Origin of the sequence: Rhizobium sp. Root1334 (assembly GCF_001426665.1) — a bacterium.
Lineage (GTDB): Bacteria > Pseudomonadota > Alphaproteobacteria > Rhizobiales > Rhizobiaceae > Pararhizobium.
The window spans coordinates 220,980-331,743 of record NZ_LMEY01000027.1; the positions used below are offsets into that span (position 1 = coordinate 220,980).

At 58.6% G+C, this 110,764-nt stretch carries 91 protein-coding genes, 1 tRNA gene and 2 pseudogenes; 57 read left to right on the top strand and 37 right to left on the bottom strand.

Annotation, left to right across the window (positions count from 1 at the left end):
- Positions 1 to 148 precede the first annotated feature (148 nt).
- Entirely contained in the window at positions 149 to 811 is a 663-nt protein-coding gene (locus tag ASD36_RS23000; RefSeq protein ID WP_060506517.1) for a hypothetical protein, read from the top strand.
- Between the two features lie 271 nt (positions 812 to 1,082).
- Here the strand turns inward: ASD36_RS23000 and pyk are convergent, their stop codons facing one another.
- Both pyk and ASD36_RS23010 read right to left on the bottom strand, forming a co-directional pair.
- On the bottom strand, positions 1,083 to 2,522 hold the full coding sequence (gene pyk, locus ASD36_RS23005) for a pyruvate kinase (protein WP_060506518.1): 1,440 nt from the start codon (positions 2,520 to 2,522) through the stop codon (positions 1,083 to 1,085).
- Complete coding sequence (locus tag ASD36_RS23010; protein ID WP_244482369.1) at positions 2,522 to 2,944, bottom strand: DUF1036 domain-containing protein; 423 nt, start codon at positions 2,942 to 2,944, stop codon at positions 2,522 to 2,524. Before ASD36_RS23010 ends, pyk begins: the two co-directional genes overlap by 1 nt.
- A gap of 246 nt (positions 2,945 to 3,190) precedes the next feature.
- Between ASD36_RS23010 and ASD36_RS23015 the strand changes: the two genes are divergently transcribed.
- The 4 genes and pseudogenes from ASD36_RS23015 (at position 3,191) to ASD36_RS23025 (ending at position 5,023) form a co-directional block, all read left to right on the top strand.
- Complete coding sequence (locus tag ASD36_RS23015) at positions 3,191 to 3,985, top strand: N-formylglutamate amidohydrolase (RefSeq protein WP_060506519.1); 795 nt, start codon at positions 3,191 to 3,193, stop codon at positions 3,983 to 3,985.
- Positions 3,986 to 4,004: 19 nt separating this feature from the next.
- The gene (locus ASD36_RS23020) at positions 4,005 to 4,310 is read left to right on the top strand and encodes a DUF1244 domain-containing protein (RefSeq protein WP_060506520.1); all 306 of its coding nucleotides are present in this window, start codon (positions 4,005 to 4,007) and stop codon (positions 4,308 to 4,310) included.
- A 138-nt stretch (positions 4,311 to 4,448) separates the two neighbouring features.
- Positions 4,449 to 4,583: pseudogene (locus ASD36_RS30355) on the top strand (GapR family DNA-binding domain-containing protein); the annotation flags it as partial.
- 179 nt (positions 4,584 to 4,762) lie between these two features.
- A complete protein-coding gene (locus ASD36_RS23025) occupies positions 4,763 to 5,023 on the top strand; it encodes a DUF2312 domain-containing protein (protein WP_112834517.1) in 261 nt (86 codons plus the stop codon).
- A gap of 31 nt (positions 5,024 to 5,054) precedes the next feature.
- Here ASD36_RS23025 and ASD36_RS23030 read toward each other — a convergent pair whose 3' ends face one another.
- From ASD36_RS23030 to ASD36_RS23040, 3 genes are read right to left on the bottom strand one after another with little or no spacing between them, the layout of a single operon-like run.
- Positions 5,055 to 5,738 carry a hypothetical protein gene (locus ASD36_RS23030; RefSeq protein ID WP_156393908.1) on the bottom strand — a complete coding sequence of 228 codons (684 nt, stop codon included), beginning with the start codon at positions 5,736 to 5,738 and terminating at the stop codon, positions 5,055 to 5,057.
- Positions 5,739 to 5,765: 27 nt separating this feature from the next.
- Positions 5,766 to 6,845, bottom strand: a complete 1,080-nt coding sequence (locus ASD36_RS23035) for a hypothetical protein (protein ID WP_060511851.1) — start codon at positions 6,843 to 6,845, stop codon at positions 5,766 to 5,768.
- Positions 6,835 to 7,836, bottom strand: a complete 1,002-nt coding sequence (locus tag ASD36_RS23040) for a hypothetical protein (RefSeq protein ID WP_060511853.1) — start codon at positions 7,834 to 7,836, stop codon at positions 6,835 to 6,837. Before ASD36_RS23040 ends, ASD36_RS23035 begins: the two co-directional genes overlap by 11 nt.
- Positions 7,837 to 8,091: 255 nt before the next feature.
- On the opposite strand from ASD36_RS23040, the gene ASD36_RS23045 reads away from it, so the two are divergent.
- Complete coding sequence (locus tag ASD36_RS23045) at positions 8,092 to 8,613, top strand: hypothetical protein (protein ID WP_060511855.1); 522 nt, start codon at positions 8,092 to 8,094, stop codon at positions 8,611 to 8,613.
- Between the two features lie 115 nt (positions 8,614 to 8,728).
- Here ASD36_RS23045 and ASD36_RS23050 read toward each other — a convergent pair whose 3' ends face one another.
- Complete coding sequence (locus ASD36_RS23050) at positions 8,729 to 9,271, bottom strand: helix-turn-helix transcriptional regulator (protein ID WP_112834518.1); 543 nt, start codon at positions 9,269 to 9,271, stop codon at positions 8,729 to 8,731.
- Positions 9,272 to 9,819: 548 nt separating this feature from the next.
- Here ASD36_RS23050 and ASD36_RS23060 point away from each other — a divergent pair.
- From ASD36_RS23060 to ASD36_RS23090, 7 genes are all read left to right on the top strand, one after another.
- On the top strand, positions 9,820 to 11,823 hold the full coding sequence (locus ASD36_RS23060; protein WP_060511862.1) for an AAA family ATPase: 2,004 nt from the start codon (positions 9,820 to 9,822) through the stop codon (positions 11,821 to 11,823).
- An 87-nt stretch (positions 11,824 to 11,910) separates the two neighbouring features.
- The gene (locus tag ASD36_RS23065) at positions 11,911 to 12,720 is read left to right on the top strand and encodes a metallophosphoesterase (RefSeq protein WP_060511864.1); all 810 of its coding nucleotides are present in this window, start codon (positions 11,911 to 11,913) and stop codon (positions 12,718 to 12,720) included.
- Between the two features lie 294 nt (positions 12,721 to 13,014).
- Positions 13,015 to 13,260 carry a DUF3302 domain-containing protein gene (locus ASD36_RS23070; RefSeq protein ID WP_060511913.1) on the top strand — a complete coding sequence of 82 codons (246 nt, stop codon included), beginning with the start codon at positions 13,015 to 13,017 and terminating at the stop codon, positions 13,258 to 13,260.
- Entirely contained in the window at positions 13,257 to 14,198 is a 942-nt protein-coding gene (locus tag ASD36_RS23075) for an efflux RND transporter periplasmic adaptor subunit (protein ID WP_060511866.1), read from the top strand. Before ASD36_RS23070 ends, ASD36_RS23075 begins: the two co-directional genes overlap by 4 nt.
- A gap of 21 nt (positions 14,199 to 14,219) precedes the next feature.
- Positions 14,220 to 15,737 (top strand): DUF1254 domain-containing protein, encoded by a 1,518-nt coding sequence (locus ASD36_RS23080; protein ID WP_060511868.1) that lies wholly within the window; start codon positions 14,220 to 14,222, stop codon positions 15,735 to 15,737.
- Positions 15,738 to 15,787: 50 nt separating this feature from the next.
- A complete protein-coding gene (locus tag ASD36_RS23085) occupies positions 15,788 to 16,816 on the top strand; it encodes a DUF1254 domain-containing protein (RefSeq protein ID WP_060511915.1) in 1,029 nt (342 codons plus the stop codon).
- Between the two features lie 237 nt (positions 16,817 to 17,053).
- Positions 17,054 to 17,548, top strand: coding sequence for a hypothetical protein (locus tag ASD36_RS23090; protein WP_060511870.1), 495 nt, complete (start codon positions 17,054 to 17,056; stop codon positions 17,546 to 17,548).
- A gap of 61 nt (positions 17,549 to 17,609) precedes the next feature.
- Here ASD36_RS23090 and ASD36_RS23095 read toward each other — a convergent pair whose 3' ends face one another.
- The 7 genes from ASD36_RS23095 to ASD36_RS23125 all read right to left on the bottom strand — a co-directional run bounded on the left by ASD36_RS23095 (position 17,610) and on the right by ASD36_RS23125 (position 30,182).
- Entirely contained in the window at positions 17,610 to 19,508 is a 1,899-nt protein-coding gene (locus tag ASD36_RS23095) for an ATP-dependent helicase (protein WP_060511872.1), read from the bottom strand.
- Positions 19,490 to 21,730: an ATP-dependent endonuclease gene (locus ASD36_RS23100; protein WP_082562848.1), complete on the bottom strand. Its 2,241-nt coding sequence runs from the start codon at positions 21,728 to 21,730 to the stop codon at positions 19,490 to 19,492. Before ASD36_RS23100 ends, ASD36_RS23095 begins: the two co-directional genes overlap by 19 nt.
- A 236-nt stretch (positions 21,731 to 21,966) precedes the next feature.
- Entirely contained in the window at positions 21,967 to 23,571 is a 1,605-nt protein-coding gene (locus tag ASD36_RS23105) for an arylsulfatase (RefSeq protein WP_060511874.1), read from the bottom strand.
- Positions 23,572 to 23,766: 195 nt separating this feature from the next.
- A complete protein-coding gene (locus ASD36_RS23110) occupies positions 23,767 to 24,573 on the bottom strand; it encodes an IS66 family transposase (RefSeq protein ID WP_244489867.1) in 807 nt (268 codons plus the stop codon).
- A 74-nt stretch (positions 24,574 to 24,647) separates the two neighbouring features.
- Positions 24,648 to 25,427 (bottom strand): hypothetical protein, encoded by a 780-nt coding sequence (locus ASD36_RS23115; RefSeq protein WP_060511876.1) that lies wholly within the window; start codon positions 25,425 to 25,427, stop codon positions 24,648 to 24,650.
- Positions 25,424 to 28,765, bottom strand: coding sequence for a VPA1269 family protein (locus ASD36_RS23120; RefSeq protein WP_060511878.1), 3,342 nt, complete (start codon positions 28,763 to 28,765; stop codon positions 25,424 to 25,426). Before ASD36_RS23120 ends, ASD36_RS23115 begins: the two co-directional genes overlap by 4 nt.
- Positions 28,755 to 30,182 carry a hypothetical protein gene (locus tag ASD36_RS23125; RefSeq protein WP_060511880.1) on the bottom strand — a complete coding sequence of 476 codons (1,428 nt, stop codon included), beginning with the start codon at positions 30,180 to 30,182 and terminating at the stop codon, positions 28,755 to 28,757. Before ASD36_RS23125 ends, ASD36_RS23120 begins: the two co-directional genes overlap by 11 nt.
- A gap of 756 nt (positions 30,183 to 30,938) precedes the next feature.
- Between ASD36_RS23125 and ASD36_RS30360 the strand changes: the two are divergent.
- Positions 30,939 to 31,076 (top strand): annotated as a pseudogene (locus ASD36_RS30360) (GapR family DNA-binding domain-containing protein); the annotation flags it as partial.
- A gap of 124 nt (positions 31,077 to 31,200) precedes the next feature.
- Here the strand turns inward: ASD36_RS30360 and msrA are convergent.
- From msrA to ASD36_RS23155, 4 genes are all read right to left on the bottom strand, one after another.
- A complete protein-coding gene (msrA, locus tag ASD36_RS23140) occupies positions 31,201 to 31,722 on the bottom strand; it encodes a peptide-methionine (S)-S-oxide reductase MsrA (protein WP_060506521.1) in 522 nt (173 codons plus the stop codon).
- Positions 31,722 to 32,168: a peptide-methionine (R)-S-oxide reductase MsrB gene (msrB, locus tag ASD36_RS23145; RefSeq protein ID WP_060506522.1), complete on the bottom strand. Its 447-nt coding sequence runs from the start codon at positions 32,166 to 32,168 to the stop codon at positions 31,722 to 31,724. The genes msrA and msrB overlap by 1 nt, the downstream gene beginning before the upstream one ends.
- A 280-nt stretch (positions 32,169 to 32,448) precedes the next feature.
- A complete protein-coding gene (locus ASD36_RS23150) occupies positions 32,449 to 34,311 on the bottom strand; it encodes a DUF882 domain-containing protein (RefSeq protein ID WP_060506608.1) in 1,863 nt (620 codons plus the stop codon).
- A 184-nt stretch (positions 34,312 to 34,495) separates the two neighbouring features.
- The gene (locus ASD36_RS23155) at positions 34,496 to 36,046 is read right to left on the bottom strand and encodes a sigma-54 dependent transcriptional regulator (protein WP_060506523.1); all 1,551 of its coding nucleotides are present in this window, start codon (positions 36,044 to 36,046) and stop codon (positions 34,496 to 34,498) included.
- 204 nt (positions 36,047 to 36,250) lie between these two features.
- Between ASD36_RS23155 and ASD36_RS23160 the strand changes: the two genes are divergently transcribed.
- From ASD36_RS23160 to ASD36_RS23170, 3 genes are all read left to right on the top strand, one after another.
- A complete protein-coding gene (locus ASD36_RS23160) occupies positions 36,251 to 38,113 on the top strand; it encodes a M3 family oligoendopeptidase (RefSeq protein WP_060506524.1) in 1,863 nt (620 codons plus the stop codon).
- A 190-nt stretch (positions 38,114 to 38,303) separates the two neighbouring features.
- Positions 38,304 to 39,461, top strand: a complete 1,158-nt coding sequence (locus ASD36_RS23165) for an aminodeoxychorismate synthase component I (protein ID WP_060506525.1) — start codon at positions 38,304 to 38,306, stop codon at positions 39,459 to 39,461.
- Complete coding sequence (locus ASD36_RS23170) at positions 39,458 to 40,087, top strand: aminotransferase class IV family protein (RefSeq protein ID WP_060506526.1); 630 nt, start codon at positions 39,458 to 39,460, stop codon at positions 40,085 to 40,087. Before ASD36_RS23165 ends, ASD36_RS23170 begins: the two co-directional genes overlap by 4 nt.
- A gap of 6 nt (positions 40,088 to 40,093) precedes the next feature.
- On the opposite strand, the gene ASD36_RS23175 is transcribed toward ASD36_RS23170, so the two are convergent.
- Both ASD36_RS23175 and hppD read right to left on the bottom strand, forming a co-directional pair.
- Positions 40,094 to 41,002, bottom strand: a complete 909-nt coding sequence (locus ASD36_RS23175; RefSeq protein ID WP_060511885.1) for a GGDEF domain-containing protein — start codon at positions 41,000 to 41,002, stop codon at positions 40,094 to 40,096.
- Between the two features lie 276 nt (positions 41,003 to 41,278).
- Positions 41,279 to 42,394, bottom strand: a complete 1,116-nt coding sequence (gene hppD / locus ASD36_RS23180) for a 4-hydroxyphenylpyruvate dioxygenase (RefSeq protein ID WP_060506528.1) — start codon at positions 42,392 to 42,394, stop codon at positions 41,279 to 41,281.
- A 129-nt stretch (positions 42,395 to 42,523) separates the two neighbouring features.
- On the opposite strand from hppD, the gene ASD36_RS23185 reads away from it, so the two are divergent.
- Complete coding sequence (locus tag ASD36_RS23185; protein ID WP_060506529.1) at positions 42,524 to 43,003, top strand: Lrp/AsnC family transcriptional regulator; 480 nt, start codon at positions 42,524 to 42,526, stop codon at positions 43,001 to 43,003.
- On the opposite strand, the gene ASD36_RS23190 is transcribed toward ASD36_RS23185, so the two are convergent.
- Positions 43,000 to 43,455, bottom strand: coding sequence for a MarR family transcriptional regulator (locus tag ASD36_RS23190; RefSeq protein ID WP_060506530.1), 456 nt, complete (start codon positions 43,453 to 43,455; stop codon positions 43,000 to 43,002). The genes ASD36_RS23185 and ASD36_RS23190 overlap by 4 nt on opposite strands.
- Before the next feature lie 66 nt (positions 43,456 to 43,521).
- Between ASD36_RS23190 and hmgA the strand changes: the two genes are divergently transcribed.
- The 6 genes from hmgA (at position 43,522) to omp10 (ending at position 49,666) form a co-directional block, all read left to right on the top strand.
- Positions 43,522 to 44,877: a homogentisate 1,2-dioxygenase gene (gene hmgA, locus ASD36_RS23195; protein ID WP_060506531.1), complete on the top strand. Its 1,356-nt coding sequence runs from the start codon at positions 43,522 to 43,524 to the stop codon at positions 44,875 to 44,877.
- Between the two features lie 208 nt (positions 44,878 to 45,085).
- Positions 45,086 to 46,102 carry a fumarylacetoacetate hydrolase family protein gene (locus ASD36_RS23200; RefSeq protein WP_060506532.1) on the top strand — a complete coding sequence of 339 codons (1,017 nt, stop codon included), beginning with the start codon at positions 45,086 to 45,088 and terminating at the stop codon, positions 46,100 to 46,102.
- Positions 46,103 to 46,112: 10 nt separating this feature from the next.
- Complete coding sequence (gene maiA / locus ASD36_RS23205; protein WP_060506533.1) at positions 46,113 to 46,754, top strand: maleylacetoacetate isomerase; 642 nt, start codon at positions 46,113 to 46,115, stop codon at positions 46,752 to 46,754.
- 93 nt (positions 46,755 to 46,847) lie between these two features.
- A complete protein-coding gene (locus tag ASD36_RS23210) occupies positions 46,848 to 47,495 on the top strand; it encodes an alpha/beta family hydrolase (RefSeq protein ID WP_060506534.1) in 648 nt (215 codons plus the stop codon).
- A 176-nt stretch (positions 47,496 to 47,671) separates the two neighbouring features.
- Positions 47,672 to 49,123 (top strand): homospermidine synthase, encoded by a 1,452-nt coding sequence (locus ASD36_RS23215; protein ID WP_060506535.1) that lies wholly within the window; start codon positions 47,672 to 47,674, stop codon positions 49,121 to 49,123.
- 174 nt (positions 49,124 to 49,297) lie between these two features.
- Positions 49,298 to 49,666, top strand: a complete 369-nt coding sequence (gene omp10, locus ASD36_RS23220; protein ID WP_060506536.1) for an outer membrane lipoprotein Omp10 — start codon at positions 49,298 to 49,300, stop codon at positions 49,664 to 49,666.
- Positions 49,667 to 49,682: 16 nt separating this feature from the next.
- On the opposite strand, the gene ASD36_RS23225 is transcribed toward omp10, so the two are convergent.
- A complete protein-coding gene (locus ASD36_RS23225) occupies positions 49,683 to 50,507 on the bottom strand; it encodes a helix-turn-helix transcriptional regulator (RefSeq protein WP_060506537.1) in 825 nt (274 codons plus the stop codon).
- Positions 50,508 to 50,643: 136 nt separating this feature from the next.
- Here ASD36_RS23225 and ASD36_RS23230 point away from each other — a divergent pair, with 136 nt between their 5' ends.
- The 3 genes from ASD36_RS23230 to hemH all read left to right on the top strand — a co-directional run bounded on the left by ASD36_RS23230 (position 50,644) and on the right by hemH (position 54,312).
- Complete coding sequence (locus ASD36_RS23230) at positions 50,644 to 51,045, top strand: hypothetical protein (protein WP_060506538.1); 402 nt, start codon at positions 50,644 to 50,646, stop codon at positions 51,043 to 51,045.
- 220 nt (positions 51,046 to 51,265) lie between these two features.
- Complete coding sequence (locus tag ASD36_RS23235) at positions 51,266 to 53,146, top strand: 5'-nucleotidase C-terminal domain-containing protein (RefSeq protein ID WP_060506609.1); 1,881 nt, start codon at positions 51,266 to 51,268, stop codon at positions 53,144 to 53,146.
- Between the two features lie 131 nt (positions 53,147 to 53,277).
- The gene (gene hemH / locus ASD36_RS23240) at positions 53,278 to 54,312 is read left to right on the top strand and encodes a ferrochelatase (protein ID WP_060506539.1); all 1,035 of its coding nucleotides are present in this window, start codon (positions 53,278 to 53,280) and stop codon (positions 54,310 to 54,312) included.
- On the opposite strand, the gene queE is transcribed toward hemH, so the two are convergent.
- From queE to queC, 3 genes are read right to left on the bottom strand one after another with little or no spacing between them, the layout of a single operon-like run.
- Positions 54,309 to 55,049, bottom strand: a complete 741-nt coding sequence (gene queE / locus ASD36_RS23245) for a 7-carboxy-7-deazaguanine synthase QueE (protein ID WP_277996009.1) — start codon at positions 55,047 to 55,049, stop codon at positions 54,309 to 54,311. The two genes, hemH and queE, sit on opposite strands and share 4 nt — an antisense overlap.
- Complete coding sequence (queD, locus tag ASD36_RS23250) at positions 55,046 to 55,402, bottom strand: 6-carboxytetrahydropterin synthase QueD (protein ID WP_060506540.1); 357 nt, start codon at positions 55,400 to 55,402, stop codon at positions 55,046 to 55,048. The genes queE and queD overlap by 4 nt, the downstream gene beginning before the upstream one ends.
- Entirely contained in the window at positions 55,402 to 56,112 is a 711-nt protein-coding gene (gene queC / locus ASD36_RS23255) for a 7-cyano-7-deazaguanine synthase QueC (protein WP_060506541.1), read from the bottom strand. Before queC ends, queD begins: the two co-directional genes overlap by 1 nt.
- A 156-nt stretch (positions 56,113 to 56,268) precedes the next feature.
- On the opposite strand from queC, the gene ASD36_RS23260 reads away from it, so the two are divergent.
- The 3 genes from ASD36_RS23260 to ASD36_RS23270 all read left to right on the top strand — a co-directional run bounded on the left by ASD36_RS23260 (position 56,269) and on the right by ASD36_RS23270 (position 59,305).
- On the top strand, positions 56,269 to 57,279 hold the full coding sequence (locus tag ASD36_RS23260; RefSeq protein WP_060506542.1) for an SPFH domain-containing protein: 1,011 nt from the start codon (positions 56,269 to 56,271) through the stop codon (positions 57,277 to 57,279).
- A gap of 3 nt (positions 57,280 to 57,282) precedes the next feature.
- The gene (locus tag ASD36_RS23265) at positions 57,283 to 57,741 is read left to right on the top strand and encodes an NfeD family protein (protein ID WP_060511887.1); all 459 of its coding nucleotides are present in this window, start codon (positions 57,283 to 57,285) and stop codon (positions 57,739 to 57,741) included.
- A 94-nt stretch (positions 57,742 to 57,835) separates the two neighbouring features.
- Positions 57,836 to 59,305, top strand: a complete 1,470-nt coding sequence (locus ASD36_RS23270) for an outer membrane beta-barrel protein (RefSeq protein WP_060506544.1) — start codon at positions 57,836 to 57,838, stop codon at positions 59,303 to 59,305.
- A gap of 71 nt (positions 59,306 to 59,376) precedes the next feature.
- On the opposite strand, the gene galU is transcribed toward ASD36_RS23270, so the two are convergent.
- Positions 59,377 to 60,264: a UTP--glucose-1-phosphate uridylyltransferase GalU gene (gene galU / locus ASD36_RS23275; RefSeq protein ID WP_060506545.1), complete on the bottom strand. Its 888-nt coding sequence runs from the start codon at positions 60,262 to 60,264 to the stop codon at positions 59,377 to 59,379.
- 303 nt (positions 60,265 to 60,567) lie between these two features.
- Between galU and ASD36_RS23280 the strand changes: the two genes are divergently transcribed.
- Both ASD36_RS23280 and ASD36_RS23285 read left to right on the top strand, forming a co-directional pair.
- Complete coding sequence (locus tag ASD36_RS23280) at positions 60,568 to 61,788, top strand: lytic murein transglycosylase (protein WP_060506546.1); 1,221 nt, start codon at positions 60,568 to 60,570, stop codon at positions 61,786 to 61,788.
- Positions 61,789 to 62,012: 224 nt separating this feature from the next.
- Positions 62,013 to 63,155 carry a DUF459 domain-containing protein gene (locus ASD36_RS23285; protein ID WP_082512313.1) on the top strand — a complete coding sequence of 381 codons (1,143 nt, stop codon included), beginning with the start codon at positions 62,013 to 62,015 and terminating at the stop codon, positions 63,153 to 63,155.
- Between the two features lie 102 nt (positions 63,156 to 63,257).
- Here the strand turns inward: ASD36_RS23285 and ASD36_RS23290 are convergent, their stop codons facing one another.
- Positions 63,258 to 64,757: a DegQ family serine endoprotease gene (locus ASD36_RS23290; RefSeq protein ID WP_060506548.1), complete on the bottom strand. Its 1,500-nt coding sequence runs from the start codon at positions 64,755 to 64,757 to the stop codon at positions 63,258 to 63,260.
- Between ASD36_RS23290 and ASD36_RS30795 the strand changes: the two genes are divergently transcribed.
- On the top strand, positions 64,756 to 64,893 hold the full coding sequence (locus ASD36_RS30795; RefSeq protein ID WP_156393909.1) for a hypothetical protein: 138 nt from the start codon (positions 64,756 to 64,758) through the stop codon (positions 64,891 to 64,893). The two genes, ASD36_RS23290 and ASD36_RS30795, sit on opposite strands and share 2 nt — an antisense overlap.
- 211 nt (positions 64,894 to 65,104) lie before the next feature.
- Here the strand turns inward: ASD36_RS30795 and ASD36_RS23295 are convergent, their stop codons facing one another.
- Together ASD36_RS23295 and gltB are read right to left on the bottom strand one after the other, a co-directional pair.
- Positions 65,105 to 66,559 (bottom strand): glutamate synthase subunit beta, encoded by a 1,455-nt coding sequence (locus tag ASD36_RS23295; RefSeq protein WP_060506549.1) that lies wholly within the window; start codon positions 66,557 to 66,559, stop codon positions 65,105 to 65,107.
- A 104-nt stretch (positions 66,560 to 66,663) separates the two neighbouring features.
- Complete coding sequence (gene gltB / locus ASD36_RS23300) at positions 66,664 to 71,385, bottom strand: glutamate synthase large subunit (protein ID WP_060506550.1); 4,722 nt, start codon at positions 71,383 to 71,385, stop codon at positions 66,664 to 66,666.
- Positions 71,386 to 71,948: 563 nt separating this feature from the next.
- Between gltB and ASD36_RS23305 the strand changes: the two genes are divergently transcribed.
- Entirely contained in the window at positions 71,949 to 72,995 is a 1,047-nt protein-coding gene (locus tag ASD36_RS23305) for a low specificity L-threonine aldolase (protein ID WP_060506551.1), read from the top strand.
- Here ASD36_RS23305 and ASD36_RS23310 read toward each other — a convergent pair whose 3' ends face one another.
- A complete protein-coding gene (locus tag ASD36_RS23310; RefSeq protein WP_060506552.1) occupies positions 72,996 to 73,874 on the bottom strand; it encodes a LysR substrate-binding domain-containing protein in 879 nt (292 codons plus the stop codon).
- Between the two features lie 96 nt (positions 73,875 to 73,970).
- Here ASD36_RS23310 and ASD36_RS23315 point away from each other — a divergent pair, with 96 nt between their 5' ends.
- Positions 73,971 to 74,954 (top strand): bile acid:sodium symporter family protein, encoded by a 984-nt coding sequence (locus ASD36_RS23315; protein ID WP_060506611.1) that lies wholly within the window; start codon positions 73,971 to 73,973, stop codon positions 74,952 to 74,954.
- 12 nt (positions 74,955 to 74,966) lie between these two features.
- Here the strand turns inward: ASD36_RS23315 and ASD36_RS23320 are convergent, their stop codons facing one another.
- The gene (locus ASD36_RS23320; protein WP_060511889.1) at positions 74,967 to 75,767 is read right to left on the bottom strand and encodes an APH(3') family aminoglycoside O-phosphotransferase; all 801 of its coding nucleotides are present in this window, start codon (positions 75,765 to 75,767) and stop codon (positions 74,967 to 74,969) included.
- 154 nt (positions 75,768 to 75,921) lie between these two features.
- Positions 75,922 to 76,398 carry an Hsp20 family protein gene (locus ASD36_RS23325; protein ID WP_037100077.1) on the bottom strand — a complete coding sequence of 159 codons (477 nt, stop codon included), beginning with the start codon at positions 76,396 to 76,398 and terminating at the stop codon, positions 75,922 to 75,924.
- A gap of 536 nt (positions 76,399 to 76,934) precedes the next feature.
- Between ASD36_RS23325 and ASD36_RS23330 the strand changes: the two genes are divergently transcribed.
- Positions 76,935 to 77,912 carry an alpha/beta hydrolase gene (locus ASD36_RS23330; RefSeq protein ID WP_060506612.1) on the top strand — a complete coding sequence of 326 codons (978 nt, stop codon included), beginning with the start codon at positions 76,935 to 76,937 and terminating at the stop codon, positions 77,910 to 77,912.
- 8 nt (positions 77,913 to 77,920) lie between these two features.
- Here ASD36_RS23330 and hisN read toward each other — a convergent pair whose 3' ends face one another.
- Both hisN and ASD36_RS23340 read right to left on the bottom strand, forming a co-directional pair.
- Positions 77,921 to 78,694, bottom strand: a complete 774-nt coding sequence (gene hisN / locus ASD36_RS23335; RefSeq protein ID WP_060506554.1) for a histidinol-phosphatase — start codon at positions 78,692 to 78,694, stop codon at positions 77,921 to 77,923.
- Between the two features lie 384 nt (positions 78,695 to 79,078).
- The gene (locus tag ASD36_RS23340) at positions 79,079 to 79,963 is read right to left on the bottom strand and encodes an N-formylglutamate amidohydrolase (protein WP_060506556.1); all 885 of its coding nucleotides are present in this window, start codon (positions 79,961 to 79,963) and stop codon (positions 79,079 to 79,081) included.
- 195 nt (positions 79,964 to 80,158) lie between these two features.
- Between ASD36_RS23340 and cpdR1 the strand changes: the two genes are divergently transcribed.
- The 6 genes from cpdR1 (at position 80,159) to ASD36_RS23370 (ending at position 85,020) form a co-directional block, all read left to right on the top strand.
- The gene (cpdR1, locus tag ASD36_RS23345; protein WP_018327941.1) at positions 80,159 to 80,521 is read left to right on the top strand and encodes a response regulator CpdR1; all 363 of its coding nucleotides are present in this window, start codon (positions 80,159 to 80,161) and stop codon (positions 80,519 to 80,521) included.
- Positions 80,522 to 80,616: 95 nt separating this feature from the next.
- Positions 80,617 to 80,691 (top strand) — tRNA-Val (locus tag ASD36_RS23350).
- 172 nt (positions 80,692 to 80,863) lie between these two features.
- On the top strand, positions 80,864 to 81,052 hold the full coding sequence (locus ASD36_RS23355; protein ID WP_060506557.1) for a hypothetical protein: 189 nt from the start codon (positions 80,864 to 80,866) through the stop codon (positions 81,050 to 81,052).
- 426 nt (positions 81,053 to 81,478) lie between these two features.
- Positions 81,479 to 83,323 carry a dihydroxy-acid dehydratase gene (gene ilvD / locus ASD36_RS23360; RefSeq protein WP_060506558.1) on the top strand — a complete coding sequence of 615 codons (1,845 nt, stop codon included), beginning with the start codon at positions 81,479 to 81,481 and terminating at the stop codon, positions 83,321 to 83,323.
- Between the two features lie 155 nt (positions 83,324 to 83,478).
- Positions 83,479 to 83,907: a lipocalin-like domain-containing protein gene (locus ASD36_RS23365; protein WP_060506559.1), complete on the top strand. Its 429-nt coding sequence runs from the start codon at positions 83,479 to 83,481 to the stop codon at positions 83,905 to 83,907.
- A gap of 186 nt (positions 83,908 to 84,093) precedes the next feature.
- Entirely contained in the window at positions 84,094 to 85,020 is a 927-nt protein-coding gene (locus ASD36_RS23370; RefSeq protein ID WP_060511890.1) for a cation transporter, read from the top strand.
- Positions 85,021 to 85,051: 31 nt separating this feature from the next.
- Here ASD36_RS23370 and ASD36_RS23375 read toward each other — a convergent pair whose 3' ends face one another.
- The 3 genes from ASD36_RS23375 to ASD36_RS23385 all read right to left on the bottom strand — a co-directional run bounded on the left by ASD36_RS23375 (position 85,052) and on the right by ASD36_RS23385 (position 86,970).
- Positions 85,052 to 85,777, bottom strand: a complete 726-nt coding sequence (locus tag ASD36_RS23375) for a class I SAM-dependent methyltransferase (protein WP_060511893.1) — start codon at positions 85,775 to 85,777, stop codon at positions 85,052 to 85,054.
- A gap of 288 nt (positions 85,778 to 86,065) precedes the next feature.
- A complete protein-coding gene (locus tag ASD36_RS23380) occupies positions 86,066 to 86,464 on the bottom strand; it encodes a VOC family protein (RefSeq protein ID WP_060511895.1) in 399 nt (132 codons plus the stop codon).
- Between the two features lie 59 nt (positions 86,465 to 86,523).
- On the bottom strand, positions 86,524 to 86,970 hold the full coding sequence (locus tag ASD36_RS23385) for a MarR family transcriptional regulator (protein WP_060511897.1): 447 nt from the start codon (positions 86,968 to 86,970) through the stop codon (positions 86,524 to 86,526).
- A gap of 72 nt (positions 86,971 to 87,042) precedes the next feature.
- Here ASD36_RS23385 and ASD36_RS23390 point away from each other — a divergent pair, with 72 nt between their 5' ends.
- The 14 genes from ASD36_RS23390 to ASD36_RS23455 all read left to right on the top strand — a co-directional run bounded on the left by ASD36_RS23390 (position 87,043) and on the right by ASD36_RS23455 (position 108,431).
- On the top strand, positions 87,043 to 87,774 hold the full coding sequence (locus tag ASD36_RS23390; RefSeq protein ID WP_060511899.1) for a thioredoxin family protein: 732 nt from the start codon (positions 87,043 to 87,045) through the stop codon (positions 87,772 to 87,774).
- Positions 87,775 to 87,816: 42 nt separating this feature from the next.
- Positions 87,817 to 88,296: a DUF1579 domain-containing protein gene (locus ASD36_RS23395; RefSeq protein ID WP_060511901.1), complete on the top strand. Its 480-nt coding sequence runs from the start codon at positions 87,817 to 87,819 to the stop codon at positions 88,294 to 88,296.
- 62 nt (positions 88,297 to 88,358) lie between these two features.
- A complete protein-coding gene (locus ASD36_RS23400) occupies positions 88,359 to 89,132 on the top strand; it encodes a VOC family protein (protein WP_060511903.1) in 774 nt (257 codons plus the stop codon).
- 72 nt (positions 89,133 to 89,204) lie between these two features.
- Complete coding sequence (locus tag ASD36_RS23405) at positions 89,205 to 89,591, top strand: VOC family protein (protein WP_060506566.1); 387 nt, start codon at positions 89,205 to 89,207, stop codon at positions 89,589 to 89,591.
- Between the two features lie 111 nt (positions 89,592 to 89,702).
- A complete protein-coding gene (locus tag ASD36_RS23410; protein WP_060511906.1) occupies positions 89,703 to 91,043 on the top strand; it encodes an FAD-binding oxidoreductase in 1,341 nt (446 codons plus the stop codon).
- 128 nt (positions 91,044 to 91,171) lie between these two features.
- Positions 91,172 to 94,501 carry a transglutaminase family protein gene (locus ASD36_RS23415; protein ID WP_060511907.1) on the top strand — a complete coding sequence of 1,110 codons (3,330 nt, stop codon included), beginning with the start codon at positions 91,172 to 91,174 and terminating at the stop codon, positions 94,499 to 94,501.
- Between the two features lie 7 nt (positions 94,502 to 94,508).
- The gene (locus ASD36_RS23420; RefSeq protein ID WP_060506569.1) at positions 94,509 to 96,923 is read left to right on the top strand and encodes a circularly permuted type 2 ATP-grasp protein; all 2,415 of its coding nucleotides are present in this window, start codon (positions 94,509 to 94,511) and stop codon (positions 96,921 to 96,923) included.
- A 40-nt stretch (positions 96,924 to 96,963) separates the two neighbouring features.
- Complete coding sequence (locus tag ASD36_RS23425; protein WP_060506570.1) at positions 96,964 to 97,842, top strand: transglutaminase family protein; 879 nt, start codon at positions 96,964 to 96,966, stop codon at positions 97,840 to 97,842.
- A gap of 246 nt (positions 97,843 to 98,088) precedes the next feature.
- A complete protein-coding gene (locus tag ASD36_RS23430; RefSeq protein WP_082512314.1) occupies positions 98,089 to 99,024 on the top strand; it encodes a pilus assembly protein TadG-related protein in 936 nt (311 codons plus the stop codon).
- Between the two features lie 281 nt (positions 99,025 to 99,305).
- Positions 99,306 to 101,768 (top strand): glycogen/starch/alpha-glucan phosphorylase, encoded by a 2,463-nt coding sequence (locus ASD36_RS23435; RefSeq protein WP_060506614.1) that lies wholly within the window; start codon positions 99,306 to 99,308, stop codon positions 101,766 to 101,768.
- Complete coding sequence (glgB, locus tag ASD36_RS23440) at positions 101,765 to 103,975, top strand: 1,4-alpha-glucan branching protein GlgB (protein ID WP_060506572.1); 2,211 nt, start codon at positions 101,765 to 101,767, stop codon at positions 103,973 to 103,975. The genes ASD36_RS23435 and glgB overlap by 4 nt, the downstream gene beginning before the upstream one ends.
- Positions 103,976 to 104,096: 121 nt before the next feature.
- Positions 104,097 to 105,356 (top strand): glucose-1-phosphate adenylyltransferase, encoded by a 1,260-nt coding sequence (glgC, locus tag ASD36_RS23445; RefSeq protein ID WP_060506573.1) that lies wholly within the window; start codon positions 104,097 to 104,099, stop codon positions 105,354 to 105,356.
- 2 nt (positions 105,357 to 105,358) lie between these two features.
- Positions 105,359 to 106,798 carry a glycogen synthase GlgA gene (gene glgA / locus ASD36_RS23450; protein WP_060506574.1) on the top strand — a complete coding sequence of 480 codons (1,440 nt, stop codon included), beginning with the start codon at positions 105,359 to 105,361 and terminating at the stop codon, positions 106,796 to 106,798.
- A gap of 4 nt (positions 106,799 to 106,802) precedes the next feature.
- Positions 106,803 to 108,431, top strand: coding sequence for an alpha-D-glucose phosphate-specific phosphoglucomutase (locus tag ASD36_RS23455; protein ID WP_060511909.1), 1,629 nt, complete (start codon positions 106,803 to 106,805; stop codon positions 108,429 to 108,431).
- 137 nt (positions 108,432 to 108,568) lie between these two features.
- On the opposite strand, the gene ASD36_RS23460 is transcribed toward ASD36_RS23455, so the two are convergent.
- Complete coding sequence (locus ASD36_RS23460) at positions 108,569 to 109,480, bottom strand: aldo/keto reductase (RefSeq protein ID WP_060506576.1); 912 nt, start codon at positions 109,478 to 109,480, stop codon at positions 108,569 to 108,571.
- Positions 109,481 to 109,656: 176 nt separating this feature from the next.
- Here ASD36_RS23460 and ASD36_RS23465 point away from each other — a divergent pair, with 176 nt between their 5' ends.
- Positions 109,657 to 110,367 (top strand): SH3 domain-containing protein, encoded by a 711-nt coding sequence (locus ASD36_RS23465; RefSeq protein WP_082512308.1) that lies wholly within the window; start codon positions 109,657 to 109,659, stop codon positions 110,365 to 110,367.
- Positions 110,368 to 110,764: the final 397 nt, after the last annotated feature.

The following is a 110,764-nucleotide window of genomic DNA, read 5'->3' on the forward strand; positions in this document are numbered from 1 at the left end:
TGTTGACAACGCGCGAACCAACCCATCGTTTCCACCGGCTCGATAGGCTGCAGCCTAACCCTTCATTCAACTTTTTATTGTATTCAGTGGGTTGCCGCACGTCGACTTTCCGAAGGTGGGGCAATGAATGATTGCGAGTGGGGGCAGCATGCCGGATACCGTCTGGGTCAGTAGCGTCATGACCGACTACAGCATCGGAGACAAGCAAGGCATCCGTGAAAAATTCTATGGCGGAGATTGGGCGCCTCCGACATTTAAACTCGGTGTCGAACCGGAGCATGTGTATAAAGCCCACCGGCGCCACATCGCAGGTGGTGCGCTCGAGCGCACCGACTTTCCCGAGGCAATGTATGTATTTGCCGAAAACAACTGGAAGCGGGTGGGCGATCTGTTCTGTGCTGGGACCTTCTATGCGGTGAAGGGCAGACTTGCTGACGTGTTGAAAGATTTCGACCTCGGCAGCGGCGGATTGATCGAATTTCCAATCTACCAAGCCGATAAGACAACCCGGCTTCCTGGCCCTTTCTATCTGCTCAACTTTGGTGCGGTGAAGGACAATTTCGTGACGAGCGAAAGCCGCAAGCTGTATTCCCTCCGGACTGTAGCGGAAAATGGATACGAGCTCTGGGCGACGGATGATCTCGAGGACGGCGATATCGCGCTGACAGCAGCGGCTTTCGAGGGGGCGGACCTGTGGCATGAGCGCAAGCTTGAAAGGAGGCTCTTTATGAGCGGGCGGCTTCACGACGCCGTCCTGGCGGCAAAGATAAAGGTCAAGTTTCGCTTCGCGAAGGTACGGATCATCGCTTAGTGGTGCCGCCGGATGCGGTACCCACTTCAAACTTCGCCGCTGCCGTATCGTTTGACGGATTGAAGTGTCCGCCTTAGGCATCGGCCCACCATACACTTTATGGCGCTTAACCTCGTCCCGATCTGTTTTCTGCACACAGGATGAAACTATCTTCTCAAAAAAAACCGCCTGCAACGTCAACGCTGCAAGCGGTTCAGCTCTCCCAGATGCTTCAACCCCGAATTCAGTCAGGGGATGGGCTCCGGGGCCATTCAATCGTTCAAAGCCCGTCTCAGACGCCGCTAAGGCCGTCGGAGCCGATATAGGCGATGCGCAGCATGTTGGTCGCGCCCGGTGTTCCAAGCGGCACACCGGCCGAGATGATCACTCGGTCGCCCGGCTTGCCGAAACCTTCCGTCGCAACGATACGGCAGGCGCGGTTGACCATGTCGTCCAGATCGGTCGCATCGGACGTGACGACGCAATGCAGGCCCCAGACGACGGACAGACGGCGGGCCGTCTGGATAACCGGCGAAAGCGCCAGGATCGGAACCTGCGGACGCTCACGCGCCGCGCGCAGGCCGGTCGTGCCGGAGGACGTGTAACAGACGATAGCCGAAAGATTCAGGGTCTCGGCGATCTGGTGGGCAGCCAGCGAAATCGCGTCGGCGCCAGTGGCTTCCGGCGGGGTGCGCTGGGCATAGATGATGCCCGGATAATGCGGATCGGTTTCGATCTTGCTGGCAATCGAGGCCATCGTCGCAACCGCTTCCACCGGATAGTCACCGGATGCCGATTCCGCCGACAGCATGATCGCATCGGCGCCCTCGAACACGGCGGTCGCAACGTCGGACACTTCAGCGCGGGTCGGGACCGGAGCCGAAATCATCGATTCCAGCATCTGGGTGGCGACGACGACCGGCTTGCCGGCGCGGCGGGCGGCCCGGATCAGCTGCTTCTGCAGGCCGGGAACGGCCTCGAGCGGCATTTCCACGCCCAGGTCACCACGGGCAACCATCAGCGCATCGGACAGTTCGATGATCTCATCGATCCGTTCGATCGCCTGCGGCTTTTCGATCTTCGACATCAGGCCAACGCGGCCGCGCGAGACCTTGCGCACTTCCGACAGGTCTTCCGGGCGCTGGATGAACGACAGGGCTACCCAGTCGACATCATCAGTTTCTAGCACAGCGTCAAGGTCGGCACGGTCCTTTTCGGTCAAGGCGCCGACGCTCAGCAGCGTATCGGGAAGGCTGACGCCCTTACGGTCGGAAATCTTGGTGCCGGCGATAACGGTGCAGACAATGCTCTTACCATCGGACTTGTCGGCGCGCAGATGCAGCTTGCCGTCGTCGATCAGCAGGCGGTGACCCGCCTTGACCGATTCAAGGATTTCCGGGTGCGGAAGGTAGACGCGGGTTGCGTCGCCCAACTCATCCTTGTTGTCGAGCGTAAACGTCTGGCCGGGAACCAGATCGACCTTGCCGGCAGCGAACTTGCCGACGCGCAGCTTCGGTCCCTGGAGATCGGCCAGAATGCCGATCGGACGACCACAGCGCGCCTCGACATTGCGGATGCGCTTGATCAGCGTGCGCATCATGTCGTGGCTGGCATGGCTCATGTTGATCCGGAAAAGATCAGCCCCCGCCTCATGCAGCTTCTGGATCATCTCTTCTTCGCTCGATGCCGGTCCGAGCGTTGCAAGGATTTTGACTTTTCTATTCCGCTTCATCAGTTATGGCTTTCTTGAGTCCCTGGGGTATCGGACAACTGAACCATCCAGCTTCCCTGACGCCCCGTGTCGTATTCCTTGAATCCCATTCGCTGGAAACCCCGCGCAAAGCAGTCCTGCACGCCGGTTACTTTGAACTCGTTTTCGGCAACGCACATATTGACGTCACCCGTCCAGCGTCCACCGCGAGCTGCATCTTCAGCATAGAGATAATAGTAGCGTGATTCGAGTTCGCCCTCGATCAGGGTGGCGCAGGTGGTCGCGGGAACCTGCCACCAGCCCTCTGTGATCCAGCCTTCCTTGGCACGGTAGCCGATCGCCACGCCGACCAGATTTTGGGTACCATTGCAGACACGGAACTCGGCGCGGGCTTCACTTGCGATGAGGGCCGGCGAAAACGCGGTCAGAACGAAGAGGAGAATGGTGCTTAAGGACCAGTTCCGCAGAGTAAGCCTGGAAAAAGGATATCTGGACACGGTTTCCACTGGGTCTCCGTTGGGATTAGTCGAGAGACTTTCTTGCGACGATGGGGCTCGAATGTCAACGTAAGTCTAATCGATTACATCCGGGTTTTTATTGTCGGAAACATCGCAAATCCGCCATTGTCTTGCGATTGCCAGCACAGCGTGTCATCAAATTCCGTCAAGAGCCAAACGAGTTGATACTGTATGCCGGAAACATCGCCCTTCGAGATCATTGCAGGAAACAATGCGGCCGGGTTGGTGCTGCTCGCCGATCACGCCACCAACCTCTTGCCAGCCGAATATGGCAGGCTCGGCCTTCCCGAAAGCGCCTTTGCGCGTCATATCGCCTATGATATCGGTGTCGAGGCTTTGGTCCGGCGGCTGGCAGCGCGGCTTGGCGTTCCCGCCGTGCTCAGCCGATTTTCACGGCTGCTGATCGATCCGAACCGGGGCGAAGACGATCCAACACTGATCATGAAAATTTCCGATGGCGCCATCATTCCCGGCAATCACCCGATAACACCGGAGGAATGGGAAAACCGCCTCAACCGTTTCCACCGTCCCTATCACCGCGCCGTCTCGCAGACGATCGCGGATGTCAGTGCAGCAAGCGGCAAGGCACCGCTGGTCATTTCCATCCATTCCTATACCCCGGCATGGAAGGGCGTAGCCCGCCCATGGCATGCCGCCGTCCTTTGGGACAGCGACCCGCGCGCAGTCACGCCGCTGATCGAAGCGCTGGAGGTTTCCGGTGACATTGTTGTCGGCGACAACGAGCCTTATGATGGCGCGCTGCGCGGCGACACGATGTTTCGTCACTGCATGGAAACCGGCCTCGCCCACGCCTTGATCGAGGTGCGGCAGGACCTGATCGGCGACGATAGCGGCGTTGCCGAATGGGACGTTCGTCTTGGGCCTGTCCTTGAAAATTTGAATGCCCGCCCCGAATTGCACGAAATCAGGCGCTATCCGTCACGGACGGGACCCTACGCATTCTGATAACTGAAAGAGACCGACGATGATCGACCTCACAGCACAACAACAGCTCGAATTCGAAGCCGCTGCTTTTCGCCGCCTCCTTTCCCATTTGCGCGAACGCAGCGATGTCCAGAATATCGATATGATGAACCTGGCCGGGTTTTGCCGCAACTGCCTGTCCAACTGGTATCGCGATGCCGCCAACGCTGCCGGCATCGATATGGACAAGGAACAATCCCGAGAGATCGTCTATGGCATGCCTTACGAGGAATGGCGGGCGCTCAACCAGCGGGAAGCGTCGAGCGAACAAAAGGCTGCCTTTGAAGCGAGCAAGCCAAAGGAATAACGGTCCTCATCGCCCGCTCAGGCCGGAAATCCGCCACATGTTACGCAATGTCACTTGACCTTAGCCGCACTTCGCGGCAGGTCACACCCTCACAAATTCAGTCCACCCTCATTGATATCCCCCAACAAGGAGAACACCATGTCGGATGCCCACGGCGTCGCACGCGACCAGCTTCGTTCGTTCATCGAGCGCATCGAACGGCTGGAAGAAGAAAAGAAGACCATCGCCGACGACATCAAGGATGTGTACGGCGAGGCAAAGGGCACGGGCTTCTAATCACCCCGAAAAAGTATGCTTCAGCAATGAAATCATTAGCTTAGCTGCGACATATTTTCCCCACCGTATGTTGCGCGCGGAGACTCGTCAAGCCCGTTGGCACTTTCCGTACCGCGCTGTGAATAACAAGTTTCAACCCACTACGCCGAGGCGAGCGGCCCGGCACTCAGGAGGCAATTATGGATGAAGTACAGACGTCAGGAACAAATGTTGCGGCGGCGGAGCTGCGCTCGATCATCGAACGCGTTGAACGTCTAGAAGAAGAAAAGGCTGCGATTGCGAGCGACATCAAGGATGTCCTTGGTGAGGCGAAAGGGCGAGGCTACGATACGAAGGCGATCAAAACCATTTTACGGCTTCGTAAAAAGGATGCCAACGAGCGCTTGGAAGAGGAAAGCATCCTCCAAACTTATATGGCTGCGCTCGGCATGGAGTGATTACGCTAGAGGGGAACGGGATGTTGCAACGCTACATTCCGTTCCCAGCGCCGGACAATAAAGCTGACCGCGCGCTTGCCATGATTGGACCTGATGGGTCGGCGGACGTCACTACCATACCGTTCGCATTAAAGAGCGCGCGGCCCAACCTTCCCGCAAATCGGATTTGCACCTTTTCGGTCTTACCAGACCTGCCGTTCAAAACTGAGCGTGACGCCGCGAGAGCATCTTCCCCGCCCTTTACCGATATCGTCGCAGTCGCATTGCCTTCAAGCGCAACATCCGCCAGCAGAATTGTCTCAATCTTGTATCGTTCGCCGACCAGTTCAGAACAAGCGATTGCCCATGCAAGCGGGTCAACACTGGCTGGATGGAGAGAAAGTCGGTAATCTGCCACTTCTATGAGTCGGCTGATCAGGCGGTGAACGCTTTTATTTGGATTAACTATTTCGAGACCGTAATACGCATCGGCAATCAAAAATTCAGACCGGCGGTACTCCAATCTCTCGAAGACAGACTCTCTCCCAAAAGGGTCCACAATGCGTTCGACGCGACTTAGCCGCTCGTAGTAACTTCCGGATATATAGTTTTCGCGGGTCTGCTCCAAAACGAAGCCATCAAAGCCACCATCCTGAAATCCCATAGCTTTCAACCGCCGCGCGATGTCATTGACGGAGGCGCGCCATTCGGCGCGGTACCATCGTCGGCGGGTCAACGACGTAAGCCTTTCCGATCACCGTAATCAATGTGTCGCACGAATGTCCTCCAGGGCTTTTCGAGCAGCATTCTCTATCAGTCCACATAGTTCTTTTCTTCGAGCAGGCGGCACTGCCTTGTAGTTCACGGAATAATCTCCGTCCGACTTTTGCTGGGCATAACGGACGAGGTACTTGAACCCGGTTCCTTCCTCTTGGTTGTCGAATGCCACCTCGAATGAGATTTTATCATTCGGAACCGCCTCCTGAATTGCTCGCCAGGTCATCGAAGTAACGAAGAACCCGCCGTCGCGGAGTTGCTGATAGTGTGGTGATGCAAGCAGATTTTCACCACTTAACGCCACACTTCGTACCACCCCCAGCAGCTCCTCACGCGCTTCTTCACCTTCCTCATCGCCCTCGTCCAGGTCCTGCGCAGCTCCGCCTGCGCTAACCTTTATGTTTACAACCATCTCAACCCGGTGATTAGCGATACCGCGCATAAGGTTCATGAAAAAAATGGTTCTGTTTTCCACCGACAGGTCTGCTACGGAAATCTCTTCCCTTTGAAAAACCGTCTTCTTCTTTCTTTCGATCCGTTCAATTATTGCGGCAACGATCTCATGCCCCTTGTCAGTTGCTGGCATGCGCACGGTCACACGCTTTTCCTCTATGCGGAACTCTAAATCAGCGTCCTTTTCGTGGCGTTGCAACAACGCGGTCCTGGAATAATCAAATTCGCTGTACTTTACATTAGCGGTTACTGCATGGGGTCGAGGCGGATGAATAGTTGTGTCTTCATGCGACTCAAAATCCTCTTGATACTCCAAGAGAGCATCTGCGATATCTTCCGAAGTTACATCGCCACTGAACTCTATGAAGGTGGTACGCTCAGCTCGCTTACTTGGGCCCGCTTGCTCAAGAAGCCCCTCAACATCGAAAAAATCATGCGGCAGAGTGGCGAGGTAATCCACCAGGTCCTCCCTGGACGCCTCCTCGGATATGAAAATTCCCCGATCCCTTGCAAGCTCAAGCAGCTGGCCATGTGTCATCCGCCGCTTGGAAGAAGCCAGGACGTCGTGAATCTCCTTGTCTGACGCGAAGAACTTTTGAACCTTATCGCTCATAGTTCATTCCGATCTGCAGCTCTGAAAATGAGGTTGTAATTTCCACTACCCGTTCGACCGAGATAGACTTTAACCGTCTAGCCAACGAGGAGTCACTGTTAGCACTCTCGCGACCCAAATACTCCGCGATGGCCAGCTGCAGTTTGTTAGTCGCTCCACCAGCGTCTTCGTTCACTCTAAATTCTATTGAAATAGATTCATCCTCAATGATTTGAATATTACGCAGATAATCAATCATATACTTCATAGATGGAACGGTAGCCTCTCGTCGAAGGAAGAGAACTATACCCTGTTTGTTACCGGGTCTTTCCCCGCGTGCAGGAAACGCATACTTCATGGAGATAAACGGGCCTGTTAACATTTCAATTGTGGCGGCGCGCGCCTCTTTTTGTTGTACGTTGCGAATTTGAACCAAATCGGGATGGTGGAATGCGCAATGCTCTCTCAACGGGATTTTCTCTTCACCGCGCATAATCTTGATGGTATTACCAACCCGATCAAGCCAGTTAATTTCATCTGGCCCCAAGACATATACTTTTGACTTCCGGGAAATTCCTGAGCCTTTTAGAGAGATGTAAGGAAAATAACTCTTGAAGTCTCGGTCAAATTCCTTGTCGTGATTATATACGAAAAGAAGCCCGGAAATTTCCGAGGTCTTTCCTTTCACGATATATTGGTCTTGCCAGACATCACTGACTTCCGCACAAGCCACCTGCTTTGCAAGGCTCAGTGCGGCCCCTGAGACCGCGCTCTTCGAGATGGAACCCTTGGCGTAACTCTTCAAATCACACTGGAAATATCGCCTGGCGCGCGCGTAGGGGTCTTCATAATAGAAAACCGCATCGGTTGGGTGCGTTGTAAGGCTGTGCGCTTCAGTTTTCTCGCATGGCCAATTGAAGTTCATAGGGCCGCTCTGGTCCCATAAAAACTCCTTAAAGAGGCTCTGAGAAAGTTTTTCGGCGATCTGAGCGATATTAGCAGTTTCAGCCATTAAAATTGCTGCTTTCCAGTCAGTTTGAAATACCTAATGCCAATAGAGACGCGCCGAAGCTGCTGGGCAAGTACCACATCTTTAGCTGTACACTGGCGCTCAGGTAACGCAATTTCAGGTTTAATTTCAACAGGATTTTTCGTTTGTCGCTGCCAGCAGGCTTTGCATCGCCTTGACCCGCCGCTGGAGTGTGGGTGACGTATGTCATACCAGTCGAAAATCGACTTCCGTCATTTATAGTAGAGGCCCCGACGCATGGACCAACTTGACGATATCATCAGGTCAGCAACCAGGGACATCGCACCGGACTACTTCCATTTACCGGTGGCGGAGCGAGAACCTGCACTCTACGAACGAGCTTATTGCTACGAACTTTATCACCAAATTCGACGCCGCTGGCCCGCAGATACAAATCTCGTAATCACCGGCGAAATCCCTAAACACAGCCACGAGATAATCAAGGAGCAACTCGACACCTCTGTGGTTCCAGACTTTTTGATACATGTCCCGGGGAGTATGGGGCACAATCATGCGATCATCGAAGTAAAATCGGCAAGAGCGACCCGAAGCGGCATCCGAAAAGACTTGGCAACTTTAGACCAATTTTGCGCAAAGGTGGGCTATGCGCGAGCAATCTACCTCTTTTACGGCGGGGTGGACCAAGAATTGGTCGATGAGTTGGCGATGGAACGGCCCGTGGTTTCCAACATAGACGTGTGGTTACATGCCGAGCCTGGTATTGAGGCAGGAATTATAATGATGATCCGCCCCGGCTGATTTGCCCATCAGAATCAAAGGTTTCCACGCTCCGCGCACGTCTAAAGACCCGGGAGCCGGGACCGCCAACGAACATAAAGCTACTGGTTCACTTCCTAGTGCAGGAAGTCTGCGCCTATTTGTCTTGGCTGAAGAGGAAAATTCCCAGGCCATGCTCGCGACCTTCTGGAACAATAATTACGCCATTGCTCAGCAACGCATCTCGCAATTTCAATGCCGATTGCTCTGGAGTTCGCCGAAGACCTCCGCGTTCAATACGGGCTATCGCATCGCGGCCCACCTCTGACAACTCGGCCATCTCGTCTAGGGAAACTCCCAGCATTGCTCGCGCATGGCGAAGGCCTGCAACCCATGCACGGCCGCTCGGTTCCCGCCATCGAACGCCTTCGCCATGAGTTCCCATCGCCTCTATCAATTCGAGGCCTTCGGCTTCCAGCACAGTTGAGACCCGAGCTAACGCGTGATTGTCTGGCAGCTTTCGATTTGGAGATTCCAGGCCAAGGAGAACCGCAGGCGTGATCTTGGCTTCTTTGGCTAACCACGCCTGGGTTTTGCCGAGCATCGACCGCGCCGCCCGCAATTGCCAGTGTGTTGGATTTCCCGCCATAAACGCCGAAAAATGATGAAACAAAAAAAATGTCAACATTTCTGATTTCATCGCGATTAATCTAGTTTTGTAGCTTTAATTCTAGTTTTGTTGCGCGAATCAAAAGTGCGCGCTAAAGGAGTTCCATCGAATCAGTAAACGGACGTCACCTGGGCCAGCCAACGCGCGGTGTGATCCTGTCATCATGATACGGCGAGCATGCTTCCACTGCGGGCAATCCATCGTCGCGTCATGTTCTTGAACGTATCGAAAACAGCAAGACGGGAAGGTGTTTCTCACATGGTAAGTTCTGAAATCGACTTCGAAGTTTCTTCGCCAGCAGAGCTGGTCGCCACTTATCGTCGTCTCGCGGATGACCTTGAACGGTTCGCGTCGCTCGGTCCCGGCTCAGTCCATTCCGAGACATCAGTCTCAGCATGGGTGTTGGCAAAAAGGACCGTACCCGTGCTCATGGGAACGATGGCCGGGCATCCCACCATTAAGACAGGCAACGTCGGATTCACGACCGAGGTCGTCTATGTGGATCAGAGTAATCATCTCGCGCGGACAATTAATCGCTGGTACCGCCTCGGTCGCCCACTGGTCGGGGGAGCCTCCCAATGAAATCCGATCCCGAGCAGGAATTGCTCGACGAAGCGATCCAGCACCTAATGGACGCGACATCCAACCTACGGGCCGTAATCTCGCGAAGCCCGGGTACGATCAGTCGTCGGTCCGCGCCAACCGCATTAGCTGCGAGCCCACGAAAATTTCTGGCTTTCTGTGCCTTCGTGAAACTGATGAGACTGCAGAAGGAATTTTTCGCCGAAGCGACATCGCTCCTCGTCATCACCGTGCCGCGTAATTGGCCTATCGACGATTTCGATTACGTCGCCGATTTATGCTTGAAGTCGAGTGACCGTGGCCTCTCGAAATTGAAAACCTTCTGTCACCCGCCTCGGACAAAAAGAGGGGCGTGGGACTTCAACCCAAGCAGCTACCTCGATGCTCAGAAAGTCATTGTTTTCCTGCCGCGCGGCGCGGAAATCCACCCGGAGTTCGAGATCAGCGCCGACGCGGTCATCGATCTTGAAATCCTTGATGATCGACATCTGGACAGTCTAACCCGGCAACTTGGTAGCGGCCCGCTTTCGGCGGACGAAAAGGAACGCCTCAGGCAACAGGACCCGGCATTCATCAATTCCATTTTTCGAAGAGGCCGGTCAGCCGCTGCTGCGCTAGGCAAGCTTGAGCGTCTTCTGGCCAAACCGACAAAGGGCCAACGATTGGTCCCACTGGCGTCATACGGTGAAGCGGGAAAATGGGGCATGAAGTTCAAGCGCGATCTTCGATTGTGGCGAGCGGGTCAGTTGGATTGGTCCGATTTGGATCGGGGTGTCCTTTTGTATGGCCCGCCAGGAACTGGGAAGACTTCTTTTGCGGCGTCACTCGCCTCCGAGTGTGGTGCGCACTTGGTGCCTACGTCGCTTTCTAAATGGCAGAGCACCGGCCATTTGGGTGACCTGCTTAAAGCAATGAGACAGGATTTTGCCGAAGCTCGCGACAGAGCCCCTTCGATCCTGCTGATCGACGAAATCGACAGTGTCGGGGATCGAAGGTCTTTTTCCGGTGACAACAAACACTACTGCATCGAAGTCGTAAACGGCTTGCTTGAAGCCTTAGACGGCTTGGGCGGTCGCGAAGGCGTGGTCGTTGTCGCATCGACAAACTTCCCTCAGGCGCTTGACCCGGCCCTGCTGCGGTCAGGACGGCTAGAAACGCATGTCGAGATGAAGCGGCCAGGTACAACTGAGCGTGCTGAAATTCTTCAGTTTTACCTGCCCGCACTCGATGCCCCCGAGGAATTCTATAAGATCGCTCGGCAACTAAACGGCAAGACAGGTGCCGATCTGGAGCGCCTGGTACGCAAAGCGAAACAGCGCGCGCGGGGTGAGAACCGGAAGCTAATGATCGAGGACGTGTTGGCTGTCGTGCCGAAGGAGCCCCTGCTCAGCGACGATGATCGGTGGCGAATCTGCATTCACGAAGCTGCTCATGCGTTGGTGACAGAACTGTCAAATCTGGGAAGTGTGACTTCTGTCGAGGTGTTCGATGATTTCCACGACAATGTTGACGCACACGACGCCCTTGGCCGGACCTCGTCGGACTGCCCGGTGCCCCCTTTGAGAACGGAGGAATGGTTCCGCTGGGACATAGCAATAAGCCTATCCGGGATGGCCGGTGAAGAGGTGGTCTTAAAAAATCGCTCAACGACAGCCGGTGGCTCACGGGGAAGCGACCTAACCAGCGCGACCGATGCCGCAGCGCTCATGGTTGCACGATTTGGGCTCGGGAAGCGGCTCTCGGTGTTCCCCGACGATGTTGACCGTCCGGTCTATAAGATTTTCGAAACCTCACCCGTACTCCGCGCCGATGTCGATCACATCCTTCGGGCAGAATATTCGCGCGCCAAAAGTCTGCTAGAGGCAAACCTCAACGCGGTGATCGCCCTCGCCCAAGCGCTGAAAAAGGAAAGGCGGCTGGAAGGGGAACGTCTGAAGACCCTGTTAGCAGGCCTTTGCACTTCCGACGGATCATCGGAACGTCTGGAATTTACCGGCTGATCCATCGCGACCAATCGCGGAACCATTGATACCAATTAAGCCTCCGCCGAACCCCTTTCCTATCCCCTTTGACTTTGAGGCGAAACCATGAAGGCTTGGGTCGTCAGCGATCTCCATATCAAAAATTCCGAGCTTGCTCAGCATGACCTGGAAATTCCCGAGGCAGATATCTGCATCTGCGTGGGAGATGTTTCCGGCATCGTAGAGATGTCGATGGAATTTGTTCTTCGTAACATCAGCCCACAAATGCCGGTCGTAATGGTCCTGGGTAACCACGAATTTTACGGTGCAACGATTCAGGCAGGCCTTCAAACCGCACGACGGATGGCAAAACGCTCCAACGTAACCGTACTTGAGAATGAGGCTCTCGTGCTTGGCAGAACCCGCATAATTGGCGCGACCCTGTGGACCGACTTTGAAATAGAGCACGGGGTCGAAAATGAACTGCCGCTTCCTGAACGGAAATCCTACGCCATCAACATCTGCAAGCGGTACATGATGGACTTTCACGCGATATATCGTTCGGATTGGCCAGAACGGGGAATGCCCGGTCTTCTTACTGCCAAAGAGCTTATTGCACGACACATGGAAAGCCGTGACTTCATCACCCGCGAACTGGAAGACCAATTCGATGGGCGAACTGTCATCCTATCACATCACGCGCCGCTGGCGCGATCTCTCCACCCTGCTTTTAGAGGACACCCGAGTAATGCCGCTTTCGCTTCAAATCTCTCCACTGTAATCGCTCAAGGCAAACCCGATCTTTGGGTGCACGGCCACGTCCATCACTTTCGCGATTATCGCGAAGGGACAACTCGCGTCATCTGCAATCCGAGAGGATATGAGCGTGAACCCGCTCGAACCGGATTCGTGTCCGGGTTTGTAGTCGATATTTGATTGTGATTAGGCGACGCCCCGCAGCTCCGCCTCCAGTTTGAAGCTTTATCGGCCTACATGGGCTTGATTGGCGCTTGGCACAAGGCGGGATAATCAGCCCAGTGCCCGTAAATATTTACCAACATCCGACCGTGTTACCGTTACGTACTTCCGCTCACCGCGAATCTGGTGTTTGCTCCCGTTCACCATACCCGGAGTGACACTTATGAATTTGAAAACGCCAATTTTTCCGACGAAACGCTGGGAGAGGAAGCGGTTTCTTCCTTGTTCAGCGCCGGAGACGAGTGCAACGTCATGAGCGTCCTTGATGTATTCGCCTGGATCGTTCTGATCGTACTCGTACTCAGTACCATCGCGGTCGTCGTTTTTCTCGCCATGCTGCCGGGCATGATTGCCAAGCGCCGAAACCATCCTTGGGCCGACGCTGTAGCCGTCGGCGGGTGGGTGACCCTGTTCCTCGGCTTTGCGCTTTGGCCCATTGTGCTCATCTGGGCCTACGTCGATGTTCCGCACGGTCGTGGTACGGAGGTGGGCAAATGATCATTGTTCTCCTCAACGTCTATCTGGTCATCCTGTTTTGCCTGGTGAAGTTCGGAATTGTGCGTTTCAACCTCTTTTGGAAGGTGTCGCCAGTCATCGTTCTCTTGTTGCTTCTCGTTGGTCTCTTCATTCCGATGAATTGGGGAGCGCCGCAGGGAAGTGCGCTTGTCGTTCGAAACTCGGTCGCAATCGTTCCTGACGTTGCGGGCGAGGTTGTCCAGGTGCCGGTCGTGGCGAATACACCGCTCAAAGCCGGTGACGTCCTCTTCGCGATTGACCCAGTGCCGTACCAATCGAAACTGGATGCCCTGAAGGCACAGCTATCGCTTGCCCAGCTACGGCTGTCCGAGACCAGTAGCCTTCGGGCTACGGGTGCGGGTCGCGCTTTCGACGCTGAACAGGCCCAAGCTGAAGTCGAACAGCTTCAGGCGCAGGTCATCGAGGCGCAATGGAATCTCGACAAAACCGTCGCCCGCACCCCCGCCGATGGCTACGTGACAAATCTCGCGTTGCGGTCAGGCGCACGCGTGACCAACATTCCCCTCGCGCCGGTCATGGCATTCATTGATACAGCCGAAACGATTATCGGTGTTGAGGTGCCTCAAATCGATGCCCGCTATGTTGCGGCAGGCCAGCCGGTCGAAATCACCTTCAAGTATCTGCCGGGAAGAGTCTTCACGGGCAAGGTCGAGAGTGTTCTTCAGGCAGTGGCGAGCGGCCAGACGCAGACCTCTGGATTGGCAGTGACATCGAAAGCAATCCAGAGCCTTCCGCTCGTCGTTCGAGTGAAGCTAGATGACAATGAAGTTGCCGACCAGCTCCCTGCGGGAAGTACCGGGACGGCTGCGATCTATACGGAGCACGTCAAGGCAGCACACTTCATTCGCAAAGTGCTGCTCCGTCAGATTGCCATCACCAATTACGTCAATCCATTTTAGTCCCGTGAGAGAGTCGAACACATGTTCAAGTTCAGTCTGATCCAGGTAGCCGCCCTCATTTCCGCCGTGTCAGCCACATACGTTTTGGCCCAGGACCATCCGGCTCCAAAATTCAAAGCCGACGTTCCACAGAGCATCCAGACGCCCGATACAGTGGAGACCCGCATCGGCACACTCAAATTCACCGATGGCCTGCCCGATGCTGACACAGTGCAAAAGGTCTATGACAACATCGATTTTGCCCGGGGCGTCGAAGCGTTTCTGTCTGGAATGCCCGCTGCCTCCGTCTACGCTCTGTGCAAAGGGCTCGAAGAGGTGGGAGTCGCGAAAAACAAAGGGGTCGGCATCACAGACGATCTGATGGACGCGCGGTCGCTGTTCCTCACCCCGAACTCAACGACCGTTTACGTCTTCTTCTGCATCGACCTGACTGATGGCCCGGTCGTTGCCCAGGTGCCACCTGGCGTACTCGGACCTGTCGACGATGCCTTTTTCCGCTACGTCACCGATGTGGGGATAATTGGTCCGGACAAAGGCAAAGGTGGCAAATATCTCTTCGTGCCGCCGAGCCATTCCGGCGAACTGCCTTCCGACGGCTACTTTGTCGCGAAGCCACCAACCAACACAAATTTGGTTTTCTACCGCGCCTTTGTGAAGGATGGCGATATCGCAGCGGCGGTCAAAAACGTCAAAGCAAACGCCCGCGTTTATCCGCTGTCTGCCGCCAAGGAACCGCCGGAAACGATGTTCGTGAACACGTCAGGCAAACAGCTGAACACGATCCACGCCAACGATTTCCATTTCTATGAGGAACTGAACAGCGTCATTCAATCTGAGCCGGGCGATGCCTTCGACCCCGAGATCGTCGGCTTGCTGGCGTCAATCGGTATTAAGAAAGGCAAACCCTTTGCTCCCGACGCCCGGATGAAAGCTATCCTGACGGACGCGGTGGCAGTCGGTAACGCGACAGCCCGCTCTCTGGTGTTTGCTCCTCGCGATGAACGAGCGCCTTTCTATCCGGATCGTCATTGGAACAATGGGTTCATCGGCAACAGCTACCAGTTCCTGAACGACGGCGAACGCATGCTGGATGCCCGCACCATGTTCCATTACGCCGCCACGGGGATCACTCCAGCGATGGCGGACGCGAAACCTGGCACGGGTTCGGCTTATGCATTTTCAACCAGGGACTCGACAGGAACGTATCTCGACGGGAGCAAGACGTACAAGATTACATTGCCGTCACCTGTTCCCGTCGGTCAGTTCTGGTCGTTCACAGTCTATGACAACCAAACGCGCTCCATGCTGGAGACCGACCAGAAACTCGCAGGCATAGACAGCAATCAGCCGGGCATCGAGACGAACGCTGACGGTTCCGTCACGGTATGGTTTTCGCCGAAACCTCCTTCCGGCCACGAGAAAAACTGGGTCCAGACAATGCCGGGTAAGGGATGGAACTCGCTGCTTCGGCTCTACGCTCCACTTCAGCCTTGGTTCGACAAGAGCTGGAAGCCAGGTGATTTTGAACTTGTTCAGTGAATCTGGCTGAACAGGCAACTCACGATCTGATCGATACAAAGGGACTTGCTATGACCATCAGACATCTCGCTTCTGCCGCCGCTGTTGTTCTCGGCTCTGCTTTCACGGGGTATGCCGGGATATCGACCGCTGCCGAGCCGGTGACGGTAGACAATTTCGGCCGTGCTGAGAGCGTTTTATATTTCGGCAACGTCGTCAAGGATGGCGGCTTTGGTAAATTCTTTCATCGCCGCGAGCCAGCGACCATCGAGAACCAAACCATCATCCGATTGAACCGCGATACGCTATATTCCGGAGGAGTGTTCGACCTTGATGCGGGGCCAGTAACGATAACGTTGCCGGACGCAGGCAAGCGCTTCATGTCGCTGCTGGCCATCGACGAAGACCATTACGTCTCGGCGGTATCCTACGGTGGCTCCAGCACCTTCACGAGGGATCAGGTGGGAACCCGTTACATGATTGTCGCCATACGAACCTTCGTCGACCCCAGCGACGAGGCTGATGTTCGGAAGGTCCATGCGCTTCAGGACGCTATCAAGATCGACCAGGCCGGAGGGCCAGGCAAGTTTGAAGCCCCGTCGTTTGATCAGCCGAGCCAGACGAAGGTTCGTGAGGCCTTGTTGATCTTGGCGACGACGCTTCCCGACTTCAACCACGCATTCGGCTCCAAGGCGGAGGTCGATCCGGTGCGACACATGGTTGCGACTGCCGCTGCATGGGGCGGAAATCCGGACAAGGACGCCACTTATCTCAATATTACGCCAAAGAACAACGACGGGAAAACGGTCTTCAAGCTAAACGTCAAGGACGTGCCCGTTGATGGGTTCTGGTCGATCAGCGTTTACAATCCGAAAGGCTACTTCGAGAAAAACCCTTATAACGCTTATTCGCTCAACAACGTGACTGCGCACAAGAACGAAGACGGATCAATCGGGGTCCAATTTGGTGGTTGCGATGGAAAGATAACCAACTGCCTGCCGACGATGGAGGGGTGGAACTACACGGTGAGACTCTATCGACCCGATGAGAAAATCCTCAATGGTAAATGGAAATTTCCTGAACCTCAGCCCGTGAATTAATCGTGGCTATTTGATCAGCGGGGCGGACTCGCTAACGGCGGTGAGCTGCAATTGCGATCCACCGCCCAACCCTTTTCTCGGCTGCGACTGTTTAGAGACATCCCTGCCCGAGATGGAGCAGAGTTATGTCTCTTCCAGTCTTATCCTGTCCCCACATTCAAAGCACAGACGCCATCCTTGTGGTTGAAGACGAAACATTGATCGCCATTGATATGGGGGTTACGAGAGGGAGATTTAATGGATGAAGTTTATTTCTTCGATTTGCCAGTTTATCGGCTTTCGCCTGAAGATTACGCCCTCGCCTGGGAGAAGGGGGTTGCGGCGGATCGTGAACGCATAATGGGAAAATCAAATTTCCCGATCTCGGACCAGGTAGATCAAAGTATCCGGCACGACCGATATCGTCGATACGGTGATTGGCAATTCAACGAAGTTGTAGCCTATATCAGGTTGTATTTTTGCGGAACTCAGCTGAAATCGGCATATCACTCCGCTGAGAAGACTCGCAATCCGGTCACTCGGCACAAGGTTTTCAATGAGCGCAGCAGGGGACTTAGCTTCAAACTCAGCCTTGGTTCGCAGAGCAAGGCCACAAATCCCGAAATCTGGGCGACAATCCAGGAGTTCGTGCAGGCCTGCAAAGAAATTAAAAAAGATCGCTACATTGATGACAGCACGTTGATGCGGATCGGGCCGCATATGGATTGGCTTTCAATTTGGCGGCAGCGCTGAAGGATATATGCAAGGCGCGTCGGATTCCGACCTTCATAATAAACTACTTCAAGTCGTGCATTTAAACTTCCACAACGTTCTCTTTTCCAAACCACGCCTCAGCCTGTTTCAACACAGCAGGTGTCGGGTTCTGGAAATAGACAGCAAGCACGTCCTTCGCGCGAGTGCAGCAGACATAGAATAATTTTCCGGTCCGCTCTATCACGCTGTCCGTACCGCTACCCTCGAACAGGTAAGTGAAATTGTAGTGATTCCACTCACCGGCATCGAGCAAGACGAGGACACGTTCAAACTCCCGGCCCTTGATTTTATGCTGTGTGGAAAATGTAGTGCGACCCTCCAAGTATTCGTAGAGCTTCTGGAAAGATGAAAACGCGACGCCAATAAGCCGATCAAAGAGGTAGCGCTTTTCTGCCCGGAAGTTGGCAAATTTGTCATCTTTGATGCACAGTCCGTTGTCGTGTGCGAAGTCGATCACATCCAGGATCGGACTGTCTTTCATTGTTCCAATGTCTTCTACGCATTTTTGAATGCGCAGCTTGTCCTGGGCGTTAGTCAGGCGAAATTCGGTCTTCCGCAAAAACTCATTGAACCGCCGCTGTTCATATAGATGGACGACGGACTGAATCTTGAAGACGTGCTTCACGAAATCGCACCGCTTCGATCCCTTTCGAGTTATTTCCTCCTCGGTATGCTTCTTGTCATCGATCAGTTGATCTTTATCAACATACAGTCGCCGAAATTGGTGGAATTCTATCTCGTTTGCGTATTCTAACAGCTTTGGATTGGCATCGATGAATGCCTGCATCCCCGCCGTCGGGCTAACCGCACGTAAAGCATTACCTGTCTTCCCCTTTTGAAGGGAAGCGACGACCTTACCAAACGTTTCGGATTGATAGTCGTTGAGGTTGCCGTTTGTTTTGATGAATTTGACGATGCGATTTCGGAAAGCAAGGACGCGATCCTTGTCGTAGATTTCCATCAAGTCGCCGAAACCTGCCTGTGGGGCGATCAAATTATGTGTAAGGTTCAGCTCTTTCGTTTCCAAAACATCGGAGAAGTCCCAACCTAGTTGGTCGCGGACTTTCTGCAGCCGACTGTCATCCCCCGTCGAGTGATAGAATCTGATGACACCATCCTTGACCTTACCCTGGATCATGTTGGGCGCATTGAGGTCTTTTGATGCGCCCTGGACGATACCGTCTGTTCGCAAGTTGTTGGCCAGTTCAAAAACTAAACGGGGATTTCTACGGTTTTGCTGCTTCCTGACTTCGTCAACGGTCCCGGCGACTACGTAAGGCTGGATCGATCCGACCCCCTCGTCGTAGATCGATTGCATCGCATCTCCAAAAAAGCCGCACAGGCCTTGCCGCGAACTCAGTGGGAGCCAATCGAGAAGAATTTTGACGACTTCCGGCGCGGTATCCTGATATTCGTCAACCAGGATGTAGCGGTACCGGTCGCGAAGAATGTCGCGAATTTTCGGGTAGGTTTCAAACATGGCATGGGCGATGATGATGACCTCGTCGTGCGAAACGATACCATCACCAACCCGCGTGAATTCTTTGTACTGGACCTTTTTTCCGGCGAACATGTTCCCGGACACAACGACTGTTCCGGGTTCCAACTTAGGCTCATCTCCGCTCAGCAGCTCCACCAGAACCTTTCGGAGTTCCTGCTGAAACGGGCTGACCACGTCCCAAAGAAAATCATGGATTGTTCGTACAGTTAGCCGCTCATTGGAAATTCGCGACTCTACCTCCCGAACTGCAGCGTTCGTAAATGTGATACATGCAACGAAAGCGCTAGGATCGGTCCGCAGCAACTCCCCTATCACCTGGACAAGCGAGTACGTTTTGCCGCTTCCGGCCCCACCGCTCAGAAGGAAATTCCTCCCAGCGGCTACGTGCTTCAGGACCTCGATCACTTCCGGTTCAAGATTCAGCCCACCTTGATCCATCGAAGGCCCTCCTCGATGTAACCGGGGGTATTCCAATTATCAAAATCAAAGGAAAATTCCTTTGCTGGACCTAGAGGAGAGGCGACGCTCGACGTGGAGGTCGCACTGTTCAGGAGGATTTCAATGGCGAACGACGGTTTCCTGGTGATTCCATCTTCAGCCATTTCGAAAGACGACCCACCGGCGAGGTATTTTTTGAGGTGTTTTCCTACCAGGCTAGGAAAACCGGCCTTCTGAATGTCAGGCTCTTCCGCCGTTGAGTTGCTGATAAACGCGCGGTTCACATGAAAGAACGCATCCTCAAAACTGCGAGCGTGATACCCATTTCCATCGCCATCATTCTCGGAAATCTGATAGGCGCAGAGGACCTGCCCTTCAACTTTAGGTCCCCACTTCCCTGTATCAGGGTCCTTCCCCACGACCTTCTGTTCAAAAGTTAAGCCCACGAAGTATGAGATGTCAGGCCCTACACCATGGAAGAACTGAAGCGCGTAGTTTGTGGTGTGTGTGGCATTTTCGATCCCGTGCGCTCGGACGGTCTTCTTCTGCTCGCCCTGCTTATTCAGTATGGGGATTCCAAGGTCGCCGAATTCCAGCTCCTCGATTGCGGAGTCGATATCCGTGATTATGAGCGTCTTGACGCCGATGAACTGAAGAAAGATTTCATAAATTTGGGAATGCGCACCGACCTCGATAATCGAGATGTTCTGCGAAAGAAGGGCGACAGGCTGGACAGCGCCATCCGCCCAAGCCTTTGCTGTGTCGATCTGGTCTATTTTCCGCATCATCGCGGGAAGCAGGATGCGCTCTGTATCTCCCTCCACAAGAATCGCCTTGTCCGCGAAAAAGAGCTGCGATCTGTTCAAGGTCAAATATTGTTTCAGAAAGGCGTAGTGTCCCGTTTTCCCAGCCGCCTTGTAGAGCCCGTCCAGTTCTTTCAGACTACGCGACTGAGTGAGACCTTCAATGCGCCTAAAATATTTGATGTCGTCGAAATCGGACTCGGCGACGATATGAGATGAATGCGTCGATAGAACCGTCTGCAACGGCCGTGAGATGCCGTCGGCATTTCTGATGGCTCGGCCCACAAGACGTTTAATGTTGGCAATGAAAATGGCTTGCATCTGCGGATGCGTATGAGCTTCGGGCTCTTCGATAAAGAGCAAATTGATGTCGGCCGGTCTAGGCTTCTGGCCACGCTTGAACTCATTGAGGATGATTTTGATCTCGAAGATAATCGAGATCAGATTCAGATATCCCAGGCCATTGTGGTTTTCGGGCAAGGTCAGATCGACGCCCTGACCATACATAACGGTCGTATTCTCTTGCAGCAGATCACGATGCTGCAAGGTCGACCTGATCTTGATTTCCGTGTCGCCTTCCTTGATTCCGCCGAAACTTCGGACGTCGGAGATAACCTCCTTGAACAGGTTGGCGTAGATGCCATCCAACTGGTCATCGGTGTTGGTAAGCGCTTCCTTGAACGTTTCAAAAACCTCTTCGTCTCCAGCGTCAGAAGCCATGGCGTTGTAGATTTTTGCCGACATTGCCGAAAGGCTGCGATCTGAATCCTTGTTTGAAACCGATCTGCGAGCGTTGATTCTCTTAAAAGAAATGATGTCGTCGATCCGCACCGCTTCGTTCAGCAAGTCTACGTATTCATCCTCCCGCACGGTTCCGGTAATATGGTCGAAGCGAACACTCCGGCGACCAGGTTTGAAATGTCTACCTTGCTCTTCCCTCAGGAATTTCCGCGCGTCCTTTGCTTTTTTTCCGTCCTTTGCCTTTTTATCTTTGTGGTCCTGAAACGCTCGCTTCATGGAAGCGAGGTTCTCTGAGGAGAGCTGATACAGGAAATCGAGAATGATCGATTTGTTTTCTTGAGCAAGGTCCATGACAACGGCGTTGCCCACATTCGCTAAGTCGTCGTGATCATCGTATTGGAGGAACAGCCTCAACGATATTCCACAGAAAGGATACGGGTCCTCCGGCTGCACTTTCTCTTCAAGGAGATCGACCAAATAATTTTGGAATTCAGTATTGAAGTCATCAAAATCAAAACGAGGAAGTCCGCTGCTTGCCAAAAAACGCTCCAGGACGAGAAGGAGCGACGTTTTTCCTGAGTTATTTTTCCCGACAATGATCGAAAGGTATTCCTCCAGGTCCACCTGGAGGTCCTTCAGTGATCGAAAATTCTTGATACAAATCTTGGTCAGCTTCACGAAATTCACCTGCGTTTGTCGGTAGCTGACACAGGTATAGCAGAGCAAAGTGATTCGCGTAAAACGCGAGAATGTCGGGCAGCAAAATAGCCAAATGCGCGAGATAAGTTGTAAGCGGTGTGCCCATCGCACCGGGCAAGAAAATCGAGGCGACTCCAATCCACCTTTGGGTATGGGGTTGGTGTGGGCCTGGCGACGCCATTGCCACCTCAGAAAGGCGACAATGGCGAGCGGCGCTACCTCGATGCAGGCGTAGACAACTGTTCCACGATTTTATCGAGGTTGAAGCTCGCGGGTTTTTGCCTCGGTGGGAATTCCTTGAAACTGCTCAGCCATTTGGCTGCGAAGGCTTGTAAGGGTACCTGTACGAACGCACGTTCCGCGACCCACTGGTCATACAAGATCGACTGATCCCCCCGCTCGAACGGGTCAGAGAGCAGATTAAACAGCTTCGGAAGCCTCAACTCTTCGAAGCCGCCCATCCAAACCCCCAGCCTCTGGTGGTTCTGCTCTAAGAACACCGCCTTCCACTCGTCGTAGCGGATCGCCACAAGCTGGCCGTCGTCGTTCCAGTACACGAATGCGTTTCGGGGGCTCTCTTTCACTTCGCCCTTGAAGAACGGCATGAGATTGTAGCCATCCAGGTGAACCTTGAAGGTCTTGGTGCCGAACTGGCTACCCTTGAGGCACTTTTCCACGACATCCGGATCGCCGCCTGCGGCAGCAAAGGTCGGGACTAGATCGTAGTGGGAGAAAGGTTCGTTGTAGGTCGTGCCTGGCTTGATTGTTCCTGGCCAACGGATCAGCATCGGAACCCGATAACCGCCTTCCCAGTTGGTTGCCTTCTCACCACGGAATGGTGTGTTTCCCCCATCCGGCCATGACATCACCTCTGCACCGTTATCCGTCGTGAACACGACAATCGTGTTTTCCGTGACACCAAGATCGTCGAGCTTCTGGAGCAACTGGCCGACGTAGCCGTCGAGTTCCACCATCCCGTCCGGATAGACGCCCAGACCTGTCTTGCCCTTTGAGGCTGGCTTGAGGTGGGTCCACACGTGCATCCGGCTCGGATTAAAGTAGCAGAACCACGGTTTGTCGGCGTTATGCTGGCGGTCGATGAAATCGAGGGCCGCACCCAAAAACTCCTCGTCCACTGTCTCCATTCGCTTGGTGGTAAGCGGTCCCGTATCTTCGATCTTGCCGTCCGCCGACGATTTGATCACCCCGCGCGGGCCAAACCGCCTCGCGAATTCGGGGTCTTTGGGATAGTCCGGATTCTCAGGCTCTTCCTCGGCATTCAGATGGTAGAGGTTCCCGAAGAACTCGTCGAAACCATGATTTGTCGGAAGAAATTCGTCCTTGTCTCCAAGGTGGTTCTTGCCGAACTGACCTGTGGCATAGCCCAACGGCTTGAGAAATTCCGCCACGCTAGGGTCCTCGGCCCGGAGACCAATATCGGCACCCGGAAGTCCAACCTTAGTCAGGCCAGTGCGGATCGGAGATTGACCCGTTATGAACGCGGCACGACCGGCCGTGCAGCTTTGCTCGCCGTACCAGTCAGTGAACATCGCACCTTCGTGACCGATACGGTCGATGTTGGGCGTCCGGTACCGCATCATTCCGTGATTGTAGATACTCGCATTAAACCAGCCGATGTCATCCGCCATGATCATGAGGATGTTTGGCTTTCCGCCAGCACCACCAGCCGTAGACGCCTGCTGGGCGTTTGCCGTCGTTGGTTTGACCATTGATGCCCCGGTCGCAGCGAGAACTGTGCTTGCAACGAGCAGATCGCGGCGACTTAGGCCGCGATGGGGTTCAGGTTTCTCATTTGACATTCGATAGCCTCCTTCGAGAGACGGCTGAGCCCGTCATTGCTGAAATTTATAGAGGAATCCAAAGAAGAGAAGTACGTTACAGTTACTTCGACGAACGTACGCAGAACTAAGTGCTTATGGCGCGACTGAGGCGGTTGGGGCACCGGTTACTAGACCGAATGATTCCACGGTAGGAGTTCCTCAATCCGGCTCTGCTTATAGCCTCCAACGATGGCGGTGAGCGTGGCAATCAGATAGGCCTGCGGATCGACAGAATTGAGTTTGCATGTCTCGACAAGCGAGGCGATAGTCGCCCAGTCTCGGCTCCGGTATCATGGCCCGCGAAGAGTAAAGCTTCAGGCCATCCCAATACTTGGCGATGTAGGCCAAAGCCTCGCCGAGCGGGGACTTCGTTGCGACGCGGGCGCGGTGATAGGCGAGCCAAGTCTGCAAGTCAGCCACGAGCGGCGCTGACCGTTCCCGCCGACCTGCAAGGCGAGCCTCTGGATCAAGGCCGCGCAATTCGGCTTCGATGCGATACAGCTCTCCGATCCGCTTGACGCCGTCCTCGGCAATCGGTGCTGATCCGTTGCGGGTGATCTTGATCAGCTTACGACGAGCGTGTGCCCAACAATAGGCAAGCCGAATGTCCGCGCAGACGCGGTCAGGTGCGATCAGTCTGTTGTATCCGGCATAGCCATCGACCTGCAGAACGCCCGAGAACCCCTGCAATATCCGTTCCGCATGAAGGCCCCCGCGACCGGGAGTATAGGTGAAGGCGACGCCTGGCGGAGCGCTGCTGCTCCAAGGGCGATCATCCCGTGCCAGCGCCCAGAAGTATCCAGTCTTGGTCTTGCGCGAACCGGGATCGAGAACCGGGGCACGGGTCTCGTCCATGAACAGCTTGGTCGAGCGCTTCAGATCGGCAATCAGCGCATCGAAGACGGGACGCAATTCGAACGCTGCCCGGCCGACCCAATCGGCAAGCGTGGAGCGGTCGAGATCGATGCCCTGGCGGCTCATGATCGCCGATTCTCATTTGCCGCTTCTAACCCAGTCATCCGCGCATGCGTAAGTACCAGCACAACTAGGATTGCTCAGTTTAACGTAAACTTCCCAAGCTTTGAGAGCGTGGACATTTCATCCGGCGTAACAAGCTCTGTTCCCGATCCATAATCCATTTTAACGCGCCCAGCTCTGTATATTAGGCCCATTTCTGCAAGAAAATTTGTATTGGTCAGGCGTTTTAGCAGTTGATGTATTATCTTTTCTTGGTGCTCAGGTATACTCGTGGGAATTCTACCCAGAAGTTCTTCGATTGTCGTTTCCTTCTTAACGGAATTAAGATCGATACCGGTCATCTTCCGAAGCAGTTCCCGGGCCACGTTCAACTCCCTCGCAGCCTGCTTGCCATATTCCAACGCTTTCCTGACTTCGAGTTGATCTGACGGTGAAAGCTTGTCTATGATCTCATCAACGACAGTTGACGGGCTGTTCTTGGTTTTCTGGCGCGATCCGTATCGTTCAACGACGAGAGCTTCGAGATAATTGAGCATGTCTTTGTCATGACGGATTGTTCCCGCCTTCGGCCCCTTCCATTGCGTCTCGACCCCCTCCATTCTCGCCCGCATCTCGACGTATGCATGAACGTCTTCCGCTACTAATATCTTTCTGGATGGGCGAAATCGCTTTGTGTCAAACTGGCCCTTTTGGGCCATCTGGAAAGCCTTTCCAGAAATAATATCCTGGCAGGCAATCTCCAGATGATCGAGGGTCACGCGGCGTTTTCCAGTGGTGTCATTCGCAGCATCATCACGCATTTTCTTCATGTATGATGCGGACGTGGCATCGCTACCGCCGTACTTTAGCGTCTTCATTTTGCCGTTATCCTATCGAGCGAAAGAACCCCTTCCTCGATTGCTTCTTTCCATGCGGCCAACGGTGGAAAGCTTTCGGAACTAAAACTGCTGTCGATCAGAAGCTGAAGCATGCTGGGTTCTGGGAATTTATCGAGGATTGTATCCCCTACAGCAATCATTGCTCGACGTTCTGGTACATTTGGTCGATACACCACATCGGCAAGCGAATTCGAACGAACAATGGCGTGTATAACCCGCTGCCACTCAAGTTCGACACTCGGATCAAAATCCACGCGCAAGGCCGGGCGTAGCTCCAAATCCTTAATCAAGGTGTGTAGAAGCTCAAACTCATGTACCTCCCGCATTTTAAATTCCAAGTCGAATCTCCCAGATTGAGGACCGAAAATGGCGTTGGGTCCGATCTTCGCAGCAGCAGCTTCATACTTCTTTATGTTGAGGAACTCAGCTTGATGCTCTTTCTCCAGATTGGCTCGGTGCTGAAATTCTCGTTGAATCGCTGACCTGATTGTCGCTCCAGAGCCACCGTCCTCTTCTACTTTCTCAAGGCTGCTATTCAAATCGGCGCTCCTACGTATTGATTGCCGAATCTCCCATGCCAGCATGTTTGTCCGCGTGCACAATCCTTGGAGGTTCTTGGGACCAGTTGCTCTATGCACGCACGAGGAACAAGCGTGCCGCCGCCAAACCGGGGTTGGCCGTCGGTTAACAGTTGGACCACCAGTTTCGCAGGTTCCGGTGCAGATGCCGTGATCGAACAAAACGAAAGGGGGTGGAAGTTCAAGTTCGGCCGCATTTCTCAAAGCTCTCGCCGCGACCGTGGGTCCGCCCTCCAAGTCTTCAATCTCCTTTGCCAACTCATGCAACGCGGTCTTGTCGCCCTCACTTGCTTTCGCGAGCATGGCCTCTTTTGACTTCATTGCTGTTCTCAGCGCTCTATACGAGTCCTCGTCTGAAGGATTGAAATAGTATTCTGCCATGTAAGGGTTTTTGTGACCTAACAGGGCCTGGGCATCCTCCGGCGTTCCTCCTGCTTGTCGCAAGTGCGTGTTGGCAGAAACCCGAAAGGCATGAAGCTGTATCAGCGCCCGACCGTCTCGAACTAACGTGACGGGGTAGCCAAGTTTTTCTTTAAGAATAGGTTCGCAGTGCTCCAAGAGTTTTATATAATACCACCTGACCTTCTCTCCTGATATCGCTGTAACAAAACCTCCGTCCGGCTCTCTGAACGCTGGGAATACATCCGCTGTATTTCCGAGGTTCGCGAAATCCGAGCTGTCTCTGCTATCGATAGCTTTTATTGGCCGACTAATAGGATTGTAGGTTTCTTGGAGCTTTACGAAATTGACAAACGCCTCCGCGATGTCGAGATCACAGTAATCAAAGCCGTAGGCCCCGGTTTTTCCGGAAGCAACGAAAACACGAGGGATGGTTCTAGGCGACCCCGACTCAATGATTTCAAGGCCCTGAAGGAAACCGACCTGCCTTCCAACTTTTACCGTCACAAGGGAATTCTCAACCATCGACTCCGTATGTGGGTCATAGCGGTACTCATCGCCCTCTCCACTGTCGAGGTAGCGAGCAGACTTCAGGCGAAGCCCATACCTCATAATTGCCATGAGTATCAGAGGTACGGCTGGCCAAAAGTGGTCGCTCCAGTGATCTTCGCCTGGAGTTTTCAGCCTTCGGTATTGCTCAGGCAAGGAGCGAGCAAATGCGAAATCGTCTCTGACGTGCTCGTCATATATGATCTGATAAATATCATGCTGAATCGCCTTTCTTGCTGACTTCGCCTTTCGGCTTTTTTCTCTCACTGGAGGATCAAGCTTCGCATCGAATGGGTTATGAGCATTCCCGACCATCCCATTTGCGGCGCGGAAAAATGTCCATGCCCGTTGCATCACACTGATTGCGCGGATTTGAACTTGAGGATTGAGATCGTTCTCTCGAAGGAAGTTGACGAACGTGCTGTCGCCTTCAAACCCGCTATTCACGTGCTTGAGACGATCAACTTCCATAAGTGACTTGGGGGCGAGGTCCTCTCCAAGACAATAGAGGTAGATTAGCCATGCGTTCTGGCAATCTATAATTGTACTGACAGTTTGGACGCCATAATGAGTCAGCGTTGACGTCATATCGTCCGCCCAATATTTGAGAAATGATGGGACGCTAGTTACTTCTTTTCCCGCAATACGCGCCGCCAACTGTGTGTTCTTCTTCGATGGCGCGCGGCACCAATCGAAAGGCCTGACGCCAGGCGAAGTAAGTCTCTTCTTCTGTAGGAAGAGGGGAGCTTCGGGTCGCGTCTTCAAGTCCACGTTAAGGTGCGCCGCTAATCGCTTATAAGCGTGATTGGTCGCGGACGAGGTAACCTCGTGATATCTTACCTCGTTCTGCCTCACGGCAGACGATTTCAACACCACCAATGCGGCAGGACAGAACCGCCGATATTCCCACATGCTGCTAGAAAGCGCGGCAATCACGAAGACATTCAGCGATGTCTTGAGAGTCGACTTCGACTTGTCTTCTTCAAGGCGTAGACCATGCTCAGCGACGTCTCGTAGTTCCGGGCCCAGTGATAGCCAGGACAAAAGCGGTCGATATTTGTTCGGGTATAAATTGCGAATGTCGCTCAGGAATGATTGTGGGAACAACCATATCCCCTTGGTAACCAGGTACTGTCCGAACCAAGCGGGCGCATAGCGTCTGCCGTCACCTTTTCTGCTGCCCCCCTTCATATTGACGACCTGTACACGAAAGAAATCGTCAACCATCGATGCGAGTTCATCGAAGAATTTTTTTGTGTCCTGAGCCTGATTTACTCGCGCCGCCAGGCTGGCCCACCCGACAACGCAGGTCTGGCCCAAGGATATTGTCTCATCCAAATTTCCATCCGATAGCCTTTTGACAATCCGCAATTGATCATCCCGAGACATTTGTGCGATCATTTCTTTCGGAGTAAGTCCCTTCGCCGAAAGCCTTCTGACCGGCTTACCATCACGATTCCCGGCCAACGCCCTTCTGACTGCGCCGCTTTCAATGAGGTAGAATTGAGATTTCATCGGATGGGCGATAAACGCGTAAGGTATGGCGTCGCGTCCCTCCACGCCTTGATTGAAATTCATCGCACCGTATTTTGCCTCTATTTCTCCGCAAGGCATGGCCCAAAGATCATAGAGCGCCTGCCGAAAGACAGCCTCAAAATCAGCGAACAGCTCCACCAACTCCGAGCAGCTGGGTAAACGTCGAAGGACAATCTGGCTGGAAACGTTTGTGATGCAGCCACCGTCCTCGGCCGACGAGACGGTGTTTTCGTCATCAACGAACTCAATGATCACGTCGCGCTCCCAAAGCAGATTTCAGGCGTTCGTACGCTGCGATCTCAGCACGTCCGTAGACCTCTTGGCTCTCGATACTCTTGTGGTGCATAAAGATTTGGATTTCGCTTGACGACAGGCCAAGCACCTTGTCGCACACCCATTTGTAGTGATGGCGGGCGGAGTGAAGCGTATAGCCCGAGAGGCCGCTTCGGTGACACGCCAATTGGAATGCTCGCGACGCATTCTTGTAGCGAAGATAATTACCGTAATACGGTGTATGAGCCGCTGAATTACAGAAGAAGAACGGTCCGCGACTTTCACTTGGAGCTGATCTGTGGAGCTGAAGAATTTTCCCAATCAGCCGGTCAAATTCCCTTGCATAAGCATCGTTCGTCCAGAAGGCCCAGCTTAAACGCCTATCCGGGTCCGACAAAACGGGCGACTTCCACCCTGCCGCAGGCCCAATGTCGAAGGCCGTTCGTGGGCGCATCCCCAGCGATTCGAGCTTATCTGTTCGTGTATAGCTTCCGTGTGACTCAGCTATGCTGCCGGTGTACGTGCTGCGTTCAGGATGACACAGTAGGATGAGGGGTTCACCCGCGTTTTCATGGCCCGTAAATTCTGAGCTATACGAGCTAGGCAGAATGTCGCACGTCCATAGGTTAAGACCCTCGGATATGCGGATGCCCGTCCCAAAGAGAAGCAACCATAACGCACGGAAGAGATAGTTTCCTTCGTTTGCGATTATCGCTCCAGTCTCGGCCAGTGTAGGTGTCTTGGTTCTCGGGGCACTCCTTCGCACTTTCGATCCCTTGATCTGTTTAAGCTCACGGGGGAAAACCGGATCGAATCCAATAATTGCCTCCCAGTTCTCCCGCTGGATCGAAAGATGGGAATAGAAATCGTTCTCGGGACGTTTTTTCGCAGCAAGCTGAAATACGTCCGAGTCGTTGCTAAACGCCCTTCCTAACGGACTGCCACGGTTAGCGTAATGCTTCTGGCAGTACCTGGCGAACAACGCGATGAGACGTAACTCATCCGCCGCGACCTCATATGTAACAGCTTCCCAATGAGGAAATGGACGTTTAGCGATGTTCGAAGGGGAATGCAGGCGTAGAAATAGGTAGTTCCATATTAGCAGGTCTACATCGGTAGAGACCTCAAATTCAAAATTGGGATAGCGGGCCCAAAACTCGTACAGTCGCCCAAGAACGTTAACGGCTCGCCGAAGACGCTTTGGTGCAATCTTTGTGAGTTGGGAACGTGCCCAATGGAACGCCTCCTCAGGGAAGACAAGGTTTCCATCCACCTCCAAACATAACACTGGCATGCTAGTTACGGGTTGAAGAGGGTATACTTTTGGCGGCTGGACGGAAATCTCGAACACCGCCGCTAGCGTCTCTCGAACTTCAGCCTCATGAGTGTATCGATCCATGTAGCGCTCCTTATGGGCGCATCTGAAGTTTCTTGCCTTGTATTGTCAAATCGGGGGCGAAAGGAGTTCTGTTGCTAACTAACGCCCTGGTTTTAAATAAATTATTGAAAAGAATTCCTTCGCGCGCGGTACATACACGGGTCCTAAAAGAAATTCTAAGAACGTCACAATTCCCTTATAACTTGCACAAATGAGCAAAAAAAAATTTGCGGAAAACTGTGTTTTGGCTTATTGGGGCCATCCGGGTCCCACGTTTGAGATATCCGCCAGCGAGCACATTGTGTAGGGCCCTGCGGAAGGACCAAATGTCGGGCGGAGCGACGGAAATACGGGCGTTCAATGCCTTCGATTCTATTATCCCTACGACGATTTTACACCAAGAAACCGCTAGGCACAGTGAGAGGTGTGCCCTTTTGGCGGTTGAGGGCACGGAGTGTCTTAGATGCTTCATCTCCGAGTGCAGGGGGGAACTGCCAAGAAAAGCGGGATGCGGGCCGAAGCCCGCATGCTTTTTTGTCCCGTGGGCGAGCCTGCCATGACAGAACCTAATGTCAACGGCCTGATGGGCCGTTCCCCTAACGGTGACATTAGGTTCCTTACATGGCCTGCTATTGGCATCGGGACGGGGAACATCAGTTCCGCCTCCGGCGGGTTCGATCCCTCCGGGGGATCGAACAGGGAACAAGCTGAACGCAGGATGCATATAACAACGTTTGAAGCGCTCAGACCTAGAGCATAGATTCACGATAGGGGTGAATAGGCTTCGACACGAAGATCCTGAAAAAGGTCATTGCCATCCGCAAGCAGGACAAGGACGAGCGCGCCGAACAGGAAGCCATCCTCGACACCTACCTCGCCGCACTGGGCATGATCGAAGCTCCAGACGCCGAGTAAAGCCGTCGGGGAAAATGGATGCCGCTGCAATCGAAACCGTTGCAGCATAAACACCGAAAAGGCCGGTCTCGACCGGCCTTTTGTCATTTTTGAACGCTCTATGAATTGAGCGACGAGAATCGTCTCACGCGGCTACTTCGCTGCCCTTGTCCCGGCGCGGCAGTTTCCAGCCAGGACGGATGAAATGGCAGGTATAGCCGTTCGGAATCCGCTCCAGATAATCCTGGTGCTCGGGCTCAGCCTCCCAGAAATCGCTGACAGGTTCCACTTCCGTTACCACCTTGCCCGGCCACAGGCCTGAAGCGTCGACATCGGCAATCGTTTCAGCCGCGACGCGCTTCTGCTCCTCGCTGGTGTAATAGATGGCCGAGCGATAGCTGGTGCCTCTATCATTCCCCTGCCGGTTTTCTGTCGACGGATCATGAATCTGGAAGAAGAATTCCAGGAGATCGCGATAGCTGATCCGCGCCAGATCGAAGGTGATTTCTATCCCTTCGGCGTGACTGCCATGATTGCGATAGGTCGCATTGCGGACATCGCCACCCGTGTAACCCACCCGGGTATCGATGACGCCGTCATAACGGCGAATGAGGTCCTGCATGCCCCAGAAGCAGCCACCGGCCAATACTGCGCGTTCGGTTGTCATCAGATATCCTCCACCTGTGCGAGATAGTCGCCATAGCCTTCCGCTTCCATCTCGTCACGCGGGACAAAACGAAGCGAGGCCGAATTGATGCAGTAGCGCAGTCCACCACGATCGCGCGGACCGTCGGTAAAGACATGGCCGAGATGGCTGTCGCCGTGGGCCGAACGGACTTCCACACGCACCATGCCATGCGATACATCGCGGAGTTCAGCGACATGGGCCGGTTCGATCGGCTTGGTAAAACTTGGCCAGCCGCAGCCGGATTCATACTTGTCGGACGACGCAAACAATGGCTCGCCCGAGACGATATCGACATAAATTCCCGGCTTCTTGTTATCATTGTATTGCCCGGTGCCCGGCCGCTCCGTGCCGTTCTCCTGCGTGACGCGATACTGTTCCGGAGACAGTTTCGCAATCGCTTCCGGGGATTTGCTGTACTTCGGCATTCGCACACTCCTTGTCCGTTTCAAACGGGATCATCTTTCCGGCCTTCCAGTGCATGCGTACCACGTCACGCAGAAAACTACAGCGAGCGGGGAAACGCGCAGCCAGCAAAAGAGATGACGGGGATATAGGAACGCAGGTGGGCTTTCGCCACAGGCGCAGGCGACAGAAACTCTTCCTCAGCCGCACATTTCCGTGATGCCGGCGGACCGATGCTACGGGGTCAAAATGCAAAAAGCCCGCTGTCGCCAGCGGGCTTTTCCTGATGTTTCACCAGTTGTTTCAGTTGGTGCTGAATTTCTTCACTTCCAGGAAGTTGACGGCGTTGCCGCTGAACCGGGCCGTGTCGGCGGAAACCGCTTCGTTCGAGAAGCCCGCCGAATAGACCGTCGTCGGCGAAGCGCGCAGCGCCTTGCTGACAAAGCGCGGTGCCTTGACCGGCTTGGACAAGGTCGCCATCCGGCCGTTGGTCAGAGCCCAGGAGGAAATGATCTGCTGCGTCAGCTTCGGCTCGGTCCGCACGGACGAACGGGTCGCTGCATCGGCCTCCTGTTTCTTCGGACGCTTGCCCTTGGCGGGCGCTTCGACATTGCCTTCAAAAGCGTCATCAAAGACTGTGGCGCGCGCTGCGGCACCCGATTGCGGCACGAACGCAGCCATTTCGACAGGCTGTTCCTTCTGCGTCGGCTGCGCCAGCGCAACGCGTGTCTGCGCTTCGGCTGCAGCTTCCACCGGCTGCTGTGCAAGAGCGACCGCCTGCGGCTGTACCCGTTCGGCAAACGACGGGATGGCAACATTGGCGTCGGCGACAGCCATCAGCGCTTCTTCGCCCGCAGGCCGCGCACCGGGAACCGGGACGAAGCCGAGAGCTGCGACATCTTCCGGCAACACCGCTGCATTCGGGTCGGTGGATGCCATCAGCGTATCGCTGCCTGCATCACCGTTCGCACCACGCTTGCCGAGCATCTGCGGCACTGGAATCTTGTAGGCGGTCAGATCCGCATATTCGCTCTCGGCCGTCACCGCCGGCGTCGGCAAAGCGGCAGCCCAGGCTTCCTGCGAGGTTTCCTTGGTCGGTGCAACCAGCGCCGTCTGAATGCCGGCATCGGCATCCCTGAAGGCCGGCCTTACACCGGGAACGGGAGCAGCGACAGCCTTCTGCTGGGCCTCTGTCTGTGCAACGGAATTCTCGACGCCAGGCAGAGCCTGTTCTGCCGCAGCAACCTGCGTGACCTTCGGCTTCGCAGCCGGCTGCTCGTCAGAGCCTTCGAGATCGGCATTGGCAATTGCGTTGGGTTCTTCATCCTCGTCGCCACCACCGCCAAACAGCATGGCAAACAGATTGCCCTTGCGCTTGGTGGTATCCTTATCGCCGGCACCCTTGGCGCCGCCGCCCGCGACTTCGATGCCGCTGGCGCCAACACGGCGCTTATAATCTGCAACAGCCAGTTCATAGCCCGGCAACGGCTTGCCGTCGGCCGGGACATGCAGGGTCTTGCCGTCGGGGAACAGCCGCACGAGTTCGTTGCGGTTCATGCGCGGCCAGGCGCGAACGCCGCCGACGTCCATGTGAATGAAGGGCGAGCCGGATGTCGGGTAATAGCCGACGCCGCCAACCTGGAACTTCATGCCGATTTCACGCACGGTCTTGAGCTTGACGTCAGGCAGATAGAAATCCATCGCCTTGCCGAGCATATGCTGGCTCTTCTTGGCCACACCCTTGGAGCGCGACCGCAGCATGCCGTTGGTGGCTGGCGAACGATAGGCCGAAACCACGTGAATATAATCGCGCGAACCGCTCTTCTGGTAAACTTCCCAGACAAGGTCGAGAAGACGCGGATCCATCTTCGTCGGCTCGTTGCGGCGCCAGTCGCGCAGGAAGCGGTTGATCTCCTGCAGACCCTTGGCGTCGTAGCGGCCATTGCGCTTGAAGGTGATCGACGCCTTTTCCTGGGTATGGATGAAATAGAGTTTGAGCGTCCGCGTCTGGCCCGCAGCCTCTACAGGAGGCGCAAAGCCAGGCGTGACCATGGAGGCTGCGATCAGAAGCGATGCGAGAACACGCGGCGCCTTACGGGCCGCCGCGGCGCAAAAGCGGGCTATCACGGAGCCGCTAGGCTTCTTGAATCCGAACAAATTTTGCAAACTCAATCCCCGTCCGACGGACAAAGCGTCCCGTGGCTGCTCAGATGACTGTCAATTGCGGTGACAGCATGGCAAATATGCCACAGTCATCGGTTATCCTTATAATATAGTGAATGGTTCACTAACAAGGTCTAAACGACAACAGCCAAATGCGACGGATCGTTACGGGTTGTTATCCCTGGTTTTACGCGGCCTCGCTGAACGGATCGTCCGGATTAATGCCATAATCCTTGAGTTTACGGTACAAAGTCGAGCGGCCAATGCCGAGTTTGCGGGCCACCTGGCTCATCTGCCCCCGGTAGAACTTCAACGCAAACCGAATCAGTTCCTCTTCCACATCGGCCAGCTTCCGCACATTTCCGCCATCATCGATGCTGGCGATCGCATTGTCTGGATGCTGATCCGGCGCCGAGTTGCGCAAATCCACCTTCTCGGCAGCGCTGAAATGCGGGTAGACCGGCGGCAGATAATTGGCCTCAGGGACTGTTCCCTTTGCCGGTCCGGTTTCCTCCCAGGTAAAGCCCGACTTCTCCGCGACGACATAGCCAGGAATCTGCGTAGCGATCTGCGGGAAGTCCTTCACCGTCAGTTCGGCACCCTCAGCAAGCACCACGGCCCGGAAAATCGCATTTTCCAGCTGGCGGATATTGCCCGGCCAGTCATAGGCGGTCAGAAGCGCCATCGCCCCACTCGACACCGAGAGCGGTGACGCCAGCCGCTGCTCCACTGCGAAGCGTTCAACGAACGTGCGCACCAGAACCGGAATGTCTTCCTTGCGCTTGCGCAGCGCCGGCATGGCAATCGGGAAAACGTTCAGCCGGTAATAGAGATCTTCGCGGAAGCGGCCTTCGCGCACCTCGTTGATCAGGTCCTTGTTGGTGGCCGAGATCAGCCGGACATTGACCTTCTGCGGATGACGGGCGCCGATGGTTTCGATCTCGCCCTGCTGGACAGCCCGGAGCAGCTTGACCTGGACGTCGAGCGGCAGATCGCCGATTTCGTCAAGGAACAGCGTGCCACCGTCGGCATCGGCAAACTTGCCGATATGCTTTTCGGTAGCGCCGGTGAAGGCACCCTTCTCATGACCAAAGAGAATGCTCTCGACCAGATTATGCGGAATGGCGCCGCAATTGACCGTGATGAACGGCTTGCCGGCCCGCTCGCTGGCATGCTGGATAGCCCGGGCGACCATTTCCTTGCCAACGCCGGATTCCCCTTCAAGCACGATCGGAATGTTCGACTGTGCAGCACGGCGCGCAAGATCCAGCACACGGATCATCGCCGGGCTTGCCGAGACGATATCGTCGAACCCGACCGTGCCGCTGCGCGACCGTTTTGCCGCGCGGCCGCTCTTGCCTTCGCGATGGTCCATCTTCAGCGCATTGGCGATCGCGACGGAAAGCCGTTCGGGCGATACGGGCTTGACGACGAAATCGAAGGCACCGGCCTGCATGGCGAGCACCACCGTCTCGATGCCGCCCTGCCCGGTCTGTACGATGACAGGTGTATCGATGCCGCGCTCGGCGATCGCCTCGAGAAAACCATGACCGTTCATTTCCGGCATCATCAGGTCGAGAAGGATAACACTGATCAGCCCGCGCTTGCGCTCCAGCAGTTCAAGACCGCTGCGGCCATTGTCGGCGAGATGGGCAATATGACCGAGACGCTCGATCATGTTCGTCAGCAGCCGGCGCTGAACCGGATCGTCATCGATGACGAGAATTTGGGATGTCATGAAGGCCTCCTGCTTTCCGCGTAGAACCCGATCGCCACATCATGTGCCGCATCGTGAGAAGCATTCCTGTCAGAAAGGCCTGAAAATCCTCTTTTGAGAAATGCTTGCATTTTATCCATTGCCGACGTTAGGTCATGGCCCCATATCCGATCTCTGCTTCGCCGCCCAAATCCGGGCCGGCATCGACAAAAAGAGTGACCGTCCATGCATCATTTCTTCGACTTCCAGACATCGTCGCGCATCGCGCTCGCCGCCTCGTCCAGCGGCGCACAGGCTGCCGAACTCGGTGACCTGCCCTCCTGGAAGCTGGAAGATCTCTACCCCTCGGCAACGTCGGCCGAATATCTTGGCGACCTCGAGAAGGCCGACACGTTGTCCAAGGCATTCGAGACCAAATGGAAGGGCAAGCTGGCCAATGCCGCAACGCTTTCCGGTGACGGCGGCATCGGCACTGCCGTGCGCGAATATGAAGTGCTGGAAGATCTGATGGGCAAGATCGGTTCCTTTGCCGGACTTACCTATTTCTCCGACACATCCAATCCGGCCAATGGCAAGCTGTATGGCGATGCCCAGGCCAAGCTCACCGACATGGCAAGCCATCTTCTGTTTTTTGCGCTGGAACTCAACCGGATCGACGACGCCGTCATCGACGCCGCGCTGGAGAACGATAAGCTGGCCGCCCACTACAAGCCCTGGATTGTCGATCTGCGCATGGACAAGCCCTATCAGCTCGACGACAAGATCGAGCAGCTGTTCCTTGAAAAGTCGATGACCGGTGCCAGCGCCTTCAACCGCCTGTTCGACGAAACCATGGCGTCACTGACCTTCGAGGTCGATGGCGAGACGCTGCCGCTCGAAGTGACGCTCAGCATGCTGCAGGAAGCCGATCCGGAGATCCGCAAGAAGGCGGCGGCAGCGCTTGCCAAGACCTTCAAGGACAATATCCGCACCTTCACGCTGATCACCAATACGCTCGCCAAGGACAAGGAAATCTCCGATCGCTGGCGCGGCTTTACCGATATCGCCGATAGCCGTCATCTGGCCAATCGCGTTGAACGCGACGTGGTCGATGCGCTCGCCGCCGCCGTTAAGGATGCCTATCCGCGTCTGTCGCACCGCTATTATGCGATGAAGGCAAAATGGCTCGGCATGGAACAGATGGAATTCTGGGACCGCAACGCGCCGCTGCCGGAAGCGCCGACGACGCTGATTCCCTGGAGCGAAGCCAAGGAGACCGTGCTGTCGGCCTATGGTGGCTTCGAGCCGGAAATGGCCGATATCGCCCGCCGCTTCTTCGATGGCGGCTGGATCGACGCGCCGGTTCGCCCCGGCAAGGCGCCGGGCGCCTTCGCCCACCCGACCGTGCCTTCGGCACATCCCTATGTGCTGGTCAACTATATGGGCAAGCCGCGCGATGTGATGACGCTCGCCCACGAGCTTGGCCATGGCGTGCATCAGGTTCTGGCCGGCGGCCAAGGCGCGCTGATGGCCTCGACACCGCTGACGCTGGCAGAAACCGCCTCCGTCTTCGGCGAGATGCTGACCTTCCGCGCCCTGCTCGACAAGACCAAGGACAAGCGCGAACGCAAGGCCATGCTTGCCCAGAAGGTCGAGGACATGATCAACACGGTCGTGCGCCAGATCGCCTTCTATGAATTTGAGCGCAAGGTTCACACCGCCCGCAAGAACGGCGAGTTGACCGCCGACGATATCGGCCAGCTTTGGCTGTCGATACAGGAGGAAAGCCTCGGCCCGGCCATCCGCATTTCAGAAGGCTACGAGACCTATTGGGCCTATATCCCCCACTTCATTCATTCGCCGTTCTACGTTTACGCCTATGCCTTCGGCGATTGCCTGGTGAACTCGCTCTACGCCGTCTACCAGAAGGCCGAAACCGGCTTCCAGCAGAAATATTTCGAACTTCTGAAGGCCGGTGGCACCAAGCATCACTCCGAGCTTCTCGCTCCGTTCGGGCTGGACGCCACCGATCCGTCGTTCTGGGCACAGGGCCTGTCGATGCTGGAAGGGCTGATCGATGAGCTTGAGGCGCTTGATAGGCAGGCATAATTCTTGAGCGGGAACTGGCGATGACAGGGTGCTTTGCGGATGCCGGCGTGGATCCTCGGGTCAAGCCCGAGGATGACGTTCCGTGCGCTTGGCTGATTGGAACCATGTTGCCGGAACTCCATAGGCACCCCCATTCTCCGTCATCCTCGGGCTTGACCCGAGGATCCACGCCGACACAAGCGTGAGCAGCATGACCGGCACCGGCCCCTATGTCCTTTTCCGGGACGACAGCGAAGACAGGACGACTGTCTTTGCCGAGCCCTCACGCGTCATCACCGCCCATACGAAGGCGGAGTTCTGGCGCGGACTGAAGGACATGGAGGCCGCCCACAAGGCCGGAAAGTGGTTGGCCGGTTTCATGAGTTATGAAGCGGGCCACCTGTTCGAACAGAAGCTTGCCCCCTTCGCCGAAGAAAACCGCCGTACGCCGCTGATGTCGTTCGGGGTGTTCGACGGTCCGGCGGAAGGGCATACGCTGGCGGAGCCTAGGCGCCGCGTCGAAAACGAGCCGTTCATCACCGAGCCGCGCGCCAGCTGGAATTTCGAGACCTACAAGCAGCGCTTCGACCGGCTGCACCAGCATTTGCGCCAGGGTGATTGTTACCAAGCGAACCTGACCATGCGGATTGATGCCCGCTGGAACGGCGATCCACTTTCCGCCTTCTGGTCGCTAATCGAGCGGCAGCCGGTCAAGTATGGCGCACTGGTTTCGCTCGGCGGCCCGATGCTTCTGTCGCGCTCGCCCGAACTGTTCTTCCGGGTCGACAAGGACGGCTGGATCGAGACGCATCCGATGAAGGGCACGGCCCGGCGCGGCGCGACGCCTGCAGAAGACGAAGCCCTGATCCGCGAAATGCGGGAGGACCCAAAGTCCCAGGCCGAAAACCGCATGATCGTCGATCTCCTGCGCAACGACATTTCCCGCATCGCCGAGGTCGGCACGCTCAATGTGCCGAAGCTGTTCGATATCGAGACCTATCCGACCGTGCACCAGATGGTCAGCCATGTGCGGGCAAAACTTTTGCCGGATATCGGCATCACCGAAATATTTGAAGCACTTTTTCCGTGCGGCTCAATCACCGGTGCGCCCAAAATGCGGGCAATGGAAATTCTGCACGATCTGGAAGACGGGCCGCGCGATGCTTATTGCGGCTCGATCGGCTTCATCGCTCCGGATGGCACGATGCGCTTCAACGTCGCCATCCGCACGTTGTCGCTGTTTCCGGACGGCGAGGCCATCTTCAATGTCGGCGGCGGCATCGTCTTCGATTCCACCGCCGAGGCCGAATATGAGGAATGCCTGCTCAAAGCCCGCTTTGCCGTCGGCGATACATGGATTGACCGATGAGCGATTTCTCGCTGATCGAAACCATGCGATGGGAGCCCGGCACCGGCATCGTCCGCCTGCGGCTGCATCTCGCCCGGCTGAAACGATCGGCGGGACGGCTGGGGTTTGCGGGGGCGGAGCAGGCAGCAGAGAAGCTGGCCGACATGCAGGGCGAAAACCTACCCCTCCGCGTCCGCCTGACGCTCAGTCCCGTCGGCGAGATTGCCGTCACCACCGCACCGTTCTCCCCGTTGCCCGAGGACACCATCTGGCGTGTCGCAATCGCTTCAACCCAACTCGATTCAACCAACACACTGCTGCGCCACAAGACCACCCGCCGGGAGATCTACGAAGCTGCGCGCGCCGAATATCCGGCGGCAGACGCGGACGAGGTCCTGTTGCTCAATGAAAAGGGCGAACCCTGCGAAGGAACCATCACCTCGATCTTTCTCGATGACGGCACCGGCATCCTGAAAACACCACCAATCTCCTGCGGCCTGCTGGCGGGCGTGCTGCGAACCGAGCTCATTTGCGCACGCCGCGCCCGCATCCAGCGCCTGACACTGGCCGACCTGCAAACCGGCACGCTTTACATGGGCAACTCGCTGCGCGGACTGATCCGTGCAGAACTCCAGCCGGAAAACTGACGCTATTCAGCGGGCGCCGACCGCCATCCGGTCACGGCCGGAATGCTTGGCATCGTAAAGGGCCGCATCGGCACGCGAATAGATTTCCTTTGCCGTCTCGCCCCGCTGCAGGGCGGCAATGCCGGCTGAGCAGGTGTAGGAAAACAAGGGAACCGACAGCAGCGGGCGGGCCGTGCGCACCGTTTCCAGCACCCGGGCGACGATCCACTCCCCTTCGGCCAGAGTCGTTTCCGGAAAGATCAGCATGAATTCCTCGCCGCCGATGCGCCCGAAGCAATCGTGCCGCCGGACGATCGGGTGAACCCGCCGGGCAAAGTCCAGAAGGATCTCGTCACCGGTCTGGTGGCCATAGAGATCATTGATGCCCTTGAAGAAATCGATATCGAGAATGGAAATGCAACCGCTGACGGGACCATGCTGCGGTTGGCTGCAGATCATCGCCTCCAGCTGCGTCATCATGTAACGGCGGTTGGAGATACCGGTCAGCTCGTCGGTTTGCGACGCCTTGAGCGCGAGGTCACGATCCTGCCGCAGGGTCCGTTCGTCGGCACGCAGATGCGTGATGTCATTGGCGATGCACAACATCCAGCCGCTGCGATTGACCGTCTCGGTCATCCAGAGCCAGCGGCCGTCGACCAGATCAGTCTCGAACGCCCTGAATGGCACCTTGCCGCGCCGCGACTGCGCGGAAACGACCCAGGCCTCGAAATCCGGCACGCTGATCACAGTGCCGAGACCAAGCGCATGATTGCGCCGCATCAGGTCCGGCCAGAGCGGGGTTTCCGTCTCATCCAGCGCAAAAGCTGAACGAAAAGCCCGGTTGGCATAACGCAGGCGATCCTGTTGATCGTAGAGCCCGATGAAGACCGCAGTATCATCCCGCAACGACGCCAGTCTCGCCTGTAAGTCATCCATCGCACTGATTCCGTTTCACCGCAGACACGGCGCCAACCATATCGTTCACCATGTCAAATTAATGCGGAATGTAAGACTTCCCCCTATGGGCAATCCTCATGCTTAACAAAACCTTTCCACATGTAGCAAAGCGAAACAATCCTTGCGCTGCAACCGGTAGCGCCGTTCCTCGATGAAAGACGGCCATTTCGAGGAACCCCGGAGGCTTCCTGACCCGAAACGCAAAAGGCCCTGCCGGTCGACAACCGGCAGGGCCTTTGATGGAGAAATGCCTGTTTACTCGGCGGCCGCCGCCGGCTTCAGCACACCGCGACGGATCTGGTCGGCCTCGATCGATTCGAACAGGGCACGGAAATTACCCTCGCCAAAGCCTTCGTCGCCCTTGCGCTGGATGAACTCGAAGAAGATCGGCCCAATCACGGTTTTCGAGAAGATCTGCAGCAGGATACGCGTCATGCCACCATCGACCACGCCCTCGCCGTCGATCAGAATGCCATGCTTCTTCATTTTTTCGATCGGCTCGTCATGGCCGTTCACGCGGGCATGCGACAGGTCGTAATAGGTTTCCGGCGGCCCCGGCATGAATTTCAGGTCGTTGGCGGCCAACTTATCGGTTGCCTCGTAGATGCCGTCGGTTCCAACGGCGATGTGCTGGATGCCCTCGCCCTTGTACTTGCGCAGATATTCCTCGATCTGGCTGGTATCGTCCTTGGACTCGTTCAGCGGAATGCGGATCTTGCCGCAGGCCGAGGTAATCGCCCGGCTCGTCAGGCCGGTGATGCGGCCATCGATGTTGAAGAAGTGAATCTGCTTGAAACCGAACAGTTCGCGGTAGAAATCCCACCACGTGTCCATGTTGCCGCGATAGACATTGTGGGTGAGGTGATCGAGATAATAGAAGCCGACGCCTGCTGGCTTTGGATTGCGTTCGCCGAGCCATTCGAATTCGGCCTCATAGGGCGAGCCTTTTTGGCCATAGGTATCGATGAAATAGAGCAGTGAGCCACCGATACCGACGATGGCCGGTACGTCCAATGCCTTGTCGGTGCCTTCATAGGGCGTCGCGCCTTTTGAGACGGCATGAGCGAACGCGTGTTTTGCATCCGAAACGCGCCAGGCCATGGACGGCGCACAGGGGCCGTGATCCTCGACGAAGCGCATGGCGTGGCTGCCGGGCTCGGCATTCAGAATGTAGTTGATGTCGCCCTGACGCCAGACGCTGATATCCTTGGAGCGATGCTTGGCAACGCAGGAATAACCCATGCGGGTGAAGAGTTCGCGCAGCTTTTCAGGCTCAGGATGGGCGAATTCAACGAACTCAAAACCATCGGTTCCGGCCGGGTTTTCAACAGTAATGCCGGTCGGCGCGGTATCATGCGGGAAGGGGCCCATCGTTCTCTCCTTTGAACGTCAGAATTTGGGGCCATGATGACGGAAACTCCGCGCATTGTGCTTGCATTCTTGCACGATTTGGCAAAATCTACGCACGGATCATGCGTAACTTGGTGAATTGACGCACAGATGGAACAGCTGGACGGATATGACCTTAAAATCCTCTCCGAATTGCAGGGCGATGGCCGCCTGACCAACAACGAACTGTCGGAACGGATCGCCCTGTCGCCGTCGCAATGTTCGAGGCGGCGGGCAAGACTTGAGGCGGAAGGCTTCATCCAGACCTACCGCGCAGTACTCGATCGCGGCCGGCTGGGGCTTGACCTGTTGATCGTCATCGCCGTGACGCTCGCTACCCACAATCGCGACAATGCCAAGCGTTTTGCTGCGCTGATTGCCGACCTGCCGGAAGTGCTGGAATGCTACGCGCTGACCGGCGAAATGGACTATCACCTGAAAGTTGTCACACCTGATCTGGCCGGGCTTGCCCATTTCGTCAATGACGTGCTTCTGCCACATGACAGCGTGCAGCACGTCAAGACATCGATCGTCCTCGCCACGCTGAAGGACTTTGAAGGGCTACCGGTGCGCCAGCGCGGCAGGTCTTAGCGCGGCCGTTTCGCCATCGCCTTTTCGACGGCGGTCAGCCCCGACGAAAGTGCCTGCAAACCCTCCTGCCCTACCAGTTCGGACAATTCCAGCGAATAGTCGCGCGCCAACCGCGTCAGGTCTTGGTACGCTTTTGCCCCGGCGGTTGTCAGCTCGAGATGCTCGGCACGGCGGTCATCTTCATCCCGTGTCCGCTTCAGCCAGCGGCGCTCCTCCAGCGCAAACACGGCACGGCTCACCTTGGTCTTATGCATGGTCGAATGAGTACCAACCTCCGTCGCCGTCATCCGGCCTGAGCTGCCCAACGCCGCAAGTGTGCGCCATTCCGGCCGCGTCATCCCATATTCCGCCTTGTAGGCGGCGGCAAAGCGCAGGGCGATGAATTCCGCCGCGCGATTGAGCCGGAACGGCAGAAATTGATCGAGATCGAAATCGCCTTGCCCGTCGCTCATGACGTCCTTGATGGTTACAAAATAGACAGTTACATTTGTAACCATTGAATGAAGGAGGAACAAGCCATGCTGGAAAAAAACCGGACGGCCACTGTTGATACACTCGCCAACAGCCCGCAATATATGCCCGGCTTCGGCAACGACTTCGAGACCGAGTCCCTCCCCGGCGCCCTTCCGCAAGGGCAGAACAGCCCGCAGAAATGCAATTACGGTCTTTATGCCGAGCAGCTGTCAGGCTCACCCTTCACCGCGCCACGCGGCACCAATGAGCGCTCCTGGCTTTATCGCATCCGCCCGAGCGTGCACCATACCCGCCGCTTTTCCAATGCCAGCTACCCCTTCTGGAAATCGGCGCCGTGCCTTGACGATCACTCGCTGCCACTCGGCCAGCTCCGCTGGAACCCGATCCCGGAACCGGCTGAAAAGCTCAACTTCCTCTCCGGCATCCGCACCATGACGGCCGCCGGCGACGTCATGACCCAGGTCGGCATGGCGGCCCATGCCTATGTCTTCAACGATGACATGACCGACGACTATTTCTTCAATGCCGATGGCGAACTGCTGGTCGTTCCGCAACTCGGCACCATCCGCGTCTTCACCGAAATGGGCATCATGGACGTGGAGCCCTCGGAAATCTGCCTGATCCCGCGCGGCATGATGTTCAAGGTCTCGCGGCTCGGCGAAGGCTCCACATGGCGCGGTTATATCTGCGAGAATTATGGCGCCAAGTTCACCCTGCCGGATCGCGGCCCGATCGGCGCCAACTGCCTTGCCAATCCGCGCGATTTCAAAACGCCCGTGGCAGCCTACGAGGACAAGGAAACACCCTGCCGCGTACATGTAAAATGGTGCGGCAAATTTTATGTCACCGACATCGGCCATTCCCCGCTCGATGTCGTCGCCTGGCACGGCAATTACGCACCGTTCAAATACGATCTACGCACCTTCTCGCCTGTCGGCGCCATCCTGTTCGACCACCCGGACCCATCGATCTTCACGGTGCTGACCGCGCCGACCGAAGAAGCCGGCACCGCCAATGTCGATTTTGTCATCTTCCCACCGCGCTGGCTGGTGGCCGAACACACATTCCGCCCGCCGTGGTACCACCGCAATATCATGAGCGAATTCATGGGCCTGATCCACGGCCAATACGACGCCAAGGAAGAAGGCTTCGTGCCCGGCGGCATGAGCCTGCACAATATGATGCTGCCACACGGGCCGGATGCGCCAGGTTTCGAGAAAGCCTCCAACACCGAACTCAAGCCGGTCAAGCTCGATCATACGATGGCCTTCATGTTCGAGACCCGCTACCCGCAGCAACTCACACGCTACGCTGCCGAACTCGAAACATTGCAGGACAATTATCTCGAATGCTGGGACGGGCTGGAGCGCAAGTTCGATGGCACGCCGGGGATCAAGTAAGGTGGAAACAGTTGCCCGACCTGCAATGATCCTCGCCCCTCATCCGCCCTGTCGGGCACCTTCTCCCCGTCGAGACGGAGAGAAGGACCAAGCGGCAAACTCTGTAATCCCCTCTCCCCGCCTGCGGGGAGAGGGCTAGGGTGAGGGGCAACCCCGCAAAGACATCCGTCGGCCGTGTACTGTAGAACAAACAACGAAAGCCAAAACCATGAAGCTCGCCACACTCAAGGACTCCACCCGCGACGGCCGCCTGGTTGTCGTCTCTCGCGATTTGACCCGCTGTTCCGAGGTCGGCCATATCGCCCGCACGCTGCAGGCGGCACTGGACGACTGGGCCTATGTCGGCCCGCGGTTGAGCGAGGTGGCCGAAGGTCTGGAGACCGGCGCCCAGCCCTCCATCCGCTTCCACGAACATGAGGCCACGTCCCCCCTGCCGCGCGCCTATCAGTGGGCGGACGGCTCGGCCTACGTCAATCATGTTGAATTGGTCCGCAAGGCCCGCAACGCCGAAATGCCGGCTGCGTTCTGGACTGAGCCCTTGATGTACCAGGGTGGTTCGGACTCGTTCCTCGCTCCCCGCGATCCGATTGTCATGGCGGACGAGGCCTATGGCATCGACATGGAAGCCGAGATCGCCGTCATCGTCGATGACGTGCCGATGGCAGCCACCGTCGAGCAGGCAAGGGCCGAGATCCGCCTGATCATGCTGGTCAACGACGTCTCCCTGCGCGGCCTGATCCCGGCCGAACTTGCCAAGGGCTTTGGGTTCTTCCAGTCCAAGCCGTCTTCGGCCTTCTCCCCTGTTGCGGTGACGCCGGAAGAACTCGGTGATGCCTGGGATGGCGGCAAGCTGCATCTGCCGCTGCTTGTCGATCTCAACGGCAAGCCCTTTGGCCGCGCCGATGCCGGCATCGATATGACCTTTGATTTCGGCCAGCTCGTTGCCCATGCCGCGAAAACCCGGCCACTCCGCGCCGGCACCATTATCGGCTCCGGCACTGTCTCCAACAAGCTCGACGGCGGCCCCGGAAAACCGGTCTCGCAAGGCGGCGCCGGCTATTCCTGCATCGCCGAAATCCGCACCATCGAAACCATCGAGAAGGGCACCCCAGCCACCCCGTTCATGCATTTCGGCGATACAGTCCGCATCGAGATGAAGGACAAGGCCGGCCATTCGATCTTCGGCGCGATCGAGCAGACCGTCACGAAATATGAACCCCGCTGAGGCTGCCCCGATGAACGATACCATTTTGTTCGACTACTGGCGCTCCTCTGCCAGTTATCGGGTGCGGATCGCGCTCAACGTGCTGGCCATCCCTTACAAATCAGTGCCTGTCGATCTTTTACGCGGAGAACACAAACAACCGGAACACCTTGCCCGCAATCCGCAAGGGCTGGTTCCGGCCCTGCAGATCGGCGGTCACATTTTGACCCAGTCGCTTGCCATCGTCGAATATCTGACGGAAACCCGGCCGGACACCACGCTTTTGCCCGCCGATCCACTCGGACGCCACCGCGTCCGCGCGCTATCCTATGCAATCGCGATGGACATCCATCCGGTCTGCAATCTCGGGGTCGCCGCCTATGTCATGCAGCAATCCAGCGATCCCGATGCGGCGCGCTCCGCATGGATGCGCAAGTTCATCGGCGAAGGCCTAACCGCATTCGAACGCCTGCTCGACAACCCAGCAACCGGCAGCTTTTGCCACGGCGACACCCCGAGCATGGCCGATCTCTGCCTTGTGCCGCAGGTCTACAATGCCCGGCGTTGGAATGCCGATCTGTCGGCCTGCCCGCGCACGGTGGAGATCGCCGACAGATGTGCGGCGCTACCGGCCTTTGCCGCAGCCCATCCGGATCAGGTTGCCCCAAAATAACCGCGGCAATTATCAATCCACTTTTCCACGGAAGCCGTTTTTGGCACAAGGGTCATACCGGTCGATGACGGCCGCCTGGGAAGAGGCTTTACCATGGATCAGGATTTTCTCATCGACGGACCGGCCGATGCGGCCGTCACCATCCTGCTTGCCCATGGCGCCGGTGCCCCGATGGATTCCACATCGATGAATGCCGCTACGGCAGCGCTTGCCGCTGCAGGGTTTCGCGTCGCCCGGTTTGAGTTCGGCTACATGGCTGCCCGTCGCAGCGCCGGAACCCGAAAGCCGCCCCCGAAAGCTGAGAAGCTGATCCCCGAATACATGGCGGCCATCGCGCGGCTCGGTGCCAGCGGACCCTTGATCATCGGTGGAAAATCGATGGGTGGCCGCGTTGCCAGCATGGCGGCCGACGATCTTTTGCTGCAGGGTGCCATCACCGGCTTGCTCTGCCTCGGCTATCCGTTCCATCCGCCGGGCAAACCCGAAAACTTGCGCACGCAGCATCTCGCTGAGCTGAAAACGCCGGCGCTCATCTGCCAGGGAACCCGTGATGAATTCGGAACGCGCGAGGAGGTTGCAGGCTACGCGCTGTCCGGCAGCATCCGTATTCTGTGGCTTGAAGACGGTGACCACGATCTGAAGCCGCGCAAGGCGCTCTCCGGCTTCTCAACGGCCGATCACCTGAAGAGCATGGCTGAAACAGTCAGGGACTGGTCCGCCGGAATAATCGGGACAGCTTGAAAACGGCCTCGCCTACCATCCACAAACCTGTCATCGGCGCCGTGCTACAAACCGGCTGAGTTGCCGTGCCGCCCTTTATTGTGACAGAAATCTATGCTCTAGGGCCTTTCAACCAGAGGGCAGTCACGGTATGCCCTCCATATCCAGACGAACCCGTCCGCAGGAGATTAAGCGAAATGGCAGAAACAACCTACCCGATTCACGGCGAAATCACGGGCCCGATCGTCATGATCGGCTTTGGCTCCATCGGCCGCGGCACCCTGCCCCTGATCGAGCGCCACTTCAAATTCGACAAGAGCCGGATGGTTGTCATCGACCCGCGCGAAGACGCAGCCGACATGGAAATCCTTGCCAAGCATGGCGTCCGCCACATCAAGGAATATGTCACCAAGGACAACTACAAGGACCTCTTGAAGCCGCTTCTCACCGAAGGCGGCGGCCAGGGTTTCTGCGTCAACCTGTCGGTCGATACCGGCTCTGTTGATCTGATGAAGTTCTGCCGCAAGCTCGACGTGCTCTACATCGACACGGTTATCGAACCTTGGCTCGGCTTCTACTTCGACAAGAACATGAAGAACTCCGAGCGCACCAACTATGCGCTGCGTGAAACGCTGCGCAAGGAAAAGGCCAAGAACCCGGGCGGCACAACCGCGGTATCCACCTGCGGTGCAAATCCGGGCATGGTCTCCTGGTTTGTCAAGCAGGCGCTGGTGAACCTCGCCAACGATCTCGACATCAAGTTCGAAGAGCCCGACCAGCATGACCGCGAAGGCTGGGCCAAGCTGATGAAGAAGACCGGCGTCAAGGGCATTCATATCGCTGAGCGCGACACCCAGCGCACAAAGCATCCGAAGCCGCTCAACGTCTTCTGGAACACCTGGTCGGTCGAAGGCTTCATTTCCGAAGGCCTGCAGCCAGCCGAACTCGGCTGGGGCACCCATGAAAACTGGATGCCGAAGAATGCCAAGAAGCACAAGAAGGGCAACAAGGCCGCCATCTATCTCGAACAGCCGGGCGCCAACACCCGCGTTCGCACCTGGTGCCCGACACCTGGCCCGCAGTATGGCTTCCTGGTCACCCACAACGAATCCATCTCGATCGCCGACTACTTCACGGTCAAGGACAAGGATGGCGACGTCACGTTCCGTCCGACCTGCCATTACGCTTACCATCCGGCCAATGACGCCGTGCTTTCGTTGCACGAAATGTTCGGCAATGGCGGCAATGCGCAGCCGGTCCACCACGTGCTCAACGAAGACGAACTCGAGGATGGCGTCGACGAACTGGGCGTCCTGCTCTATGGCCACGACAAGAATGCCTACTGGTATGGTTCGCGCCTGTCGCTCGAAGAAACCCGCCGCATCGCTCCCTACCAGAACGCGACCGGCCTGCAAGTGACCTCGGCTGTTCTGTCCGGCATGGTCTGGGCGCTTGAAAACCCGACCGCCGGCATCGTCGAAGCCGACGAGGTCGACTACAAGCGTTGCCTCGAAGTGCAGACCCCGTATCTTGGCCCGGTTGAAGGCCACTACACCGATTGGACCCCGCTCGACGGCCGCCCGGGCCTCTTCCCGGAAGACCTCGACACCAAGGATCCGTGGCAGTTCAAGAATATTCTCGTTCGCTGAACTGACTGATTACGCTTGAATATTGAACGCCCGGGGAACGATCTCCGGGCGTTTTTCGTTGTAGATCGAATAATACCTGCCCTGCTCACGCCCTACTCTTGCATTCAACTCCTGATCACGGCATGGTTTTTTCAATCGAAAGACAGCTTTCCGCGCAGCCTCCGGGAGACACATATGAAGCCGATCGCCATCCTGACAGTTCTGTCCGCCGCAGCTCTGGCCTCCTGCCAGGGCGGGGGACAAGTGCGGGAACTGCCGCAAAACCGTCAGGTCGCACCGGCCGGTGTCGAAGGCGCGTGGGTCGATCCGAACGGCATCGTCTCGACATTCTCGGCGGGAACGTTCACCACCCGCACCACGGATACCAACCAGGTTCTGGCATCCGGAAACTACATCAACCTGTCGCCAAAGCTGGTTGAAATCAACATGACCTCGATGGTCCGCAACACCCAGTCCAAGGTCAATTGCGCCATGGTCTCGATGGCGCAGCTCAACTGCACCACGGATTCCGGCGCACAGTTCTCGTTGTCCCGCAAGGGTTGATGGGCGGCTCCTGCCGTTAGCTGGAAGGTTCGCTGCCCCCGTGACCAACCAGCATCGCCATAGCCTTGGCTGTTGCCGCGTCGGCGGGGAAGAACGCCTCGATCGTGACTTCGGACAGGGTCACATCGACGGCAGTGCCAAACACCGTCGTCGTGCTGAGAAAAGACAGCGGGCCTCTCTCGCCCGCCAGAATGAGCGGCACCGCGATCTCGGCATGCCCCGAGCGCTGCGGCTTGCGTGCAGCGCCAGCCTGCGGCGGCACCGGGTAAGACTTCAATTCCTCAAGAAGCGCCGCAAGCTGCGGATCGGCCGATATATCGATATCGTGCGACAGCCGCTTGAGAATGTGCGTGCGCCATTCCCTGAAATTCAGGATCCGCCCGGCAATCCCGTCCGGATGCATGCTGACGCGCAGCACGTTGACCGGCCCCGAGAGCAGATGTTCGGCAACGCCGGAAAGCAGCACCCCGACCGCCCTGTTTGAAGCCAGAAGCGTCCAGTGCCGATCGACGGCGAGTGCTGGATGCGGATCGTGGCCATCAAGAATGCGCGTGATCACACCCCGCGCGGCTGCAAGCTCTGGCGCATCCAGTGGCCGGTCGCGATAAAGCGGCGCAAAACCTGCCGCCACCAGAATGGCGTTCTGCTCCCGCAAGGGGACGGCCAGCGTTTCCGTCAGCCGCAACACCATATCGCGGCTTGGCAGGGCACGGCCCGATTCCAGGAAGCTCAGGTGGCGTTGCGAAATATCGGCGTCGGCGGCAAGCGCCAGCTGGCTCAGCCGCCGTCTTTGACGCCAGTCACGCAACAGGTCTCCGGCAGAGGACGGTTTCTCGATCATGCCACAAATATGGCCGCATCCGGTAAGATCCGCAATTACCTCAGACGTAATCGACTGGACTACCGGACCGCGCCAACATTGCGGTCAGGGCGCTGCAATGGGTGCAGGCCTGTTGGCGAGAAAACGAGGACGGATCATGCCCAAACTCAACGCACTCTCTTTGAAAACACTGCTGGCGATCGATGCCCTGACCTGCGCAGCGATGGGCGCCGCACTGTTGGTTGCTGCCGCTCCGGCAAGCGCCATCACCCAGATTCCGCAAACTCTTCTGCAGGGTGCAGGTCTGATCCTTCTTCCCATTGCGGCCTTCATGGCTCTAACTTCGGCCTTTGCCTTATCATCGCGCTGGGCGGTCGGCATCGTCATTCTGGGCAACGCCCTCTGGACCGCCGCCAGCATTCTTCTGCCGGTCAGCGGGTTCATTGCCCCCAATGCCCTTGGCTGGGCTTTCCTCATCGGTCAGGCAGCGGTCGTTGCCGTCATTGCCAAGCTCGAACTGGATGCCTCGAGAAACCCGCTGGCCGTCCCGGGCTTGTGAACCGCCGCCAGTCTCCCCGAAAACCGATCAGGCGCCGCTGCCCGCCAGCGGCGCTTTCTTTTGTGCCGCCGCCGATTTTAACCTTGCCGGGAGACCGCCGGGAGATAGATGCAATTACTGCTTGATGTCGGCGCGCCCAAATGAAACCATCCGTTCCGGCCCAAGTGTCAAAGCTGTGCTCGATTATGCTGACAACAAACATGAAAAACGGGAGACATCCATGATCAGACATTTGCGAACCGGGCTGATGACAGCCTCGATTTTTGCACTTTCGTCCGGTGCCGCCTTCGCCGATTATGAATTGAACATCCTGCATATCAACGATCTTCACTCGCGCATCGAATCGATCAACAAGTTCGATTCCACCTGCTCGGCCGAAGAAGAGGGCAAGAACGAGTGCTTTGGCGGCGTCGCGCGTTTGAAAACAGCGATTGACGGGAAGCGACAGGAATTGACTGGCAAGAACGTTCTGCTGCTCAACGCTGGCGACAATTTCCAGGGCTCGCTGTTTTTCACCACTTACAAGGGCGCCGCTGAAGCCGAATTCCTCAATCTGATGAAGTTCGACGCCATGACCATCGGCAACCACGAGTTCGATGAAGGCGAAGGCGGCCTGGTCCCGTTCCTCGACAAGGTCACCTTCCCGGTCATCTCGTCCAATGTTCTGGCGGGTTACAAGTCCAAACTCATCGACCGTATCAAGCCTTCGCTGGTGCTCGACGTCGGCGGCCAGAAGATAGGCATCGTCGGCGCGGTCGCCAATGATACCCCCGAAATCTCTTCGCCAGGCGACGACGTGCTGATCGGCGTCGATGTCGATACCATTACCACCGCAGTGCAGGATCTGAAGAAGCAGGGCGTCGACAAGATCATCGCGCTCACGCACGTTGGCTACCCGCGCGATCTCGCCGTTATCGCCAAGATCCCCGATGTCGATATCGTTGTCGGCGGTCATTCCCACAGCCTGTTGTCCAACACCGACGAGAAGGCCGAAGGCCCCTACCCGACAATGGTCGACAACCCCGGCGGCTACAAGGTTCCGGTCGTACAGGCCGGTTCCTACAGCAAGTATCTCGGCGATCTCGTCGTCAATTTCGACGATACCGGCGTCGTCAAATCCGCCAAGGGCGACCCGATCCTGATCGACTCCAAGTTCAAGCCGGACGAAGCCGTGGTCGCCCGCGTCAAGGAAATGGGAAAGCCGATCGACGACCTGAAAGCCAAGATCATTGGCAAGACGGAAGCGGCGATCGACGGCACCCGCGAATCCTGCCGTGCCAAGGAATGCGAGATGGGCGACCTCGTCGCTGACGCCATGCTCGACCGCGTCAAGGGCCAGGGCGTTACCATCGCCATCACCAATGGCGGCGGCTTGCGCGCCTCCATCGACGCGGGCGACGTTTCCATGAGCGAGGCGATTACCGTCCTGCCGTTCCAGAACACGGTCGCCACCTTCCAGATCAAGGGCGCCGATATTGCCGCGGCACTTGAAAACGGCCTCAGCCAGATCGAGGAAGCCGGCGGCCGTTTCCCGCAGGTGGCCGGTATGAAGTTCTCTTTCGATAGAAGCCGCCCGATCGGCAACCGGATTTCGGTTGTCGAGGTCAAGGAGGGCGAAGCCTATGTGCCGCTCGATGCGGGCAAGACCTACAATGTCGTCACCAACAACTTCATGCGCAATGGTGGCGATGGATACAGCATCTTCAAGACCAAGGCCGAAAACGCCTATGACTACGGTCCGGGGCTTGAGACGGTGCTTGCCGACTATCTGACCGCCAACAATCCCTACAAGCCAATGACCGACGGCCGCATCACCGAGATTGCCGCTGCGACCCCGGCAGAACCATCGACGCAGACTAACACCGATACGGCCGTGACCACCGATGCCAAGCCGGCTGCGACCGAAACGGCAACACCGGAGGCCAAGCCAGCCGCAACCGCCGAAAGCAAGCATGTGATTGCCAAGGGCGACACGCTCTGGGATCTGGCCAAGGCCGTTTATGGCAATGGCGAACTATGGCGGACGATTGCCAAGGCCAACGGCAATCCGGCCCCACGCCACCTGGAAATCGGCAAGGAACTGACAATTCCGGCCAAGTAAGACAATATGTCTCTCGTCAATCGGCCGGTCCGGGGTTCCCCGGGCCGGTTTTTCTTTTTAAGAACGGCATGAACCGCAGGCGCCGCTTGCCGTATAAGAAGCGCCAAACACCGTACCTTGCAGGATAAGCCATGACCGCTGCCACTGAAATGACCACCACCAACCACCCGCCCGTCAAGTTTGGCAAGGTGGGTGTGCTGCTGGTCAATCTCGGCACGCCGGATGGCACCGACAAGGTGTCGATGCGGCGTTACCTCAAGCAATTCCTGATGGACCGGCGGGTGATCGAATGGTCGCCGTTCTTCTGGTACCCGATCCTGTTCGGCATCGTGCTGAACACGCGTCCCGCCAAGGTTGGCAAGGCCTATGAGACGATCTGGAACAAGGATCTGAACGAAAGTTACCTGCGCACCTATACCCGCAACCAGGCGGAGATCATGGCGAAATCCTTTGCCGATCTTCCGGGCGTGCGCGTCGATTGGGCCATGCGCTACGGCCAGCCGTCGATCCAGTCGAAGATCGACGAACTGCAGAAGGACGGCTGCGAAAAGATCCTTCTCTTCCCGCTCTATCCGCAATATGCGGCGGCAACGACTGCGACCGTCAACGACGAGGCCTTCAAGGCGCTGTTGAAAATGCGCTGGCAGCCAGCCCTGCGCACCGTCGCGCCCTATCATGACGACCCGGTCTATATCGAGGCGCTCGCCAATTCGATCACCAACCACCTCGCCACGCTCGACTGGGAGCCGGAAGTGGTGCTCACCTCCTTCCACGGCATCCCGCAATCCTATTTCGACAAGGGCGATCCCTACTACTGTCAGTGTCAGAAAACCGCGAGGCTGCTGCGTGAAAAGCTCGGCTGGGGGAAGGAAAAGCTGCAGGTGACGTTCCAGTCCCGGTTCGGACCGGAAGAGTGGCTGCAGCCCTATACGGACAAGACGGTGGAAAAGCTCGGCAAGGAAGGCGTCAAGCGCATCGCCGTGATCAACCCCGGCTTCGTTTCGGATTGTCTGGAAACCCTGGAAGAAATCGCGGTAGAAGCCGCCGAGACATTCCACCACGCCGGCGGCGAGAAGTTCACGCATATCCCCTGCCTGAACGACAGCAAGGACGGCATGACCGTGCTGGAACACGTGGTACGACGGGAATTGCAGGGCTGGGTCTAAACCCCGCGCCTGTTGCCCCACAAAAGCACATGTAACTGCGGCAAAACGCGCGCGCCGAACCAGCGATCCTGCGTCACCCGGTCCACCAGCCAGCGCATGCGTTCGGCGATACCGTCCATGTCGATCCCCGCATCCACCTCGTCGCCACCCGGCGGCGTGTGGTTGCCCGGCTGCAGATAGACGGGCAGTTGCGGATAGCGCACCGCTGCATCGCGGGCGTAGGCATAGTCCGCTTCGTCGAAGACAACGATCTTCATCACGATTTCCGGCCTCCCGTCAGCGGCCTCAAGACAGCGATCGAACAGAACCCAGTCCGTTTCCATGCCACTGGACGGCGGCTTGGGGCTGAGAACCAGCACGTCGAGATCGGCAAACCAGTCCTTCGCCACGGAGCCCTGCGTTTCCAGCGCAAAACGGTACCCGTCCTCACGCCCGAGCTGGATCAGTGCACCGAGCGGCTGGATCGCGGGGTTGCCGCCGGACAAGGACACCGTGACCGGAACCCCGCCTGAAAGCCGCTTCACTTCTTTCCATACCGCCTGCGGCGTCATCGGCGCCCAGTCGTCACGATACCGGCTGTCAACCGCATGCAGGCTATCGCACCAGGAACAGCGATAATCACAGCCGCCAGTACGCACGAACACGGTCGGTAGCCCGATCAACACGCCCTCGCCCTGGATCGTCGGGCCGAACATTTCCGACACGCGAATGAGGCCGGCTCTCGCCTCGGTCGTCACGGCCGGTATTCCGCCCAGGTCTTGGGCGTCTCGCTGACTTTCACCGAAACCGTTTCCGGCAGGCGCGTCTTGCACCAGTCGTAGAAATGCCGCGCCAGGCACTCCGCCGTCACCCGGTCATGCCCGAGGACATCGTTGAGATGGCGGTGGTCGAAGCTTTCGTCGATATAGCGCTTGAGCGGCGACAACTCGTGATAGTCGCGCACGAAACCGTGTTCGTTCAATTCCTCGGCCGCCAGCTCCACCACGACGACATAGTTATGCCCGTGCAGCCGCGCGCATTGATGGTCGGCCGGAAGGCTGGTGAGCTGATGTGAGGCGGAGAAATGAAACTCCTTGCTGATGCGAAACATCATTTCACCTCCGTGGCTGAAAAACCGCCGGTGGCAGAAACCCAGAAATCGGCATCCTCGTAGTCCGTCGGATCGGCGATGCCTGCGAGATGAAAGGCCTCGCGCCGTTCGACACAGGTGCCGCAACGTCCACAGTGACGCAGGCCACCCTTGTAGCAGGACCAGGTCTCGGCGAACGGCGTATAATGCCGTGCACCGTCCTTAACGATATCGGCCTTCGATCCGTTCACATAAGGTGCGTAAAGCGTGACGCTGGCATAGCCTTCCGTCGCGTGGTTCTGCATGGCCTGGAACGCGTCGATGAAACCTGGGCGGCAATCGGGATAGATGAAGTGATCGCCGCCATGCACGGCGGTCGCCACAGCATCCGCCTTCTGCGCAGCGGCAACGCCAAAGGCAATTGCCAGCATGATGGCGTTGCGGTTCGGCACGACTGTCGCCTTCATCGTTTCCTCGGCATAATGCCCATCGGGAACGGCGATATCGTCAGTCAGCGCCGAGCCGGTCAGATGCGCTCCGATCTGACCGATATCGATGATGTGATGCGGCACGCCAAGCCGGACGGCGCAGGCTGCGGCGAAATCCAGCTCCTTTTTGTGGCGCTGGCCGTAGTCGAACGAGAGAAGCGCTGTGAGCGTATGTTCGGCTGCCACCTTGTGGGCAAGCGAAACGGAATCCAATCCGCCGGAGCAGATCACGATGGTTTTCATATCTTAGTCCTTGTTTTGACCGGGTAGGCTGCGACCGGTAAGCGAAGGGGCTCTTTAAGCCAAAGAACCCGGTTTGTGAATGGGGAAATCCGCTGACTTCTCAGCCCCGGTTGCGTAGAGTGCGGTGAAGCAAACCATCAAGGGAGAATCACCCCCATGCCCCTGGCCGGACTGGACATCGTCGTCATTGCCTTCGTCGTACTTGTTGTTCTCGTACTTTTCGCAGGCATCAAGACAGTACCGCAGGGATTTCGCTACACCGTTGAACGGTTCGGGCGCTATACCCGCACGCTGGAGCCCGGCCTCAACATCATCATCCCGTTCATCGACAAGATCGGCGCACGGATGAACGTCATGGAACAGGTGCTCGACGTCCCGACACAGGAAGTCATCACCCGCGACAATGCCAGCTGCGCTGCCGATGCCGTCGCCTTCTACCAGGTGCTGAATGCCGCCGAGGCCGCCTATCAGGTCTCCGACCTGCAAAGCGCCATCCTCAACCTGACGATGACCAACATCCGTTCCGTCATGGGCTCGATGGACCTCGATGAACTCCTGTCCAACCGCGAGATCATCAACGACAAGCTGCTGCATGTGGTCGATGAAGCCGTCGGCCCCTGGGGCATCAAGGTGACCCGTGTCGAGATCAAGGACATCCAGCCGCCGAAGGATCTGGTCGATGCCATGGCCCGCCAGATGAAGGCCGAACGCGAAAAGCGCGCTCAAGTGCTGGAAGCCGAAGGTTCGCGCAATGCCCAGATCCTGCGCGCCGAAGGTGCCAAGCAGTCGGCCATCCTGCAGGCCGAAGGTCAGCGGGAAGCCGCTTTCCGCGACGCTGAAGCCCGCGAACGTCTGGCCGAGGCCGAAGCCAAAGCCACCAAGATGGTTTCCGAAGCCATTGCCGCCGGCGATGTACAGGCAATCAACTACTTCGTCGCCCAGAAATATACCGAAGCGATGGCCTCGATCGGCACCGCCCCCAATTCCAAGATCGTGCTGATGCCAATGGAAGCTTCCTCGCTGATCGGTTCGCTCGGCGGCATCGGTGCGATTGCCCGCGAAGTCTTCGGCAATGGCGGCGGTGATACACCCGCACCGGCACGCCAGGTAACGCCGCGCACGGTTCCCGTCCGCAATCCGTTTGATACGGCCAGGCAGGAAGGATGATCGATGATCGAACACATCATCCTCGAACTTGGCCCCTGGTGCTGGTGGGTGCTGGGCCTCGTACTCCTGGCAGCTGAAGTCGTCGCGCCCGGCGTCTTTCTTGTCTGGATCGGCATAGCCGCCATTATCACCGGCGCCCTCTCGCTTCTGTTCTGGGAGGCCGGTTTCTGGGTCTGGCAGGCGCAACTGGTGTTTTTTGCCATTCTCTCGGTCGCGGCCGCCGTCATCGGCCGCCGGCTCCTTGCCCGTTCGGGCAATACATCGGACGAACCGCTGCTCAACCAGCGCGGCGCGCGTCTCATCGGCCGCACCGCCGTGCTGGAACAGCCGATTCTCGAAGGGCGCGGCCGGATCCGGCTCGACGCAACCACCTGGCCCATCAACGGACCGGACCTGCCGGCGGGTAGCCGCGTCAAGGTGACTGGCAGCAGCGGCAGCCACCTGATCGTCGAAAGCGCCTGAAATTAAAGCCGAATGCCATTTCGGAAAGGAATGGTTAACTACATCCGTTTACGGTTGCTCAACACTGGTAAACGGATTTCCGGGCATTCGGCAGATGACGCCATTCTACCCACGCACGAAGAGGACGAACCTCCCGCGCCCGGCAGCTGCTGCGGCCTGGTTGATGGCTGGCTGCGCGATGTTTTTGCCGCAAACTCTCTCCGCTCAGGCCCTTCTTCCCGCAACGGACGGCACGGCTGCAAGCAACACAACCACGCCGAATGCCGTAACGCTTCCTGGCGCCACGCCGGTGCAGGATGCAGCAATCACCACCGGCTCGATCAGCACCGATGCCGGCGAACCGCTGCTCAACGACCCGATGATCGATGAGGACATGGCCCGCACCAACCTGCGGGAAAATACCGTCGATGGCCTCCGGTCGCAGCTCGATATCGATCGCAACGATGCGCAGGGGATCCGCCTGGGTAGCTTCACCCTGAAGCCGACGCTTGGCCAGACCTACAATTTCGAGAGCAACAAGACCGGCGACTCGAAGGAAAACCGCAGCTATCTGGAGACCGGCCTGAAAGGCACGCTCACCTCGGACTGGTCCCGTCACCAGTTGACGGTCACTGGCGAAGGCACATGGCAGCGCAATGTTTCCGGCACCGGCGAGACCGAGCCGACGGCCGACATCGAAGCGGCCCTGCGGCTCGACCTGTCCGAGCAGACCACAGCGACGCTGAAGGCCGGTTACCATTTCGAGCGCGAGGATTCGTCCGATCCAAACGCCATCAGTAGGGCGACGAGCCAGTCCGACGTCAACCAGTATACACTCGGCGCCGGAATAGAACGCGATTTCGGTATCCTGCGGGGTTCCGCCAAGGTCGATTTCGATCGATACACCTATGGCGACGTGGAACTTGAGAACGGCAGCAGCCTGTCGCGCAAGGATCGAAACCGCAATGCGGGCGCTGTCACCGTACGGGTCGGTTACGAGCTTTCGCCCGCGCTTATTCCCTTCATCGAGGCATCGGCCGGCAAGTCGATTTACGACCTTCGCAAAGACATGCTCGGATACGAGAGATCCTATGACAGCTACGGTGCCCGCGCTGGTATCGAGGCCGATCTTGGCGAGAAGCTCAACGGCGAGATCGCGCTCGGTTATCAGACTTACAGGTTCGACGACAACCGGCTCGATGAGTTGAGGGGCTTCACCGTCGACGGCACGATCAACTGGTCACCGCAGCGCGGTACCAATATCGCCTATGGCGTCTCCACCGGTCTCGATCCATCGACGACCCCGGGGGAAAGCGGTGCCATGGTCTATACGCTGAGCAGCCGGGCAACCCACGAACTGCGCACCGCCCTCGTGGCGCGGCTATCCAACAGCCTGACCTTCCGCAATTTCCCCAGCGGCAATTCAGATGACGAAAAAGTCTGGCTGACGGGTGCCGGCCTTACCTGGGATCTCAACCGCTACCTCGCCCTGACCGGCGATGTCAGCTATGAGCACACGGATCGCGACAGCGGCCCTTCGACCAACATCGCTCGCGTCGGCGTCGGGCTGACGCTGCGCCGCTGATCCGGAAAGTGGTCAAACAAGAGCCCCCACTGACGGTTTCGTCAGCGGGGCTCTTTTTCTATCGGCTGGGCTTATTTCAGGCCCTGAAGCAAAGCCTTCAGCGGGCCTTCCACGCCCGGCCGGATGTCGCCGCGCGCCAGGGCAAACGCGACGTTGGCCAGGATGAAGCCCTCTTTCATGCCGCAGTCATAGGTGTTGCCGCGGAAATGATACCCGGCAAAATCCTGCGTCTGGGCAAGCTTCAGCATGCCATCGGTCAGCTGGATCTCGTTGCCGGCGCCGCGCTCCTGGGTGGCGAGGATCGAGAAGATTTCCGGCTGCAGGATATAGCGGCCGTTGATGAAGAAGTTCGACGGGGCCGTGCCCTGCGGTGGCTTTTCGACCATCTTGGTGATCTTGAACCCGTCGCCGACCTTTTCGCCCGCGCCGACGATCCCGTATTTATGGGTCTGGTCGGGGGCACATTCCTCGACGGCGATGACGTTGCCGCCGCTCTGCTCGTAAAGCTCGACCATGCCCTTGAGGCAGCCCTTTTCGGCCTGCATGATCATGTCGGGCAAAAGCAGCGCAAAGGGCTCGTCACCAACCAGTTCGCGCGCACACCAGACGGCATGGCCAAGACCGAGCGGCGATTGCTGGCGGGTAAAGCTGGTGCTGCCGGCAACCGGCAGAATGCCTTCAAGCAGCGTCAGTTCGGCCGTCTTGTTGCGTTCACGCAAGGTCTGTTCCAATTCGACCTGGATGTCGAAATAATCCTCGATCACATGCTTGCTGCGGCCGGTGACGAAGATCAGATGTTCGATGCCGGCGTTCAGCGCCTCGTCCACCACATACTGGATCACCGGCTTGTCGACGACAGTCAGCATTTCCTTGGGAACGGCTTTGGTCGCGGGCAGGAACCGGGTTCCAAGACCAGCGACGGGGAAAACGGCTTTACGAACTTTACGCTTGTCAGTCATTGACATCTCCAGGATCACGGCACTGTGATTTAAATCGGTTAGGGTTTGTATCAATAGGGAATAAACGTCAAATTGCTATTTTTTTGCAAAGGAAGACCTTACCACCCATTCATGGTAAAGAATTTGTTGACTTCATTTTCGTAAGATTCCGGTCCTGGCGGTTGCCTCCTGGGCCGGACAGCCCGAGAATGGAACCACATGTATGCAACCCATACATGAAGCTGGCTCTAAAACTGTAAATTTGCGCACCGCCGGTCAACCTCCTGATCGCAGCAGAGCGCCGACCAACGGAAACGACAGCTGATGACAAAGACCCGAAACACTCTTCTTCGCTGTGCTGCCGCCGCGTTCATGACCGCCGCAGCCCTGTTTTCCCCGTCGACAGCCTCGGCTGACGCGGGCTTCGAGACCTGGATCAACAGCTTCTATGCCACGGCAGCCAAGAGCGGCATCACCAAGGCAACCTACCGCCAGGCCTTTGCCGGCGTGAAGACACCCGATCCCGATGTGCTGCAAAAGGCTGCCTATCAGCCCGAGTTCAAGAGCAAGATCTGGGAATATATCGACAGCCGCGTCAATCCCTACACCCGCAAGGTTGGTCAGGAGATGTCGGTCAAGCATGGCCGTACGCTCGCCGCACTTGAGAAGCATTTCGGTGTCGACAGGAACGTGCTCTTGGCCATCTGGTCGATGGAATCCAATTATGGTGCCGTCCTGGAAAAGGACGATCGCCTGCATTACGTCCCACGCGCACTCGCCACTTTGGCCTATGCTGACCCGAAACGGTCCAAATATGCCAAGACGCAGCTGATCGCCGCTCTGAAGATCCTGCAGAATGGCGATGTGACCCCGCGTGAACTGAACGGTTCCTGGGCGGGCGCCATGGGCCACACGCAGTTCATTCCGACCAGCTACCTGCTCTACGCGATCGATGCCGACGGCAATGGCCACAAGGACATCTGGAACTCGGTGCCGGACGCCTTGGCGACGGCGGCCAACCTGTTGAAGAAGAATGGCTGGCAATCGGGGCAGACCTGGGGCTATGAAGTCGCGCCGCCGAGAAACGGCAGCCAGTATGCCGGCCAGACGAAAACGGTTGCCCAGTGGGCAGCCCTCGGGTTCACGCGCCCCAACGGCAAGGGCTTCCGCAACGGCGACACCCGGGCTGAGCTGAAAATGCCCGGCGGCGATGGTAGCCCCGGCTTCCTGATGACCAAGAATTTCTTCGTCATCAAGCGCTACAACGCGTCCGACTCCTATGCCCTGGGCGTCGGTCTTCTGGCCGACGAGATTGCCGGCTATGGCGGCATGCAGCAGGCCTGGAGCCGCCCGGATGGTTCGCTCGACATCAAGCAGAAGTTCGAGCTGCAGACCCGACTGAAGGAGCTCGGCTATTACGACGGTGAAGTCGATGGCAACTTCGGCTCCGGCTCGAAAGCCGCAATCCAGGCCTTCCAGAACCGCAATGGCCTCTCCCCCGACGGTGAGCCGACGCAGCACCTGCTGAAGGCCCTGCGGAAATAGGTGCGGCCGGGAGCATCAGACGCTCTCAATTGCGGCACAATGCGGATGCATGCTTCGCGCAACGCCTTTCGAAGGAGAGGCGTTGCGCATTTGTCTAGAGACACTTTCAACGTCAGTGCAGATCAGTACGGAACAGGTGCATGAGCGGCAGAAACAGCAGCAACGGCTTTCACCGGTTGTTCAACGGTCTGATCGTCGTTGCGATCGGCTTGACTGCATTCGTCATGGAACCACCACGCCCGGCGCAGGCGCAGGAGCGCCGTACCATTCTCGACATGCTGTTCGGGTTCGGCCGCCGCCAGCCGCCACCGGTTTATGACGACGCTCCGATCTACGAGCCGCGGCAGAGACAGCCACAACAGCAGCAACGCCCGAAGGCCAGAAAGACGCAGCAGAAAGCGAAACCGGCCCCGGTCGAACCCGCTCCTGTCGTCGTCGAAAAGCTGGAGACCGCCAAGAAAGTCCTCGTCGTCGGCGACTTCATGGCCGGCAGCCTCGGTGACGGATTGAAGACTGCCTTCGAGACAACCCCCGGCATCGTTATCGAAACCCGCGCCAACGGCTCATCGGGCCTCGTGCGTGAGGATTATTTCAACTGGCCGGAAAACCTGCCCGCCTACATCACTGAGACGAAGCCGGCGCTGATTATCATCAGCCTCGGTGCCAATGAGCGCCAGCAGATGGCGATCGGCAGCGAGAAGGAAAAGTTCCGGACTGACAGTTGGCTTGCCGAGTACACCCGCAGGACCGGCGCCTTCGCGGCCCTTGCCCGCAAGGACAAGACGCCGCTGCTCTGGGTTGGCATGCCGCCCTTCCAGTCGACATCGATGACGGCCGACATGGTGACGCTGAACGGTATCTTCCGCACGGAAACCGAGAAGGTGGGTGGCACGTTTGTCGATATCTGGGACGGGTTCGTCGATGAGGACGGCAAGTTCGTTATGACGGGCTCCGACATCAACGGCCAGCAGGTCCGCCTGCGCGGATCAGACGGCATCAACCTCACCAAGGCCGGCAAGCGCAAGCTTGCCTTCTACGTGGAGAAGGACATCCGCAAGCTGTTGGGCGATGCAGCTGCCTCGGCCCAGGACATTCCCGGCGCCGACGGCATGAAGGATCTGGTCGTGGCTGCCCCCACCGCCAACGAAGACATCATCCAGACCCAGCCGATCGGTCTTGACGATCCTGAACTTGACGGCAGCGCCACGCTGCTCGGCGGCGGCGCCACCCTGACCAGCAACGGCAAAAGCCCGCGCGACCGTCTCGTCGAAAAAGGCGAAGTCGCCGAAGCCCCCGTGGGCCGGGTGGATGATTTCCGGCTGTCAAAACCGGAAACGGTGATCAGCAATCCCGTCATTCGCAACTGATACCAGGGATCCTTCGGCAAACAGAGAAACCCCATCCTCCTTCCGCCAGGAGGATGGGGTCTTCAGCAGCCCGCATCTTGCGAATAAGGCTGCCAACCGAGGTCAGGCGGCCGCGAACGGCACTGCGATAAAGGTCTTCTGATCACCGCGCTCGATGAGCAACAGCACCGACTTGCGGCCGGTCTTCACCGCATTGGCGATCGCTGTCTTGACGTCACCGGCACTCACGACAGCCTTGTCGTTGACTGAAACGATGACATCGCCTGCCTGGATACCGGCCGCGGCAGCCGGCTTGTCCGGGTTGACCTTGGCAACGACGGCACCCGTGACATTGTCAGGCAGGTTCAGTTGCTGGCGGACATCCGGCGTCAGGTCGGCAAGCGCCACGCCGATGCTCGGCCCGGTCTGCACCTTGCTGTCATCCTTGGCGGCGGACGCCTGCTTCTGGTCGCCATCATTGCCACCGACAGTAACGCTGAGGTCGACGATCTTGCCATCACGCCAGACGGTCATGGCTTCCTTTGCACCCGGCGACAGATCGGCAACCAGCCGCGACAGATCGTGCGGCGACTTCACGGCCTCATTGCCGACCGTCATGACGATATCGCCCGTCTTCAGGCCCGCCTGTGCTGCGGGGGTACCCGCATTGACGGCAGCCACCAGAGCGCCTTCCGCCTTGGTCAGGCCAACGGCGTCGGCAACGTCTGCCGTTACCGGCTGGATCTGCACGCCGAGATAACCGTGATCGATCGATCCGCTCTTTTCGAGCTTGGCGACGATCTTCTGCGCCTGATCGGAGGGGATGGCGAAACCGACACCAACACTACCGCCATTCGGCGAGTAGATCGCGGTGTTGATGCCAACGACATTGCCTGAGTGATCGACAAGCGGGCCACCGGAATTACCGTGGTTGATCGGTGCGTCGATCTGGATGAAGTCGTCATAGGGGCCGCTGTGCAAATCGCGGCCACGGGCCGAAACGATACCGGCCGTCACTGTCGTGCCAATGCCAAACGGATTGCCGATTGCCAATATCTGGTCGCCCAGCTTCAGGGTATCGGAATCGCCCCAGGCGAGTGTGGCAAGCGGCTTACCGGCGGTGATCTTCAGCACGGCGAGGTCGGACTTCGGATCCGCGCCCAGAAGCTTGGCCGGCAGTTCCGTTCCGTCATCAAGCGTTACCTTGATGTCGATAGCGTTGTCGATGACATGATTGTTGGTGACGATGATGCCGTCGCTGCTGACGATAAAACCGGATCCGAGAGCCATGGCGCGTTCACCGTCCTGGTGTTGCGGCGCCTGTTTCGGCATCGGAATACCCTGCTGCTCGAAGAACTGGCGGAACTGCTCGTCCATCGGCGAATTGCTGCCGCTATCGCTCACGTCGGTCGCCTTCATCGTCGTGGTAATGGTCACGACCGCCGGCTTGTCGAGAGAAACGACATCCGCGAAAGATCCGTTGGTGGCGAGCGGCGCGATGGCAGGTGCGGACGCTGCCATTGCAGTTGTTGAATGGATGGTGAAGGGCAACGCCGCCGCGCCGACCAAGAAGGCGGCTCCGACCAGCGCTGCGGCACGGTGAGTCAGGAGAATGTTAGACATGACAAAGGGTCCCTTACGAACTCGTTGGGGTGCGGCGTCATGGTTCCCGGTCATGGGAACGCGGCGTCGGGTGATCGGCAGCGTTCTTTTCAAGAAGAAACTTCAGAAAACCGTCAGTATTGGCGGAAAATACTGAACTCCCAAGAATTACGCTTGAGATGAATATTATAGGCACTACGAATATTTACAAATTAAAGGTTTATTACCGTTTCATTGCAGCAAGTTAATGTTGCATCGATTCGCGCCGCCATCATTGAGCCCAATTTCCAGCAGTCGCAGAACGGCAAACGCCGCGCACCAGACGGCACGCGGCGTTCCAAACCGGTTTCACCCGCGACCGCGCTGGATCAGCGCGGCAGGGTCGTCGAGCCCATCAGGGCTTCATCGATCGCCCGAGCCGCCTGGCGGCCCTCGCGGATCGCCCAGACGACCAGTGATTGGCCACGGCGCACATCACCGGCTGCCCAGACCTTGTCGACCGAGGTCCGGTAGTCCTTGTCATTGGCAGTCACGAAGGAGCCGCCGCGCTTGTCCTTGCCGATAACCAGCTTGTCGCCCAGATCCTTCAGCACGCTGTCCTTGCCCGGGCCGCTGAAGCCGATGGCGATGAAGGCGAGATCGGCCTTGATGACAAACTCCGTACCGGCAATCGGCTTGCGGCGCTCATCGACCTGACAGCACTTGACGCCGGTCAGCACGCCGTCTTCGCCGACGAATTCAAGTGTCGCCACCTGGAACTCGCGCACGGCACCTTCGGCCTGCGATGACGAGGTGCGCATCTTGGTCGCCCAGAACGGCCAGACGGCCAGCTTGTCTTCCTTTTCCGGCGGCTGCGGCCGGATGTCGAGCTGGGTGACCTTGACGGCGCCCTGGCGGAAGGCGGTGCCAACGCAGTCGGAGGCCGTATCGCCACCGCCGACAACGACGATGTGCTTCGCGCCGGCCAAGATCGGGTCCGACGGCCAGCCGGCGCTGTCGATGTTTTCGCGGCCGACACGGCGGTTCTGCTGGACGAGATAGGGCATCGCGTCATGCACGCCAGTGAATTCGACGCCTGGAATACCGGCATCGCGCGGCGTTTCCGCACCGCCGCAATAGAGCACGGCATCGTGTTCGGCGATCAGGCTATCGACGGTGCGGTCGACACCAACGTTGACGCCGCAATGGAACGTCACGCCTTCGCCGCGCATCTGGTCAACGCGGCGGTCGATGAAGTTCTTCTCCATCTTGAAGTCCGGGATGCCGTAACGCAGCAGACCGCCGGGCTTGCTCTCGCGCTCGAACACGTGAACCTCATGACCAGCGCGGGCCAGCTGCTGAGCCGCTGCCATGCCGGCAGGGCCTGAACCGATGATCGCCACCTTCTTGCCGGTCTTTGTAAAAGCCGGTTGCGGCACGATGTAGCCCATTTCATAGGCCTTGTCGGCAATCGCCTGCTCGACGGTCTTGATCGCTACCGGCGCATCTTCAAGGTTCAGCGTGCAGGCTTCCTCGCAGGGCGCCGGGCAGATACGGCCGGTGAATTCCGGGAAATTGTTGGTCGAGTGCAGGTTGCGGATCGCCTCGTCCCAGTTGCCGGTATAGACCAGATCGTTCCAGTCAGGGATCTGGTTGTGCACCGGGCAGCCAGTCGGGCCGTGGCAATAGGGGATGCCACAGTCCATGCAGCGCGCCGCCTGTTTCTGCACTTCGGGTTCCGACATCGGGATTGTGAATTCGCGGAAATGCCGGATGCGATCCGATGCCGGCTGATACTTCGCCAGCTGCCGGTCGATTTCCATGAAGCCTGTAACCTTGCCCATCGTGAATTCCTGATATCTCTAATCCGAGTAGACGCTCGCTGTGAGCGCGCCAGATGCACCCCCGCGCCTTTCGGCCACCGGGGTGCGTTGTCACAGATCGGCGGTTATTCCGCCGCAATGCCCATCCGCATGCGCTCCATTTCCTCAAGCGCACGCCGGTATTCGATCGGCATGACCTTGCGGAATTTCGGCCGGAACTCGACCCAGTGATCGAGAATTTCCTTCGCACGGGGCGAGCCGGTGTAGTGCAGGTGATTGGAGATCAGCTGGTAAAGCCGCTCGTCGTCATGGCGCGTCATGTCGCCGGCGACATCGACCATGCCCTTGTGCATGAGGTCTCCGCCGTGATGATGCAGCTTCTCCAGCATGTCGTCTTCTTCCGGAACCGGCTCGAGTTCGACCATCGCCATGTTGCAGCGCATGGGGAAGTCTTCACTCTCGTCCAGGACATAGGCGACGCCGCCCGACATGCCGGCTGCAAAGTTGCGGCCGGTTTCGCCGAGCACCACGACAACACCGCCGGTCATGTATTCGCAGCCATGGTCGCCCACGCCTTCGACAACCGCGATGGCGCCGGAGTTGCGCACGGCGAAGCGTTCACCGGCAACACCGTTGAAGTAGCACTCGCCGGAGATCGCGCCGTAAAGCACGGTGTTGCCAACGATGATCGACTTGGCAGCGACGATCTTGGAATTTTCCGGCGGGCGCACGACGATGCGGCCACCCGAGAGCCCCTTGCCGACATAGTCGTTGCCGTCACCGATCAGCTCAAAGGTGATGCCGTTCGCCAGGAACGCGCCGAAGGATTGTCCAGCCGTACCGGTGAGCTTCACCGTGATCGTATCATCCTTCAGGCCCTTGTGACGGTAACGCTTGGCCACTTCACCGGAGAGCATCGCACCCGCCGAACGGTCGACGTTCTTGATATCGACTTCGATCGTCACCGGCGTCTTCGATTCCAGCGCAGGCTTTGCTTGCTCAATCAGCTTGCGGTCGAGAATGTCGTGGATCGGATGGTTCTGCTTTTCGGTCCAGTAGGTCTTTTCCTTCGGCGCATCGACCTTGTGGAAGATGCGGGAAAAGTCGAGCCCATTGGCCTTCCAGTGCGAGATCATCGCATCCTTCTCGAGCAGTTCGGAAAGTCCGATGACCTCGTCGAACTTGGCAAAGCCGAGCGACGCCAGGATTTCACGCACTTCCTCGGCCACGAAGAAGAAGTAGTTGACCACATGCTCGGGCGCACCCTTGAAGCGCTTGCGCAGGACCGGATCCTGCGTCGCCACGCCCACCGGACAGGTGTTGAGATGGCACTTGCGCATCATGATGCAACCGGCAGCAATCAGCGGCGCCGTCGAAAAGCCAAACTCGTCGGCACCGAGCAGCGCGCCGATGATGACGTCGCGGCCGGTCTTCAGGCCGCCATCGACCTGCAGCGCGATGCGCGAACGAAGACCGTTCAACACCAGGGTCTGATGGGTTTCGGCAAGACCGATTTCCCACGGAGATCCGGCATGCTTCAGCGATGTCAGCGGCGAAGCACCGGTGCCACCGTCATAGCCAGAGACGGTGATATGATCGGCGCGCGCCTTGGCGACACCGGCCGCAACCGTGCCGACACCGACCTCCGAGACCAGCTTGACGGAGATATCCGCTTCCGGGTTGACGTTCTTCAGGTCGTAGATCAGCTGCGCCAGATCTTCGATCGAATAGATGTCATGGTGCGGCGGCGGCGAAATCAATCCGACGCCCGGCGTCGAATGGCGGGTCTTGGCAACAGTCGCGTCCACCTTGTGGCCGGGCAGCTGGCCGCCCTCGCCGGGCTTGGCCCCCTGTGCCACCTTGATCTGCAACATGTCCGCGTTGACCAGATATTCGGTCGTCACGCCAAAGCGGCCGGAGGCGATCTGCTTGATCGCCGAACGTTCCGGATTGCGCGAGCCATCGTAGAGCGGCAGGTAACGGTCGGCTTCCTCGCCGCCCTCACCGGTGTTCGACTTGCCGCCGATGCTGTTCATGGCGACAGCCAGTGTCGTGTGGGCTTCACGCGAGATCGATCCGAACGACATGGCGCCGGTCGAGAACCGCTTGACGATATCGGCTGCCGGCTCGACTTCGTCGATTGAGATCGGCTTGCGGCCGATGGCGTCAGCGCCCTTGATCGAAAACAGGCCACGAATGGTGTTCATCCGCAGAGCCGCACCATTCACCATCTCGGCGAATTCGCGGTAACGGTCCTCGGCATTGCCGCGAACGGCATGCTGCAGTGAGGCAACAGCGTCCGGCGACCAGGCATGGCCTTCGCCGCGCATACGGTAGGCATATTCGCCACCGATATCGAGCGTGTTCTTCAGGAGCGGATCGGCACCGAAGGCTGCCTGATGGCGGTTGAACGTTTCCTTGGCGATCTCTTCAAGGCCGATGCCTTCGATCTGCGTTGCCGTACCGAAGAAATAGCGGTCGACCAGTTCGGAGCTCAAACCGATCGCGTCGAAGATCTGTCCGCCGCAATAGGACTGGTAGGTCGAGATGCCCATCTTGGACATGACCTTGAGGATGCCCTTGCCGACCGCCTTGATGTAGCGATAGACGACTTCGCTGCCATCGACTTCCTTCGGGAACTCACCGCGCTTGTGCATGTCGGTCAGCGTGTCGAAGGCGAGATAGGGGTTGATCGCCTCGGCACCATAGCCTGCCAGCAGGCAGAAATGGTGCACTTCGCGCGGCTCGCCGGTTTCAACGACGAGACCGACGGAGGTGCGAAGCCCCTTGCGGATCAGGTGGTGGTGCACAGCCGCCGTGGCCAAGAGTGCCGGGATCGCCATGCGGTCCGGGCCGATCTGACGATCGGAGAGCACGATGATGTTATAGCCGCCCTTGACGGCCGCTTCCGCCCGCTCGCACAGCCGGTCGAGAATTTCCGGCATGCCTTCGGCACCGCGCGTCACGTCATAGGTGAAGTCGAGCGTCTTGGTGTCGAACCGGTCTTCGGTGTGGCCGATCGAGCGGATCTTTTCGAGATCACCGTTGGTCAGGATCGGCTGGCGCACTTCCATCCGCTTGGCATGCGCCATGCCGGCATGGTCAAGCAGGTTCGGGCGCGGGCCGATGAACGAGACCAGGCTCATCACCAGCTCTTCGCGGATCGGGTCGATCGGCGGGTTGGTGACCTGCGCGAAGTTCTGCTTGAAATAGGTGTAGAGCAGCTTGGTCTTGTCCGACATTGCCGAGATCGGCGTGTCGGTTCCCATCGAGCCGATGGCTTCCTGGCCGGTCGTCGCCATCGGCGACATCAGGATTTTCGTGTCTTCCTGGGTGTAGCCGAACGCCTGCTGACGATCGAGCAGCGATACGTCGCGGCGCAGCGCCCGGGGCTCGACCGGCTTCAGGTCTTCCAGGATGAGCTGGGTGTTGTCCAGCCACTGGCGGTAGGGATGCTGGTTGGCAAGGGTCGACTTCAGCTCATCGTCGGAGATGATCCGGCCTTCCTCCATATCGATGAGCAGCATCTTGCCCGGCTGCAGACGCCACTTCTTGATGATGCTCTCTTCGTTGACCGGCAGTGTACCGGCTTCGGAGGCGAGGATGACGCGATCGTCGTCGGTCACGAGGTAGCGCGCCGGACGCAGGCCGTTGCGGTCGAGCGTCGCGCCGATCTGCTTGCCATCGGTAAAGCAGACGGCGGCGGGGCCATCCCATGGCTCCATCAGGGCGGCATGATATTCGTAGAATGCCTTGCGCTCGGGCGCCATCAGCTGGTTGCCGGCCCAGGCTTCCGGGATCAGCATCATGACGGCATGCGACAGCGGATAACCGCCCTGCACGAGGAATTCGAGCGCGTTATCGAAACAGGCGGTATCCGACTGGCCCTCATAGGAAATCGGCCAGAGCTTGGAGATATCGTCCCCGAACAGCGGCGAGGAGACCGACGCCTGACGCGCCGCCATCCAGTTGACGTTGGCGCGCAGCGTGTTGATTTCGCCGTTATGGGCGACCATGCGGTAGGGATGCGCCAGCTTCCACGATGGGAAGGTGTTGGTCGAGAACCGCTGGTGCACGAGGGCGACAGCCGATTCAAAGCGCGGATCGGCGAGGTCCTTGAAATAGGCCGCGACCTGATAGGCAAGGAACATGCCCTTGTAGACAATGGTCTTGGTCGACAGCGACACCGGATAGAAACCGGTCTCCGCACCTTCGAATGCATCATAGATGCGGTTGGAAATCACCTTGCGCAGGGTAAACAGGCGGCGCTCGAATTCAGCATTGGTCGCAGCATCGCGGCCAGCGCCGATGAACACCTGAACATGATACGGCTCGGTCGCGGCGATATCGGGAGCCTTGGACAGTGAAGCATTGTCGACCGGCACTTCGCGGAAGCCGAGCAGCGTCTGGCCTTCTTCAGCCACGACCTCGGAGATCACCTGCTTGAAATGGGCGATCTGCGCTTCGTCCTGCGGCATGAACAGGTAGCCGACGGCATATTCTCCGGCCTTCGGCAGAATGACGCCCTGCAAGGCCATTTCCTCACGGAAGAAACGGTCGGGGATCTGCACCAGAATGCCTGCGCCATCGCCCATCAGCGGATCGGCGCCGACAGCGCCGCGATGCGTCAGGTTTTCCAGGATGAACAGGCCATCCTTGACGATCTGGTGGGACTTCTTGCCCTTCATATGGGCGACAAAGCCGACGCCGCAGGCGTCATGCTCGTTGCTTGGATCATAAAGACCCTGTTTTTTCGGCAGGCCCGGAAATGCGGTTGTTTTCTCAACCGTCGCCGCTTGGCGCACAGTGTTGAGACCAGTTACGGTGGATGGCGTAAAGTCCGTCATCGTCTTCCCTCCTGTTAACCCGGCATGGCCGGATATTTCCGCAGTCCAGGCAGGCTTTTGCGGGCAAGAGTCCCGTCGAGGCCGGCACCGGCATTATCGTTGCATGATCCTGATGCGGTCGCAAATGAACCATCGATGGCATCAGGCACAGAGTGCTCACGACCATCGAGACTGTCCCGCCGGCCCGGACGACAGAGCGTCCGGCGCGGTCTACAATCGTCAGCCGGCAACCGCATCAGGCGGGCTTTCCGGCGTCTTTCCGGTCTTGAGACCGAAATAGGACAGTCATACTGTCCTATTTCATAGGCTCTATGCCAGAAAGCCCCCTCTTCCGCAAGACCACTAATGCAAAATATTCGACCGAATTTTGCCGAACATTGCGGTTAATTTCGTCTTTTTGTAATTTTCTTTCGACAACTCCTCATTTTCTTCAATTTGGTTTCAAACTGGTCTGACATTGTCCCTATCTCGCTTCGAACGGATTGATTGCCGCCACAGCATCCTTATGGTCACTCCGGACCAATCAATTCGGGGCATTTCCCCCGAAATAGCAGGATCACATCATGATTTTCTCTTCCGACAACTGGGCGGGCGCCCATCCCGTGATTGCCGAAAGCCTCGTCAAGGCGGCCGGTGGCTTTGCCTCCGCCTACGGCACCAGCGAACTCGACAAACGTGTGGAAAAGAAGCTCTCCGATGTGTTTGAGCGCGACGTCGCGGTGTTCTTCGTCGCCACCGGCACCGCCGCCAATTCCCTGGCGCTGGCCAGTACCAATCGCCCGGGCGGCCACGTGCTCTGCCACCGTGAAGCGCATGTGAACGCCGACGAATGCGGCGCGCCGGAATTCTTCTCGCACGGCGCCAAGCTCGCCCCGGTCGATGGCCCCATGGGCAAGATGGATCCGGCCCGTCTGGAAAAGGAAATCCAGCGCACCCGTGGCGGCGGTGTCCATGGCGGCCAGCCGATGGCCATCACCATGACGCAGGCGACCGAAGCTGGGACCGCCTATACCCTCGACGAAATCGATGCGATCGCTGCCATCGCCAAGTCTGCAAAGCTCCCCTTGCATATGGATGGCGCCCGTTTTGCCAACGCGCTTGTGACACTCGGCACAACACCGGCCGAAATGACCTGGAAACGCGGCATCGACCTGCTCTCCTTCGGCGGCACCAAGAACGGTTGCTGGTGCGCCGAGGCGCTGATCCTGTTCGATACGTCGAAGGCCGAAGAAATGGGCTACTTGCGCAAGCGCTCCGCCCAGCTTTTCTCGAAGTCCCGCTTCATTGCCGCCCAGTTCGATGCCTATCTCGAAGGTGATCTCTGGCTCGATCTCGCCCGCCATGCCAACAGCATGGCAGACCGGCTTGCCGCGGGCATCGAACGGTCGAACAGCGCCCACCTTGCCTGGCCGACCGGCTCCAATGAGCTTTTCGTCGTCCTGAAAAAAGAGGTTGCCGCAAAACTTCAGGCAGACGGCGCCGTCTTCTATGACTGGCCTGTGCCTCATGCGCTGGCGGATTCCGTTTCAGAAGACGAAGGCCTCTACCGCCTGGTCGCCAGCTTCGCGACCACACCGGAGAATGTCGACCAGTTCCTGAAAGCCCTCTGATCAGAGCGTTGATTTCCCTGTCGCGGCTGCGGCCTGCGGGCCGCCGACCGTAGTCAGGATCTCGCCGGACAGGGCCTCCACCAGTGCCCTGTCCGCGCCACGCCGCGCCACCAGCACGAATTCCACATCCTCAAGCCGCGGCAGCCGATCCGAGGTGATTTCCCGCAAGCCCGCCGGTGCCATGCTGCGTGGCTGCACCAGAACGCCCATGCCTGCACGCGCCGCAGCCGTCAGACCGCTGAGACTGCCGCAGGTGCAGACGATCCGCCACGGCACACTCGCCCGCTCAAGCGCTTCCAACGCCACGCTGCGGGTAATGCTCGGCGGCGGAAAGGCGATTAGAGGCAAGACATCACCGCGCATCACCCGTTCGGGATCACGCGCCAGCCAGACCAGCGGCTCGCGGTAAACCAGCTGGCCCCGCGCATCGCCGATCCGCCGTTTGGCCAGCACCAGATCGAGCGCGCCCTCATCCTGCATCTGGTAAAGCGTGCCGCTCAAGGCGACGGTCAGCTCGAGATCGACCGAAGCATGCGCCCGGGTAAAATCCTCGAGCACCGCCGGAAGGCGGCTCATGACAAAATCTTCCGACACGCCAAGATGCAGCCGCCCATGCAGGCTGCGCTCGGCAAACAGCGACTTCACCTGCCCATCCAGCGACAGCATGGCGCGGGCCGGCCCCAGTAGCGCTTCACCATCCGCCGTCAGCGACACCCGATGCGTATCGCGCTCGACCAGCTTGCGGCCAAGATCGGCTTCCAGCCGGCGGATATGCTGGCTGACCGTCGATTGCCCGAGCCCCAGCCGCTCGGCCGCAAGCGTAAAACTCGCCATCTGCTCGACGGCGAGAAAACTGCGAAGCTGCACCAGATCCAGCATTGATCATCCTGAAATGTGATAATCGTTATTTCTTGCATTCGATATCATAATGACAATGATGCCGCCATCTGCTTTCCGATGACCTGGACGATCAATATGCGCCGCTTCCTGCCCGATACTTTCACCATCCTGCTCGTCTGTACGGTGATCCTTGCATCGCTCTTGCCCATTTCCGGCAAACCGGCAGAGTGGTTTGGCCTGGCGACGAAAATCGCCATCGGCCTTCTGTTCTTCCTGCATGGAGCGCGGCTGTCGCGCGATGTCGTGGTGGCCGGTGTGCTGCATTGGCGGCTGCATCTCGTGATTTTGGCGTCGACCTTCGTGCTCTTCCCGCTGCTCGGTCTGGCCATCGGCTTCCTGCCGGAAAGCGTTCTGCCCCCTGCCCTTTACACCGGCATCCTCTTCCTTTGCGTCCTGCCCTCGACCGTACAATCGTCGATCGCCTTCACGTCGATGGCGGGCGGCAATGTGCCCGCAGCGATCTGCGCCGCGTCCGCTTCCAACATTTTCGGGATGTTCCTGACACCGCTGCTGGTCGGCCTGCTGTTTGCCTCCGGCGGCCAGGGAGGCTTCTCGCTCGATGCCCTGGAGCAGATCCTGCTGCAGTTGCTTGCCCCGTTCATCCTCGGTCAGATCCTGCAGCCATGGATCGGCAACTTCATCCGCGCCCGCAAGAAACTATTGATGCCGGTCGATCGCGGCTCGATCCTGATGGTCGTCTATCTCGCCTTCAGCGAGGCGGTGACGGAACACATCTGGAGCACATTCTCCATCCGCGACATCACGGTCGTCATCGTGCTCGACATCCTGCTTCTGGCCATCGTGCTGATCGTCACCATGTATGGCAGCCGCCTGATGGGCTTTTCGCGGGAAGACGAGATCGCCATCACCTTCTGCGGCTCCAAGAAAAGTCTTGCCAGCGGCGTGCCGATGGCCAACGTCATCTTCGCCGGCCAGGGCATCGGCAGCATCGTCCTGCCGCTGATGCTGTTCCACCAGATCCAGCTGATGGCCTGCGCGGTGATCGCCCAGAAATATGCCGAACGCTCACGGCGCCTCGCGGTTGCCGCGGCGGAGTAAAGCCGCCGGAGTTTAGAAAAACTCGTCCAGCAATTGATAATAAGCGAGCTTGGCGCGATCCGGCTGAGGGACACCGTAGAGATCAAGGAAGGCTTGTCCCCAAGCCTCGCCAAAATCGTCACAAACACTGCGATAGGCAAGCGCCAGGTCCTGATAGCGGTCAGCGACGCCCAGACGGGCGCAGTCGATAAACCCGCTGAACCGCCCATCCTGCGCCAGCAGGTTCGGCAGGCACGCATCGCCATGCGTCACAACGAGGTCGGCGCCGTCAGGCTTTTGTGTTTCAAGAAGCTGGAAGAGGTCTTCGGCCGATTGATCAAGCCGCGCCTCATCAAAGTCGTCCTCGTCAACCTCGCCTGCCTCCATCCGCGCCTTGGCTAGCGCCAGCCGGCCGGAAAGGCTTTGGTCGAACGGGCAGGTCCGGATATCGATGGCGTGCAGCAGCTGCAAAGCGGTGGCCAGGATTTCGATGCACTGTTGCGGCGTGATCGGCGCAACCGACAAATCACGCCCCGGGATAGCGCTGAGCAGCAGCCAGTTCTGGCCGTCGTGAACGTCCGGCGCAACAACGTTCGGGCAGGCAATCCCCGCCCCCGCCAGCCATAGCAATCGTGTTGCCTCGTCGGGCAATTCGCCAAACGGCCCAGCCGGCTCGCATTTCACAAAGAGGTCTGGCTTTCCATCCCCGACCAGCTTGAAGACGCCAGCTGCGGACTGACCAACCTCGTCGCGCTCGAAATGATAGGACGACGGCCGGATACGCCACTCCGGTGGCAGTGCCTCAACGGGCAGCACGGGGGACAATTCGCTCATCAAACCCTCTTTTTCTCCAGCGCAAAATCGCCGCCTCGCTGCTATTACAGCGGCGAGACTCCCTCATAAAAAAAGCCGTTTGCAACACGCGGCTGCAAACGGCTCTGGATTATCAACAGCGCCCGCTCAGACGCTGCATCGTCTCATCAACAGCTTAGTTGGTGCTGCCGGTGACCTGCGTGGCTTCGATCTGCTTCGGCGCCGACTGGGCGGCAACGATGTCGATGCGGCGCGGCTTGGCGGCTTCCGGGATCTCGCGCAGGAGATCGATGTGAAGCAGGCCGTTCTTCAGCGAAGCGGACTGGATTTCCACGTGGTCGGCGAGCTGGAAGCGGCGCTCGAAGGCGCGCTTGGCGATGCCGCGATACAGAAACTGGTTTTCAGTTGCCTTTTCTTCGCTCTTCTCGCCCTTGACGGTCAGCGTGTGCTCGCGGGCTTCGATCGAAAGTTCACTTTCGTCAAACCCGGCAACGGCCATGGTGATCCGGTAGGTGCTCTCGCCGGTCCGCTCGATATTGTAGGGCGGATAGGTCTGCGACTGGTCCGGCTGGCCGAGACTGTCGAGCATGGTGAAGAGACGGTCGAAACCGACGGTGGAACGGTAAAGGGGGGAAAAATCAACGTGACGCATGGTGTCCTCTTGTGAGCAACTGGTGTGCGATCTTGGCTCCGTCATCCCGTATGCGGCGATGGCAGAACCGGTGGAACGAGCCCGACTTCGGCGCCCGTGAGAAGGAGATGGGAATTGTTTTTACGGCCTTCAAGCCCCCTTCGACACAAGAGTAAAACACCGCCGCAAAAGCGCAATCCGCCGATAAACGCAGGATGAACGGCCGGTTCCGGAACCGTTCAGCTTGAGGGCGGTAAAACCACAACATCGGAGACGAGGCTGGCAGCGGCGGTGAGCGTCCCTTCTCCCACATGCTGCCTGTCCTCACCCGATCGACTGTCTCTGGCCGGGAACGGTATATCGTCCCCCACCGTTTCCGGCCCTTTTCCCATCCTTTTCTTTGACGGGACAAATCCTCTGCCGTATCTCTGCTTTCTGGCCTGCACCCTTCCTTAATCGCTATCGATCAAGGATGCGCCATCACACATCCGGTGCATTGCCGGCGCATCCTGTGCCGCTATCGCATCCGCAAAGACCCGCCGGACACGGACCTGCCCATGACGCCTACGCTTTACTCCACCCCGGACAATCCGATCCCCGGCAATCATACCGTCGGTTTCTTCGAAGGCGTGGGTAATCGCAAGATCCGCTATGCAATCTTCAAGTCGGATACACCCGTTGCCAAGGGCACGGTCGTGCTGTTGCAGGGCCGCAATGAATCGATCGAGAAATATGCCGAGACGATCGGCGAACTGACGGCGCGCGGCCTGTGGGTGGCAACCTTCGACTGGCGCGGCCAGGCCGGTTCAGAACGCCTGTTGAAAAACCCGCGCCGCGGCCATGTCCGGCGCTTCGCCGACTATGAGAGCGACCTCAGCACGTTCCTCGAAAAGATCGTCCTGCCCGATACGCGGCTGCCCTTCTTCATGCTGGCCCATTCAATGGGTGCGCTGGTGGCCCTGTCGCAGGCACCGATGCTGGCGAGCCGCATCGACCGGCTTGCCGTTGCCGCCCCGTTCGTGGCGCTCGGTGGCCAGAAGGTCGGTCATGGCATGATCGGTTTCATGGCCGCCGCGTTCAGCCTCTGCGGCCTGGGTTCCCTGCCGCTGATGCGTGACAAGGGTTCGCGGCCCTTTTCGGAAAACCTTTTGACATCGGATGCCCGCCGCTTTGCCCGTAACACGGCATTGACCGATGCCCATCCGGAGCTGGCGCTCGGTCCCCCCTCCGCCCGCTGGCTGCATGAGACCTTCAAGGCAATCAAGCGCATCGCCAGCCGCGAGCACCTGACGCAAATCCGCGTGCCGACCATCGTGCTGGCGCCGACGCAGGACAAACTGGTGCCGCATCTGGCGGTGGAGACCCTTGCCCGCAATTTCCGTGCCGGCCACATGATCCCGATCGACGGCGCCCGGCATGAGCTTCTGCACGAAGCCGACCATTACCGCGCCCAGGCGATCGCCGCCATCGAGGCCTTCATCCCCGGCAGCACCGCGGAAATGGCCTTGATGGAAAAGGAAGACCTCACGGCCTAGTTTGGCTGTCAGCCCTTCAGAATGGCCAAAGCCTGTGCGTGAACTTCGGCGCTGCCGGCTGCAATGACTTCGCCACCCATTTCCGCCGGGCCGCCATTCCAGCTGGTGACGATGCCGCCTGCCTGTTCGATGAGCGGTATGATCCCGCCGACATCATAGGGCTTCAGGCCGCATTCGATGACCAGATCGATGTGACCGGCCGCCAGCAGCGCGAAAGCGTAGCAATCGCAGCCGTAGCGGGCGAGCTGCACCTTGCTTTGCACCGCTTCGAAACGAGTCTTGATATCACCGGTGTAGAGATGCGGCGACGTGGTGAACATGATCGCCTGCGAGAGATCGGCGCAAGGCCGCGTCGAAACGATCTTGTCCTCGCCCGGCCCGCGATAATGGGTCTTCTTGCCATCGGCAAAATAGCGCTCGCCGGTAAACGGCTGGTCCATCAGCCCCATCACTGCCTCGCCTTTGTGATAAAGGCCGATCAGCGTGCCCCAGACCGGCAGGCCGGAAATGAAGGCGCGTGTTCCGTCGATCGGATCGATCACCCAGACGTAATCGCGGTCGAGGCCAACATTGCCGAACTCTTCGCCGAGAATGCCGTGCTCGGGGAAATGCGCCTCGATCAGCGCCCGGATTGCTGTCTCGGCTGCCCGGTCGCCCTCGGTCACCGGGTCGAAACCGGCAGCTTCCTTGTTGGCAACGCTGATGCCGGTGCGGAAACGCGGCAGGGTCTGTGCCTTGGCAGCATCGGCAAGGCGATCGAAAAACTCACGGTCCGGCAGCATGAAACCTCACGAAAATCGGGAATTGGAAGGCTGAATCTGCTTATGGCACATTTTTTTGAAAAAGAAGTCTTGAACGGAAAAATCGGTAAAAATCGTGCCAGCCGGCCATCGCGGAAGCGGTCCTGCCCCGAAATTTCGAAGAACGTGCCTCAAAAATCGAAAACAAGGACAACATCGCCTGTTTTATGGCAGATCGGCGCCGATACGGCTTTGATGCAACGCACCAATTACGGTCAAGTCTTGCTTGACAATTGTGCAATGCAATATTAGCTTTTTCCTACAGCCACTTGTGGCTGTAAATACCCTCCTTGGGTGTTTCCTCCCTAGACTTAGCCGCGCCACAAGCGCGGTTTTTTTTGTCTTTGTGTCAGGGAAAAGACCGGCCTATTCGGCCGCCAGCGAGGTGCTTGGCGAATAGGTCTGCACATGGGCCGCCAACCCGCCGAGAAACATCCCGATCGCTTGTGCCAGCATCGGAAAGTCCTTCTTCTTCTGCAGGGTCGCTTCGTCGACATAGAGACCGCGATTGATCTCGATCTGCAGTGCGTGCAGCCCGCGGGCCGGGCGGCCGTAATGCTCGGTGATGAAACCGCCGGCATAGGGCTTGTTGCGGGCGACGGAAAATCCGAGATCCTCCAGCAGCGACACGGCTGCCCGTGACAGATCCGCAGACGCGCTGGTGCCGTAGCGGTCGCCGATGATGAAATCCGGCCGCTGGCCCGTACCGGCCAGCCGGATATTGCCCGGCATCGAATGGCAATCGATCAGAACCGCCAGCCCGAACTGCACATGCGTGCGGGCGATCAGCCGCCGCAGGCAGGCATGATAAGGCTTGTAGATCGTCTCGATCCGATCGAGCGCCTCTGCGACTGGAAAGCGGCTGCGATAGATTTCCATGTTTTCCGCCACCAGCCGCGGCACCGTGCCGAGACCGCCGGCCACCCGCATGGAGCTGATATTGGCAAAAGACGGCAAAGGCCCGTCGAACATCTTCGGGTCGAGTTCATAGGGCTCGCGGTTGACATCGAGGAAGGCCCGCGGGAAATGCGCCATTAACAATGGCGCGCCCATATCTGTTACGGAATGGAACAGTTCGTCGACGAAATGATCCTCCGACCGGCGGATCGACACATCGTCCAGACGGGATTTTTCCAGGAAGGACCGGCTGTAAACCCTGCCGCTGTGGGGGGAATTGAAGACAAAGGGAATGCGTTGCATTTCCGGCTCGCGAACTTCGAACTGTTCGGTTTCGCTGACGTTCTGCGTCATCGCAGCCCTTTTTTACCATGTCACAATCTTGATAGTTCGTGTATGTTGCCAGCAGGCAGCAATCATGTCCATAGTCGTTTCCTGCCTGTGAACGGGGTTTGACCTCATGTCTTCACCGGATATTTACTCAACTGCGGTTTCATGACGTTACCGCAATTCCCGACATCGACATTTAAGGTGCAACGGCTTTAATCCATGAGTCCAAAAATTCTCCTCGCCGAAGACGATAACGACATGCGCCGCTTCCTGGTGAAAGCCCTGGAAAAGGCCGGCTATAAGGTATTGTCGTTCGACAATGGCGCCAGCGCCTATGACCGGCTGCGCGAAGAGCCGTTTTCGCTTCTTCTGACCGATATCGTCATGCCTGAAATGGACGGCATCGAGCTCGCCCGCCGGGCAACCGAACTCGACCCGGACCTCAAGGTCATGTTCATCACCGGCTTCGCTGCCGTGGCGCTCAATCCTGATTCGAAAGCTCCGAAGGATGCAAAGGTGCTGTCGAAGCCCTTCCACCTGCGTGATCTTGTGGATGAAGTGAACAAGATGCTGGCCGCATAGCCTGCGCCGCAAGGGCCGCAAAACTTCCTGTCAAAAAGCCGAAAAAAGCCTATTGACGCCCCAGGAGGTTTATGGTCTATGCGCCGACATCGGATGGGCGTGTAGCTCAGCGGGAGAGCACTACGTTGACATCGTAGGGGTCACAGGTTCAATCCCTGTCACGCCCACCATCCAGTTTCTAAAGGCCTTTCGGGAAACCGGGAGGCCTTTTTCGTTTGGCACTCGCCTGTCCCGACCCTATCTTGTCTGTAGGCCAGCAGGCTTTGCACCGGCCGTCGCGATCACGCTCGGCGCTGAGGCGCCCATCAACGATACACCACGAACCAAGGATGATTTTCACCCGTGAACGAACCACGTTACGATCTTCGTCAGGAGAAGAATGGCACCTGGACTGTCATTGACGTCGTCACAAGCCTGCCTGCAGCCTCCGATGGCCGTGATCTGACAGGCCTTGAGCGCGACGACGCCAGGGACATTATGGAGGCACTGAACAGGGATCACCTCGCAGGCCGCAAAAGCCCGCTGGTGTAGCTCCAAAAATCCCCTCCCCGTTGCCGGAGAGGAGATTGGTAAAATGGTTTACGTGCTAAAATTGCTGGGTTGCAAAGTGTCCAGCACCGTCAGTAAAGAATGAAATGCTGCACTGCGCATCCCCCAAACAAGGTAGGCAGAGACCGTTATTCTTCGAAATCAATATGTTGGGCAGAAAACCGGCCCAGAATGGCCACGATTTCACCAAGACCGCACAAACCTGCAATTCAGAGCTAGGACGCCGATTGGCAAATCCCTCGACGCGTGCAGCGCGCAAAGATCCATGCTATGATCCCTCTCCAAAAAACACGAAATATTGTTACGAAATTCGTGACGCGGGCGCAGTTTTGCGATACGAACCGCTGAAATTGTGGTCCCTGAACCCTATATCTGCCGTTCACCCAGACAAGATCAAGGAAGACGTCCATGCCTGCCTATCGCTCCCGCACCACCACCCACGGCCGCAACATGGCCGGCGCTCGCGGCCTTTGGCGGGCGACGGGCATGAAGGACAGCGATTTCGGCAAGCCGATTATTGCAGTGGTCAATTCATTCACCCAGTTCGTGCCCGGCCATGTGCACCTCAAGGACCTCGGCCAGCTGGTTGCCCGCGAAATTGAAGCCAATGGCGGCGTCGCCAAGGAATTCAACACGATCGCCGTCGATGACGGCATCGCCATGGGTCATGATGGCATGCTCTATTCGCTGCCGTCGCGCGAGATCATCGCCGATTCGGTCGAGTACATGGTCAATGCGCATTGTGCCGATGCGATGGTCTGCATCTCCAACTGTGACAAGATCACCCCCGGCATGCTGATGGCGTCGCTGCGCCTCAACATCCCGGTGATCTTCGTCTCCGGCGGCCCGATGGAAGCTGGCAAGGTCGTGCTTTCCGATGGCAAGATCCACGCGCTCGATCTGGTCGACGCGATGGTTGCCGCCGCCGATGACAAGATGTCGGACGAGGACGTCAAGACCATCGAGCGCTCCGCCTGCCCGACCTGCGGTTCCTGCTCCGGCATGTTCACGGCCAACTCGATGAACTGTCTGACCGAGGCACTGGGCCTGTCCCTGCCCGGCAACGGCTCGACTTTGGCGACCCATTCGGATCGTGAAAAGCTGTTCCTCGAAGCCGGCCGCCGCATCGTCGGTCTTGCCAAGCGCTATTATGAAGCCGAGGACGTCACGGCACTGCCGCGCACCATCGCCTCGAAGGGTGCCTTCGAGAATGCGATGGCGCTCGATATCGCCATGGGCGGCTCGACCAACACCGTTCTGCACATCCTGGCTGCCGCCCATGAAGGCGAAGTCGATTTCACCATGGATGATATCGACCGGCTGTCGCGCAAGGTTCCGTGCCTGTCGAAGGTCGCACCGGCCAAGGCCGACGTGCACATGGAAGACGTGCACCGCGCCGGGGGCATCATGGCGATCCTCGGCGAACTCAACCGCGCCGGCCTTCTGAATGCCGACCTGCCGACCGTGCATGAAAAGACGCTCGGCGATGCGCTCGCCAAGTGGGACATCGCCGTCACCGACAATCCGGCAGCACTTGAACTGTTCAGTGCCGCCCCCGGCGGCGTGCCGACCCAGGTCGCGTTCAGCCAGAGCGCCCGCTGGAAGGAACTCGATACCGACCGCGAAAACGGCGTCATCCGCGATGCCCAGCATCCATTCTCCAAGGATGGCGGCCTGGCAGTCCTCAAGGGCAATATTGCCATCAACGGCTGCATCGTGAAAACGGCCGGCGTCGATGAATCGATCCTGAAATTCTCCGGCCCAGCCCGCGTCTTCGAAAGCCAGGATTCGTCGGTCAAGGCGATCCTTGCCAACGAAGTCAAGGCCGGCGACGTCGTGGTCATCCGTTATGAAGGCCCCAAGGGCGGCCCGGGCATGCAGGAAATGCTCTATCCGACCAGCTACCTGAAGTCGAAGGGTCTCGGCAAAGCCTGCGCGCTGATCACCGACGGCCGTTTCTCGGGCGGCACTTCGGGTCTCTCGATCGGCCATGTCTCGCCGGAAGCGGCGAATGGCGGTCTGATCGGCATCGTGCGCGAAGGCGACATGATCGACATCGACATCCCCAACCGGACGATCTCGCTGCGCGTTGACGAAGCCGAAATCGCTGCCCGCCGCACTGAACAGGACGCCAAGGGCTGGAAGCCGGTCGAACAGCGCAAGCGTAAGGTCACGACGGCGCTGAAGGCATATGCCGCATTCGCCACCTCGGCCGACCGTGGCGCCGTCCGCGATCTGGGCGATCTCGGCTAGCCAGATCGACCTGCCGCCTCCTTCTCATTCAAAAATGTGAAATCGCCGCATCGGCGATTTCACATGGCACTGATCGGGCCTCTCGCGCTCTGGCCTCAGTCGCATGCTGTCTGCTATGATCCAACCTTCTGGAGGAATGACCTTTGGAGGGGGGAATGACGAACGTTGCCACGTTGCTCGGGACCTGGCGTATGCTCAGCTGGAAGAGGACATTCATCACCACCGGCGAAGTGGCTGATGCCATGGGGGCTGATCCCGTCGGCTATATTTGTTATCACGCCGATGGACGCATGATGGCGTTGGTCGTCAATCGCCATCGGCCTGCGCTCAGGGGAACGACGCCGGCGGACGATGAAAAAATTGCTCTCTTCGATTCCATGCTGGCCTATGCAGGCACCTATACGGTTGAGGACGGCAGGGTCATCCACCACGTCGACACCAGCTGGAATCCTGCCTGGGGCATAACCGACCAGGTGCGTCCCTTTTCGATTGTCGGCGATAAGCTGATCATCAGCGACGCGCCGGGCGTTGACCCGGTAACGGGACAGGACGTCATCTACCACCTCGAGTTCAGCAGAGTTTGACGGAACGGCGCTGAAGAGGCTTCGGCAATCCCTTGCAACCCCCCGCCCCGTCTGCCTGTTCGATGGTGCTTACATACATATTTGCTATTCCTGGCAAAGCCGCCATTCGGCCGTCATTCTACCCTAGGCAAATATTCCAAACGCACCCACAATCGCACGTCAAGCCTCCTAGCCCCGAGTAAACCCATGCAAGCCGAACAGACCATCCTGAAAATATCCATCGGCATGACAATCCTGATTGCCTGTTCCGGTATTCTCTTCGGCATCATCACCGGCTCATTCTCGATTGCATTCGACGGCGTTTATTCGCTTGCCGACGCCAGCATGAGTACGCTGGCGCTGGTGGTCGCCCGGCTGATCGCCATCGATGCGGACCCGAGCCGCGGCAAGGGCAAGCTGCGGGCGCGGTTCTCCCTCGGGTTCTGGCATCTCGAACCGATCGTCCTTGGGCTGAACGGCATCCTGCTGATGAGCGTCGCCGTCTACGCGCTGATCAACGCGATCATCAGCATCCTCTCCGGTGGTTATGTGCTGGAGTTCAACTATGCGATCCTCTATGCGGCCATCACACTCGTGGCGTGCCTGACGATGGCAATTGTCGTCCGGAAGAAAAACACAACGATCCGCTCCGAATTTCTGGCGCTTGATGCCACCGCGTGGATCATGTCTGCCGGCATCACGGCAGCCCTGCTCATCGCTTTCATCGCCGGTTTTTTTGTTGAAGATACAACGTTCGCCTGGATCGCACCCTATATCGATCCGGCCGTTCTGGCGCTGGTTTCGGTCGCCATCATCCCGATGCCGATCGGCACGGTGCGCCAAGCGCTATCGGATATCCTGCTGCTGACGCCAGAGCCGCTGCGGGCAAGGATCGACGACGTGGCAACAGACGTGGTCAAGGAACAGGCTTTCCTCTCCCACCGCGCCTATGTCGCCCGCATCGGCCGGTTGATGCAAGTGGAACTCTATTTCATCGTCCCGGCGGGCATGCCTGCCCGGACGATCGAGGAGTGGGATCAGCTGCGCGACGACATCGGCGCCCGCATCGGCAGCGAAGGCCCCAACCGCTGGCTGACCATCGCCTTTACGGCGGATTCGGAATGGGCGGAATAACCCTTGCTTCCCCAAGCTGAACCTGGCGCTGCTACCTACGCGCAGAAACCAGAAGGAACATCGGCCGCTCGCGCTCATCCGCCCATTCCGGATGAGCGGCCACTTGCTCCAGAGACGGCCCCCATTCCTCGACATGCTCGAGCGTGAAGCCGAGGCGGATCAGCATATTGAGGAGCGTCCCCATCGTCCGGTGCTGTTTGACGACGCCCTTGGCCAGCCAGTCCGTCGTGCGCGGGCCTTCATCGAGATAGCCATTGACCGGCCATGTTGCACGTCCATCGGCATCCTTCGACCAGCCGGGATGAGCCGGCGCCATGTAGATCGGATGCTCGACCGAAAACACCAGCTGGCCGCCGGTCACCAGCGCCGCATGGACGCGCGCCAGCAGGCGATCCAGGTCTTTGAGGTAATGAAAGGCGAGCGAACTGTAGACGAGATCGAAGGATGCCTTGGGCAGTTCCAGCACTTCAAGATCGGCCCGTTCATAGCGGATGGCCGGATCGGACGTTGCCACGGCCCGCGCCAGCATGTTCTCCGACACATCGAAACCCAGCACGCTTTCGGCGCCCTCCTGCTTTGCAAACCGGCAAAACCAGCCGAAACCGCAACCGAGATCGACGACCCGCTTGCCCTTCAGATTAGGAAGCAGCGCCCGGATCGATGTCCATTCCGCCGCCCCGTCCAACCCCTCGACCGACCGCCCAAGCTGGCTATAGCCCTCGAAGAATTCGGGATTGTCGTAGACGTTCTGCGTCATGGTTCACCATTCTTTCTGCGGTCGACGGACAGATACCGACATGCTCGGTGCGTGCCGTCATGTCAGCCTTTTGTGGTGGGAATTGTCGGTTTGCAATGAATTTGCCCAAATGAGTCCCGCAAAGCGAGGCGTCAGCCTTGTGGGCAAACCTTATCCTCCGTCATCCTCGCCCTTGTGGCCGGGATCCAGCCACGGCGCGTCCGCGCCGTGAGAGAACTGTTCAATCGGGACTTCTCGCATCTTGCGCCGTAGACGCGGCGCATCCCTGAGCATCCGCGAGGGCCACGATCAACCCGCCGCCTGCGGCTCCATATAAGCCAGCTCCCAGACATGACCATCCGGGTCCTGAAAACTGCAGCCATACATAAATCCATAGTCCATGACCGGCCGCCATGCCTTGCCACCCAGCGACAGCGCCTTGGCCAGCGTATCGTCCACCTCCTGGCGGCTGCTCGCAGACAGCGCTGTCAGGACTTCCGTCGATTTGCTCGTATCGCTGATCTCGTCGATGATGAATTCCTTGAAACGGGCCTCGTGCATCAACATGACGAAGATGTTCTCCTCGACGATCATGCACAGCGTCTCGTCGTTGGAAAAATCCGGGTTGAAGCCGAAACCGAGCCCGGTGAAAAACGCTTTCGACCGGGCAACATCCTTCACCGGCAGATTTACGAAAATCATCCTCATTGACAGTCTCCTCGTTGATTATCGGGATTGCCGCCCTCAGGCGGGGTGAAAATGGATGGTCAGGCAAGCGCCAGAAGGTCTGAGCGCAGCCGCTCCGGGCGCCCCTCGCCAAGTGCCGCATCGACCTCGGCATGAGTGCTCTTCCAGATCGGCACCGCCAGGGACAACAAGGCATGGCCTGCCGGCGTCAGCTTCATCCGCCGCAACCGGCGATCCTTGTTATCTGTCATGACAGTCACCAGCCCACGCTTCTCCAGCGGTTTTAGCGCTGCCGTCAATGTGGTACGATCCATGGCCAGCAGATGGGCAACCGGCCCCATGCCGGGCGGCTCCGGACGATTGAGCGACATCAGCAGCGAAAACTGCCCGTTGGTCAGATCCAGCGGCCGCAAGGCTTCATCGAATTTCCGCGCCAAGACTCGCGCCGCACGCTGCACATGAAGGCACAGGCATGTGTCGCGCACATGAAGGGTGGTCTCGAAGGGAATCACGGCAGGCTTTGACATGTGCTAATAATGTTGATATCAACCTATTCAGTCAAGCGGAACGAAACGCGATTTTCTGAGGAGGAATGAACGATGTTGAGAAATCCGGTTGTATCACGCGAAGAGTGGCTGGAAGCCCGCAAGGCGCTGCTCGCCACCGAGAAGGAAGAAACGAAGCTGCGCGACAAGGTCCGCGCCGAACGGCAGAAAATGCCCTGGGTGAAGGTCGAAAAGACTTACACGTTCGATACACCTGCCGGCAAAAAGACGCTGGCCGATCTGTTCGACGGCCGCAGCCAGTTGATGATCTACCATTTCATGTTCGGACCCGATTGGGAGGCCGGCTGCACCGGCTGCTCGTTCCTTGCCGATCATATCGACGGCACGCTTTCCCATCTCAACAATCACGACGTCACACTGACCTGCGTTTCCCGCGCCCCGCTCGCCAAGCTTGAGGCCTACAAGAAGCGCATGGGTTGGAAGTTTCCGTGGGCCTCGTCCTTCGGCAGCGATTTCAATTTCGACTACCACGTCTCCTTCACCAAGGAGGAACTGGAAAGCGGCAAGGTCTTCTACAATTTCCGCGAAACCTCCAGCGACGATGCCCATGACGAACTGCCCGGCATGAGCGCCTTCATTCGCGACGAGAGCGGCAATATCTATCACACCTTTTCAGACTACGCCCGCGGCGGTGAGGAAATCCTGACGACGATGATGATCCTCGACCGGGCACCAAAAGGCCGCAATGAAACGTCAACGTTGAGCTTCGTGAAACGGCATGACGAATATGAAACGCAGCCGAAGGCGCATTCCTGCTGCGCCTGACTTGATCTGACCGGCAATCGCACCCGAGAGGAGTATGAAGCAATGCCTGCAGAGCTTGTTGATGAACACCGGTGGCTGGAACAGCTGGCCGGTAGATGGCGCCTCGCGTTCAAGTCGCCCACGGGAAGCGGCGACTACGATTCCTGCGGTACCTGGGAAGAAACCGTTCGTACGCTTGGTGGAACCTGGGCCATCTGCGAGGCGATCGGCGCCATACAGGACGGCAGTTCGGCGACCAATATCCTGTCCATCGGCTTCGACCCATCCAGGAAATGCTATGTCGGATCCTTTGTAAGTTCCGACATGACGAACCTTTGGGTTTACGAAGGCGCGCTCGATGAAACCGGCAAGGTCTTGACACTCGACTCCGAAGGTCCAGACTTCGAAAACACCGGCCGAACGGCCCGCTACCAAGACATCATGACCATCCAGGACGTGGACAGGCGAAACTTTTCGTCCCGTGTTCAGAATGCCGACGGCACGTGGAAGCCCATCATGTCCTGCGACTACACCCGCATTTGAACAGACCACCCCCCTTTCCGGCCGGATGGTCATCCATATCAAAATCAAAGAGGAGGAATACGATGAAAAAGCCGCATGGCGCGTTCGTCTGGTACGAACTGATGACCACCGACACCAAGGCTGCCGAAGCCTTCTATGATGACGTGGTCGGCTGGACCTCTGCCGATTCCGGCATGCCGGATGCGAACTACACGCTGTTCAAGACCAATGGCCTGCGTGTCGCCGGCCTGATGACCATGCCACAAGGCGCCCTCGACATGAACATTCCGCCGGCCTGGCTCGGCTATGTCGGCGTCGATGACGTCGATGCCGCAGCCAAGAAGCTCGCCAAGCTTGGCGGCACCGTTCACCGTCAGCCGGAAGACATTCCGGGCGTTGGCCGCTTCGCCGTCGTCGCCGATCCGCACGGCGCGGTTTTTGCCCTGTTCGGGTCCGATGATGGCGACATGCCGGATATCAAGCAGATGGACCCCGGCAGCATCGGCTGGCATGAACTGATGGCCGGCGACCTTGCTACCGACTTCCCCTTCTATCAGGAAATGTTCGGCTGGACGAAGGACGAGGGGCTGGATATGGGCGATATGGGTGTCTACCAGCTCTTTTCCCATGATGGCGCGCAGATCGGCGGCATGATGAAAAAGCCGGAAGCCATCCCGGCACCGCCCTATTGGGGCTTCTACTTCAACGTCGATGCTCTCGACGCCGCCATCTCAAAAGCAACCGCCAAGGGCGGCAAGGTCGTCAATGGCCCGATGGAAGTTCCCGGCGGCGCCTGGGTCGTCAACTGCGTCGATCCGCAAGGCGCCTACTTCAATCTTGTGGCGATGAAGCGTTAAATCCACTCCTCCCGCGGCAAGGCACCGGCACAAATCGCCGGAGCCTTGCCGCCGGCTGCTCCCGGAGCCCCCATGAAACTGGATGCAATCGAGGTCATCACCCTGTTCGTCGATGATATCGACAAAGCGAAAGCGTTCTACCAGACGGTCTTTACGCCGGAGATCGTCTACGAAGACGAGGTATCCGCCGTGCTGAAGTTTTCGGGCACGATGATCAACCTGCTCAAATCAACCGAAGCACCCGGGTTGGTCGCACCGTCAATCGTCGCCAAGTCATCATCCGGGTCCCGGGTTCTCCTGACAATCAAGGTCGATGATACCGATGCTACCTGCACCGAGCTGCGCCGCCGCGGCGTAACGCTGCTCAACGGTCCCATCGATCGCCCTTGGGGCCGCCGCACCGCCGCTTTTGCCGATCCCTCGGGCCATGTCTGGGAGATTGCCCAGGAAATCACTTGATCACGCATTCCCTCCGGCAGCAAATACGCGCGGCTGCACTGCCTCCAAACGGGGCATTTCTGCAACCGCTAAAATATGCTAGATGTCGCCCACCAGTCCGGGTCAAACATCATGTCCAATTCGCTGCTCGACGCACTGACCGCTGCAGAACTTCACTGTCCGGTGATCACGGCCGGCGATCCGGACTATGATCGCTATCGCCGTGTCTGGAACGGGATCGCCGACCGGCGGCCTGCCGCGATCGTGCGCCCGCAGGATATCGAGGATGTTCAAAGGGCCGTGCGGGCGGCGGCCGCCTCCGGAGCCTTGCTCGCCGTGCGCGGCGGTGGCCATAGCTTGCCCGGCCTGTCCACCTGCAATGACGGCCTGGTGCTTGATCTGTCGTTGATCCGTTCCGTCGTCATCGACAACACCGCCCAGACCGTCGAGGTCGGCGGCGGCGCCTTGCTTGGCGATCTTGACCGCGCAACAGTTCCGAAAGGCTACATCGTCCCGGCGGGCGTGATTTCCCATACCGGGGTCGCCGGCCTGACGCTGGGTGGAGGCATGGGCTGGGCAAGCCGGAAATATGGGCTGACCATCGACAGCCTGCTGGGCGCCGAAATTGTTCTCGCCACCGGCGATGTCACCTGGACGAGCCCGACCTGGAACCCGGAACTCTTCTGGGCCATCCGCGGCGGCGGCGGAAATTTCGGCGTCATTACCCGCTTCAGGTTCCAGTTGCATCCGTTCAGCGGCATCGTCGCAGGTCAATGGCTCTACCCGATAGAGCGTGCGCGGCAGGTCTTATCGGGATTGCGCGGCCTGGCGCGTGAACAATCCAACGATTTTGCGGTATCATTCACGGTATCCCCGTCCGGCATCAACGTCACAGCCGTCTGGTACGGAGACGCCGGGCTCGCAAGAGCCGCCTTATCCCCTTTCGGTACCCTGGCGGACGGCGCCACCGGTGGCCTCGAGAACCTGCCTTATCTCACTTTACAGAGCCGCAACGACGCGGCCTTCGCATGGTCGCGCCGTTATTATTCCAAGGGCGGCTTCTGGCCCGATATCAGCGACGGGGCAATCGAACATATTGTGGCGGCGATCACCCAAGCACCGACGCCGGATTGTGAGATTTACGCCATCCAGCTCGGCGGCGCGATCCGCGATATACCGGACGACGCAACCGCTTACACCGGAAGAAGCGCAGGCTACTATTGGCTATCCGAACCGATCTGGGATGACATGGCCGACGATGACAGGTGTATCGAATGGGGTCGCACCACCGGTCGGTTGCTGTCCGACAGTTCGATCATCGGCAACTATGTCAACGAGCAGGGTGACAGCGGTTCAAACATCGCCCGCGATGCCTATGGTCCCGAAAAATACCAGCGCCTTGCCCGGCTGAAGGCCCGCCTTGACCCGGCAAACCTGTTCCGCCTCAATCAGAATATCGAGCCGCAGGAATAACTGTCACGCATACGCGGATACTCCTGCGGCGCATGAATCCCTCCGTCGGGAATTGCGCCTTGCAATCTCTCTTCGCATTGCACAAAATCCCTTCAATGGCGGCATAGATCCGCCTTTAAGGGGACAGCATGGCGATCAAGGCAAGCATCTATCACCTGACGCATTACAAGTATGACAAGCCGGTACGGCTCGGCCCCCAGGTGATCCGGCTGAAACCGGCCGCCCATTCCAAGACCAAGGTCATCAGCCACTCGCTCAAGGTCACGCCGGAAAACCACTTCGTCACGCTGCAGCAGGACCCCTACGGCAACTATCTTTCCCGCTACGTCTTCCCCGATCCCGTCACCGAGTTGAAGATCGAGGTCGATCTCGTCGCCGACATGACGGTCTACAATCCCTTCGACTTCTTCATCGAGGAAGAGGCCGAGATATTTCCGTTTACCTACCCGGAAGACATCCGCGACGACCTGAAGATTTACATGCAGCCGGAGCCGATGAGCCCGGTGCTGCAGGTCTATCTGGACGGCATCGACCTCAACCCCACCCGCACCATCGATTTCATCGTCGGCCTCAATGCCCGCCTGCAACAGACAGTCAACTACGTCATCCGCATGGAGCCCGGCGTCCAGACGCCGGAAGAGACGCTGGCGCTGGCGCTCGGCTCCTGCCGCGACTCCAGCTGGCTGCTCGTCCAAATCCTGCGCAATCTCGGCCTCGCCGCCCGTTTCGTCTCCGGCTATCTCATCCAGCTCGCCCCGGACCTGAAGGCGCTCGACGGCCCGTCTGGCACAGAAGTCGATTTCACCGATCTGCACGCCTGGTGCGAGGTCTATATCCCCGGCGCCGGCTGGGTCGGGCTCGATCCCACGTCCGGGCTGTTGACCGGCGAAAGCCACATCCCGCTCGCAGCCACCCCACATTACCGCAACGCCGCACCGATCTCCGGCGGCCTCTATGGCGATGCCAACACGACCTTCGACTTCGACATGAAGGTGGCGCGCGTCGCCGAACATCCGCGCATCACCAAGCCGTTTTCAGAGGAAAGCTGGCAGGCGCTGAATGCCCTCGGCGAACATGTCGATACCGTGCTCAACGATGCCGATGTGCGCCTGACCATGGGCGGCGAACCGACCTTCGTCTCGATTGACGACTTTGAATCGGAGGAATGGAACACCGGCGCCGTTGGCCCGACCAAACGCGACAAGGCCGACGAACTGATCCGCCGGCTGCGTGAGCGCTTCGCCCCCGGCGGCTTCCTGCATTATGGCCAGGGCAAATGGTATCCCGGCGAGAGCCTGCCGCGCTGGACGTTCTCGCTCTACTGGCGCAAGGACGGAAAGCCGATCTGGCACGATCCGGCCTTGATTGCCGCGGAAGGCCAAAACACCGCAGTGACGGAAAAGCATGCCGCAGACCTCCTGGCCGGCATCGCGGCGGCTCTCGAGATCGAGCCGGACATGATCATCCCGGCCTTCGAGGATCCGGCCGAATGGATCATCAAGGAAGGCAGCCTTCCCGAAAATGTCGACCCGTCCAATTCCAAACTCGAAAGCGCCGAGGAACGCGCCCGTATCGCCAAGGTGTTCGAGCGTGGCCTGACGACGGCAACCGGCTATATCCTGCCCGTTCAGGCGTGGAACGCCAAGGCCGATGGACGCCGCTGGATCAGTGAAAAATGGAAAACCCGCCGCGGCAAGATTTTCCTGATCCCCGGCGATAGCCCGATCGGCTTCCGTATGCCGCTCGGCACCCTGCCTTATGTGCCGCCGTCGCAGTACCCATATATCCATCAGGCCGACCCTTCGATCCCGCGTGGCCCCCTGCCGGATTACAGCGCGCCGTCCCGGACGCTGGCGCAGGCATCGCGTAGATCAAGCGAACCGCAGCAGGACCGCAACGAACAAACGATCGCCGGTTCGCCGGATGACATCCGCGGCGCCGTGCGCACCGCCATGAGCGTCGAGCCGCGCGATGGCCGCCTCTGTGTCTTCATGCCGCCGGTCGAGCGGATCGAGGACTATCTCGATTTGGTCGCGGCCGCCGAAAAGGCAGCCGCCGATCTCGGCCTGCCGGTTCATATCGAAGGCTATTCACCGCCGCAGGACGAGCGCATCAATATCATGCGCGTTGCGCCCGATCCCGGCGTCATCGAGGTCAATATCCATCCGGCGTCCAACTGGGCCGACTGCGTCGCCATCACCACGGCGATCTACGAGGAAGCCCGCCTCACCCGGCTTGGCGCCGACAAGTTCATGATCGATGGCCGCCATACCGGCACCGGCGGCGGCAACCATGTGGTTGTTGGCGGCGACAATCCAGGCAACAGCCCGTTCCTGCGCCGCCCGGACCTTTTGAAAAGCCTGGTGCTGCACTGGCAGCGCCATCCATCGATGTCCTATCTGTTCTCCGGCATGTTCATCGGCCCGACCAGCCAGGCGCCGCGCGTCGATGAAGCCCGGCACGATACGCTCTACGAACTGGAAATCGCCATGGCGCAGGTGCCGCCGCCCGGTGCGGGACAACAACCATTGCCCTGGATGGTCGACCGCTTATTCCGCAATCTTCTGACCGACGTCACCGGTAACACCCATCGCTCGGAAATCTGCATCGACAAACTGTTTTCCCCGGATGGCCCGACCGGCCGCCTCGGCCTCGTCGAATTCCGCGGCTTTGAAATGCCGCCGAATGCCCGCATGAGCCTTGCCCAGCAACTGATGGTGCGGGCGCTGATCGCCCGCTACTGGCAGAACCCGGGCGAAGGCAAGCTGGTGCGCTGGGGCACGACGCTGCACGACCGGTTCATGCTGCCGCATTATGTCTGGCAGGATTTCCTCGACGTGCTCAACGACCTTAGAGCCAACGGCTTCGACATCCGCCCGGAATGGTTCGAAGCCCAGCTCGAATTCCGTTTCCCCTTCTGCGGCGAAGTCGAATATGGGGGCGCCAAGCTGGAACTGCGCCAGGCGCTGGAACCCTGGCATGTGATGGGCGAGGAAGGCGCGATCGGCGGCACCGTGCGCTATGTCGACAGTTCCGTCGAGCGCCTGCAGGTCAAGCTGGAAACCGCCAATCCCGAGCGTTATACCGTCGCCTGCAATGGCCGTGCATTGCCGCTCACCAAGACCGGCTTTAATGGCGTGTCCGTCGCCGGGGTGCGCTACAAGGCCTGGCAGCCCGCGTCGGGTTTGCATCCCAATTTGCCGGTTAACACGCCACTTACATTCGATATTTATGATACATGGTCGAAACGCTCGATCGGCGGCTGCATCTACCATGTTGCCCATCCGGGTGGACGCAATTACGACACGTTCCCGGTGAACGGCAATGAAGCGGAAGCCAGAAGGCTCGCCCGTTTCGAACCGTGGGGGCATACCGCCGGAGCCTTTGCTCTGGCGCCGGAAGCCCCATCGGCAGAATTTCCCCTGACGCTCGATTTGCGGCGTCCGGCAGGCATGTAGGACCTTGATGTCAAAGAAACAGACGGCCCAGGCGACACGCAGCGAAGACCGGATCGGCAACGATCCGGTCTTCGGCTATCGTGCACTCCCCGGCATTGCCGATGAAATGCTCGATACGCAAGGCAATGTCCGGCCGGTCTGGCAGCATTTTCTATCCTCCATCGGCCGCATGGACGAAACGGAACTCTCCAACCGCTTCGCCCGCGCCGACCGCTACCTGCGCGATGCCGGCGTGTTCTACCGGGCCTATGGCACCAAGGAGAATTCGGAGCGCAACTGGCCGCTTTCGCATGTCCCCGTGCTGATTGACGACACCGAATGGCAGGCCGTCTCCAAGGGGCTTGTCCAGCGCGCCGAACTGCTGGAGCGCATCGCCGCTGATATCTACGGCCCGAACCGGCTTGTCGCCGAAGGGTTCCTGCCCCCGTCGCTGGTCGCGGGCAATCCGGAATTCCTGCGCCCGATGGTCGGGGTTCTGCCGGCCGACGGCCATTTCCTGCATTTCTGTTCCTTCGAAATCGGCCGCGGCCCGGACGGCAATTGGTGGGTGCTGTCGGACCGCACCGAGGCCCCGTCCGGCGCCGGTTTCGCGCTCGAAAACCGCGTCGCCACCACCCGCGCCTTTTCCGATCTCTATGCCGAAACCCATGTCCACCGCCTCGCGGGCTTCTTCGGTGCCTTCCGCGACGAATTGCAATCGCGCAAGAAACATCCGGACGACCGCATCGCCGTTCTGACGCCGGGCGTCGCCAACGAGACCTATTTCGAACACGCCTATATCGCCCGCTATCTCGGCTTCATGCTGCTGGAAGGTGAAGACCTGACGGTGGTCGATGGCCGCGTCATGGTCCGCACCGTCGCTGGTCTGAAACCCGTCGGTGTCCTCTGGCGCCGCCTCGATGCCGCCTTTGCCGATCCGCTGGAACTGAACCAGAGCTCGCATATCGGCACGCCCGGCATTGTCGAGGCGCTGCGCTCCGGCTCTGTCTCGATCGTCAATTCACTCGGCTCCGGCATCCTCGAAACCCGCGCCTTTCTCGCCTTCATGCCGACCATCTGCCGTCATCTGCTTGGCGAAGATCCCGTGCTGCCAAGCATCGCCACATGGTGGTGCGGCCAGCAGCCGGAACGTGATCAGGTAGCGGGCAATATCGAGAAGATGGTCATCGGCCCGGCCTATTCCACCCGGCCGTTCTTTGACGATAACGGCCAATCCGTGCTTGGCTCGTCGCTGCGCGATACCGCCAAGACATCCGTTGCAGAATGGCTGCAGACCGACGGCCCGAAACTCGTCGGCCAGGAAGTCGTCACCCTCTCCACCACGCCCGCCTGGATCAACGGCAAGCTGACGCCGCGGCCGATGAGCCTGCGCGTCTACGTCGCCCGCACCCGCGATGGCTGGCAGGTGATGCCCGGCGGCTTTGCCCGCATCGGCTCCGGAGCCGACGCCGCTGCCATCGCCATGCAGGCCGGTGGCTCGGCCGCCGATGTCTGGATCGTCAGCCAGAAACCCGTCGAGCAGATGACGCTTCTACCGGCGGAGGAAAGTTTTATCCGCATCATGCCCGGCAGCCTGCCGAGCCGGGCCGCCGACAATCTCTTCTGGCTCGGCCGCTATATCGAACGGGCCGAAGGTGCGCTGCGCATCCTGCGCGCGTGGCATGGACGCTTCGCCGAAACCGCCAATACCGAAATGCCGCTGTTGAAGGATATCACCGACTATCTGGCCGGGCTCGATATCGATACGAAACAGCCGGTGCCCGACAGCCTGATGGCCAATATCAACAGCGCCCTGTTTTCCGCCAGCAACATCCGTGACCGATTCTCCGCCGATGGCTGGCTGGCGCTCAACGATCTCGCCAAGACCGCCCGCAAATTCCAGTCGACGGTCCAGGCGGGCGACGACGCCACCCATGCGATGACCGTGCTCCTGCGCAAGCTCGCAGGCTTTGCCGGTCTGGTGCATGAAAACATGTACCGTTTCACCGGCTGGCGCTTCCTGTCGATCGGCCGCTATCTCGAGCGCGGCCTGCACATGACCCGTCTGCTTGGCCACCTGTCCGGCGAGGACGCGCCCGATGGCGCTTACGACATGCTGCTCGAAATCGGCGACAGCGTCATGACCCACCGCCGCCGCTACAACGTCAACACCGCCTCGCTCACCGTCACCGACCTTCTGGCGCTCGACCCGCTCAACCCGCGCTCGATCCTCTACCAGCTGAACGAGATCAAGACGGAGGTCGAGCAATTGCCGAATGCCTTCTCCAACGGCCAGATGTCGCCCTTCTATCGCGAAGCCATGAAGCTCCACGCTGGCCTTGCCGTCATGACGCCTGAAGCCATGAATGCCGCCGTCTACAACAATCTGGAACAGGAACTCGGCCGCTTCTCCGACATCCTCGCGCAAACCTATCTCGGATAAGATACGACAAACGCCGCACCGCGCCGGAATTGAGAAGCCCATGCTCTACGATATCAATCTGCGGATCACCTACACCTACGAAGTCCCGGTCTCCGGCGGCCGCCATGTCGTGCGCGTGCTCCCCCTGTCGCTTCCCGATCGCCAGCGCCTCGTTGCCGGCACCGTCACCTGCACGCCGGCACCGGAAGAGCGGCGCGACAGCATCGATTTCTTCGCCAATCCCTCGACCTCGATCCTGTTTCGCAAGCAGCACGAAAAGCTGGTGATCCGCATGCAGGCCCGCGTCCAGCTGGACCAACAGCCGCTCGCCGCCGATTTTTCACCGGACCTGTCACGGTTTCCCACGGAGATCGCCAATCTCTGGTCGCTCGACGCCAATTCGCCCCATCATTTCCTCGGCGCCAGCCCGCGTCTTCCAGAGGATGCAGCGATCGGGGCCTATGCCCGCAACATCGTCAAATCCGGCATGACCATCCGCCAGATCGCCACCGCCATCTGCGCCCAGATCCACACGGACTTTGCTTACGACCCGAAAGCGACCACGGTCGATACGACCCCGCGCGAGGCCTTCAAGCTGAAGCGCGGCGTCTGCCAGGATTTCACCCATGTGATGATCACGGCGTTGCGCAGCCTCGGTATCCCCGCCGGCTATGTCAGCGGCTTTCTGCGCACCATCCCGCCGCCGGGCAAGGAACGCCTCGAAGGTGCCGACGCCATGCATGCCTGGGTGCGTGTCTGGTGTGGAACGACCACCGGCTGGCTCGAACTCGACCCGACCAACAATATTTTCGCAGGCCTCGATCACATCGTCGTCGGCCACGGCCGCGACTATAGCGATGTCGCACCAGTCATCGGTGTTTTGAAAAGCTACGGATCGCACAAGACCGAACAGGCCGTCGACGTCATTCCTCTACAGTGACCCGAAACGGGAAGATCCCCGGTCCCCTTTTTGTACACCCGGAACCGGAGGAAACGCCTGCGTTCAAGGGACAATTAGAATTGTATTCAATTGCAACCCATGCGCTGAACGGGATCGTAATATTTACCGGATAAAACCCTGCCTCATGGGAAAATGATTATTCCAGGTAGGTAAAAAGTGACCAAGAAAACCCGTCTTCTTCAATCATGCCTTAATCTTGCCGCCGATAAGTCCGGCAATTTCGCAATGTTGACCGCCGTCATCTTGCCCGTCGTTCTTGTTGCGGGTGGTTCTGCGGTCGATTACAGCGTTGCCTTCTCGGAGAAGTCCAAGTTGCAGGATATCGCCGATGGGGCGGTTTTGGCCGGTGGAGGGGTTTTCGACGGCAGCAATTTCTCGACGGCAAAGGCGATGGCCGAGAAGTTTATCGCAGCGCGGGCAAAAGGCGCGCTGGATGAAGAGGCTATCAATGAAGAAACCAACCCGGATGAGAAACTCAGTGTGTTGCGCTATAAGGTCGGCGCCAAGGATAATACACTCACCGTCACGATGACCAAGCCGGTGCCGACGAGCCTGATGAAGATTGCATCGATAAACTCCGTCAATGTGAGCGTCACTGCATCGGCGCTGTCTCCGATGAAGCCCGAAAAGATCACCTTCACACCAACCAAGGCGCAGGGCTGGTACTACAAGAAAATTTCCATTCTCGTCCTGCGCAAAGGCGCCACCACTGAAGATGTTGTCGGTACGGTGGTTTATCAGCCTACGACCCAGGCGGGCGGCGGTTCAGGCACCTACGTGGCCAACCCGAAAGGGATTATCGACCTTGGCAAGTATACGAATTTGGCACTCCGCATGGACATCAAGAACGATGGGTGCGACATAGGCTACAAGGCCACGGTCAAGAACAGCACCGTCACGTGCAACAAGAGCACCAAAACGGCAGACCAGTCTTTCAACTCCGTTCTGCGCACCGATGACCCCGCCACAAGCAACCATCTGTTCGTGGACGGAAAGCAAGTCCCCCTCGGCGTAAAGGCATCGCTGGAAAGGTATTTCGGCTGCACCAAAACGCAGGACCATGCCTGGGAAGACGGCGGCGGCTGGGACCGGCAGGACTTTTTCTACACGGTCACCGCTACCTGCGGCGCCGACGGGAGCTATGTCCGCCTGACAAAGTAAAACGGCCGATAGGGTGGGCGAGCCACGGCCATGACCGTTCGCCTGACGCATTAACCGCTTTACCCTTTGCAATCGAAAGCCCGTTCCGAGATACCGGCGCGGGCTTTTTCGCGCTATCCGGCAAATCGCAAGCCGTTTCGAACCGGCCCTCTTCTACAATTTTCATCTTATTGAAAACACTATTGCAAGCGCTTCGTATCGGTGCATAAATCGCTCATATGCCCCGTTGGTGTTCGCCTCCGGTCTCCCAAACCGCTCGCAGAGGGTAAGCCTTTTCCATGATCGATCGTTTGTCCAACGAGAAAATTCCGAGCGCTGCCCCCCGCGCATCGAGCGCCGAAGTCCTTGCCCAGGAAATCATCGAGCGCCTCACCTACCGCATCGGCAAGGACCCGAAAGTCGCCAAACCGCATGACTGGCTGACCGCGGCCATCCTGGTCGTGCGCGACCGCATTACCGACAACTGGATGGAATCGACGCGCAAGACCTACGCCACCGATGCCAAGCGCGTCTATTATCTATCGCTTGAATTTCTGATCGGCCGCCTGATGCGCGATGCCGTCACCAATATCGGCCTGATGGACGAACTCCGCGAGGCGCTGGCCTCGTTCGGCGTCGATCTCGACGTCATCGCAGCTCTGGAACCCGACGCAGCACTCGGCAATGGCGGTCTTGGCCGCCTGGCCGCCTGTTTCATGGAATCGATGGCAACCGTCGATATCCCTGCCTATGGTTATGGCATCCGCTACGTCCACGGCCTGTTCCGCCAGCAGATGGCCGATGGCTGGCAGGTCGAGCTGCCGGAAACCTGGCTTGCCCACGGCAATCCCTGGGAATTCGAGCGCCGCGAAAGCTCCTACGAAATCGGCTTCGGCGGCTCGGTCGAAACCGTCAATGTCGATGAGGAAGTCACCCGCTACGTCTGGAAACCGGCCGAGCGTGTTATCGCCACGGCCTGCGATACGCCGGTCGTCGGCTGGCGCGCCAAGCGCGTCAACACGCTGCGCCTGTGGACAGCCCATCCGATCGACCCGATCCTGCTGGATGCCTTCAATGCCGGTGATCACATCGGCGCGCTCAGAGAAAGCAACAAGGCCGAAAGCCTTGCCCGCGTCCTCTACCCGGCAGACGCAACCCCAGCCGGTCAGGAACTGCGCCTGCGCCAGGAATTCTTCTTCTCGTCCGCCTCGCTGCAGGACATCCTGCGCCGCCATCTGCAGCAATATCCGGATTTCACCTCGCTGCCGGACAAGGTGGCGATCCAGCTGAACGATACCCATCCGGCCGTCTCCGTTGCCGAACTCGTCCGCCTGTTGACGGATGTTCACGGCATGGATTTCGAAACCGCCTGGGATATTGCCCGCCACACATTCTCCTACACCAACCATACGCTGCTGCCGGAAGCGCTCGAAACCTGGCCCGTGCCATTATTCGAACGGCTTTTGCCGCGCCACATGCAGATCGTCTATGCGATCAACGCCAAGATCCTGCTCGAGGCCCGCAAGCAGAAGTCGCACAGCGATCAGGAAGTCCGCAACATCTCGCTGATCGACGAGAGCGGCGACCGCCGCGTGCGCATGGGCAACCTCGCCTTTGTCGGATCCCATTCCATCAACGGCGTTTCCGCGCTCCATACCGAGCTGATGAAGGAAACCGTGTTTGCCGATCTGCACCGGCTCTATCCGGAGCGCATCAACAACAAGACCAACGGCATCACGCCGCGCCGCTGGCTGATGCAATGCAATCCCGAGCTTGTCACGCTGATCCGCGGTGCGATCGGCGATGAGTTCATGGACAATACAGAAGCCCTACAGGCGCTCGATCCCTTTGCCGACAAGCCGGATTTCCAGGAAAAATTCGCCGCCATCAAGCGCGCCAACAAGGTCAAGCTGGCCCAACTGGTGCAGAGCCGTATGGGCATCCGGCTGGATCCATCGGCGATGTTCGACATCCAGATCAAGCGCATCCACGAATACAAGCGCCAGCTCCTCAACATCATCGAGGCAATCTCGCTCTATGATCAGATCCGCTCGCATCCCGAGCTTGACTGGGTTCCGCGGGTCAAGCTGTTCGCCGGCAAGGCGGCGCCGAGCTATCACAATGCCAAGCTGATCATCAAGCTGGCCAACGATGTCGCCAAGGTGATCAACAACGATCCGGCCGTGCGCGGCCTGCTGAAAATCGTCTTCATCCCCAATTACAACGTCTCGCTGGCCGAAATCATGGTACCGGCCGCCGACCTGTCGGAACAGATTTCCACCGCCGGCATGGAAGCGTCCGGAACCGGAAACATGAAGTTCGCGTTGAACGGTGCGCTGACGATCGGAACGCTCGACGGCGCCAATGTCGAAATGCGTGACTGGGTCGGCGAAGAGAACATCAAGATCTTCGGGATGACGGCGGATGAAGTCGCCAAGGTGCGCGCCGAGGGCCACAATCCCCGCGCCATCATCGAGCAATCGCGTGAGCTGTCGCAGGCCCTGTTCGCGATCTCGTCCGGCGTCTTCTCTCCGGATGATCGCAATCGCTTCACTGGCCTTATTGACGGCATCTACAATCACGACTGGTTCATGGTGGCGGCCGATTTCGATGCCTATACCAAGGCCCAGCGCGAGGTGGACGCGATCTGGACGGACACGGGAAGCTGGTATTCCAAGACCATTCGTAACACCGCGCGCATGGGCTGGTTTTCCTCTGACCGTACAATCAGGCAATATGCCGGGGAAATTTGGAGAGCCGGATGACATCAGTGCCGAAAGACGCCACACCTGCCGCTCTGCCAGCCAGTCTGTCGGCGGAAGAGATCGCGGCGATCCTCGCTGGCACGCATAGCAATCCGTTCGCCGCCCTCGGCGTCCATCCCGCAGGCAAGGAGTTCGTCGCCCGCTGTTTCATCCCCGGCGCCGAAACGGTGACTGCCGAAACATTGACCGGCAAGGAGATCGGTACGCTGACCCGGCGCGACGATGCCGGCTTTTTCGAGGGCATCATTGCCGTCAAGAAGGCACAGCCGGTCCGCTACCGTGCCCGCAATAGCGGCGGTGAATGGACCGTCACCGATTGTTACAGCTTCGGGCCGGTGCTCGGTCCGATGGACGATTACTATATCCGTGAAGGCTCGCATCTGCGGCTGTTCGACAAAATGGGCGCGCATCCGATCAAACATGACGGCGCGGACGGATTTCACTTCGCCGTCTGGGCGCCAAATGCCAGGCGTGTTTCGGTTGTCGGTGATTTCAACGATTGGGACGGCCGCCGCCACGTGATGCGGCTGCGTCAGGATACCGGCATCTGGGAAATCTTCGTGCCGGACGTCCAGCCGGGCGCCATCTACAAATATGAGATCGTCGGCAAGAATGGCGAGTTGTTGCCGCTGAAGGCCGATCCTTTCGCCCGCCGCTCGGAACTGCGCCCGAAAAATGCCTCGATGACGGCTGGAGAGATCGAACAGGTCTGGCAGGACGACGCGCACCGCGCCCATTGGGCCAGCGTCGATGCCCGCCGCCAGCCGATCTCGATCTACGAGGTTCATGCCGCTTCCTGGCAGCGGCGCGACAATGGCGACATGCTGAGTTGGGACGAACTGGCAGAACGCCTGATCCCCTACTGCGTCGATATGGGCTTCACCCATATCGAGTTCCTGCCGATCACCGAATATCCCTATGATCCCTCCTGGGGATACCAGACCACCGGTCTCTATGCGCCGACCGCCCGCTTCGGCGAGCCGGAAGGTTTTGCCCGCTTCGTCAACGGCGCCCACAAAGTCGGCCTCGGCGTCATCCTCGATTGGGTGCCTGCCCATTTCCCGACCGACGCCCATGGCCTGCGCTGGTTCGATGGCACCGCCCTTTATGAGCATGAGGACCCGCGTCAGGGCTACCACCCCGACTGGAACACGGCGATCTACAATTTCGGCCGCGCCGAGGTGTTTTCCTACCTCGTCAACAACGCGCTCTACTGGGCCGAAAAATTCCATCTGGACGGTTTGCGCGTCGATGCGGTCGCCTCGATGCTCTATCTCGACTATTCGCGCAAGCATGGCGAATGGGTGCCGAACGAATATGGTGGCAACGAAAATCTCGATACCGTCCGCTTCCTCCAGACCATGAACAAGGAAGTCTACGGCAGCCATCCCGGCATCATCACAATCGCCGAGGAATCCACCTCCTGGCCGAAAGTCTCCGCTCCGGTCCATGCCGGCGGCCTCGGCTTCGGCTTCAAGTGGAACATGGGCTTCATGCACGACACGCTGCAATATCTGCAGCGCGAGCCGATCCATCGCAAGCACCACCACAACGACCTGACCTTCGGCCTGCTCTATGCGTTCAGCGAAAACTTCGTGCTGCCACTTTCCCATGACGAAGTGGTGCACGGCAAGGGCTCGCTGATTGCCAAGATGGCCGGCGACGACTGGCAGAAGTTCGCCAATCTCAGGGCCTATTACGGCTTCATGTGGGGATATCCCGGCAAGAAGCTCCTGTTCATGGGGCAGGAATTCGCCCAGTGGCAGGAATGGGCGGAAGACCGCGCGCTCGACTGGAACCTGTTGGAGTATCCCCTGCATGAAGGCATGCGCCGGCTGGTGCGTGACCTGAACGGCACCTATCGCAACAAGGCCGCGCTGCACGCCCGCGACTGCGAGGGAGAAGGGTTCGAATGGCTGATTGCCGACGACCGGGAAAATTCTGTCTTCGCCTGGCTGCGCAAGGCGCCCGGTGAAAAAACCATCGCCGTCATCAGCAACTTTACCCCGGTCTACCGGGAAAATTATACGATACCGTTGCCGGTGGAGGGGCGGTGGAAAGAAATTCTCAACAGCGATGCCGAGATTTATGGCGGCAGCGGCAAAGGCAACGGAGGAGCCGTCCAGGCAACCAAAAACAGTGCAGGCGTTATTACGGCAACCATCACCCTGCCGCCTTTGGCGACATTGATGCTGGAGCAGGACTAGTCCACGCCATGGCGGGCTCCCAAGACCCGTTCACGTCGCGGACCACAATAGTATTTGGAGAGGACGCAGTTCCAACGAGCGGTCAAATCGCCCTGGAACTATACTATCGGGAGGAAATTCAATGGAAAAACGCACCCAGCCCCTCGCCCGTGATGCAATGGCCTACGTCCTTGCCGGCGGCCGCGGAAGCCGCCTGAAGGAACTGACCGATCGCCGCGCCAAGCCTGCGGTCTATTTCGGCGGCAAGGCCCGCATCATCGATTTCGCGCTCTCCAACGCGCTGAATTCCGGTATCCGCCGCATCGGCGTCGCGACCCAGTACAAGGCGCATTCGCTGATCCGCCACCTGCAGCGCGGCTGGAACTTCCTGCGCCCGGAGCGTAACGAAAGTTTCGACATCCTGCCCGCCTCCCAGCGCGTCTCCGAGACGCAATGGTATGAAGGCACCGCCGACGCCGTCTATCAGAACATCGATATCATCGAGGATCATGGTGTCGAATACATGGTCATCCTGGCCGGCGACCATGTCTACAAGATGGACTATGAACTCATGCTGCAGCAGCATGTCGATTCCGGTGCCGACGTCACCATCGGTTGCCTGGAAGTGCCGCGCATGGAAGCGACCGGCTTCGGCGTCATGCATGTGGATGACAAGGACCAGATCATCGCTTTCGTCGAAAAGCCAGCCGACCCTCCGGGCATTCCCGGCAATCCGGAGATGGCGCTGGCCTCGATGGGCATCTATGTCTTCCACACCAAGTTCCTGATGGATGTGCTGCGCCGCGACGCCGCCGATCCGACATCGAGCCGCGACTTCGGCAAGGACATCATTCCCTACATCGTCCAGCACGGCAAAGCCGTCGCCCACCGCTTCAACCAGTCCTGCGTCCGCTCCGATTTCGAGCGCGAAGCCTATTGGCGCGATGTCGGCACGATCGATGCCTACTGGCAGGCCAATATCGACCTCACCCACGTCACCCCGGAACTCGACATTTACGACGGCACCTGGCCGATCTGGACATTCGCCGAGATCAAGCCGCCGGCAAAATTCGTCCATGACGATGAAAATCGCCGCGGGTCCGCCACCTCCTCGCTGGTATCAGGCGACTGCATCATTTCCGGCGCATCCTTGAACCGCTCCATGTTGTTTACCGGCGTCCGGGTGAATTCCTATTCCCGTCTCGATGGGGCAGTCATCCTGCCGAACGTCAAGATCGGCCGGCACACCCAGCTCAGCAACGTCGTCATCGACAGCCGCGTCGTCATCCCGGAAGGCCTCGTCGTCGGTGAGGATCCGGAATTCGATGCCAAGCGCTTCCGCCGCTCGGAAAACGGCATCTGCCTGATCACCCAGGCGATGATCGACAAGCTGGATCTGTGAGCATGGAAGTTCTGTCCGTCGCATCGGAAGTCTTTCCGCTGATCAAGACAGGGGGTCTCGCCGATGTGGCGGGCGCCCTGCCGGCGGCAATGAAACCGCACGGCGTGCGCATGCGCACGCTGATGCCGGGTTATCCGGTGGTGATGCAAAAGCTCAAGAAGCCGCAAAAGATCGGCGGCTTCGACAATCTCTTCGGCAACCCCGCCTCGATCCTTGCCGTCGATCACGATGGCCTCGATCTTCTCGTGCTCGATGCACCCGAACTGTTCGATCGCGACGGCGGGCCCTATGTCGATCAGACCGGCCGCGATTATGCCGACAATTTCCGCCGCTTCGCGGCCCTGTCTCTGGCTGCTGCCGAGATCGCCGGTGGCCTGCTGCCGAGCTGGAAGCCGGATCTCGTCCATGTGCATGACTGGCAGGCGGCGCTGACGCCGGTCTATATGCGATTCGGTCCCGCCCATGCGACGCCGGTGGTATTGACCATCCACAACATTGCCTTCCAGGGGCAGTTCGGGCCGGATGTCTTTGCCGAGCTGGCGCTGCCGCCGGAAGCCTTTTCGATGCACTATGTCGAGTATTTCGGCGATGTCGGCTTCCTCAAGGGAGGCCTGCAAACGGCCCACGCCATCACCACCGTCAGCCCGTCCTATGCCCAGGAAATCCTCACCCCGGAATTCGGCATGGGCTTTGAAGGCCTGCTGACGGCCCGCCTGTCCAGCCTCTCGGGCATCGTCAACGGCATCGACACCGAGATCTGGAATCCGCAGACAGACAAGAATATCGCCGAAACCTATGGCCCAACCTCGCTGAAGAAGCGCGAAGCCAACCGCAAGGCGCTGTCGGCGCAGTTCGGCTTCGACAACGCTCCCGGCCCGATCTTCTGCGTCGTCAGCCGTTTGACCTGGCAGAAGGGCATGGACGTGCTCGCCGAGGTGATCGACGATATCGTCGACAATGGCGGCAAGCTTGCCGTGCTCGGCTCCGGCGATCCGGCCCTCGAAGGTGCCTTCATCTCTGCCGCAGCCCGCCATCCCGGCCGGGTCGGCATGGTGATCGGGTACAACGAACCCCTGTCGCACCTGATGCAGGCCGGCGCCGATGCGATCCTCATTCCGTCCCGTTTTGAGCCCTGCGGCCTCACCCAGCTCTACGGCCTGCGCTACGGCTGCGTGCCGGTCGTCGCCCATACCGGTGGCCTTGCCGATACGATCATCGATGCCAACGAAGCGGCGCTCGCTGCAAAAGTTGCCACCGGCTTCCAATTCTCGCCCGTTTCTGCTGCAAGTTTGCGCCAGGCGCTTCGGCGTGTATTTACCGCCTACCGGCAACCGAAAGTCTGGGCTCGTCTCCAGGCCCAGGGTATGAAATCAGACGTTTCCTGGGATATGAGTGCGCATCGCTATGCCGACCTCTATTCCAGTCTTCTTGCGAAAGGCTAAGACCATGATCAGAACCGTTCAGACCACGCCCTATTTGGACCAGAAGCCCGGCACGTCCGGTCTGCGCAAGAAGGTCCCGGTCTTCCAGCAGAAGAACTATGCCGAGAACTTCATCCAGTCGATCTTCAACAGCCTCGACGGGTTCAAGGGCGAAACGCTGGTGATCGGCGGCGACGGCCGCTTTTACAACCGCGAAGTCATCCAGATCGCCATCAAGATGGCTGCAGCCAATGGTTTCGGCCGCATTCTGGTCGGCCGCGGCGGCATTCTCTCCACGCCGGCTGCATCCAACGTCATCCGCAAATACAAGGCTTTTGGCGGCATCGTACTCTCGGCCAGCCACAATCCCGGCGGCCCGACCGAGGATTTCGGCATCAAGTACAATATCGGCAATGGCGGTCCGGCCCCTGAAAAGGTCACCGACGCCATCTATGCCGGTACCCGCACGATCGAAAGCTACAAGATCGCCGAGGTCGCCGATATCAACCTCGATATCGAAGGCAGCCAGGATGTTGCCGGCCTGGAAGTCGTCGTCATCGACCCGGTCTCGGACTATGCCGAACTGATGGAGAAACTGTTCGATTTCCCCGCTATCCGCAACCTGATCGGCGGCGGCTTCCGCATCGTCTTCGACGCCATGAGCGCGGTGACCGGCCCCTATGCCAAGGAAATCCTCGAAAACCGTCTGGGCGCTGCCAAGGGCTCGGTGCTGAACTTCATTCCGCTTCCTGATTTCGGCGGCCACCATCCGGACCCCAACCTCGTCCACGCCCGCGCGCTTTACGAGGAAATGATGAGCGACGATGCGCCGGACTTTGGCGCTGCATCCGATGGCGACGGCGACCGTAACCTGATCATCGGCAAGGGCATTTTCATCACCCCGTCCGATAGCCTTGCAATGCTCGCCGCCAATGCGAACCTGGCGCCCGGCTATTCCAAGGGTCTTGCCGGTATCGCCCGCTCGATGCCGACCAGTGCCGCCGCCGACCGCGTTGCGGAAAAGCTTGGCATCGGCATGTTCGAGACCCCGACCGGCTGGAAATTCTTCGGCAACCTGATGGATGCAGGCCTCGTCACCATCTGCGGCGAGGAAAGTGCTGGCACCGGCTCAAACCACGTGCGCGAAAAGGACGGCCTCTGGGCGGTTCTGCTCTGGCTCAACATTCTCGCCGTGCGCATGGAAAGCGTCCAGGATATCGCCCGCCAGCATTGGACCACCTACGGCCGCAACTACTATTCCCGCCACGACTATGAAGAAGTTGATTCGGATGCCGCAAACGGCTTGATGACGGCGCTACGCGACCAGCTCGCCACCCTGCCCGGCAAGACCTTCGGCAAGCTGAAGGTCGCCACCGCCGACGACTTCTCCTACAATGACCCGATCGACAAATCGGTCTCAAACAACCAGGGTATCCGCATCCTGTTCGAAGGCGGCTCCCGCGTTGTCTTCCGCCTGTCGGGCACCGGCACGTCGGGCGCAACCCTGCGCGTCTATATCGAACGCTATGAGCCCGATGCCTCCAAGCATGATACGGAAAGCCAGGAAGCCCTTGCCGATCTGATCGCTGTTGCCGATCTGATCGCCGGTATCAAGACCCGCACCGGCCGCACCGAACCGTCTGTCATTACCTGACCGGATGAGGAGGCACCGCCTCGTTCCACCCTCCCCTTGAGGGGGAGGCTCGGCCCGCCGTGCCGGGGTGGGGTGACGCCCGGCGATGTTCCGAACCTTGGCAGATCGGAAATTGCAGCGCTGACCGCCGCCAGTCCTTACGCCACCGGCCGCCCGCTCGCCACTTCCAGGACCTGAAACCAGTCCTGCAGATCAAACTCGATCTCCACCGCCCGCGCCAGCGCCTTCACCCGCTCGGGATCCGTCGAGCCGATGATCGGCAGCGGTTTCGAAGGCAGCCGCAACAACCACGCCAGTGCGACCGTGCCCGGTCCCGAAACGCCATATTGGGCAGCAAGTGCGGTCAAGAGATCGACAAGCCGCGGGTTGCCTTTCTCCCGGTCGAACAGGCGTCCACCACCCAGCGGCGACCACGCCATCGGCGAGATCCCCAGACGCTGACAATCGTCCAGTGTTCCGTCGGTGAGCGGCGCCGTATGGCTGACCGAAAGCTCGATCTGGTTGGCGACGAGCGGGATGTTGAGCTTCGCTTGCAGAAGCGCGACCTGCGACGGCGTATAGTTCGAGACGCCGACCGCCCGCGTCTTGCCCTCCTTGACCAGTGCCTCCAACACCCCGGCCACCTCGGCCGCGTCCAGCAGCGGATCGGGCCGGTGCAGCAGCAGCAAATCCACATGATCGGTCTTCAGGTTGCGCAGCGAATTTTCCAGCGACAGGCGGATATGCCCGGCCGTGCTGTTATAGTGCTTGACCCGATGTTCCGGCCGAGCCGGGCCGGTCAGCGCGATGCCGCATTTCGTCACCAGCTCGATCCGGTTGCGCAGGTCCGGGCGGGTGGCCAACATCGCGCCGAACATCGCCTCGACGCGGTATCCCCCATAGATATCGGCATGGTCGATCGTGGTGATCCCGGCATCAAGGCATGTATCGACAGTGCGGGCAATCGAGGCGATTCCGCTCGTTTCCGGATTGCCGGCAATGCGAAACGCACCCCAGACCATTCTGGAAAATTCCGGGCCGTCGCGATGAAGCTTTATACGGAATGACATGATGCAGGGACACTCGCTCGGTGGTTTCTGAAACGGACAATGCAACGGCAGTTCCGCAACATATACCGGCACGGCAACGCCGATACAACGAAGGGTTATAGACGGGGGACACGAAGACGGAATAAGTTGCGATCGTTGCGAGATTCCGGCCGCTGGCAGATCAGATGGAGACTGACATGACGTTGACCACCCCCAAACCATTGGCTTTCGTCCTTGGCTTCGGCCTCTTCCTTGCCGCGTTCGCCTTCGTCAACCTTCCGACCGTCAGCTTCGCCCAGACGGCGAACGAGCGGCTTGCCTTCCCCCGCGGCAAATCCGGCACCGTCGTGCGCGATACCATTCGCGGCTATGAAAGCGTCGAGTATCACGTCGACCTGTCGGCCGGCCAGCGGCTGACCGTCGATCTGCAGACCAGCAATGCCAGCAATTATTTCAACGTGACCGCCCCCGGCGCGGCCGAAGCCATGTTCGCCGGCTCCAGCGAGGGCAATCGTTTCCAGGCCAGGGTTCCCTCCAGTGGTGACTACAAGATCACCGTCTACCTGATGCGCAATGCCGCCCGGCGCAACGAGACGGCCCGTTACACCCTTTCAGTCAGCGCTACAGGCGCCGTCGCTGCCAAACCACAGCCGGGTGGCGATTATGCCGACGGCCTGTCCGGTGGACCCGACTGGTGGCAGGTGTCCGGCGTCTCCTCGAACGACACGCTGAACATCCGTACCCTGCCCTCGGCGCAGGGCCGCGTCGTCGCCCAGTTGGTCAACGGCGAATTGCTGCGCAACATGGGTTGCCGCATGTCGGCCGGCCAGCGCTGGTGCCGCGTCTCCACCGAAGACGGCATCCGCGGCTGGGCCGCCGGCCGCTTCCTGCGCGAAGCCAGCCGGTAAAGATCGCTTTGCGGACGGCTTGAAAGCCGCAGAAACCAGGCAGGCCGGCGCTGTTACCACTATTTCCGGCGGTCATCTCCGGCAAGGATTTTTTGGGGGGCCTCAAATCTCTCCGTCATGTCAGTCCTTGCAGCGGGGATGGCGGAGGAAATATCCATCCTCCCGGGTGCTAAAAAATCATCTCGCGTGAGCAGGACAAAACGAGCATCTTCCCTTTAACGTCAAATACTTGTCGCCCAATCTCCTCTACGCCCGCGCACCCCAATCGCACCGAAAATCCCCGCGATCAAAACCTGTGTCATCATCATTGCGTCCTGTCATCGGCGAGACCGCTAGGCGTAGCGGTGAGACAGGGCCGGTGCCGGGTGGAGGACAGACGTAAGCCTTTGTCCGGTGG

What these genes read in the sequence shown, in the direction of transcription:
- ASD36_RS23000 (WP_060506517.1), top strand. Translation starts at nt 149, where the DNA reads ATGCCGGATACCGTCTGGGTCAGTAGCGTCATGACCGACTACAGCATC.
- pyk (WP_060506518.1), bottom strand. Translation starts at nt 2,522, where the DNA reads ATGAAGCGGAATAGAAAAGTCAAAATCCTTGCAACGCTCGGACCGGCA.
- ASD36_RS23015 (WP_060506519.1), top strand. Translation starts at nt 3,191, where the DNA reads ATGCCGGAAACATCGCCCTTCGAGATCATTGCAGGAAACAATGCGGCC.
- ASD36_RS23020 (WP_060506520.1), top strand. Translation starts at nt 4,005, where the DNA reads ATGATCGACCTCACAGCACAACAACAGCTCGAATTCGAAGCCGCTGCT.
- ASD36_RS23035 (WP_060511851.1), bottom strand. Translation starts at nt 6,845, where the DNA reads ATGAGCGATAAGGTTCAAAAGTTCTTCGCGTCAGACAAGGAGATTCAC.
- ASD36_RS23040 (WP_060511853.1), bottom strand. Translation starts at nt 7,836, where the DNA reads ATGGCTGAAACTGCTAATATCGCTCAGATCGCCGAAAAACTTTCTCAG.
- ASD36_RS23045 (WP_060511855.1), top strand. Translation starts at nt 8,092, where the DNA reads ATGGACCAACTTGACGATATCATCAGGTCAGCAACCAGGGACATCGCA.
- ASD36_RS23050 (WP_112834518.1), bottom strand. Translation starts at nt 9,271, where the DNA reads ATGAAATCAGAAATGTTGACATTTTTTTTGTTTCATCATTTTTCGGCG.
- ASD36_RS23060 (WP_060511862.1), top strand. Translation starts at nt 9,820, where the DNA reads ATGAAATCCGATCCCGAGCAGGAATTGCTCGACGAAGCGATCCAGCAC.
- ASD36_RS23065 (WP_060511864.1), top strand. Translation starts at nt 11,911, where the DNA reads ATGAAGGCTTGGGTCGTCAGCGATCTCCATATCAAAAATTCCGAGCTT.
- ASD36_RS23070 (WP_060511913.1), top strand. Translation starts at nt 13,015, where the DNA reads ATGAGCGTCCTTGATGTATTCGCCTGGATCGTTCTGATCGTACTCGTA.
- ASD36_RS23075 (WP_060511866.1), top strand. Translation starts at nt 13,257, where the DNA reads ATGATCATTGTTCTCCTCAACGTCTATCTGGTCATCCTGTTTTGCCTG.
- ASD36_RS23080 (WP_060511868.1), top strand. Translation starts at nt 14,220, where the DNA reads ATGTTCAAGTTCAGTCTGATCCAGGTAGCCGCCCTCATTTCCGCCGTG.
- ASD36_RS23085 (WP_060511915.1), top strand. Translation starts at nt 15,788, where the DNA reads ATGACCATCAGACATCTCGCTTCTGCCGCCGCTGTTGTTCTCGGCTCT.
- ASD36_RS23090 (WP_060511870.1), top strand. Translation starts at nt 17,054, where the DNA reads ATGGATGAAGTTTATTTCTTCGATTTGCCAGTTTATCGGCTTTCGCCT.
- ASD36_RS23095 (WP_060511872.1), bottom strand. Translation starts at nt 19,508, where the DNA reads ATGGATCAAGGTGGGCTGAATCTTGAACCGGAAGTGATCGAGGTCCTG.
- ASD36_RS23105 (WP_060511874.1), bottom strand. Translation starts at nt 23,571, where the DNA reads ATGTCAAATGAGAAACCTGAACCCCATCGCGGCCTAAGTCGCCGCGAT.
- ASD36_RS23110 (WP_244489867.1), bottom strand. Translation starts at nt 24,573, where the DNA reads ATGAGCCGCCAGGGCATCGATCTCGACCGCTCCACGCTTGCCGATTGG.
- ASD36_RS23115 (WP_060511876.1), bottom strand. Translation starts at nt 25,427, where the DNA reads ATGAAGACGCTAAAGTACGGCGGTAGCGATGCCACGTCCGCATCATAC.
- ASD36_RS23125 (WP_060511880.1), bottom strand. Translation starts at nt 30,182, where the DNA reads ATGGATCGATACACTCATGAGGCTGAAGTTCGAGAGACGCTAGCGGCG.
- msrA (WP_060506521.1), bottom strand. Translation starts at nt 31,722, where the DNA reads ATGACAACCGAACGCGCAGTATTGGCCGGTGGCTGCTTCTGGGGCATG.
- msrB (WP_060506522.1), bottom strand. Translation starts at nt 32,168, where the DNA reads ATGCCGAAGTACAGCAAATCCCCGGAAGCGATTGCGAAACTGTCTCCG.
- ASD36_RS23155 (WP_060506523.1), bottom strand. Translation starts at nt 36,046, where the DNA reads ATGACATCCCAAATTCTCGTCATCGATGACGATCCGGTTCAGCGCCGG.
- ASD36_RS23160 (WP_060506524.1), top strand. Translation starts at nt 36,251, where the DNA reads ATGCATCATTTCTTCGACTTCCAGACATCGTCGCGCATCGCGCTCGCC.
- ASD36_RS23165 (WP_060506525.1), top strand. Translation starts at nt 38,304, where the DNA reads ATGACCGGCACCGGCCCCTATGTCCTTTTCCGGGACGACAGCGAAGAC.
- ASD36_RS23170 (WP_060506526.1), top strand. Translation starts at nt 39,458, where the DNA reads ATGAGCGATTTCTCGCTGATCGAAACCATGCGATGGGAGCCCGGCACC.
- ASD36_RS23175 (WP_060511885.1), bottom strand. Translation starts at nt 41,002, where the DNA reads ATGGATGACTTACAGGCGAGACTGGCGTCGTTGCGGGATGATACTGCG.
- hppD (WP_060506528.1), bottom strand. Translation starts at nt 42,394, where the DNA reads ATGGGCCCCTTCCCGCATGATACCGCGCCGACCGGCATTACTGTTGAA.
- ASD36_RS23185 (WP_060506529.1), top strand. Translation starts at nt 42,524, where the DNA reads ATGGAACAGCTGGACGGATATGACCTTAAAATCCTCTCCGAATTGCAG.
- ASD36_RS23190 (WP_060506530.1), bottom strand. Translation starts at nt 43,455, where the DNA reads ATGAGCGACGGGCAAGGCGATTTCGATCTCGATCAATTTCTGCCGTTC.
- hmgA (WP_060506531.1), top strand. Translation starts at nt 43,522, where the DNA reads ATGCTGGAAAAAAACCGGACGGCCACTGTTGATACACTCGCCAACAGC.
- ASD36_RS23200 (WP_060506532.1), top strand. Translation starts at nt 45,086, where the DNA reads ATGAAGCTCGCCACACTCAAGGACTCCACCCGCGACGGCCGCCTGGTT.
- maiA (WP_060506533.1), top strand. Translation starts at nt 46,113, where the DNA reads ATGAACGATACCATTTTGTTCGACTACTGGCGCTCCTCTGCCAGTTAT.
- ASD36_RS23210 (WP_060506534.1), top strand. Translation starts at nt 46,848, where the DNA reads ATGGATCAGGATTTTCTCATCGACGGACCGGCCGATGCGGCCGTCACC.
- ASD36_RS23215 (WP_060506535.1), top strand. Translation starts at nt 47,672, where the DNA reads ATGGCAGAAACAACCTACCCGATTCACGGCGAAATCACGGGCCCGATC.
- omp10 (WP_060506536.1), top strand. Translation starts at nt 49,298, where the DNA reads ATGAAGCCGATCGCCATCCTGACAGTTCTGTCCGCCGCAGCTCTGGCC.
- ASD36_RS23225 (WP_060506537.1), bottom strand. Translation starts at nt 50,507, where the DNA reads ATGATCGAGAAACCGTCCTCTGCCGGAGACCTGTTGCGTGACTGGCGT.
- ASD36_RS23230 (WP_060506538.1), top strand. Translation starts at nt 50,644, where the DNA reads ATGCCCAAACTCAACGCACTCTCTTTGAAAACACTGCTGGCGATCGAT.
- ASD36_RS23235 (WP_060506609.1), top strand. Translation starts at nt 51,266, where the DNA reads ATGATCAGACATTTGCGAACCGGGCTGATGACAGCCTCGATTTTTGCA.
- hemH (WP_060506539.1), top strand. Translation starts at nt 53,278, where the DNA reads ATGACCGCTGCCACTGAAATGACCACCACCAACCACCCGCCCGTCAAG.
- queD (WP_060506540.1), bottom strand. Translation starts at nt 55,402, where the DNA reads ATGTTTCGCATCAGCAAGGAGTTTCATTTCTCCGCCTCACATCAGCTC.
- queC (WP_060506541.1), bottom strand. Translation starts at nt 56,112, where the DNA reads ATGAAAACCATCGTGATCTGCTCCGGCGGATTGGATTCCGTTTCGCTT.
- ASD36_RS23260 (WP_060506542.1), top strand. Translation starts at nt 56,269, where the DNA reads ATGCCCCTGGCCGGACTGGACATCGTCGTCATTGCCTTCGTCGTACTT.
- ASD36_RS23265 (WP_060511887.1), top strand. Translation starts at nt 57,283, where the DNA reads ATGATCGAACACATCATCCTCGAACTTGGCCCCTGGTGCTGGTGGGTG.
- ASD36_RS23270 (WP_060506544.1), top strand. Translation starts at nt 57,836, where the DNA reads ATGACGCCATTCTACCCACGCACGAAGAGGACGAACCTCCCGCGCCCG.
- galU (WP_060506545.1), bottom strand. Translation starts at nt 60,264, where the DNA reads ATGACTGACAAGCGTAAAGTTCGTAAAGCCGTTTTCCCCGTCGCTGGT.
- ASD36_RS23280 (WP_060506546.1), top strand. Translation starts at nt 60,568, where the DNA reads ATGACAAAGACCCGAAACACTCTTCTTCGCTGTGCTGCCGCCGCGTTC.
- ASD36_RS23285 (WP_082512313.1), top strand. Translation starts at nt 62,013, where the DNA reads ATGGAACCACCACGCCCGGCGCAGGCGCAGGAGCGCCGTACCATTCTC.
- ASD36_RS30795 (WP_156393909.1), top strand. Translation starts at nt 64,756, where the DNA reads ATGACAAAGGGTCCCTTACGAACTCGTTGGGGTGCGGCGTCATGGTTC.
- ASD36_RS23290 (WP_060506548.1), bottom strand. Translation starts at nt 64,757, where the DNA reads ATGTCTAACATTCTCCTGACTCACCGTGCCGCAGCGCTGGTCGGAGCC.
- ASD36_RS23295 (WP_060506549.1), bottom strand. Translation starts at nt 66,559, where the DNA reads ATGGGCAAGGTTACAGGCTTCATGGAAATCGACCGGCAGCTGGCGAAG.
- gltB (WP_060506550.1), bottom strand. Translation starts at nt 71,385, where the DNA reads ATGACGGACTTTACGCCATCCACCGTAACTGGTCTCAACACTGTGCGC.
- ASD36_RS23305 (WP_060506551.1), top strand. Translation starts at nt 71,949, where the DNA reads ATGATTTTCTCTTCCGACAACTGGGCGGGCGCCCATCCCGTGATTGCC.
- ASD36_RS23310 (WP_060506552.1), bottom strand. Translation starts at nt 73,874, where the DNA reads ATGCTGGATCTGGTGCAGCTTCGCAGTTTTCTCGCCGTCGAGCAGATG.
- ASD36_RS23315 (WP_060506611.1), top strand. Translation starts at nt 73,971, where the DNA reads ATGCGCCGCTTCCTGCCCGATACTTTCACCATCCTGCTCGTCTGTACG.
- ASD36_RS23320 (WP_060511889.1), bottom strand. Translation starts at nt 75,767, where the DNA reads ATGAGCGAATTGTCCCCCGTGCTGCCCGTTGAGGCACTGCCACCGGAG.
- ASD36_RS23325 (WP_037100077.1), bottom strand. Translation starts at nt 76,398, where the DNA reads ATGCGTCACGTTGATTTTTCCCCCCTTTACCGTTCCACCGTCGGTTTC.
- ASD36_RS23330 (WP_060506612.1), top strand. Translation starts at nt 76,935, where the DNA reads ATGACGCCTACGCTTTACTCCACCCCGGACAATCCGATCCCCGGCAAT.
- hisN (WP_060506554.1), bottom strand. Translation starts at nt 78,694, where the DNA reads ATGCTGCCGGACCGTGAGTTTTTCGATCGCCTTGCCGATGCTGCCAAG.
- ASD36_RS23340 (WP_060506556.1), bottom strand. Translation starts at nt 79,963, where the DNA reads ATGACGCAGAACGTCAGCGAAACCGAACAGTTCGAAGTTCGCGAGCCG.
- cpdR1 (WP_018327941.1), top strand. Translation starts at nt 80,159, where the DNA reads ATGAGTCCAAAAATTCTCCTCGCCGAAGACGATAACGACATGCGCCGC.
- ilvD (WP_060506558.1), top strand. Translation starts at nt 81,479, where the DNA reads ATGCCTGCCTATCGCTCCCGCACCACCACCCACGGCCGCAACATGGCC.
- ASD36_RS23365 (WP_060506559.1), top strand. Translation starts at nt 83,479, where the DNA reads ATGACGAACGTTGCCACGTTGCTCGGGACCTGGCGTATGCTCAGCTGG.
- ASD36_RS23370 (WP_060511890.1), top strand. Translation starts at nt 84,094, where the DNA reads ATGCAAGCCGAACAGACCATCCTGAAAATATCCATCGGCATGACAATC.
- ASD36_RS23375 (WP_060511893.1), bottom strand. Translation starts at nt 85,777, where the DNA reads ATGACGCAGAACGTCTACGACAATCCCGAATTCTTCGAGGGCTATAGC.
- ASD36_RS23380 (WP_060511895.1), bottom strand. Translation starts at nt 86,464, where the DNA reads ATGAGGATGATTTTCGTAAATCTGCCGGTGAAGGATGTTGCCCGGTCG.
- ASD36_RS23385 (WP_060511897.1), bottom strand. Translation starts at nt 86,970, where the DNA reads ATGTCAAAGCCTGCCGTGATTCCCTTCGAGACCACCCTTCATGTGCGC.
- ASD36_RS23390 (WP_060511899.1), top strand. Translation starts at nt 87,043, where the DNA reads ATGTTGAGAAATCCGGTTGTATCACGCGAAGAGTGGCTGGAAGCCCGC.
- ASD36_RS23395 (WP_060511901.1), top strand. Translation starts at nt 87,817, where the DNA reads ATGCCTGCAGAGCTTGTTGATGAACACCGGTGGCTGGAACAGCTGGCC.
- ASD36_RS23400 (WP_060511903.1), top strand. Translation starts at nt 88,359, where the DNA reads ATGAAAAAGCCGCATGGCGCGTTCGTCTGGTACGAACTGATGACCACC.
- ASD36_RS23405 (WP_060506566.1), top strand. Translation starts at nt 89,205, where the DNA reads ATGAAACTGGATGCAATCGAGGTCATCACCCTGTTCGTCGATGATATC.
- ASD36_RS23410 (WP_060511906.1), top strand. Translation starts at nt 89,703, where the DNA reads ATGTCCAATTCGCTGCTCGACGCACTGACCGCTGCAGAACTTCACTGT.
- ASD36_RS23415 (WP_060511907.1), top strand. Translation starts at nt 91,172, where the DNA reads ATGGCGATCAAGGCAAGCATCTATCACCTGACGCATTACAAGTATGAC.
- ASD36_RS23420 (WP_060506569.1), top strand. Translation starts at nt 94,509, where the DNA reads ATGTCAAAGAAACAGACGGCCCAGGCGACACGCAGCGAAGACCGGATC.
- ASD36_RS23425 (WP_060506570.1), top strand. Translation starts at nt 96,964, where the DNA reads ATGCTCTACGATATCAATCTGCGGATCACCTACACCTACGAAGTCCCG.
- ASD36_RS23430 (WP_082512314.1), top strand. Translation starts at nt 98,089, where the DNA reads ATGTTGACCGCCGTCATCTTGCCCGTCGTTCTTGTTGCGGGTGGTTCT.
- glgB (WP_060506572.1), top strand. Translation starts at nt 101,765, where the DNA reads ATGACATCAGTGCCGAAAGACGCCACACCTGCCGCTCTGCCAGCCAGT.
- glgC (WP_060506573.1), top strand. Translation starts at nt 104,097, where the DNA reads ATGGAAAAACGCACCCAGCCCCTCGCCCGTGATGCAATGGCCTACGTC.
- glgA (WP_060506574.1), top strand. Translation starts at nt 105,359, where the DNA reads ATGGAAGTTCTGTCCGTCGCATCGGAAGTCTTTCCGCTGATCAAGACA.
- ASD36_RS23455 (WP_060511909.1), top strand. Translation starts at nt 106,803, where the DNA reads ATGATCAGAACCGTTCAGACCACGCCCTATTTGGACCAGAAGCCCGGC.
- ASD36_RS23460 (WP_060506576.1), bottom strand. Translation starts at nt 109,480, where the DNA reads ATGTCATTCCGTATAAAGCTTCATCGCGACGGCCCGGAATTTTCCAGA.
- ASD36_RS23465 (WP_082512308.1), top strand. Translation starts at nt 109,657, where the DNA reads ATGACGTTGACCACCCCCAAACCATTGGCTTTCGTCCTTGGCTTCGGC.